Source organism: Staphylococcus sp. SB1-57, assembly GCF_017086425.1.
Lineage (GTDB): Bacteria > Bacillota > Bacilli > Staphylococcales > Staphylococcaceae > Staphylococcus > Staphylococcus warneri_A.
In genome coordinates this window covers 634,385-749,727 of the sequence record NZ_CP070964.1, presented here as the reverse complement: position 1 = coordinate 749,727, position 115,343 = coordinate 634,385, and the positions used below count along the sequence as shown (strand labels likewise).

The following is a 115,343-nucleotide window of genomic DNA, read 5'->3' as shown; positions in this document are numbered from 1 at the left end:
AGCCCAATGACACACTTTTTAAATCTTCCTAGCATTGCTCCCATCATATAATATGAGGCTCTTAAAGATTCAACTTTATTATTGGGTAATGGTGCATTTTCAATTTCAGTTGTATAAACATCTAATTTAGTACCGTCTAATTTTGTTTTAATATTTAAATCTTCTAATAAGCTAACAAGTGTTTCTACATCAGAGATTTGTGGTAACCCATCTAAATTCACTTGTCCATGGGCTAATAAAGTAGCAGGAATGATTGCTACAGCACTATTTTTAGCACCACTAATATTCACTTCTCCTTTAAGTGTCTTTCCACCTCTAATTTTGATTACCTCTTGAGCCATATCTTTTTCTCCTTTGTTTCCTTCATTTGTTAAAAATTTACATTATTAGCATTATAAAATAATTTTACTTTGTTTGTAAAATAGTTCATGAATACATAGTTGGTTCAACATTATGTTATATCATGTTCATCAAAAGTTACGAATTTAAAGTTTGTTTCCTCCGCATTAAATTGTTCTGATTTTCATATGCCAACAATACTATATTTTTATTTAGTATGCTTAAAACTTATGCAATTTTATAAATTTCGTAATCATTATAGCATAAAAATAAGCCATTAAACCTAGGTTTAATGGCTTATTAAAAGATATTTAATTATTTAGCACGGTTAGAAGTACCGAATTCTTTAATTTTACCTTTAACTGTTGCTTTAATTGCTTCACGAGCAGGTCCTAAATATTTACGTGGATCGTAAACTTCAGAATCTTTGTTTAATACATCGCGAACAGCTTTAGCTGAAGCAATTTGGTTTTCAGTGTTAACATTAATTTTAGCAGTACCATAAGGAATTGCTTTTTGGATGTCTTTAGTTGGGATACCAGTACCACCATGTAATACTAATGGTAAACCAGTTGAAGCACCAATTTCTTCCATTTCTTTGAAACCTAATTTTGGTTCACCTTTGTAAGGACCATGTACTGAACCTAATGCAGGTGCTAATGTATCGATACCAGTTTTTTCAACTAGTTCTTGACATTCCTTAGGATCTGCATAGATGACACCGTCAGCTACTACATCGTCTTCTTGACCACCAACTGTACCTAACTCAGCTTCTACTGAAACGCCTCTTTCGTGAGCATATTCAACCACTTTAGAAGTGATTTCAACATTTTCTTCAAAAGGACTGTGAGAAGCGTCAATCATTACTGAAGTGAATCCAGCATCAATTGCTTCTTTACATTTTTCAAAGCTTGAACCATGGTCTAAGTGGATAGCTACTGGTATTGTAATGTTTAAGTCATGCATTAAACCTTCAACCATTTTAACTACTGTATAGAATCCGCTCATGTAACGAGCAGCTCCTTCAGAAACACCTAAAATAACTGGTGCATTCTCTTCTTGTGAAGCTTCTAAAATAGCTTGTGTAAATTCTAAGTTATTTAAGTTGTATTGACCAACCGCATAACCATTTTCTTTTGCATCGATTAACATTTCTTTCATTGAAACTAAAGGCATTATAGTTCCTCCTTGAGTGCTTGAGCACGTATTTTTTCAAACTCATTATAACAAAATTACAACTTAAATGCATTCGAATAGATGATTTAAAATTTACAATTTTCACAATCCTTACCACTACTCGATTTGAAAACGTATCCAATTATAATTAGTTATAATCATTGCAATCAATTATGGCTTTATTTACAATATTTTAATGAATAGAATGGAGGTAGAATATGTCAAAAATACTCAATACGCAATTAATAGGTATCTTCGATAGAATTGAAAAACAAGCTTTAGATGTACAAATGGGGGCACAATGTTTAATACAAGCCATTGGTGGCGAAGGCCATGTTTATATTAAAGGATATGACGATTTGAAATTTTATGAAGAATTCATCCTACATAGTCATGAAAAGTTAAAATCAAGCTTACCTTTAACAGATTTAAACAGCTTTGAAGAATTAGATACAACAGACCGCGTATTTTTATTTTCACCTACATACAATGAAGACGTCGAACGTGACGTAAATAAACTAATAGAGACTGATATCGACTTTGTTCTTGTATGTAATCACCCTAAACGAGATGATTTTCCTGAACATTTAATGCATTTTATCAATCTATCAACGCCAAGACCTATCGTATACACTGAAGATTACGATAAGATTGTACAACCTCACCCTATTGCTTTTAACTATATCTATTATGATATTTATACTCAAATGGTTGAAATTACACGTGATTTAGAATTATAAAATAACAAAGCCTATGGGTATGAACTAATTCATATCCATAGGCTTTATTAATATTATTGTTGTTGATGTTTTAAAGCTGCTTCAACAAAAGCTTTAAAAATGGGTTGTGGTCTATTTGGTCTAGATAAAAATTCTGGATGGAATTGACATGCAATAAAGAAATCTTTTTCTGGAATCTCTACCATTTCAATTAATCTTCCATCTGGACTTGTTCCAGAGAATACCATTCCATTAGCTTCTAATTGCTCTCTATAATCATTGTTGAATTCATATCTATGACGATGTCTTTCTTCAATATTATTTTCATTATAAATAGAATGTGCTAAAGTACCTTCTTTAATTGTACAAGGATATAATCCTAATCTTAAAGTACCACCTAAATCTTCAATATCTTTTTGTTCAGGTAATAAGTCAATAATTGGATGTGGTGTACTAGGATCTAATTCAGCTGAATGTGCACCTTCTAATCCTAAGACATTACGTGCAAATTCTACTGTAGCGAGTTGCATGCCTAAACAAATACCAAAGTATGGCACATTATTTTCGCGCGCATATTTAATGGCTGAAATTTTACCTTCGCTGGCACGGAAACCAAATCCACCCGGCACTAGAATACCATCTACATCAGAAAGGTAACTTGCAACATTTTCATCCGTTACTAAACTTGAATCTATCCATTTAACTACAACATCTTTTTTGAATGGATAACCTGCATGTTTAAGTGATTCTACCACAGATAAATATGCATCTTGTAGGCTTACATATTTACCAACTAAACCAATTGTAATTTTGCCATCTAAACTATTGACAGTGTCTAGTAAATGTTGCCATTCATCTAATTGTGTTTCATATTTAGCGTTTAATTGTAGTCGTTTGATTACTATGTCGTCCATTTCTTGTTTACTTAATTGTAGTGGGATTTCATATAATGAGTCAGCATCGCGACATTCGATAACACTTTCTTTATTAATATCACAGAATAATGCGATTTTATCTTTTAAATCTTGTGTCATTTCATATTCAGTACGAACAACAATTAGGTCTGGTTGGATACCTAATCCACGTAATTCTTTAACGCTATGTTGTGTTGGTTTAGTTTTCATTTCGCCTGCTGCTTTGATATATGGTAATAGTGTACAGTGAACATACATTACATTTTCTCTACCTAAGTCACTTCTAATTTGTCGAATTGCTTCTAAGAATGGTAAAGACTCAATATCCCCTGTTGTACCACCAATTTCAGTAATAACAACATCAGCATTAGTACTTTCACCAGCTAATAACAAGCGCTCTTTAATTTCATTAGTGATGTGTGGAATAACTTGTACTGTTCCACCTAAATAATCACCACGACGCTCTTTTTTCAAGACGTGTGAGTATACTTTACCTGCAGTTACGTTTGAATACTTATTTAAATTGATATCGATAAAACGTTCATAGTGTCCTAAATCTAAATCCGTTTCAGCCCCATCATCAGTTACAAAAACTTCACCATGTTGATAAGGACTCATTGTTCCTGGATCGACATTTAAATACGGATCAAATTTTTGAATCGTAACTTCAAGACCTCTATCTTTTAATAATCTTCCTAAAGAAGCAGCAGTAATCCCTTTACCTAATGATGAAACTACGCCACCTGTTACAAATATAAACTTTGTCATGATTTGACCTCCTGAATTTTATTAGAGTTTGCATATTATTTGCTTAAAATCAAAAGCATTTACTATAAATTAAGTATGTATTTAATTTGAAAGGAACAATGTGTTTAATACATTCACATATACTTTTCTATTTACATGTCACAGTGTATTTGATAGTTACTTTGAAATAATATTCATTCTACAACATTAAACATTACATTGGAATCTTATTTTATTAAAATAAAAAAACGCTCCCTCTCACATATTTGTAAGGGGAGCGTATAACATTTATACACGTGTCCTATTTAAAGGAGCCCAAATAAAATTCTATCATTTTTAAACTAAAAGTCAATTAGAAATTTAGCTTTGATATTCTTCTTCCTCTTCTTCATCATCAAAGTCATCATCTTCATCTTCATCTTCTTCGTCGATAACGATATCAGTTTCATTAATTTCATCTTCGACTTGTTCATCTTCAGGATCATTTAATGTTTCTTGATCATCGGTAACTGCTGGAATATCATCATCGTCATCCGCTTCATCTTCACCTAATAATTTAAGGTTTTTATCCTCTTCGTCATCGTCATCAAGAATATCAAATTTTTGAATAGTTGGTGCAATTTTTTCTTCAATATCATCTACAGAATACCAATCGCGAATTCCCCATTGGTTTTCACCGATATTTAAAAAGCGACCATCAGTATTTAAATCTGTATAGAATTGAACAACACGATTTTCAATTTCATCGTATTCATAATTACCTAAGGCTTTGAATTCATCAATAATATCGTATAAATTCATTGTTTCGCCTTTTTCATTTAGAAGTGTGTAAGCCATATCGATAAATGATTTTTCATCTACCATTTCTTTAGTGTAATCTTTAATTTTCATTATAAAATACTTCCTTTCAAAGGATTTTTATCTTAAACTAGTAGGTCAAATTTCGTTAATTAATAGTAACAAAAATAAATTATAAATGACAATGGGCGTTTACGCAATCTCTGTTAATAATTTATATATTTTTCAAATAGAATGTAATCCTCTGCTTGTTCTACTTCAACAAAGTTACTATTAATACACAGTGGACTTAATTCGTTATTTTCTCCATACAAAGTAATAGATAACACCTTAATATTATCAAAGTTCTTACGTATATAAGTTGGTAATTGTCTTAATGCACTTTCAGCTATACCTTCATTTCGATGCGTTTTATTAACTTCAATTCCAGAAATACGCATTCTATCATCAATCTGTTCAATACCAATAAAACCTACTTTTTCTCCATCCTTGAGTAAGTTAATTAAATGAATATTAGCTTCTTCTGAAGATTCGTTCTCAACGAGTTTCAAGGAAGACACATGTTTAGAATCTAAATCTAAATAATACAATCTTTCTTTACCAATTGGTCCTTCTTCTTTAGTAGCTGTATGCATAAAACCTGCACGTTCATACACGTTCCAAGCTGCTTGATTCTCAGCATCAACAACTAAAAATAGATGATTAAAGTCCGGGAACAATGCTTGTACATATTGAGGTAAATACATCATCATTTTAGTACCATAACCATGTCCTTGGTATCGTTCATTAACTGACAATGATCGTACATAAACGACATTTTCAGGCGTATCATACCCTTCATGTTGATAATATTGATGTAATACAAAGAACCCCACAACTTCTCCATCTTTATTCTTCGCAATATTAGCAACACGATTGTCATCATTAAGTGCTTCTTCTAAAACTGTTTTAGGTAATGAAGAATAGATTTGCTGTCTCTCACTTAGTTCAAAATTTAATATATCCGTACGATATTTTTCTTCAAAGACTTGAATCGTTATATCTTCAAATTGCTTTTTTATATTCATAAGTTAATCCCCTTATCTTTAATTACTCACTTATTATATATTACTTTACCCTATTGTAATACGAATTCTCATATAATTTAAAATATCTACCAAATAAAATGTATACAAAGTCCTATTTTAGAATTGTAATTTAATTGCATTGTTTTATGAGTTCATTTTTTAAATAAAATAAACTCTTGTATTTCGCTTAATTTATTATACTATTATGGGTGATGGATTTTTGATTTGAGGTGAATGTGGAAATGAAAATAGGAATCGATGCTGGTGGAACTTTAATTAAAATCGTTCAAGAATTCGAAAATAAACGTAAATATCACACCGAACTAACCATTAATATTGATAAAGTGATTCAGTGGTTAAACCAAATTGAATTCGAGAGTTTAAGTTTGACTGGTGGTCAAGCAAGTATTATAGCTGAGCAACTATCAAAACCAACTCAAAATTTTGTTGAATTTGATGCTGCTTCAAAAGGACTAGGTATTTTACTTAAAGAACAAGGTCATGATATTAATCAATATATTTTTGCCAATGTAGGTACAGGTACTTCACTTCATTATTTTGATGGTCAACAACAACAACGTGTTGGAGGTATAGGTACTGGTGGCGGTATGATTCAAGGTCTTGGTTATTTATTAAGCCAAATTTCAGATTATAAACAATTAACAGATTTGGCCCAAAAAGGTGATAGAGATACGATTGATTTAAAAGTCAAACATATTTATAAAGATTGTGAACCCCCTATTCCTGGTGATTTAACAGCCGCAAACTTTGGTAATGTTTTACATCATATGAATGAAGACTTTTCATTAGAGAATAAATTAGCCTCTGTTGTGGGTGTTGTGGGAGAAGTTATTACAACGATGTCTATTACAGTTGCTCATGAGCATCAAACTGATAATGTTGTTTACATCGGTTCATCATTTAACAATAATCCGTTATTACGTAAAGTAATCGAAGATTATACTGTATTAAGAGGATTCAATCCATTTTACATTGAACATGGCGCCTTTTCTGGTGCAATAGGTGCGATACATCTGAATGACAATCATTAAACTAAAAGGGAGGTCGAGACAAAAACTGTATGTCTCAACCTCCCTTTTAAATATTAAAATGTTGTTTCGTTAGATAATTTTTGTGCTGATACTATTGTTCCGATGACACCTGGTTTTAAATCTATTCCAACACCTTTATCGTCATCACGTAATTTATCTAACCACTCACCAAACACACTGGTCTCAATTTCAATTAAATCACATTCTTCAAAGTCTTCCTCTTGAACTTTTTGAGCTCTTTTCTTTAAGCTCCAAACTGGCATAATTTGTGGTTTATCTTCTCTTCCATCATCTATTAAAATAAAGTTTTTTTCGTTCTTATTAGTTAGTCCATACACATGATCATATTTCGCTACATCTCTAACAAATTCTTTCACTCTAATTTTATCTAATTCTGACATCAATTCTCGAGTGACATCATATATATTGACAAGTTTACCTGTATTATCGTTTGTCGTATCAATCATTACTTTATCCGTTTCATCAAATAATTCATCTAAGTCATATGCGACAAAGCGATCTAAATCTAATTGTATTAATTTATCATAATTGATTTCGTTATCATTTAAATATTGCTTCGCAGTGTCTGCATCTGTCCATACAGCTACATAGGACTGTTCATTTTTCATTAAACGTACTATTTTTTTATTTTTTGAAGCAAAATAAATATATTCATTTATTAACATTTCTTTGAAAAACGATTCCTCTTTGTAAGACATTTTACACCCTCGATTCATAGATATTCTTTTATTCCTTACTTAAAATATTAAAATACTCATTAATGTTAGTCAATACGATAAGAATCGTATACCTAACACTCACTTTTTTCATTATTCCTTAAAAAAACTCTTAAAAATTAAGCTTATCACTTAAATTTTAAGAGTTATTACAATATCATTTAATTTTTTAATTCTTCTAAAAATGCTTTCTCCAATTGTTGAATCGATGCTTTGTCTTTGCCATGCCATATACATCCAAATCTAGAACCTACTTTATTCTTACCATACCAATCACCATCATAATATGATAAAGGATATAGAACACCTTTTTTCACATATTTTAAGATGGCATTGAAGAAATGGTCATTATCTCCATCTGAGAAATAACTGTAGAATTTATGATATCCGTTTGTTAATTCATCAGATAATAGTAGCATACTCGTTGAACCATTTTGTCTAAAGTTTAAATCAATGGCGTATACGTCATGATGTTCATCTAACAATAAATCAAATCCAGCAACACCAAAGAAACCTAACCCTACACCAATTGACATAATTTCACGACCTGCGTCTATGACATGTTGTGGCACATCTTCTACATTTTCATTACCGTTATAGAAACCATAATCATTTGTTAATTGTCGCGCGGTACCTAAGTATTGAATACCAATGTCTTCGGAATAAGCAAATTGAACGCAATAGTTTTGTACGGCTTCAATTTTTTGTTCAATAATTAATTGATCAGTTGCTTCTGTTGCTTCTTCAATACGTTTTTGAGCTTCGGCTAGATCATGATCATTGTAACAAATCATCACACCATATCCTCCAGCAGTTGGTAAATCATCCCCCGGCTTAATGACAAAAGGATATTGCCAATTCTGTATCGCATCTTTGAAAGACTCAATAGGTACAATCTCTCTCTTTGGAAGATATTTACCATTCGTCCATTCTGGGATTCTTGCTTTATTGTTAAGCGCAACAAACACATCTTTATTTAATGCATAGTATGACTTCTCTAATACATCGTCGTCATGAATATATTGGAAGTATAATTTTTTATTATTTTCATATGCCAATTTTTTTATTAAAGATTCATAAGTTTGTTGATCTCTAAACTGATAAATATGAGGCGGGATTTGTTTACCCACCTCTTTAAATAGGGTCTCTAATTTAGAAGTTACACTCGCTTCATGTACAATAACTGGAAACTGATTGGCAATTAATAACTCTCGGCCAGTTAAAAAATTAGATTGATGTTCATCAGGCTTTAACCATGGATTAGATATATATGAAGGCCTAGATGTATAAACAACATCATCATTATATAAATCGCTTAATGTTAATTTGGGACTATATACGTTTTCACTCATGATTTCACATGTCCTTTCATATGATGATGTTCTTCAACTATTTCATCGAATAATGTTTGATTTTTAATTATTTCTAATCCCATTAAGGCCATAATTTTTGCGCCTTTGATGAGTGCTTGATCACCTTGTAAACTAGCTGCTGCTTCTCTAAACCGGTGTGTGTGCCCTACTAAATTTCTTGATCCAATTTTAATGTGCGGATGAATTGTAGGTACAACATGACTAACATTACCTGTATCAGTTGAACCATAACCGAAGTCATCATCAATGACTGCTTCACCCATTTCAATGGCATATTTTTCGAATAAATCGTCCAATTTTGGTGATTTGATTAACTCATTGACACCATTTTGAATTGGACCAAATTCATAATCACAACCTGTTTGAATTGCGGCACCCCTTGCAATTTGTTTTACTTTTTCTGTTAAAACATCTAATTCTTTTCTTGACGTGGCTCTTGTGTAAAACCGAGCATGTGTAAAATCAGGTATAATATTGGCTGCTTTACCACCATCTAATATGACACCATGGACACGTTGACTCTTTTTAATGTGTTGTCTTAGTTGCGCTACACCATTAAAATATGAAATCATAGCATCTAATGCGTTTCTAGCTTCATCCGCATTCTCAGAAGCATGTGCACTTTTCCCATAAAATTTAACATCTAATACATCAACCGCTAATGTATTTATCGTTTTGTATGTTTCATTGCCTGGATGTACCATTAATGCAATATCTATTTCATCAATAATACCTGCTTTTACATAAGATGCTTTAGCACTTCCATTTTCTCCGCCTTCTTCTGCAGGACATCCGAGTACCACAACTGAACCGCCGATATCGTCAATGACTTGTTTTAAAGCAATGCCACCTAACGTGCTTGCCGTACCGATAATATTATGTCCACATGCATGACCTAGTCCCGGTAAGGAATCATATTCTGCTAAAAAGCCAATAGCTGGACCTTCTTTATTCGATTCATATCTAGCTATAAATCCTGTAGCATGTCCAACAATATCTGTTTCGATTTCAAATCCATTCGCTTTCAAACTATCGATCAATGTTCTTGAAGCGAAGATTTCTTCATTACCAAGCTCTGGTCTTTCGTGTATTCGGTGACTCATCTCTACATAATCATATTTATTATTTTCAATATAATCTAAAATATCTTGTTTCTCACTCATATTACCTAGCTCCCATTCTACAAACGCACTATAATGACCACATCTATCATTTAATTATTACTTATTCTATCGGATTTAGATTTAAATGTCATTACATTTATTTATATTTACACAATTTTCTCACTATTCAAACTTGTATTTTAGTATAAGATACTGTTACCTCGAAATTGTAAAAACAAAACAGTATTGTTACAATTTAGTTATTAATAAATTGTTGTTTCGTATATTTGAGGAGGAAAATATAATGCCCAAAATGAACGTAGAAAGTTTTAATTTAGATCATACAAAAGTGGTTGCACCATTTATTCGATTAGCAGGCACAATGGAAGGACTAAATGGCGACAAAATTCACAAATATGATATTCGTTTTAAACAACCTAACAAAGAACATATGGAAATGCCTGGTTTACATTCACTAGAGCATTTAATGGCGGAAAACATCAGAAATCATACAGATAAAGTAGTAGATTTAAGCCCAATGGGATGTCAAACAGGATTTTATGTTTCATTTATCAACCATGATGATTATGAAGATGTATTAGATATTGTTGAAAAAACTCTCCATGATGTGTTAAACACAACAGAAGTCCCTGCATGTAATGAAGTACAATGTGGTTGGGCTGCTAGTCATTCATTAGAAGGTGCCAAAGAAATCGCACAAGCGTTCTTAGATAAACGTAATCAATGGCACGACATTTATGGCAATGCTAAATAGCAATATATATGTATAAAATAAGCCAGGATGTTAGCTTCATTGCTAACATCCTGGCTTATTTAATCTTATAATTTTTTAACTAAACCAATCAGTACAAATTGTAATGGTAAACGTAACCATAATGCCCATGCCGGCACTTCTTTATCACCAAGTGGTAATTTTTTTCTCGCCATATAAACATTTGCAGGTAAAACTGCTAATAAGAATAAATTTATTCCTTTTTTCAACCAACTTGCTGGGCGTTTAATAAGTAAAGCAATACCAAAGAATATTTCAAATACGCCAGTTACAAGTACTGCTGTTTTTTGTAATGGTAAATAGTCAGGCACAATGTTTCTAAACTGTCTTTCTCTCGTAAAATGTAATACACCTGCTGTTCCAAAACTAATACCTAATAGCCATCTTAGAAATTTCATTCGTGTTCCACTCCCATTTCTTTTAAATAACTTTTTCCAAATTCGGGCATTTCTACGTTGAAATTATCTGCAATTGTTGCACCTATTGAACTAAATGTTGTATCTCCAGGCAATTCATGATACTGCTTGATTTTAGGACTAAACATTAGTACAGGTATATACTCTCTAGTATGGTCGGTACCTTCAGCTGTTGGGTCATTACCATGATCTGCTGTAATAATGACTAAATCATCTTCATTTAAATTGTCGATCAGCTCTGGTATTCGATTATCAAAGTCTTTGATTGCTTGTGCATATCCTGGTTTATCACGACGATGACCATAAAGAGCATCAAAATCAACTAAATTGAGAAAACTTAATCCATTGAAATCTTTTTTTACAACATTAATTAATTGATCCATGCCATCCATATTGCTTTTAGTTCGAATAGCTTCAGTTACACCTTCACCATCATAGATATCATTAATCTTTCCGATTGCAATAACATCATAGTTATTATCTTTCAATTCATTCATAACTGTTTTACCAAACGGCTTTAATGCATAGTCATGACGATTAGATGTACGTGTGAAGTTACCAGGTTCACCAACATATGGTCGAGCAATAATTCTACCAATTAAATACTTAGGATCTTTGGTTAGTTCTCTGACTTTCTCACATATATCATATAGTTCTTCTAAAGGTATCACATCTTCATGAGCAGCAATTTGAAGTACCGGGTCAGCACTTGTGTATACAATCAAATCACCGGTTTTCATTTGATGTTCGCCCCACTCATCAATAATTTGAGTACCAGATGCAGGACGGTTAGCAACAACCTTTCTACCTGTCATATTTTCAATTTCTTGGACTAATTCATCAGGAAAACCATCTGGGTATACTTTAAATGGTTGCATAATATTTAATCCCATTATTTCCCAGTGACCTGTCATTGTGTCTTTACCTACAGAAGCCTCACTTAATTTTGTATAAAAAGCTTGAGGTTCCTCGACACTTGAGATAACTGGTAATTGGTCGATATTACCTAATCCTAATCTTTCTAAATGAGGTAACGACTGATCAAAACCTTCAAGTGTATGCTTTAAAGTATGTGACCCTTCGTCATTAAATGCTGCGGCATCAGGGCCTTCGCCAATACCAACTGAGTCCATCACAATTAGATGCACACGTTTAAATGGTGTAGTCATATTTACATCTCCTACTCGGTAATTATTTTGTGTATTAATGTTGGTGTGTAACCTTTACTATCAATTTTAATACTTTCATTTAATTTATCAAATATATCATTCACATTTTCTTGATTACTATGGATGGTTAGGATAGACTCACCAGCATTTACTTTGTCACCGACTTTTTTGTTTAAAACGATACCCACACTTAAATCGATGTCGTCTTCTTTAGTTTGTCTACCTGCACCTAACATCATTGATGCAACACCAATTTCATTAGCTACCATTTCTGATATAAAACCATCTTTTTTTGCAGTATAGTCTATTTTATATTTCGCATTTTCAAGACTGTCAGGATGTTCTATTACGCTTACATCACCGCCTTGATTTCTAATAAAAGTTTTCATTTTATCTAAAGCTTTACCAGATTGAATCGATGCTTCCAATAGTTCACGTGCATCTTTTAAATTATCTGCTTTCTCGGCAAGCACAACCATTTGCGAACCTAATGTAAGTACCAATTCAGTTAAGTCCTCTGGACCATGTCCTTGCAGTGTTTCAATTGCTTCTTTTAGCTCTAAGCCATTACCAATCGCGTTACCTAAAGGTTGGCTCATATCAGATATAATCGCCATTGTATTTCTACCAACACTATTACCAATACTTACCATCGCATGCGCTAAGGCTTCAGCATCTTCTAGTGTCTTCATAAATGCGCCACTACCAGTTTTGACATCTAATACAATCGCGTCAGCTCCGGCTGCAATTTTCTTACTCATTATTGAAGATGCTATTAACGGAATGGAATTGACAGTTCCTGTAACATCTCTTAGTGCATATAACTTTTTATCTGCTGGTGTAAGGTTACCTGATTGTCCCATAACTGCGACCTGATTCTCGTTGACTAACTTAATAAATTCATCTTCAGTTAATTCAACATGAAAACCATTAGCAGACTCTAATTTATCAATTGTGCCACCGGTATGGCCTAAACCACGACCACTCATTTTAGCTACTGGTACGCCAACTGAAGCCACTAAAGGCGCTAGTACTAATGTTGTTGTATCCCCAACACCGCCTGTAGAGTGTTTATCAACTTTAATCCCTTCGATATCAGATAAATCGATAACTTCTCCGGAATTAACCATTGCCATTGTTAAGTGAGCACGTTCTTCTTCATTCATATCTTGAAAAAAGATTGCCATAGCTAAGCTTGAAGCTTGATAATCTGGTATTTCTCCGTTGGTATAACCTTCAATGAAGAATTCGATTTCTTCCTTGCTTAATGATTTCCCATCACGTTTCTTTTCAATAATATCTATCATTCTCATAAAAACAGCCCCTTTTTAGATGTTTGTTTCTTGATTTATTTTTCTTTACTTTAATGAGATGAATTAATAACTTGAATCCGATTCTAACCCTTGAATAATTTGAACTCCTGCACTTGCACCAATACGTGTAGCACCAGCTTCTAACATTTGATTAAAATCTTCTAAATTACGTACACCGCCTGAAGCTTTTACTTCTAAAGCATCTCCTACTGTGTCTTTCATCAACTTAACGTCTTCAGCTGTAGCACCACCACCAGCAAATCCTGTTGATGTTTTAACAAAGTGTGCACCAGCTTCTTTTGCAAGCTCACAAGCTTTTACTTTTTCTTCATTTGATAATAAAACTGTTTCAATGATGACTTTAACCGTCTTACCATTTGCTGCAGTTACTACACTCTCTATATCCTCTTTGACATCGTTAAAGCGCTTATCCTTTAAAGCACCAATATTAATTACCATATCAATTTCTGCAGCACCGTTTTCTATCGCATTTTTCGTTTCAAATGCTTTTACTTCTTTAGTGGATGCTCCAAGTGGAAAACCGATGACAGTACATACTAAGACGTCTGTCCCTTTTAATTGTTCTGCTGAATATTCCACATGTGTTGGATTAACACAAACCGATTTAAAACCATATTCCTTGGCTTCACTGATTATTTTATCGATTTGTTCACGTGTTGATTCAGGCTTTAACTGTGTGTGATCTATATATTTTGCATAATTCATTAAAAGGTCCTCCTCACTTTTTTACAATGCAATTTTCGTCCATCTCATTTGGTGAACAAATGCATTCGTTAAACATACCCTTCATCTATATAGTACAAAAATTAGCAATAAATTTAAACAAATGTTATCTTAAACATAATCATGTATTTAAGGAGAAGATAACAAATGACAAATGGTACACCTCATATTCAACCAAATGGAGTTAAAATCGCTAAAACAGTATTAATGCCAGGTGATCCGCTACGTGCAAAATACATCGCCGATAATTTCTTAGAAAATGTTGAACAATTCAATGAAGTTCGTAATATGTTTGGATATACTGGAACGTATAAAGGTAAAGAAATTTCTGTTATGGGTTCTGGTATGGGCATTCCTAGTATAGGTATTTATTCATATGAGCTTTATCATTTCTTTGATGTAGATACAATTATTCGTGTAGGTTCATGTGGAGCATTACAAGAACATGTAAATTTATATGATGTCATCATCGCACAAGCTGCATCTACTAACTCAAATTATGTAGATCAATATCAAATTCCTGGCCATTTTGCACCTATCGCTGATTTTGATTTAGTTACAAAAGCGAAACAAGCTGCAGATGACATCGGTGCGGTATCTCATGTCGGTAACGTTTTATCATCAGATACTTTTTATAATGCAGATGAAACGTTTAATGATGCATGGAAGAAAATGGGTATATTAGGTATTGAAATGGAATCTGCCGGATTATATTTAAATGCTATCCATGCTGGTAAAAAAGCATTAGGTGTTTTCACAGTAAGCGACCATATCTTACGAGATGAAGCAACAACTGCAGAAGAACGTCAAACATCATTTACACAAATGATGGAAATTGCATTAGAAATAGCTGAATAATATAAAAGCCAAGCACGTTGATTTAGATGTGCTTGGTTATTTTAATAAAATTTATCATAATAATTATAAATTATTAAGTTGCTATTAAAATATTTTACATGAAAAGCTAAGAGGCACTTTGTTAAACAAAGTGCCTCTTAGCTTGATTTTATAGTCATCCTATTTACCTAAATAAGATTGTAACATCCAATTATGTTTATCTACTGACGTTTGCATGCCGATAAACATATCTTCAGATACATCGTCGCCAGCTTCACCTGCTACTTTAATAGCATTTTCTAATTGTTTAGAAATGTTTGTGAAATCTTTAGATAATTCTTCAACCATTTGTTCAGCAGCGTAACCTTTGCCAGCTTCTTCAACAATTGACATATCTAAACTCTCTTTCATAGTTCCAACAGGATTACCACCAACTGCTAGAATACGTTCTGCTAAATCATCTACATATTGTGCAGCTTCATTGTATAATTCTTCAAATTTTACATGTAATGAGAAGAAATTAGGTCCTTTTACATACCAATGGAAATTATGCAATTTAGTATAAGCTACTGTCCAGTTAGCAACTTGTTGGTTTAACTCTTTTACTACATCATTATGATTTGTCATATTAATATTCGCTCCTTTTACTACCTTTAACGCTTTGTTTATACTCTTATTATATTAGAATTATTATAATCTGTAAAGTAAAATGATACGTTTATTTATAATGATTATAAATAAGTTCATATGATATTCACAAATAAATCTCAGCATTTAAAGATATAATTGTTCATCAATGATTTCATTAATAATATTTAGTCCAAGTATTCTCAATTAAGTATTATAATTGAGAATCAATCAATTTGACATGTGCATTATCATCTAAAAAGAATGATTTCTCATAAACATTAGGTTGATGCCAATGTGTGCGCCACATTTTATCTCTATTATTAGCAAATAATTGATAACCCAAATTCCTAATGAATTTAGGTATGGCATATAATAATAAACCTAATAATTTATACTGATTAGGTAATGACGTAATGAGTGAAGCAATCGCTGTAGATTCATATTCAATATGGTCTCCATCTACTACTATTACGCTATTTCTATTCTTCGCTTCCGGATGTTGATTAAACAAGCGTTGGCCATACTCACCTTTTAATGTCGCAAATTCATATTTATGTGATAACCCTTTTTGAATTAACCATATCGCATAGTTATAGCAATAAACACAATTACCATCATAATAAATGATTGCCATATTAAACTCACTCCTTTTTAACTCATTATGTATTTTTCCTATTCACCTTTTTATAAACAAATTATCCACTTTTTGTTAAAAAAATAAGTCGATTTTATGAATACAATCATAATTTACCTATTAAGTCATAGGATACTAAATGATTACTTCATAAAATCAACTTAGAGTTAGTCTTGGTTAACTTTTACAATTCTAGTATATTTTAAAAATTGTTGAGAATATTTTTGCTGAATTTCTTCTAATGAGTCATAAGTGACACCAATGATGTGCCAGTTAGGATTAAAATGATAAAATGAGTCTTTTTCTTTTGACCACTTAATCATATTACCTTCTTTGTTATATCTTGGTAATGTCACTTCATATCCTTCAAGCACGTTGATATAAGTTTGGAATATATCAGGATCGATTCTATTAAAGTTGTCGATTACAAGATAGCTTTTATCTTTCTTAGGCATATTTTGAGTGATAAAGCCTTCTCGATAGTATAACGCACCACTTTCGTTAGGAAGATATTTACCATATAACATATCTTCACTAAAATCTGGATGTCCAGATGTAATGATTGGATTGGCATTTGTTTTTTGTAACAAATCATTTGCAGCTTTTAAACCTTCTTCTTTTTTATCTACAACTAGTAGAATAAAAGGCTTAATTGTTGTTTCTTGGTGTTGCTCTTCTAATAAATTTGATTTCTCAACTGTTTCAAATGGATTTTTAATTCCATTATTATCGCTCATTTCTAAAATAGCATCATATTGAACTTGCGACATACTCGCTATTGCTTGCTTAGCGTTTTCTTGTAAGAAATATAAGTTTTTAAGCTTCGGATGCTTGTTCAAATGACCAAGTGATATTGGTGTTATATGTTTACCAAACATAATTTCAATAGCTGTACTATTGGTTCTGCCAGGAATTGGTGGTTTTTCATGAATATGTCTAGTCACTTCACCAACACCAATTACAGATTGGTGTTGATATTTATTGTAAATAATTACATTATCTCCAACTTCTAATTGTGTATAGAAGTGATAGCCATTTCGCTTAATACCATTGTAAGTATGTGTAAATATTGTGTAGTGCTTACCGGGTTCAAAATCTTCTGTTTCTAACAGGAAGAAATAACGCGGAATTTTGGTTTCACCTTTACCAAGTTGAACGATAAGATCAAATTCTTCTTTTCTAATTTGATTAAATAGTGTTTCTTTCATATTACTCATTCTAAAATCTAGTACTTCACTACGCTTTAAATAATCTGTAGTTAAAGGATTTAACGTTTCATTAAATTTAAATTCAACTCTGATTTTATTTTGAGCACCTGCTTGAACACTTAGTATTTCTCCAAAACCTAACAAACCTGTATCAGTTTGTACTTGATAAAAGATGACTTGGTCACCGGCTTTTGCTTTTTTAAATGCTCTAAATCCTTGAGTAGGATTAAATTGTGCACCTGATTCAAATAATGTCGTTTGACCTACTAAAGGTTCATTATGATTCCATCTATTATAACCACAATTTAACCAAAAGTAATTGATTTCTTCTGTCATCACGAATCTCCTCACCTTATTATATGTAAAATAAGTTATTGTAATTACCTTATTATATCTAACACACCAATGCTACTACAACTATTTTTCAAATATTTTATTAAAAAGCAATCATTCAGGACTTAAATAATTAAAAATAGACTAATGCTAAAATCCGCATTAGTCTATATATAACTTATATTTAGTTATTATTTTAATAAAGACATTTTTTCAAATTTAATGAGAAGGTACGAAAGAACCAAGCAGTGGCAATAAATTAATCATAATACCACCTAATGATAGCATGGCACTTGTATCTTTATCTCGAAACGTGATAGCTGCGCTAAGAACGCCTATAATAGCAACCAACCTAGGTATCATTAAAGAAGGATAATGTGGCATATTCAGAAACACACCAGCACCTGCAATCACTCCACATAGCAATGAAATATATAAAAACTGCTTCATAATTTGAACATCCTTTATTTAATCATTAGATATAACTTATTATTAAAGAAAAGTCACCTTCAAATACATTATCTAAATCCTCTGAAGTCAAAACAAAATGACTTCCCTTTTGAATATCAAAAATGTCACCGTCTGTAATTAATTTCCCTTCACCATCTATTACAGACACTAAACAAAATTCACGTGGCTTCATATAATTTAAAGTTCCTGAAATTTCCCATTTCACTATAGTGAAGAAATCATTAGAAACGATATGCGTACATTGATGACTTTCTATAATCTCTTTTTCTGGAACAATATTAGGTAGATCATTATTAAATGCCATGACATCTAATGCTTTATTAATATTAAGTTCTCTTGACTCCCCATTATGATTATCGCGTTGATAATCATAGACACGATAAGAAATATCCGAAGACTGCATAACTTCATATGCAACAATACCTGCACCGATACTATGAATTGTTCCAGCTGGTACAAAGTAAAATTCGCCTGACCTTACATTTACTTTTCTTAATGTATCTTCAACTGACCCATCGTCTAGATGCTTTTTAAATGTCTCTTTTGAATCTGCAGTTGTTCCTAGTATAATTTCAGACCCTTCCTCTGCATCTATCACGTACCAGCATTCTGATTTTCCGTATTGACCATTCTCATTTTCATAGGCATAAGAATCATCAGGGTGAACATGAATAGATAACGGGGATTCTGCATCAACAATTTTAGCGAGCAATGGAAAATCCTTGCTAGGAAACTCACCGAATAATTCTCGATGTTCTGTCCAAACTTGATCTAACGTTTGACCTGCGTATGGACCATTCTTAATTATATTTTTACCATTAGGGTGAGCTGAGATACCCCAACATTCTCCAATTTGTTGATTGGGTAGTTGGTATCCAAAGTTTTCTAATTTATTACCACCCCACATTTTCTCATGGAAAATAGGTTTCAAAAACAGTGGCATGTCTACACCTCCATTACTCTTGATGTTTATGTAAATATCGTTGACCAATGATTTATCAACGATTCGTATTCTATGTATGTCCTTATTGATGTTTAAATCAACGATTAATATATTTAACTCACTATATGTGATTGTATCACAATTCATATTTTTATGGTTAAGATGATTTTTGACTATTTTCAATCGATATTCACGTCATTTATTACTTTTAAATATACTATTTTATTATATTTAAGGTAATCTTCGTCATTATATCAATTTATAATACAAATGAATAGTAACTGTATGTATTATTATTTGGGGTTAAAAAGTATAAAAAATATATAGGCCAAGCAGAATTCTGCTCGTCCTATATATTTGTATGTCGCAGTATTTACTACTTCATTATTCATAAGATTTTAATGCATCATTAATAGATTCATTACCAGATACAATTTGAAACTCTTGTTTGCTAAATTTATCTGAATTTATTACATGTTTTAATACACTGCCTACATCCTCTCGTGGTATGGAACCATAACTGTCAAAATATAAATCTGCTTTTATTTGTCCTGTACCTTGGTCATCTTTAAGGCCCCCTGGATGCACAATAGTATAATTTAAATTAGAATGTCTTAAATAATCATCCGCATAGTGCTTAGCGATAGTATATGGTTTTAAGTCGCCACTTTGATCAAATGCTTCTCTTCTTGAATCGTATGTTGAAACCATTACATAATGCTTAATATCCGCTTCTTCACTTGCTTTAATTGTTTTTACTGCACCATCTAAATCTACATATATTGTTTTATCAGCTCCTGTACTACCGCCAGAACCTACTGAGAAAATGACTTTATCAAATGTTTTAAACTTATTCTTTAAATCTTCAATACTATCTTTTTCGACATCAATATTTAAAGCTTTAATACCATTATCCTCTAATGCTTTAACTTGTTCATCTTTTCTAACACCTGCAGTAAAATCAACATTATCATCTTTTAATTGATCAACCAATTTAGAACCCACGCCGCCATTTGCGCCTATAATCAAAATACTCATATCAAACGTCCTCCTTAAAAACTTATATTATTATTGTTACCTTTTTTATCATTATTTAAACGCCATAACTCTATTGACTAGATATGCAATGTAGATTATATTAATATATGAATACATATTCATATATTAAGAGGTGTTCGTATGACTGAAAAGTATATAGACCTATCTGATCAACATACCTTGGAACGTGTGACAGATATTTTTAAAGCTTTAAGTGATATTAATCGAATTAGAATTATGGAGTTATTAGCGTCAGGTGAAGCAAGTGTTGGTCACATTTCTCATTCATTGTCGTTATCCCAATCTAATGTGTCCCATCAACTAAAACTTTTAAAATCAGTAAAACTTGTGAAATCAAAACGTCAAGGTCAAAGTATGATTTATTCTTTAGATGACCAACATGTTTCTACTCTATTGAAACAAGCTATTCATCATGCGAGCCACCCTATAGAAGGTGAAAAATAATATGTCAACACATCATCATGATCATGCACATGGGCATGTACATACAAACAACAAAAAAATCCTATTAATCTCATTTATTATTATAGCCCTATTTATGTTAGTAGAAATTATTGGCGGTTTTTTAGCCAATAGTCTAGCCTTACTTTCTGACGGCTTCCATATGTTCAGTGATGCCCTATCACTTTTAGTCGCGCTCATTGCATTTATCTATGCAGAAAAACATGCAACAATATCTAAGACCTATGGGTATAAGCGCTTTGAAGTCTTAGCAGCACTTTTCAATGGTGTTACACTCTTTGTCATAAGTATACTAATTGTTATAGAAGCTATTAAACGCTTTTTCGCGCCACCAGAAGTTCAGTCAAAAGAAATGTTTGTCATTAGTATCTTAGGTTTAATTGTCAATGTTGTCATTGCACTTTTAATGTTCAAAGGTGGAGATACATCACACAATTTAAATATGCGCGGTGCATTCTTACATGTACTTGGAGACTTATTTGGTTCTATAGGTGCAATTGTCGCTGCAATATTAATTTGGACATTGGGTTGGTCTATTGCTGATCCGATAGCGAGTATTTTAGTTTCTGTTATTATCTTAAAAAGTGCCTATGGTATTACCAAATCTTCTTTAAATATATTAATGGAAGGTACACCGAACGATGTAGATTTAGATATCGTTAAACAAACTTTAATGAGAAACTCTGAAATCCAAAGCGTGCATGATTATCATGTGTGGACGATATCTAATGATATGAATGCATTAAGTTGCCATGCTGTCGTATCAGACACTTTAACTGTCAAAGACTGCGAACAATTACTTAAACATATCGAACATGACTTGTTACATTTAAATATTCAACACATGACAATTCAATTAGAAACAGTGAATCATGATCATGACGAGACAACACTTTGTACTGGCGTTCATCATCATTAATAATAAAAAGTTGCCCCATCATTCAATTGATAGGGCAACTTTTTAATTACATAAATTTTTCAAATATAAGTTCTTTTGCAGGTACTTGTTTAGCTTCAAATCCTTCTAAAAATTCTTCATTATCGTATGCTAATTTAACTCTTTCTAATGAAATGTCTGTATCAGTAATCGTTACAATACCATAAACAGCGTGTGGACCATTGTTCAATCCGACAGCACCTGGGTTAAAATACATTTTATTTTTGTCATCAAACATATGCAAACGATGGTTATGACCAAATATGATTAAATCAGCATCTTTATCCGCAAATAATTGAGTCATTTCATTTTCATCATCTTTAACGATTGGACTAAACGGTTGTTCATCAATTGAAGATGACAATTTATCATTAGCGATTTCATAATGAATGAATAAAACTTTTTTTCCACAAATTGTTTTTTCGATATAACGTGGTAATTGATTGAGTTCTTCATAATATTCTTCATCTAAATGGCCAGCAATCCATCGATGGTGTTCATAAAATTTATCTTTTAAATCATCTGGATAAGGAGTGCCATTAACAACAGACATAATAGCTTCATCATGATTCCCTGCAATCATTTCCATATCGTCACGATCAAATATATGATCTAATACTTTATTTGTCTCGTGACCAATTCCAATGTTGTCACCAAGATTATAAATTTTATCAATATCTTCTCTGTTATCAATATCATCCAATACAGTTTCTAATGCATCAAAGTTACCATGCACGTCAGTAATAATTGCAAATTTCATGATGATATCTCCTTTCATTTTCAATTCATTAGAACATTTTAACACTTAATCCCCTATTATGTTAGATATTAATTTGAAAAAGTCCAAATTTTTGATATTGTATTTATATTAACGAAAAGGAGTGCTTAAAATTTGTTTAAATATTACAACTTAGCATTTAAGAATGCTAAACCTCAGAATCTTAAAGCAATACTATTTACATTAGTAAGCTTTATCGTCATCTTTTTAATCGGTAGAGTGGCAATGGCTATGATTGGCCAACAAATCATGCAGTTGCAAATGATGATGCAATTCGGTCAACCAGTCGGACCATTACTTACACCGATTATTGGGCTTGCATTAGTCGTTATATTATTATTTATCTTTTTAGGTTATCAATTGATTGCAGGTGCGATTAATGTTATCTCAAAAGCAATTAGAAAAGAAAAAGTTAAGTTCACTGATTTATTTATTTCATTTAAAAAAGGTCATTATGGTAAAAGTGTGTTACTCGCATTAATCACAGTAGTATTATTTATCATTATGGGAGTCATTTTATTTTTAGTAAATAAATTGATTGGCCTTGCGCTATCACCATTATTTAATGCTGTCCAAGGACCTATTAGCGGCATGGATAATCCAATGCCTGCTTACCTAGCATTCCAAATTGGTGTAACTTTAATTGTTGGATTCATTACTTCAATCTTTTATTGGTTCTTCTTTGTGTTAATTATTAACTACACAGCCGCATACGCAGAAAACCCAACACAAAGACCAATTAAACTTTTCAAAGAAGGATTTAAAGCAATTAAAAATGGCCATAAAACTTGGTTAAAATTCTTTATTGGTATTTTATTAATCAATTTATTAATTACTATCATCACACGTGTATTAGTGACTCTTGTACAAATGGCAACTGGTAGTATGTCTCAAACAGTTGCTCAAGTATTATTAGTTATTTTACAAGTTATTGTTATTTTAGTAACACTATTTATTTACTATGCTTTATTAATGGGAATCGTTCAATATTTCGTACGTCGTGGCGAAAAAGTAACAACTGATTCTAAAAAAGGTAAAAAAGACAAAAAAGATAAAGCTATAAATAATAAAGATGCTAAAGCTAAATCAACACAATCTAGTCAATTACAAGATAAAACTGATAAAAGTGCTAATGATCATACAAGTCATTTAAAAGACTCAACACAATCTAATGCTCAAGATTCTAATAAAGACTTAAACGATAAAGCTACTCAACATAAAGAAGATTTATCAAATACAGCATCATCAAGAAAAGATGATTTAGAAAAAACAGCAAAAGATACAATTGATAAAAACAACCCTAATAACAAATAAAGAACAATTATAAAAGACGGCGTTCATTGGTTTTAAACCTTTGAACGTCGTCTTATTTTATTAATCTAATCACTATTCTAATTTAATCTAATAAGTGTTTTTCCAAATATTTAGCCGCACCATCTTCTTCATTTGTAAATTCTGTCACATCATTCGTCAATGCTTTAATCTCACTTCGAGCATTTTTCATTGCCACTGTATAATGTCCGAATTCAAACATAGCTCTATCATTATCACTATCACCCATTACAAGGGTCTCTTCTTGTTTTATATTAAAGTAATCAATCATTTCCTTAATACCTGTTCCTTTATCAGTATTATAAGCCATCGTTTCAGCATTATAACGTGAAGAGTTAGAAACACTAATATTAAGTGACACTTTATTTTGCTTTAATTCATCTCTGAAATTAGTGATTTTATCTAAGTTTGTATCAAATAAATATATTTTCGAATAGTCTTTATCTGGTAATGTTTCTACCCATTGAATTTTATCTTTGAGTGCTTCTTGTCTTGAGGCCCATTCGCTTTGCCCTACATTATTAGGTGGTGTATCTCCACCGCTAATCATATTTCTTATCCACTGCTCATCTTCTTTTAAGACAAGTCGTTGTTCCCCAAATGGAAATACTTCATAGTATATGTTTTGCTGTTGCGCTAATGACACTATACGCTTAACAGACTCGAGCGACATACTATGCTTAAATATATTTTCATCATTTACTTCTCCAGTAGTACCGTTTGAACTAATAATACCGTCTACTGAAAAACCTTCAGGAACAAGTTGATGAATTTCAGAATATGAACGTCCAGTTGCTAAAAACACTTTATAATCATGCTCTCTTAAAGCATTAATGACGTCTTTTGTATATTCTGATGCTCTGTTATCTTCATGTAAAATCGTACCATCCATATCTAAAAATATCGCTTTGATGTTGTCCATATTATCCTCCATAACGTAATGATATATTACTTAAAATTTTGTCATTAATTGAATAAAAGTGCAATAAAAATAACCCCTTCTCAGTTAATATTGACTAAAAAGAGGTTATCAAGTATGTTTTATAATTATTTCAATTTATCTAAATGATTATTCAACTGTTACTGATTTAGCTAAGTTACGTGGTTTATCAACATCAAGATCTCTGTGTAATGCAGCATAATAAGAAATCAATTGTAGTGCAACTACAGAAACTAATGGTGTTAATAATTCATGTACGTGAGGAATCACGTAAGTATCATCTTCTTTATCTAGACCTTCCATAGATATAATACATGTACTTGCACCGCGTGCTGCAACTTCTTTAACATTACCACGGATAGATAAGTTCACATTTTCTTGTGTTGCTAGTGCAATCACTGGTGTACGATCTTCAATTAAGGCAATTGTACCGTGTTTTAATTCCCCACCAGCAAAGCCTTCTGCTTGAATATATGAAATTTCTTTAAGTTTTAATGCACCTTCTTGGCTGACATTATAATCAATTGTACGACCAATAAAGAATGCATTTCTAGTTGTTTCAAGGAAATCAGTAGCAATTTTTTCCATTACTGGTGCATCGTCTACGATTGTTTCGATTGCAGTAGTCACTTTAGCTAATTCTCTCAATAAATCGATATCCGCTTCACGACCATGTGTTTTAGCAACGATTTGAGCTAAAATAGATAATACTGCTATTTGTGCTGTATATGCTTTTGTAGAAGCTACAGCTATTTCTGGACCAGCATGTAATAATAAAGTATGGTCTGCTTCACGAGATAATGTAGAACCAGGCACGTTCGTAATTGTTAATGCTTTATGACCTAACTTTTTAGTTTCAACTAATACTGCACGACTATCTGCAGTTTCACCAGATTGTGAGATATATATGAATAGTGGTTTTTCAGATAATAAAGGCATGTTGTATACAAACTCAGATGCCACATGTACTTCTGTTGGAACACCAGACCATTTTTCTAAGAATTCTTTACCTACTAATCCTGCATGATAACTAGTACCTGCAGCAATAATATAGATACGATCCGCTTGTGAAACATCATTGATAATATCTTCATCAATTTTCAAGTTACCTTCATTATCTTGGTATTCTTGAATAATACGACGCATAACTGCTGGTTGTTCATGAATTTCTTTTAACATGTAGTGATCATAAACACCTTTTTCAGCATCTGAAGCATCAATTTCAGCAGTGTATGTTTCACGTTCTTGAACTTGACCATTAGCATCTTTAATAATCACTTCGTCACGTTTTACAATAACGATTTCATGGTCATGAATTTCTTTATATTCATTTGTTGCTTGTAACATTGCTAACGCATCTGAAGCAATAACGTTAAAGCCATCACCAACTCCAATTAATAATGGAGATTTGTTTTTAGCAACAAACATTGTGTCTTTATCTTCTTCATCTAACAAACCTAACGCATAAGAACCATGTAATAATGAGACTACTTTTGTAAATGCGTCTTCTGTTTCGAAACCTTGTTTAGAGAAATATTCAACTAATTGAACAATAACTTCTGTATCTGTCTCAGAAACAAACTTAACATCGCTTAAGTATTCACTTCTTAATTCTTCATAGTTTTCAATTACACCGTTATGTACAAGTGTAAAACGACCAGTTGTTGATTGATGTGGATGAGAGTTTTCATAATTTGGAACACCGTGAGTTGCCCAACGAGTGTGACCGATTCCAACAGTACCATCAATATCGCTACTATCAGCTACTTTTCGTAATTCTGCGATACGTCCTTTTTCTTTAAATACTTTAGTACCTGATTCATTTGCAACAGCTACACCTGCTGAATCATAACCTCTATATTCTAATTTTTCTAATCCTTTTAATAATAATTCCTTGGCATTATCGTAGCCAATATATCCTACTATTCCGCACATATTTATTTTTCCTCCAATTATTGAAATAACGTTAGTAACAATGATTTATTACCCATAATTTAGTTTAGTAATCTTCTATCATTATTATTTCGATACAACAAGTGACACAAAAAAGTATTTGAACCCACTTGAAAATAAGCGTGATATTTTATCACACTTAACATTCTAACGTCTTTCATTTTATATAATATTTACTGGCGATCTTATTAACTTTGTCCAATAGGTTGCCCTATTGTTTTACTTAATAAGCTAACGAATGAGCCACATCCGGGATAGCATCCGCCGATCTTTTCGATCACTATCCTCCTCGTCTACAAGATGTGCATATAAGCTATAAGAATTTCAACATTTGAATTAAATTCTTAATTATTGCATTATAACAACAACTTGCACAGGCGCTTTGTAATATTTATCTTCTATCCTCCTTCCCATTAAAACCTATTGTACAATGACAATTTACTCAATTGCAAATATTTTCACAAGCTTTTTGTAAAAAATTCCTAGCGTAAATTGCATATGAATTTAATTGTTAACAAACTGTATATTTACATTCTCTTTACCTATATATAATAGAATTATTGTTGTCACGATTTATATGACAAATTCGAATTTTGTTCTTATTGTAGTAATGACCTTCTTAGATTTACAATATATATAGTCAAAATACTAATTTAAAAAGAGGTGTAGAAATGGCACAAACACAAGAGAAAAAAGGTTTCGGCCGTAAAGTTCAAGCATTCGGTTCTTTCCTTAGTAGTATGATTATGCCAAATATTGGAGCATTCATCGCTTGGGGATTTATCGCTGCAATTTTTATCGACAATGGTTGGTTACCAAATAAAGATTTAGCTCAATTAGCCGATCCAATGATTAAATTCTTAATTCCATTATTAATTGCATTTAGTGGTGGTCGTTTAATTCATGGATTACGTGGTGGTATTATCGCTGCAACTTCAACTATGGGGGTTATCGTTGCATTACCAGATACACCAATGCTATTAGGCGCTATGATTATGGGACCATTAGTTGGTTGGTTAATGAAGAAAACAGATGAAATCATTCAACCTAGAACACCAAAAGGTTTCGAGATGTTATTCAATAACTTCTCAGCCGGTATCTTAGGTTTCATCATGACAATTCTAAGTTTTGAAATTTTAGCTCCAATTATGAAATTCATCATGCACATTTTATCTGTTGCAGTTGAAGCTTTAGTTCACGCTCACTTATTACCAATCGTAAGTATTATTGTTGAGCCAGCTAAAATCGTATTCTTAAATAACGCTATAAACCATGGTGTATTCACACCACTTGGTGCAGACCAAGCTGCTACAGCAGGTCAATCTGTTTTATACGCAATCGAATCAAACCCTGGACCAGGTTTCGGTGTGTTACTTGCATACATGATTTTTGGTAAAGGTACTGCAAAAGCAACATCATATGGTGCAGGAATTATCCACTTCTTAGGTGGTATTCATGAAATTTACTTCCCATATGTATTAATGAGACCTATGTTATTCATCTCAGTTATTTTAGGTGGTATGACAGGCGTTGCAACATACCAAGCAACTGGATTCGGATTCAAAAGCCCTGCATCTCCAGGATCATTCATCGTTTATTGTATTAACGCACCTAGAGGAGAATTTCTTCACATGTTATTAGGTGTGGTGTTAGCAACATTAGTATCATTCGCAGTTTCAGCAATTATTCTTAAGTTTACAAAAGAACCTAAACAAGATTTAGAGTCAGCTACTGCTCAAATGGAAGCTACTAAAGGTAAAAAGTCAAGTGTATCTTCAAAATTAAGCAGTAAAGAAAATAATCAAGAAGCTAGTGCAACTGCAGGTGCTACATCAACAGAAGAATCTAATAATACTGAAGACGACGCTGATCAATTATTAGATAACTATAATACTGAAGATGTAGATGCTCATGATTATAGTAACGTTAACCATGTTATCTTTGCTTGTGATGCGGGTATGGGTTCTAGTGCAATGGGTGCTAGTATGTTAAGAAATAAATTTAAAAAAGCTGGCATTTCTGATGTAAATGTGACAAATACAGCTATTAACCAATTACCTAACGATGCTCAATTAGTTATCACTCAAAAAACGTTAACTGATCGTGCTATCAAACAAGTACCAAATGCAATTCATATTTCAGTTGATAATTTCTTAAATTCACCTAGATATGAAGAGTTATTAAATAACCTTAAAAAAGAAGAACAGTAATTTTAAATAAATATTAAATGGAGGATACCGCCATGTTATTGAGTACACGTGAAAAAGAGATTATAGAACTATTAATCAAGTATCACGGTCAATATGTCACTATATACGACATTGCTCAGCAACTGGCAGTGTCCTCTCGTACTATTCATAGAGAATTAAAACATGTTGAATCTTATATTGATACTTTCTCTATAGAATTAGAACGTGTAAATAAAAAAGGAATACGCTTAAAAGGACTTAACCAAAATATTCAAGCATTAAAACTTGAAATGACTCAGCAGCAAACGCTCGATTTATCAGTAGAAGAGCAAAAAGTTATTATTCTATATGCTCTTATACAGTCTAAGCATGCTGTTAAACAATATAGTCTAGCTCAAGAAATTGGCGTATCCATTCAGTCGTTAACCAAATTGCTAGATGAATTAGAACAAGATTTATCATTATATCAATTATCATTAACACGTAAACGTGGCGAAGGTGTTATTTTAAACGGCACTGAATCTAAAAAAAGAGAGTTCTTAAGTCAATTAATGGTGAATAACTTAAATAGTACAAGTGTGTATTCAGTAATCGAAAACCACTTTGTTTACCAATCATTACATCAATCTCAGCAATCACTTGTGGATTTAGATAGAATATTTAAAGTTGAGAGAATTTTAATGGATTATTTAGGGCAACTTCCCTATTCATTGACTGAATCTAGCTATTTAACACTAACTGTTCATATCGTTTTAAGTATTACAAGAATGCAAAACAACGAATATGTATCACTTAATGATGACATTTATCAATCTGTAAAAGATACGTTTGAACATGAAATTGCTAGTGAAATCGCCAAACATTTAGAATACTTATACGATGTTCAATTTAACCAAGCTGAAATCACATTTATTACCATTCATTTGCGCGGTTCAAAACGTAAAGATACTAAAGATTCATTATTTGAAGATAAAAAAAGCGAACAAAAAATTAAATCTTTTGTACAGTCAGTAGAAGAGATTTCAGGCCAATACTTTGATGATAAAGATACTTTAATAAATGGTTTATCATTGCATATTAATCCAGCTATCAATCGCTTAGAATCAAATATTGAAACTTACAACCCGTTAACCGATATGATTAAGTACAAATATCCAAGACTATTTGATAATGTGAGTAAGGCGTTACGCATCGTTTGGCCAGATTTGATATTCCCTGAAAGTGAAGTCGCCTTTATCGTGCTTCATTTTGGAGGATCTATCAAAAATCAAGGACATCAATTTCTAAACATTCTAGTTGTTTGTAGTAGCGGTATTGGGACTAGTCGTTTATTAGCAACTCGTCTTGAACAAGTATTTAGTGAAATTGAACGTATTACCCAAGCATCTGTAAGTGATTTAAATGTATTAGATTTATCTAGTTATGATGGCATAATATCGACAGTTAATTTAGATATCGATAGACCATTTTTAACAGTGAATCCCCTACTTCCTGATTCAGATATCGGTTATGTGGCGTCATTTTTAAATACCAAAGAATCACATCAGGTGGTAAAAGAGAAGGATGTGGAGACTCAAAAAGCATCCTCAGAAGATATTTTAGAAACCATGCGCGCAGGTTTAAAATTAGTTGATTCAGTGAAAATAGAATATAAATCAGTTAAAAATTGGAAACAACATTTAGCTGATTACTTAGTAAGTCAACATATCATTGAAGATGGTCAGTCATTCGCTGAACAATTACAACAGCGGTTAGAGGAAAATCCAAGTTGGATATTACAACCCTACCCTATTGCAATTCCACATATGAAAGATGCTATGTTTAAACAACCTAGTATCCTTATTACGACCTTGGAAGAACCAATAGTGTTGAGTAATGTTCAAAATGACAATCATTTAATTAAATATATGTTAAGTATGTTTATTCCAGAAGATGCAATCATGACAAAACTAGTTAGTACAATATCAGAAACACTTAGCGATCATTTGGAAAACTTAGATGATTTTATGCAAAATCCACAGGAATTTAAAACCATACTAGAAAAGCAATTTTTAAAACAAATAAAACAACAATTAATTTAGGAGTGTATTAATCAATGAGTGAATTATTCAGTAACGAAAATATCTTTATCAATGTATCAGTAGGTAGTCAAAACGAAGCAATCGAAAAAGCAGGACAAGCTTTAGTAGATAGTGGTGCTGTAACAGAAAACTACATCCAAGCAATGAAAGATCGTGAAGATGTCGTATCTACATTTATGGGCAATGGCTTAGCTATACCACATGGTACTGAAGAAGCTAAAGGAAACGTTATCCAATCTGGATTAAGCTTATTACAAATTCCTGAAGGCGTAGATTGGAATGGCGAAGAAGTTAAAGTCGTAGTTGGTATTGCTGGTAAAGATGGAGAACATTTAGACCTATTATCTAAAATCGCGATTACTTTCAGTGAAGAAGAAAATGTAGAGCGTATTATCAATGCTAAATCTGCTGACGAAATCAAACAAGTCTTTGAGGAGGCTGATGCATAATGAAAGCAGTACATTTTGGTGCCGGTAATATCGGTCGTGGTTTTATTGGTTATATCTTAGCAGATAATAATATTAAAGTTACATTTGCAGATGTTAACGAAGACATTATTAATGCTTTACAAAAAGAGCATGAATACGACGTTATTTTAGCAGATGAGTCTAAAACAACTACACGTGTGAACAATGTTGATGCGATTAACTCAGCTAAACCGTCTGATGAATTAAAACAAGCTATTTTAGAAGCTGATTTAATTACTACTGCAGTTGGTGTTAATATCTTACCAATTATCGCTAAATCATTTGCACCATATTTAAAAGAAAAAGAAAATCATGTTAATATCGTTGCATGTGAAAATGCAATAATGGCAACAGACACACTTAAAAAAGCTATCTTAGATATCACTGGCCCTCTAGGCGATCATATTCACTTTGCAAACTCTGCAGTTGATAGAATCGTTCCATTACAAAAAAATGAAAATATTTTAGATGTTATGGTAGAACCGTTCTTCGAGTGGGTAGTCGAAAAAGACGCTTGGTATGGTCAAGAGTTAGATCATATTAAATACGTTGATGATCTAACACCTTATATCGAAAGAAAATTATTAACAGTAAATACAGGTCATGCATTTATAGCATATGCAGGATATAATGATAATAAGGCAACAGTATTAGATGCCGTTCAAGATAGTACGATTGAAGCAGGTTTAAGACGTGTATTAGCTGAAACAAGCGAATATATTACTCGTGAATTTGATTTCACTAAAACTGAACAATCACAATACGTAGAAAAAATTATCGAACGTTTCAATAACCCACATCTTTCTGATGAAGTTACTCGCGTAGGTCGCGGAACACTACGTAAAATTGGACCGAAAGATCGTATCATCAAACCATTGAATTATTTATATGAACATAATTTAGAAAGAGATGGCTTGGTTAAAGCAGCTGCCCTACTTCTAAAATATGACGACAAAGCTGATCAAGAAACAGTTGAGAAAAATAATTATATTCATGAAAATGGTATTAAAGCCTTCTTACAAACATATGCTAAAGTTGAAGGACCATTAGCTGAAGAAATTGAAAAAGAATATAATGAACTAGTTGCAAAATAAGATATTTAAAGAACCAGAAACTACTGTTTCTGGTTCTTTTTGTAATATAAAAAACACATGCCACATTTAATTTGTGACATGTGCTCTTATCATTTATTTATCTAAACCCATCTTGTCTTCGACTACATCGGCAATTTGTTGTGCAAATCTTTGTGCATCTTCGTCAGTTGATGCTTCTACCATCACACGTACTAAAGGTTCTGTACCTGAAGGACGTACTAAAATTCTACCCTCACCATTCATTTCCACTTCAACTTTAGTCATTACTTCTTTAACATCAATATTTTCTTCAACACGATATTTATCAGTTACTCTCACATTGATTAGTGATTGCGGATAAGTTTTCATTTGTGAAACTAATTCACTCAATGATTTACCTGACATTTTAACGATAGCTGCAAGTTGCACACCTGTTAATAATCCGTCGCCTGTTGTATTATAATCCATTAAAACAATATGACCTGATTGTTCGCCACCAAGATTATAATTGCCACGTCTCATTTCTTCAACCACGTAACGATCGCCGACTTTTGTTTTATTAGATTGGATACCTTCATTCTCTAATGCTTTATAGAAACCTAAATTACTCATAACTGTTGAAACAATCATATTATTATTTAGTTCTTGATTCTTGTGCATTTCTTGGCCAATGATGAACATAATTTGGTCACCATCAACGATATGTCCTTTTTCATCTACAGCAATGATTCTGTCACCATCACCATCAAATGCTAATCCAAAATCTGCTCCAGTTTCAAGTACTTTTTCTGCAAGTGCTTGAGGATGTGTAGAACCACATTCCTCATTGATATTATAGCCATCAGGACTACAGCCTACTGTTTCAGTATCCGCCTCTAAATCACCGAATAAGAATGGTGCTAATGATGATGTAGATCCATTGGCACCATCTAAAACTATTTTCATGCCTTCTAAATTCACGTCTACTGTTGATTTTAAATAACTTAAATATTTTTGTGCACCTTCAAAATAATCTGAGTAATGAACGATATCAGTACCAACTGGTCTTGGAAGACTTGGTTCATCTTGATCTAATAGTGCTTCTATTTCTTCTTCTTGATCATCAGAAAGTTTAAATCCATCAGAACCAAAGAATTTAATACCATTATCAGCAACTGGGTTATGTGATGCCGAAATCATAACACCTAGTCCTGCGTCCATTTCTCTAGTTAAATATGCAACACCTGGAGTAGAAATAATACCTAAACGCATGACTTCTGCACCAATAGAAATTAACCCTGCAATTAATGCAGATTCTAACATTTCACCAGAGACTCTTGTATCCCTTCCTACAAGTACCCTAGGATTTTTTTCACCTTTATTATGTGCTAGTACATAGCCACCATATCTACCTAATTTAAATGCTAGTTCTGGTGTTAACTCTTCGTTTGCGACACCTCTGACACCGTCAGTACCAAAATATTTTCCCATGATTTACTCTCCTTTTATTTCTTTCATTTATTTAACCGTAATATAAGCCTTTGTTTCTTCAGGTTCAACCTTACTTACATTCTTAGGCAAATTAAATTTCACTGTCTTTTCAGTTGATTCTGAAATATGATCTAAATCAACTTCAGCTGTGATATTATCTATACCCTGTAAGTCTTCTCTACTACCATAAATCTCTACTTCATCATCATCTATTTTAATATGATCAACTTTTTTATTACCATCTAAATTTCCAGTAGTCTTAGTATTAACCTTAACTTTTTTACTAAAAGGCTTAACAGACACTTTCAAATCAACTTGTCCTGGGTTAATTGATACGTTTAATTTATTTAAATCTTTATCGTAAGCATTAACATCTGCAACATCTTTCGTATCTTTACTAATCTTAGTTGCATTTTTATATGTTGCTTTTAAGTAAGCAATTTGATTCAATTGTTCTTCTCCACCTGTAACTTTAACTGTCTCAGGTGAAATTTGTTGTTTATCTATTTTATATTCATTTGAAATATCGCTTTGACTTACATCCGGTTGAACATGCATCGTCTTAGTCGTTTTCTTTTCCAATGTAATATTGGCTGCTTTAGGTTTTACATTGTAATTAATACCATTACTTATTCCTTTAACTTGGAATTTTTCATGATATTTACCAGCTTTTTCACCAGATAAATCAACCACTACTTTTAAGTCATCTGGACTTTCAATTTTTAATAATTTAGATTGTGGCCCTGAAATGTTCACATCTACAGTATCTGGAACATGAGTTGCATGTAAATCTTTATGGTTATAAACTACTTCCACTGGAACATCTTGGATTGTCTTTGTTGATTTCTGTGAAATATCATCTGAATTAAATATGTTACCAAAAACATTATTAACAGATAAGAAGAAAAATATTGCTAAAATAAGTGCAACGAATCTTAACCCCCACTTACTCTCTAACATATTAATTCACACCTTTCTTTTGAAAGTGTGTGCCAAACCAATGCTCAGCTAGTAATTCTTCAAACACTTCATTTGAAATATCTCGTCTTAGTTTACCATCAAATGTTACTGACACATCACCTGTCTCTTCAGAAACAATAACTGTAAAAGCATCTGATACTTCTGAAATACCTACTGCTGCTCTGTGTCTAGTACCTAAACTTTTTGAAATTTTAACACTATCTGATAAAGGTAAATAACTAGCGGCTGCTGCTATTTTTGTTCCTTGAATGATCATAGCACCATCATGTAAAGGTGTATTAGGTATAAATACATTGGTTAATAATTCTTGAGAAATTTTAGAATCCATAGGAATTCCAGTTTCAATATAATCCTGTAAACCTGTCTCTTTCTCAAACACTATTAACGCACCTATACGACGCTTAGCCATATACTGAACCGCTTTAGATACAGATTGGATTAACTTCTCTTCATCTTTAGTATAGGCATTTGTATAACGTTTCAAGAAACTTCCTCTACCTAATTGTTCAAGCGCTCTTCGAATCTCAGGTTGGAAAATAACTATTAAAGCAAGTACACCCCATTGAATTACGATATCGAACAATTTAGAAGTCGCAGTCAAATTTAGCATTTTACTGATTTGTTGACCGATTACTATAACAACAATACCTTTTAATAATTGTATTGCCTTAGTTCCTTTAAAAACTGTAATAAGTAAGTAAAGGACATACCACACAATCAATAAATCGAGGACACTAGTTATGACTTTCAAAGTACTGAAATTTTGAAAAAAATTGGAAAAATCCATAACATCTCCTCCGATAACATTTTCCATATCATCCATTATATCAATCATTAGAACACGTGTCATATGAACGGTGAGAAAAATGAAAAAAACTTGCATGTCAAAACACATGCAAGTTGCAATAATTATTTTATAATAATGTTTCTCCGAAAAATGTCCCAAGTAATGAAACTGCTTGTTCAGCTGTACTATTATGTAAATCAATTAATGGATTAACTTCAACCAAATCCATTGATGTAATCATATTACTTTCATGAAGTAATTCTAAAGCAAAATGGCTTTCTCTATAACTTAACCCACCTAATACTCTTGTTCCTGTTCCTGGTGTTTCAGTTGGATCTAAGGCATCGACATCTAATGATAAATGTAACCCATCAACATTTCTTGATTTCAAATAACTTAAAGTATCATTAATAACTGTTTCGATTCCAAGTTTATCTATATCTGCCATAGTATAAGTTTTAATGTTTTGTGCTTTGATATACTCACGTTCACCTTTATCCAAATCTCTCATCCCAATTAAAACTATATTTTCAGGTTTAAGTTTAGGTTGACTATTATTTAAATTAACAAGATCACTTGGACCATCACCTAATAATATTCTTAGTGGCATCCCATGTATATTTCCTGATGGTGACTCTTCAGGTATATTCAAATCTCCATGAGCATCATACCAAATTACACCAAGATTTTCATAGTGTTTACTAATACCAGAAATTGAACCTACCGCTATAGAATGATCTCCACCTAAAACTAATGGAAATCTATGATTTACTATCGTTTGTTCAACTTTTTCGCTAAGTGCATTTGAGACGCTTATAATTTCATCATAATTTCTCAAGCCTTGTTGCTCAGAATTAAACTTTTTCAAATCTATAGCAGGAACGTCTATATTGCCAATATCTTGAACATTCATACCTAAATTTTCTAATCTTTCCTGTAATCCTGCATATCTTATAGCATCTGGACCTAAATTCACACCTAATTTTCTTTGGCCAAATGTCGAAGGTGCCCCAATAATATCTATGTTCTTCATTAATATATCCACCTCTTTTTATCATGTTATTTATAGAATAATGTATCCGCTTACATAAAACAACATAAAAAAACATCTTTCCGAAGAAAGATGTTAAGAGTGAGCCATAGAGGATTCGAACCTCTGACCCTCTGATTAAAAGTCAGATGCTCTACCAACTGAGCTAATGGCTCTTATGGCTGGGCTAGCTGGATTCGAACCAGCGCGTGACGGAGTCAAAGTCCGTTGCCTTACCGCTTGGCTATAGCCCATTAAGATGGTGGAGGGGGGCAGATTCGAACTGCCGAACCCGAAGGAGCGGATTTACAGTCCGCCGCGTTTAGCCACTTCGCTACCCCTCCAGCATATTTAATTAAAATCAATGGTGGAGAATGACGGGTTCGAACCGCCGACCCTCTGCTTGTAAGGCAGATGCTCTCCCAGCTGAGCTAATTCTCCATAAATGACTCCTACGGGACTCGAACCCGTGTTACCGCCGTGAAAGGGCGGTGTCTTAACCGCTTGACCAAGGAGCCATGGCTCCACAGGTAGGACTCGAACCTACGACCGATCGGTTAACAGCCGATAGCTCTACCACTGAGCTACTGTGGAATAATTATATATTTGCCTGGCAACGTCCTACTCTAGCGGAACGTTAGTCCGACTACCATCGGCGCTAAGGAGCTTAACTTCTGTGTTCGGCATGGGAACAGGTGTGACCTCCTTGCCATTGTCACCAGACAAATGGAATGTATTATACATTCAAAACTAGATAGTAAGTAAAATGATTTTGCGTCGCAAAACATAAATTTTGATTAAGTCTTCGATCGATTAGTATTCGTCAGCTCCACGTGTCACCACGCTTCCACCTCGAACCTATTAACCTCATCATCTTTGAGGGATCTTATAACCGAAGTTGGGAAATCTCATCTTGAGGGGGGCTTCATGCTTAGATGCTTTCAGCACTTATCCCGTCCATACATAGCTACCCAGCTATGCCGTTGGCACGACAACTGGTACACCAGAGGTATGTCCATCCCGGTCCTCTCGTACTAAGGACAGCTCCTCTCAAATTTCCTACGCCCACGACGGATAGGGACCGAACTGTCTCACGACGTTCTGAACCCAGCTCGCGTACCGCTTTAATGGGCGAACAGCCCAACCCTTGGGACCGACTACAGCCCCAGGATGCGATGAGCCGACATCGAGGTGCCAAACCTCCCCGTCGATGTGAACTCTTGGGGGAGATAAGCCTGTTATCCCCGGGGTAGCTTTTATCCGTTGAGCGATGGCCCTTCCATGCGGAACCACCGGATCACTAAGTCCGTCTTTCGACCCTGCTCGACTTGTAAGTCTCGCAGTCAAGCTCCCTTATGCCTTTACACTCTATGAATGATTTCCAACCATTCTGAGGGAACCTTTGAGCGCCTCCGTTACCTTTTAGGAGGCGACCGCCCCAGTCAAACTGCCCACCTGACACTGTCTCCCACCACGATAAGTGGTGCGGGTTAGAAAGCCAACACAGCTAGGGTAGTATCCCACCAATGCCTCCACGTAAGCTAGCGCTCACGTTTCAAAGGCTCCTACCTATCCTGTACAAGCTGTGCCGAATTTCAATATCAGGCTACAGTAAAGCTCCACGGGGTCTTTCCGTCCTGTCGCGGGTAACCTGCATCTTCACAGGTACTATGATTTCACCGAGTCTCTCGTTGAGACAGTGCCCAAATCGTTACGCCTTTCGTGCGGGTCGGAACTTACCCGACAAGGAATTTCGCTACCTTAGGACCGTTATAGTTACGGCCGCCGTTTACTGGGGCTTCGATTCGTAGCTTCGCAGAAGCTAACTACTCCTCTTAACCTTCCAGCACCGGGCAGGCGTCAGCCCCTATACATCACCTTACGGTTTAGCAGAGACCTGTGTTTTTGATAAACAGTCGCTTGGGCCTATTCACTGCGGCTCTTCTGGGCGTTAACCCTAAAGAGCACCCCTTCTCCCGAAGTTACGGGGTCATTTTGCCGAGTTCCTTAACGAGAGTTCGCTCGCTCACCTTAGAATTCTCATCTTGACTACCTGTGTCGGTTTGCGGTACGGGCACCTGTTATCTATCTAGAGGCTTTTCTTGGCAGTGTGAAATCAACGACTCGAGGAAACAATTTCCTCTCCCCATCACAGCTTGACCTTATGAGTGCCGGATTTGCCTAACACTCAGTCTTACTGCTTGGACGTGCAATCCAATAGCACGCTTCGCCTATCCTACTGCGTCCCCCCATCGATTAAAACGATACTAGGTGGTACAGGAATATCAACCTGTTATCCATCGCCTACGCCTGTCGGCCTCAGCTTAGGACCCGACTAACCCAGAGCGGACGAGCCTTCCTCTGGAAACCTTAGTCAATCGGTGGACGGGATTCTCACCCGTCTTTCGCTACTCACACCGGCATTCTCACTTCTAAGCGCTCCACATGTCCTTGCGATCATGCTTCGACGCCCTTAGAACGCTCTCCTACCATTGTCCTACGGACAATCCACAGCTTCGGTAATATGTTTAGCCCCGGTACATTTTCGGCGCAGTGTCACTCGACTAGTGAGCTATTACGCACTCTTTAAATGATGGCTGCTTCTAAGCCAACATCCTAGTTGTCTGGGCAACGCCACATCCTTTTCCACTTAACATATATTTTGGGACCTTAGCTGGTGGTCTGGGCTGTTTCCCTTTCGAACACGGACCTTATCACCCATGTTCTGACTCCCAAGTTAAATTGATTGGCATTCGGAGTTTGTCTGAATTCGGTAACCCGAGAAGGGCCCCTCGTCCAAACAGTGCTCTACCTCCAATAATCATCACTTGAGGCTAGCCCTAAAGCTATTTCGGAGAGAACCAGCTATCTCCAAGTTCGATTGGAATTTCTCCGCTACCCTCAGTTCATCCGCTCACTTTTCAACGTAAGTCGGTTCGGTCCTCCATTCAGTGTTACCTGAACTTCAACCTGACCAAGGGTAGATCACCTGGTTTCGGGTCTACGACCAAATACTAAACGCCCTATTCAGACTCGCTTTCGCTACGGCTCCACATTAGCTGCTTAACCTTGCATCAAATCGTAACTCGCCGGTTCATTCTACAAAAGGCACGCCATCACCCATTAACGGGCTCTGACTACTTGTAAGCACACGGTTTCAAGTTCTCTTTCACTCCCCTTCCGGGGTACTTTTCACCTTTCCCTCACGGTACTGGTTCACTATCGGTCACTAGAGAGTATTTAGCCTTAGGAGATGGTCCTCCCAGATTCCGACGGAATTTCACGTGCTCCGTCGTACTCAGGATCCACTCAAGAGAGTATATATTTTCGACTACAGGATTATTACCTTCTTTGATTCAACTTTCCAGATGATTCGTCTAATATATACTTTTGTAACTCCGTATAGAGTGTCCTACAACCCCAACAAGCAAGCTTGTTGGTTTGGGCTCTTCCCGTTTCGCTCGCCGCTACTCAGGGAATCGATTTTTCTTTCTCTTCCTCCGGGTACTAAGATGTTTCAGTTCTCCGGGTCTGCCTTCTGATATGCTATGTATTCACATATCGATAACATGACATAACTCATGCTGGGTTTCCCCATTCGGAAATCTCTGGATCAACGCTTACTTACAGCTCCCCAAAGCATATCGTCGTTAGTAACGTCCTTCATCGGCTTCTAGTGCCAAGGCATCCACCGTGCGCCCTTAATAACTTAATCTATGTTTCCATCCTACAGGAAACGCGTTATTAATCTTGTGAGTGTTCTTTCGAACACTAGCGATTATTTCTTATGAATTCAAGCTTTAAAACTCTAATTCACTCGGTTTTGCTTGGTAAAATCTGTTTTACTTACTTATCTAGTTTTCAATGTACAAGTTCTATTTCCAGTCAAGCGTTTGCATACTGCTTTGTTATCATTACTTTAAATACCCATTTACTCTAGTAAACTCCGCTTTAAAGTAACTCAACGCATTGTCTGCGAATCGCTTTCTTTGAAAAAGAAGATATGTTGAATGTTATATAAACATTCAAAACTGAATACAATATGTCAATGTTATTCCTTCATCTTCTACGAAGATGTTCCGAATATATCCTTAGAAAGGAGGTGATCCAGCCGCACCTTCCGATACGGCTACCTTGTTACGACTTCACCCCAATCATTTGTCCCACCTTCGACGGCTAGCTCCATAAATGGTTACTCCACCGGCTTCGGGTGTTACAAACTCTCGTGGTGTGACGGGCGGTGTGTACAAGACCCGGGAACGTATTCACCGTAGCATGCTGATCTACGATTACTAGCGATTCCAGCTTCATGTAGTCGAGTTGCAGACTACAATCCGAACTGAGAACAACTTTATGGGATTTGCTTGACCTCGCGGTTTAGCTGCCCTTTGTATTGTCCATTGTAGCACGTGTGTAGCCCAAATCATAAGGGGCATGATGATTTGACGTCATCCCCACCTTCCTCCGGTTTGTCACCGGCAGTCAACTTAGAGTGCCCAACTTAATGATGGCAACTAAGCTTAAGGGTTGCGCTCGTTGCGGGACTTAACCCAACATCTCACGACACGAGCTGACGACAACCATGCACCACCTGTCACTTTGTCCCCCGAAGGGGAAAACTCTATCTCTAGAGCGGTCAAAGGATGTCAAGATTTGGTAAGGTTCTTCGCGTTGCTTCGAATTAAACCACATGCTCCACCGCTTGTGCGGGTCCCCGTCAATTCCTTTGAGTTTCAACCTTGCGGTCGTACTCCCCAGGCGGAGTGCTTAATGCGTTAGCTGCAGCACTAAGGGGCGGAAACCCCCTAACACTTAGCACTCATCGTTTACGGCGTGGACTACCAGGGTATCTAATCCTGTTTGATCCCCACGCTTTCGCACATCAGCGTCAGTTACAGACCAGAAAGTCGCCTTCGCCACTGGTGTTCCTCCATATCTCTGCGCATTTCACCGCTACACATGGAATTCCACTTTCCTCTTCTGCACTCAAGTTTTCCAGTTTCCAATGACCCTCCACGGTTGAGCCGTGGGCTTTCACATCAGACTTAAAAAACCGCCTACGCGCGCTTTACGCCCAATAATTCCGGATAACGCTTGCCACCTACGTATTACCGCGGCTGCTGGCACGTAGTTAGCCGTGGCTTTCTGATCAGGTACCGTCAAGATGTGCACAGTTACTTACACATTTGTTCTTCCCTGATAACAGAGTTTTACAATCCGAAGACCTTCATCACTCACGCGGCGTTGCTCCGTCAGGCTTTCGCCCATTGCGGAAGATTCCCTACTGCTGCCTCCCGTAGGAGTCTGGACCGTGTCTCAGTTCCAGTGTGGCCGATCACCCTCTCAGGTCGGCTACGTATCGTTGCCTTGGTAAGCCGTTACCTTACCAACTAGCTAATACGGCGCGGATCCATCTATAAGTGACAGCAAAGCCGCCTTTCACTATTGAACCATGCGGTTCAATATATTATCCGGTATTAGCTCCGGTTTCCCGAAGTTATCCCAGTCTTATAGGTAGGTTATCCACGTGTTACTCACCCGTCCGCCGCTAACGTCAAAGGAGCAAGCTCCTTATCTGTTCGCTCGACTTGCATGTATTAGGCACGCCGCCAGCGTTCATCCTGAGCCAGGATCAAACTCTCCATAAAAAATTATGATGTTTGATTAGCTCATAAAACTAAATTAATTGTTGTAACTTTCGTTACATTATTGGAATTAACGTTGACATATTGTCATTCAGTTTTCAATGTTCATTTGAAACAATCTTCATTATTATATAACTTCTTTAATTCGAAGTCAATATTTAATTAAGATTACTTTATTAAGTCTAAACGATTTGTTTCCGCTTTGCAATAGTAAGTTTTACACTTTCTTAACGAAATTTTATTAAACTTAACTTGTCGTTTTTGACGACTTTTATATAATATCAATTTAATGTTTTGAAGTCAATAATAAAATCAAAGTTTTTTTATTGATATTTTGGAGTTGAATAACTCACAAGAAAATATTCTAACAGGATTTTTCTAAAATGCAATAGAAAAAGCGTATAAAATTATAGTTAATTTTATACGCTTAATAACTTTTTGTTACTTTTGTGTACTTGCGATTACTTTTTGAGCAATTGTCTGATAGATTTTGCCTAATCTATCTTCAGGTTGATAGATAGACGGAGAAAAATCTGTAGGGTCCCATGTTGGTTGTTCTAATGGTAATTCACCGAACAATTGAGTTTCTAACTCATCTGCTAGTTTCGTTCCGCCACCTTTACCAAACACGTATTCTTTATTGCCAGTTTCTTTACTTTCAAAATAACTCATGTTTTCAATTACACCTAAAATTGAATGGTCTGTATGTTTAGCCATAGCACCTGCTCTCGCAGCAACAAATGCTGCAGTTGGATGAGGTGTAGTGACAATAATTTCTTTACTAGAAGGAAGCATAGAATGAACATCTAGCGCAACATCACCAGTACCTGGAGGTAAATCTAATAATAAGTAATCTAGATCACCCCATTTTACTTCCGTGAAAAAGTTAGTAAGCATTTTACCTAACATTGGTCCTCTCCAAATGACTGGTGCATTTTCTTCAACAAAGAAAGCCATAGAAATAACTTTAACGCCATATCTTTCAACTGGGATAACTTCTTTCCCTTCGATACCAGGTTTTTCATCAATGCCCATCATATCAGGTACACTAAATCCATAAATATCAGCATCTACTAGTCCAACTTTTTTTCCTTCTCTAGCTAAAGCAACTGCTAGATTAACTGCAACTGTTGATTTTCCAACGCCGCCTTTACCTGACGCAATTGCTATAAATTCAACAGAATTATTCTTTGATAATAATCCTTCTATCGTTTTAGGCTTTTCAGTACCTTTACCTCTATACTGTTCAACTGTACCTGCAGGTAACTCTTCGAATCTAATACCTACTGTTTTCGCTCCATTTTCTTTTAGCGTTTTAACTACAGCCATTTGTAAGTCTAGTTGAGGTTGTCCACCTAATTGTGCCATAGCAATTTTAACACTAACATGTTCAATTTCTTCTTTAATAGAAACATCAACTATTCCGTTAGTTTCTTTTAAAGGTACATCAATAATTGGATCTTTTATTTCTCCAACTAATTCTTTGACTTGATTTACCGTTAACAAAGTAAATCCCCCTTATTTATATTGTCTCAACTAAATAACTATACTGTGCTATTACCTAGTCTATCTTTTTTAGTATAAGACTTTTTATGTAATAAAAAAAGAAGTTAGCTTTAAATAAATAGCTAACTTCTATGATTTCATGATTTTTATATTTCTCTAATATTTTTATTCTTATTTCTAGGTTCTTTGATGAATAATGCGAAACTAAATGCAACTACTACGAATAATGTTACTAACGCAAATGATACATCTACACCTGCAGCAACGGTTTGTCGCTGTATCATTTCTTTACTTCCTGATGTTGCTATTGTAGATCCTAACCATTTTGAGCCCATACTCATAAATGTAACCATTAAAGCTGTTCCTAAAGATCCAGCCATAACACGTCCAAAGTTCATAATGGCTGTACCATGGGAAATGTTTTTATTTTCTAGTGCGTTAATACCAGCTGTATTAATAGGCATCATTAATAAAGAAACTGCAAACATTCTTATTGCATATATAATAATTAAATACATATAGGATGTGTCTGCTTTTAAGAAACACAATAAAAATGTGCATACGGTTAAAATAGTAAAACCGGAAATGATAAGAGGCCTTGGACCATATTTATCATAAAAACTACCTGTAAACACAGACATTAAGCCATTAATTATCGCACCAGGCATGATGACTAGACCTGATAATAATGCGGACAATGCTAAAGCATTTTGTACATATAATGGAATTAATAATGCAGGTCCAACCATGGACATCATCACTATCATTGAAGTAATCGTACTAAAACAAAAAGTTCTCGTCTTAAACACTTTTAAATTAAGTAATGGATTGGAAATTGTTAATTGACGTCTAACAAATATCAATATGATTATCAAACTTACTATTAATGTAACTATGATAATTGGATTCGCGAAGCCTAAACTACCCGCACTACTGAATGCATATAACATCATACCAAATCCAACTGTTGAATATAATATAGAACGTTTATCGAGCTTAGTTTGCTTAGTTTCGTTATAGCTTGAAATAAATATAAAACCGAAGACAAGTGCAATTAATGCGATACCAACTATAATTATGAATGGTACTCTCCAACTCACATGATCAATAATTAAACCTGTGAACGTAGGTCCGATTGCAGGTGCAAATTGAATTACTAAACCAGCTAATCCCATTGCAAATCCACGTCTTTCCTTAGAAAACAGTGTAAACAATGTAAATTGCATAAGAGGCATTAATACACCTGCACCCATAGCTTGAATAACTCTCGCAGTCATTAAGACACCAAAATTAGGTGCAATGGCAGCTACAATCGATCCAATTAAAAAGGTACCCATTGCAGATAAATATAATGGTCTCGTTTTAACTCGATCCATTAAATATGCTGTTAACGGAATCATAACACCATTAACTAACATAAATCCCGTTATCAACCACTGAGATGTACTTTCATCGATTTTTAATTCTCTCATAATATGCGGTAAAGCTGTATTCAATAATGTTTGATTTAAAATAGCTACAAAAGCACTAATTAGCATTACAGAAACAATTAAATTCCTTCGTCTTTTATTAATTTCTATATTGCTCATGAACATAATCTCCTTTATTCAATAATAGTATTTCATTCAAACAAACTACGAAAAACTATTCAAATTTAGTGCTCATTACTTTTTATTATTTAAATTTGTGCTATCTGGATAGAAAATTTCTTTACAAATATATAAAAATCCTATAATTACCATAATCACCCAAAACTTAATATCTATATATGTGTAATGGACATGTATTATAAAGTAAAACAATATTGTCGTAACAGAGTATCCTATTAAATGATAAGTAACTCCTTGAAAGTATGGGTTTTGTGGCAAGCGTTTTCTAAAGTAATCCATAAGATGTTCTACTGCGAATAAAGTGAAATATCCTAAAACAATATAGCTTCCATAATAGAAAATATTGTCGTAAAAGCTTTTATTATAGCCAAAATAACCTAATTTAAAATATATCAAAATCCTACTTAAGCCATATAAACCAAACCCTAAAAACATTAAAAAAATCGTTCCTGAAATAATAAAAATAGTAAGAACAATAAGTGTAGATATTAAATTATACATCTTATTTCTAAAAAACTTCATTACACTTATCCTCCTCCTATTTTGAATACATAAAGTATTTTACCATTAATCGATGACCTTATAAAATTATAAAAACGCCCACAATTCATGTAGGCGTTCTAAACGATTTGTTAAATTTTATTAGTTAGTCACCGGTTTGTTTTTATAAATGAAACTCCATATCGCCACTAATACAATTGCAATAACAATGGCTAATCCTAATACATTATGCAAGTTGCTACCGAACAACCCTGATTTCATAGCATACATATAGCCCATAACAGTTGATCCCATTGATGACCCTAGGTTTTTAGTCAAAGCGTAAAATGACATCATCTTTTTCATTTGATGTGGTGACGTTTCCTCTTGAACAATGACACTGTCTTTTGTATACACAAACCCAAAACTTAAGCCAGCAAGAATAACGCTAAACGCTATAAGTAAAGGTAGTTTTATACCGAAAATAATAATGATACTTCCAATAATTAGGAACGTAAATGCACCAATATACAATGCTTTTCTAGAAAATTTTGCTTCTAATTTAGCTAGGTTAAAGTTTAATATTATCCATGCCACAGATAATGGAAAAATAACAAATCCACTTTGAAGTGGTGATAAACCTAATTGTTCTTGTAAATATACAGGAATGTATAAATTAAAGCCCATTAAACAAATGGCAATTAATAAATCTGTAATAAATACTAAAGCAATCGATTTGTTAAATTTTACAATTGGTAAAAATGGGTGATCAGTTGTTTTTTCAACTTTATATAAAATAAACCCTACCAATAGTGCAAGTAGTAGTGATAAAACATTCAATACAACCTGACCCTGATTAAGCAAACTAAACATTAATAAACCAATAAATACATAAAATAAACTTAAACCTTTAACATCAAAGTTTGTTTTAGATACGATTTCTTCCTCTGGAAAATGGAATGTAAAAATGACTAATATAATCGCAATAAGTGCAATGGGGATATTAATGAAGAAAAGCCAATGCCAAGTTGCTATTTCAAGAATACCTCCACCTAAAAGTGGGCCTATAATACTTGATACGCCCCAAACACTACCTACAATGCCCATAATTTTATATCTTAATGGAATTTCAAAGGCAAGTTTTGGAACAATTTGTGATAACGACATCATCACACCAGCACCAAATCCTTGAATGACTCTAGATATAATGAGCATCGTAAAAGTTTCACTTGTACCTGATATAAAACTACCAATGGCAAATAAAACTAACCCTGTGATAGCGATATATATAATTTTAAATCGCGACATCAGTTCACCAACAATCGGGTTTGCTATAACTAAAGCAATAAAATATGCTGTAAATACTAAAGAAATAAAGCTTCCAGCATTTAAATCTTGACGAATGGTCGGCATTGCTAGTGAAATAATTGACGCTTCAATTGCAGCCATAAACATTATCAAAATTAACGCTAATACCGTTATCATCGATTTTAATCTCATTTAGTTGTCCTCCAACTTAATTTTTCTTACAACTCAATCTATATTATAGACTTTCATTTAATAAAACAATCATTAATTAGTATGACTTTTTCAATTAGTTATATTTTATCTTATTTTTCTACCTGTAAAAAAAGATATCTCTTTTTTAAATGATTTCTAATTAATTAAAAAAGTAACTAGAGACATCATCGTAATATCCCTAGTTACCTTATATTTTCTGTTTAAGACATAAAAAATAGTATGCCTTTTAAATGGAAAAATGAAGCTATTAAAATAAATATATGCCAAATCATATGAAAATATGGTCGGTTTTTTTGTGCATAAAACCAAGCACCAATAGTATAAGATAAACCACCTAATACAATAAATAGTATAAATATCCATGATGTTCGTAAAACGATAATAGGTGCAAATATAACACCTACCCACCCCATAACTAAATAAACTATTAGACTTAGCTTATGGTTAACATGAGTGGCAATTGACTTATACAAAATGCCCCACACTGTTGTCCCCCATAATAGAATAAACACAGTCCAACCTAACCAACCACCAACTACATTTAAAAGTATTGGTGTATATGTACCTGATATCGCAACATATATCATACTATGATCTATAATTCGCAATACATATTTTTGTACTGTATGATTCGCCATAGCATGATAGACCGTTGATGATATGAACATTAAAAATAAACTTATGACAAATATTGAAATACTTGTCGACAATAATGTGCCGCCCTTATTAAAACTATGCACTGCAGCGTATGGTAATATAATCATTGTACAAAATGATGCAAAGCCATGTGTGACAGTATTACCAACTTCCTCACCAAATGACAAAGGCATAATATCTTTAAAAGAACTATGATTTGATTCAATATGTTGTTCTGTGTTTGACATGATATGGACCACCTTAGTTTAAATCATTCCCATTTGTTTCAAATCAGCCGTTGCCGTTTCTACGCTGTCTTTTCCTTCTTTATTTTTCAATGGTGAAAACTCTTCTTCTCTTGATACTTGTAACGTAATAAAGCTAGTACCATAACGGAAAATATCAAAATAGAATAACTCGAATTTAAGTGTTGGTCGTTCAACTACTCCAAAGTCTTCATCTAGTTGTTTTAAATTTTTAATTGCTAAATGATAAGGTAATTCTCTATCAACTGCACTCATAATAAATCCTAATTTAAATGCATGGATACCAATGTTTGCGTTATCAAATTGATTTGCAACATTAGGATCAAGTTCTGAATACTCGAGAACTGTATCTTTACTATCTTTATTTACAAGTCTCCCAACACTTTCACCTTTTTTAGGTTTTATTGTCTTAGACGTAATATCTTTATTATTTGAGACTGTAAATCCTGCAAACATTGGGTCTAAAACTTTAACTAATACATTATCGATATTATTTAAAAATATATATTTAACATTATCTTGTTTCATTTTATCAAGATAGCCAGCTTTTTTAAGTGATTTAAAGATACCACCATTACCATTTGGTGTTTCCATAATATGGCCCGCTTCATTCAACACAAGCTGTCCTGTTTCACTTAATGCAACGATATTATCTTGTTTAAAGAAATGAATTTTGTCTACATCATAATTAAAATACTGTTGCTGTTCAAAATAAGCTAATGTTGCTTCATGGTTGATATCACTTGTCATGATATACCAATCCATCGTATGTCCTGTTTCTTTCTTTAATTCGAGTAATTGACGTGCTTGTAATTCAAACAAACTCACGCCTTCAATTTCAAATGAGCCTTTCGGACCTGAATAACCTAATCTAGTCCCTTGTCCTCCAGCCATTAATACTACTGCAAACTGTCCATTTCTTATAGCTTCAATACCTTGATTTCTATATTCATCTTTCCTTTGTTCGTCAAGTTCAGACTTAACAGTATATTTAACTTCCGAAACATCTGATGCATCTTCAATCGTTTGTCTATTAACATATAAGTTTTTATACATCTCTTGAATTTCTTCTAAATCTAATGATTCAATTTTATCTTCAAGTGCTTGTTTTTCATTACTACTCATTAATTTTTCATATTCGTATAAATGTTGTTGATTAAATTTCTCTAATTTATTTTTCTCTAACATCAATTTGTCTCCTTATGTAAATTATAATTTCACTCGATTTCAAGTTCGAATTTATGTATCTTGTTTTTAATATTGCGTAAATAGGTATCCCCAATGATGTATGATATCATTTACTTCACTTTGAAAAAACACATAAATGGCTCCAACTGTTAAAGCAGTCGCAAGTGATAAATCTACAAGTCCACCTGTTTTAAAATTCAATGGCGTTTTAATTGTTATTGGCAATGGATACAATAATTTAACCCCTTTGGGTGTTACCATGTCTAGTATAACATGTGAAATCAATCCTATGATAATTGCTACTTCATAATATATAGGTGTATCTATGATATGAAGTAAAATCCCTATGATTCCTATAAATAATAATGAATGGGTAAATGTCCGATGACCAAATAAGAGTCGAATTAAAAAACTAAGTATTTTAAATTTCCTACCTATTTTACTTTGGGTATGACAAATATCAGGTAATAAACTAGAAATGACCGACAATACAATAACTGTCACTGATGAAAATAAATCTGTATGAAAATATTGAGTTGTTAGTGCACCTACTAATAGTCCACAAGATGCATGTGTCTTTCCAGTCATAATTACCTCTCCTTTAATAGCAATATTTTATCATATTCTCCTTATTTATACGAACGTATTTTCGGTCTGAGCAATATTAAACTAAATATCAATTAGTATGACTTAATTTTAAAAAGTATCACATTTTATCTTGAAAACGGTTACAAAATGATTTATGATATATATACAAAATTAATTAAAGGATGTGTATTGGATCATGGCAATGACAGTAAAAAAAGATAATAATGAGGTTAGAATCCAATGGAGAGTAGCAGATATCAAAATTCCAACGAATGAAATTAAAAATATCTCTCAAGACCAAGATATTCATGCAGTACCTAACGTTGAAGGTAGAGAAGTTTCTAGAATTGGTTCTACATTTGGTAAAACAAATCGCGTTATTATTGATACAGATGACCATGAATACATTATTTATACTCAAAATGATCAAAAAGTGTATAACGAACTAACAAAATAATCTTTTAATAATAAAGTTTCAATAAACATAAGAGAGACAATGGTATTGCTAAAAAGTGCAATATTCATTGTCTCTTTTTATTTTTAATAGTACTGTTGAAAGACTATAATTTAATTAGAACACAATTACGACTAATACAAATATATAAGGAGTGATTTTTAATGTTTGTTGTTACAAATCGCATTACTGTAAAACAAGGTTTTGCAGAAAAAATGACGCCAAGATTTACACAAGGCGGGAAGATTGAATCGTTAAAAGGATTTCATAAAATCGAAGTTTGGCAAGTTAATAACGAAGACGATGACACTGAGGATATGTACGTTAATACATGGTGGGAAACAGAAGAGGATTTTAATAACTGGGTAAAAAGTGATGCATTTAAAGAGGCACATCAACGACCTAAAGATTCCAAAAGTGATGAACCATCTCCAGTTATAAGCAACCAAATTGTAAAAGCAAATGTGCTATCTGTTTTAAATCCATAATATTACCCAAAAAGTTAAAATAATAAAAAGCCAAGATGAGCAATTGTTATAGCAACAAATAAGTCATCTTGGCTTTTATATTATAAAAATAGATGTGCGATTAAAGTAATAATAGGTAATGTAATAATTGTTCTGATTAAGAAGATAACGAATAGTTTGCCAATGTTAACTGGTATTTTTGAGCCTAAAATGACGCCGCCTACTTCTGATAAATATATTAATTGTGTAATACTCAATGCACCAATAACAAATCGAGTTAAATCACTATGTGCACTTTCAATTAATATAGATGGTAAGAACATATCTGCAAAGCCAATTAAAATAGTTTGGGATGCATGAGTAGCTTCAGGGATTTGTAATAATTGTAAAAACGGAACGAATGGTTTACCAATCAATTCAAAGATTGGTGTATAGTTTGCAATAATAGTCGCAATCGTACCAATACTCATCACTACAGGTAGTATCACAAACCACATATCTACAACTGTTTTTAATCCAGATTTAAAGAAGTCTTTCACACCTGGTGCTTTAATCCCTACTTCGGTAGCCATATCAAATCCATGACCAATCGCCGTCTTACTTTCAGGAAGTTGCTCTGTTCTTGCATCACTCGATACGTCTTTCGCATATTCATCTGGTATCTTATTCAATGGCCATATTCTTGGCATGATTACTGCCGCGATTAAACATGAAATGATAACACTTAAATAGAATAAGAAAAATTGATCTTGCATTTTAACAGTATCTGCAATAATAATTGCAAAGGTAATTGATACCACACTAAAAGTCGTGGAAATCACCGTTGCTTCCCTTCTTGAATAAAAACCTTCTTCATATTGGCGACTTGTAATTAATACACCAACAGTTCCGTCACCAATAAATGATGCCAAATTATCTACTGTTGAACGGCCAGGCAATGTAAACAATGGTCGCATGACAGGTCTAAATAAAGGTCCTAACAACTCTAATAGACCGTATTCCATAAGTAATGGTAAAAATAAAGCCGCAAATAAAAATACAGCTACTAAAGTTGGTAATAAACTAGAAAACACAAGTCCACCAGTATCTTCTGAATATATCATTTTAGGTCCGACTTTTAGTAACGTCATCCATGCAAAGATAACGGCTAAAACTCTTAATATTATCCAACTCACATTTACATTAAACGCATTATACAATAAGCCCTTTGGATCTAATTTATCTTTTAAAATCGTAGAACAAATGAGTGTTAAAATCGCCGATAATGTTATAATTGTCACAATGATAAATGGCATCGCCCCACCCACAATATCTTTTAACCAATTAGCTAAAAATGCAACAGGTAGTGTCGTTTGCTTTTTACCATCTTGTTCTACTGGTATAGGAATTAAGAATAAAATGATGCCGATAAGTGACATTGTAATAAATTTAATTCGACCTTTAATGATTTCTTGCTTAGTATATCTATTCATCTTCCGTCATCCATTTCTATCTATTTAAAATACAATTATATATACTCAAATTACATTTATATTTCTTTCTAAACGTCATCTCATATATATACATTTTTATGAATAATTAAGTATTTAATACTATACGCGATTTACATTCAAAGTGCAATGGCTATAAGTTAAATAATTTTAGAATTTCATAGCTACTCGCTTAAACATTTTTATGACATATAAAATGCACCAAGAAACACAATATCCTGTGTCTTGATGCATCATATGTCCATTAGCCGTACAACTTATGATTACATTTTTCTTAATAAGAATAAGAAGTAAGGTGCCCCGATAATAGCAATAATGACACCTACTGGGATATCCAATGGGGGATGAATACCTCTTGCTAAACCATCACCAAATGTTAATAATATCGCTCCAATTAAACCGGACATCATTGCGACATGCATTGTTTTATGACCAACTATTTGTCTTGCAATATGAGGTGAAATTAATCCTAAGAAGCTAATACCACCTACGACTGAAATGGAAGCACCGGCTAACATTACTGATAAAATGAGTAATACCATTTTTAATCTTTTAACTCTAGTACCTAATGCGACAGCGACGTTATCTCCTAATCCTAGGATATCTAATTGATGGCTCAACATTAAAATTATCGGAATAGTAATAATGAACCAAGGTAATACAGATAAAAAGTTTGAAATATTATGACCGTATAAACTACCGGTTAACCAAACGAGTGCATTATTAGCATCCATAGGATTACGAATTAACAAGAACTGCACAATCGCCGTACATATTGCTCCAATTGCCAAACCAATTAAAGCTAAATTAGAACCTTTAACATCAAATTTAGAAATTAAAAAAGATAATATTAGGCTAATCATTAACGCCCCGATAAACGAACCGATAGGCAATATAGCTAATGGTGCAGATGGAAATAACATGATGATAATGACAGCAGCTAAACTAGCACCTTTAGAGATGCCTATCACATCTGGAGAGGCAAGTGGATTTCGAACAACACCTTGGATAATTGCCCCAGATATCGCTAAACTGCTACCGATAATCAGTCCTAATAATGTTCTAGGGATTCTATATTCATTTAAAATAAAATTATCATGTGTGAAGATGCCTTTAATCGCCTCGATAGGATTCACGATTACTGAGCCAATACATAAGCTAAAAATGGCACTAATAACTAATAATATTGTAACAATACTATATCTAATCATATGCTTCTTCCTTGTCATACGCGTTTCACCCCTTTAACTGTGATAAATAAGAAGTAAAATGCACCTACGAAAGAAGTCACGATACCAACTGGAGATTCAAAAGGATGTGTGACAAGTCGTGATAAAACATCAGAAAATAATAATAAATCGGCACCAATTATAATAGTGAGTGGAATCATCAAGATATAATTATTTTTGATATAACGTTTAACAATATGAGGTACGATCAAGCCTACAAATCCTATAGGACCTGCGATTGAAACTGATAAACCCGCTAAAATAATGACTAATAATCCTAAGAGCATTCGAACAACTTGAATTTTTTGACCTAATCCTTTAGCAATATCGTCGCCTAGTTCCATTATTGTTAATTGTCGTCCCATAAGCATTGTAACTATCATAGCCACAACTAACCATGGTGTAATAGCAATCACTTCTGGCCACTTAACACCTGACAATGAACCTACTAACCAAAACATCACTGATGAGTTGGAATCCTCATTTAACAATATTACCCCTTGGGTCATACTACTAAAGAATAAATGAACTGCCATACCTGCTAATGCTAATTTAACTGGAGTCATTGCCTTTGTTGAACCTGAAAGTGTATAGACCGTTAATCCACCTAAAAATGCACCTATCATTGCTAAAATCATGGAATAGCTTTCAAGTGATGGTATTAGAACCGTTATTAATACAATTACAAAAGAAGCACCAGCATTCACACCAAATATTTGCGGTGAAGCCAATGGATTTCTTGTAATAGATTGCATTAGTAAACCTGCAAGTGCCAGTGCACCACCGATTAATAAACCTGCTAACATGCGTGGCATTCTTGAATTATGTATCAAGAATGACTGCTTCGTATCAGTATGCCCTGTAATATAATGAAAGATATCTTTAAATTCAATATGAGAAGAACCAATCGCTAAATTTAAATAAATACAAATAAAAAGAAAGCACACACTCACAATATATGCGAGTGTAGTGCGTTTTCTTTTTTCTTGTAATATAGCGGATTGACTACTTTGTTCTTTCATAGTCATCGTTTTCCACCTTACTTATCGTCTTTATTGTGATCCTTTTTAGAAATCTCAACTAATTCTTTTGCCATTTCTTCAGAAGAAATTAAACCACGAGCTCTTGCCCATAAGTCACGATCTACAACATCTACACGATTATTTTTTACTGCATCAAGTTTTTTCCAAACTGGATCTTTTTGCATTTTCTTGAATGTTGGTTCGTCCGGACTTGCTTTATCAGTCATAATAAACATACGACCTGGATTAACGTCTGACAATGTTTCTGAATTCATTTCTAAATAAGGTCCTTTTAAGTATTTACTTAATCCTTTTGTAACATCTGGTGATAATGCTTCTTTAAATCCTAATTGTGTTAGGAATTGACCAACATATGATTCACTAGGATGTCCTAAGAAACTTGATTTTGCTGCTACAGCTGGTAATACTTTTTCATCTTTATCAAATTTGATGTCTTTTTTGTATTCAGCAATTTTCTTATCATGTTCTTTTAGACGCTTTTTACCTTGGTCTTCTTTACCTAATGCCTTAGAAATTGTTTTGAATGCATCGATATTATCATCATAGTTACCATCGAAACTTTTTAGTTCGATTGTTGGTGCAATTTTGTTTAAATCTTTATAAATTCCTTTATGTCTGTTGCTATCAGCAATAATTAAATCTGGTTTTAACTTACTAATCTCTTCTAAATTAGGTTGCTTACGAGCACCTACTGAAGTATAATTTCCGATTTTATCTCTTAATGGTTTAATAATACGTTCTTTTTTATTATCATCTGCAACCCCTACAGGTTTAACATCTAACGCTGCTAATGCATCTACAAACGAGTATTCAAGAACGACCACACGTTTAGGATGTTTAGGAACTTTTGTTGTTCCCTCAGCATGTTTAATTTCAACCCCATCTTTAGATGCTGATTTATTTTTAGAGTCGTCTGACCCGTTATTGCTTACGCTACCGCATGCAGTCACTAAAACTAAAGCTAACATTAAGCCGAGTATGCTCAAAAACTTGATACCTTTCATTTTTCCACTCCTTAACTATGTATATGCTTACATATATAGTTTATTGATAACGATTCTCATTGTCAATATGATTTTTATAAATTTTATAATTAATTTGAGACCTCTGAATACTTTTATCTTATATAATACGTAATGGTTTTATCATTGATTTGAATTTTAATTATTTAAGATATTAAAAAGGAGCACCTAACGTTTTTTCTCAATCTCATATAAGATCGCTGTTGTCGGTGCCCCGCTGTTTAAATATTTGATTTTATATTATGAATTGAACAAAAGGGTTCATTAAAAGAATGTATCATCGTTTCAACTTTCATATCAGTGGCATAAACTTTTTCTAAGTTTTTATTATACATCGAACGAGATAAGGCTTCATAGCTTAATTGAAATTGAATTTTATTACCGATTTGATAATGATCCTGATTGTTTAAATCGATCATTAAATGATCACTAGAGGCGCCAATAATTTGGATATCATTGGCTATAGGATTTATATGAGTTGTATCAGTATCAATGTACCCTATATCAACAATCGCTTGCAAATATGACTGTTTCGTATGGCTATTCATACGTGGTTTTATTTCTAATATTTCCGCTTCCAATACTATCGCATCTTGATACAAATGTGAAACAGGCTTGTCTGTAGTTGTATCGACACCTCTAAATAATGTTTCACCAATTCGTAATTCATTTATTTTACCTAAGTCATTATACATTGTTAACGGTAGCATACTTGAGTTTCCACCAGATACAATTTTCATGCGATAACCTATTTCTCTCTCTATGGCACTCACAAATTTATTAATCATAAAGACGTCATCTTCGATAGGTGTTCCTGATTTAAAACACATAAAATTAAATGACAGACCTATTAATTGAATATGAGATAAATTTAATATGGTTTCTATATATTTAACAACATCGTATGTTAGAACACCTTCTCTACCGTCTTTCCAATCAACCATTAATATTACTTGATGTTTTAAATTTAATTGTTCTGCTATACGATTAAGCTCTAAAATTGTATTTAATTCGGTTTGAATACTGATTTGTGCATTTTTAATCATATTATCTAACTGTGATAATTGTGTTGATCGTAGTATCGTGAATGAACAATCAAAATCAGTTAATTGTCTTATATTCTCTAATCGTGAATCTGCAAAATGAGTGATACCTAAATCAATTAATTTTTGAACAACTTGACGATCACCTGCGATAGATTTAATAACAGGTGTAAATTGTATGTGTTTAGCATCTAAAATTGTTTGAAGTACTTTGACATTGTATTGTATTTTGGATAAATTTATATTTATATTTGCCATGTACTTACACCTCTTTTTTTATTGGATTTTCCAATTCTGTATTCAAATATTTCTTCACTTTATTTTCCATTCTCATACTTAATAATGCTTTAACTGAAATCTTTTGTCCAAATAAGACACGATGTAAAGCTTCGGCATGATTTTTATTGTCATCAATCGCAGTTTCAATTTCTTGTTGAACTATTTTAAATAATGCCTGTTCATTCACCATGTCATATTGATTAAAATGATGAATTAATTCTGCAAGTTGGTTTTGAACAACGGCATGTTGAAACTTACCTATCACTGCTTCAATTGAATCTGCAATTAAACTTTCATTCGTAATCTCAACATCTGGTAACTTATATTTCAATGTTTGCAAATCAATACGTGAACCACCCAAATCACGGACTAAAAAGTTCATTTGGTAATTAGGGCCAAGATTAACAATAGTATTTTGCATATGTGCTTCTAAGGCAATACCGTAATCTTGAATATACGCTATTAATGGTCTTACTAATGTACTAGTATATTGACGAATAAATCGTTCTATCGATTCTGAAGTGAGCTCGTTATAAGTCCACTTAATATAACTATCAACCACGACATCGTTATCAACTGGATTACGATTCACTAAACTCGCACTTACTATAGTTGAACCTTCTTGAGTTAACACTGGCTTTTCTCTTACGATACATGCTAATTGACGAGCTAAGTCAGGGTCCACATCAACATACTCACCAAATGGCTCCGCAGCCACTTTTAATTCAGGATATATATTCAACATATCTTGCAATGCATAACTTAACTTAGGGCCATCAACCGTTGTTACAGTAGATATCGTACGTACAGCACTTGTTGCTTGTACATTGACTGGCAATTTAATATGAAATGGATGATGCAATAACTCCATCGTTCTAAATGACAATGTGGCTTTAGATTCAACTGTAAATGGGGTTGGTATTAATATTTTGTCGCTAATCCATGTTTTAAAACGTTCCCCAATCACATGGTCATATTGCCAAGGATGAACAAAGATTGCCCGGTAATCATTGATATCTAAATCGAGTGGTTTAAGAAAAGCTTGTAATTTATCTTTTAGTTCTGGAATAACTTGATTAACGATATACTGTTCATCATTTTCCATTGATGTCGTGATGATATGTGATGATGAAACGAGCATAATATGTAATGGAATAATTTTTTCAAATTCTGGTGCATAGCGACGTATTTCCTCTGTCGTTAATGGCAACTTCGTCTTAGTTAAAGGATGTGTAGGATGTCCTTCTAATACTAAACTTTCAGAGTAACTTAAATCATTTGTAGCACCATTATCTTTTATATGTTGTAACCACGTAAAAAAATTAATCGTGTCTGGCAACATTGAAAATGTCATACTTTGATGAATTAATGATGCTCTATTATTAAATTGTTTATATGATTCTACAAAGCTATCCCTACTATGGATAAGCTCATGATATAAACGCTCAGATATTTCAATATCAAAAGCATCATTCAATATGTTAAGTAAACTTTCTAAACTTGTAATTTGAATGCGTTCATCACCACATTGATAGGTGAATGCTCCATCAAATACATATCTTTCTAACATACTTTTTCTTAAAACATAGGCAGTTAGAACTCGTCCATGATATTGTAATTCAATTTTTTCTGTTGTTTTATTTATTTTTGCGTCCTCAGGACATATTTGCTCTTTTAAAATTGCATTTAACATTCTATGTTGAATGTTTTTATCCGCAAGTAACCACTCATTGCGTGTCATTGTGAAATTCCTCCAATTTTATGAACTCGTTGCATTAAGTAAAATATGATCGAAATGGCTACTGTACTTATTCCCATAATTAAAAATGTATTTAATACGCCAAATTTGTCAGCAAAGAAACTCATAATTAAACTTCCTAACGGTATCATGCCTCGGTCCATCATTACAATACTTAATACCTTACCCCTTTCATAATCTTTAACACTATTTTGGAAATATACGCGATTTGTTGTTCTCGCCCATTGGCTAAATAATCCAATTAAAGTAATACAGATAAACATGATTACTAAATTATGAACAATGATACCTAATAAGGCGATGCCAAATAGTAATGAACTAAGATAATACATTTTAACAGCATCGATATAATCGAGAATTTTAGGTAATATCACAGTAGCAATAATGCCTCCAATGGCACAACAAGTCATTGCAATACCAAATATTTCAGATTGTCCTGGGAATACATGATTAGTCAGTACCGGTAATATAGTTGTATATGAAAAGCCGGTTGCCATAATTAATAGTGATGTAAAGAAAATCTTACTGCCTTCTAAATTGCGTTTGAAATAATCCATCACTACTTTTATTGACATCTCTTTTTGATGATCCCCCATATGAGTAGCTTGGATATGTATAGGGAAACATAAAGCTACCGCTATGAGATAACAAATAGCTTGAGCTAAAAATGTCGTTGGTGCATGATAAACTGCTAGAATAACACCTGCTATGGCTGGACCAATAGAACGACAAATATTAATTATAAATGAGTGAAATGATACTGCTTGTGTTGTTGTGATTTTATTAGATAAATCTGGTAAGATCGCTTGTCTCACAGGTGTTTCAACAGCACTTAACATTCCTCGTAATGTCGCATATATTAATACAATATATACTGGAATCTGATTAAATGAGTATGTCATCACACATAGTATTGCCGTCACTAAGAATGATGAAGTTATTGTAATACGCAGTAAATTTCCTTTATCATATTTATCAGCTATAGAGCCTGCCCATACACTTAGTAACAAAATGGGTACGAGCCGGCAAAAATTAACTAAACCTAAATAAACTGCGTTATGATATGTAGTAAGTACAAACCAGTTTAACCCGATTTGCCCAATCCAATTCCCTAAAAACAGAAGAAATGAACTGGAAAAGAAAAATTTAGCCATAAATTTCACCTGTCTTTTTAATTGATAATAATAATCATTATCATTAATATGGATTATACAAATCTTATTAATTTTTGTAAAATATTTTTTTAGAGGTGAATTATGAATTCAATTAAAATTGCAAAAGACAATAAATTTAATTTGACCAAAGATGAGCAAGATGCTTATCAATTTTTAAGTCAATCCCATCCAGAATGGTCTCAATACTTTATTGAAAATGTAAATATCGGTCGCGATAAAGTGACACAAAGATTAGTCACATCCATACATAGAGAAAATTTGGTAAATGGCAATGATCATAGCAGAATATTAAAAAGTAAAGATATTGAAGGTTTATCAAGCCATCGACCTGAAGTTTTAGAAATAGAATTTAAAGCATCTCACAAAAAGTTATATGCACCTATAAGTGGTAAACATGCATTTAATCGTGTAGATGTTGAAGGTCCTTTTTATTATCAATCCATAAATGATTCAATATTTTATCGAGTAGAACATCCGAATGATATTTTAGAATGGGTTTTAATTGAAGCACCGGAGTTAGACAACGAGGCGAGCGATCAATTTAAAGATGATTTAACTAACAGCGCTGCAAATATGATTTTTGCTATTAGCTATCAAGCCTATAGTATGAAAGATGAGTCACGACCTTTGTTTGATATTATTAAAAATCATGACGATAGCTATTTACGTTCAGAACAATCTGTTATTGAAGGTCATCCCCTACATCCAGGAGCAAAGTTAAGAAAAGGTATGAATTCTAGTGAGACATTTAAATATTCTCCTGAATTTGCGCAACCCATTAATTTGAAAATTATTTTGATACATCATCAATTTAGTAGAGTTCAATCATTAGCTAAATCTTATAATGACATGATGAACCAACTTTTCCCTAAAATGTATCAACAACTTCAGGATGAAGTAAAAGAATATCATGATATCAGTCTAGATGATTATCATGTGATGATTGTGCATCCTTGGCAATATGATGAAGTGCTTGCTCGTGATTATAGTAAAGAACTTGATCAACATTTGATCATAAAGACACATTGTACTTTACCGTATTATGCTGGGTTATCATTTAGAACATTGATGCCAAAAGCACCTAATGAAGATCCTCATATTAAATTATCAACTAATGTGCATATTACAGGAGAGATTAGAACATTATCGGAACAAACCACACATAACGGTCCATTAGTGACCCACATTTTAAATCAAATATTAGTTAATGACATGACATTCAAACCATATGCATCATCGGTCATTGATGAATTAGCTGGTATCCATTTTTATAATGGAAACGACCAAGACCCGATACAAACAGAGCGTAGTGAACAATTAGGTACTTTGTTTAGAACCAATATTAACATTCATCTTAAGGAAAAAGGGTTAACATCAATGATTCCATCAAGTCTAGTTGCCCAATATCCATATCACCCTGAGCCGCCAATTGTGTCATTAATTAAGTTATACCAAAATCACAATGACTTCACTTCATACGATGAAGCTGCCCAAGCTTGGATGAAAGATTATAGTCATGCCCTATTAGGCTTAGTAGTGCCTCTATTAACTAAGTATGGCATTGCACTTGAAGCACATCTACAGAACGCAATAGCACATTTTAACGAAGATGGTTCATTAAATCATTTATATGTAAGAGATTTTGAAGGATTACGAATCGATCAAGCTAGATTAAATAGCATGGGTTATGCTACAAATCAATTTCACGAGAAATCTCGTATTTTGACAGAATCTAAAGACTCTGTTTTCAATAAAGCATTTTATTCAACTGTCCAAAATCATTTAGGTGAATTAATATTAAACGTTGTACAATCTGCTAATCAAGATGATTTAGAAGATTTAATTTGGAACGATATAGCGAACATCATACACCAAATTTTAGATACAATTACCGATGTTTCTAATGAAAGAATCTCTGAAATTCAAAATGTAATATTTGCTAAATCAATTGATTATAAGTGCGTGACTACCATGTGCTTAGAAGATGAAGCGCATGAATACACATATATTAAAGTAAACAACCCCTTACATTCTTAATACATGATAATAAGACATAAAAAATCCGTGAGATACGCTTTAAAGTATCTCACGGTTTCTTAATTATAAAACTAAATAACTAAATGGACAGATTATTGTAAACCTTGTCTTTCGTTATTGTTGTTGTTTTGGTTGTTTTCTTTTTCATGTTTTTGTTGCCATTCTTTTTTAGTCATAACATCATCAACTTGCATGTTAACTTCTACAACTTCTAAACCAGTGATATATTTCACTTGTTCTTTAACTAAGTCAGTTACTTTACGGAAGATTTTTGGTGCAGATTCACCATATTCTAAAATAACTTTTAAGTCGATTGCAGCTTGTTTTTCTCCAACTTCAACAGAAACACCTGTAGTTACATTGTTACCGCTTGAGAAAGCATTAGTAAAGCTATCAGTGAAGCCGCCTTTCATATCTAAGATACCTTTAACTTCGCGAGCTGCGATACCAGCAATTTTTTCAACAACTTCATCAGAGAAAGTTAATTTGTTTTCAAATTGAGGTTGTTGATTTTCTTGTTGTTGCTGTTGTTTTTGTTGTTCTTGTCTTTCTTTTTCTTTAACACCTGTTTGGTTATCATACGCTTGTTTTGCTTTATTGTTATCTACTGCCATTTTGCATTCTCCTTTTTAAATAAAATTGTTATTCTTTAATCTTTTTAAAACTTTCAATGAACATCTTAGAAATTAAAGTTAAATTAACTCCATCTATTTAGAAAATTCAAAAAGTCTTGTGTACGGTCTTTAATATACCCAATTCCTATTCCTATTAAACATAAAACAATAATTAAAATGGTTTTCCAGAAACCTAAAGTTAGGAATAATATAGCTATAAGTAAAAATGCTAAAAATCCGATGATTCTCCATTTGAAAGTTTTCAATATGTTAATAAGTTGTTGCGTAGAGTCTTGTCCATTTTGGTTATTATTATTAGCCATGATATCCCCCCCCCTTACAACACTCTTGGACCAGAAGTTTTCTGATCTTTGACGTTTACTTCTAATTTTCTTACTGGCATTTCAGTAAAGTGTTCAACATTTTGTTTAATATCAGCACGAATACTTTCTGTTAATGATGTTGCTTGAACATTGTTTGGAACAAAGTAATCTGCCTTAATATCAATAAATGATTTTTTCTTCTTGTTGTACATTTTAGTAACAACGTTAGGTTGTCTAACTTGATCATATTTAGCGATCGTGTCATAAACTGTTTTCTCAACGGCTTTTCTTGATACATAGACATGACCATCGTCAAATTCTTTGTACAATCCAGGTTTTCTATACGTAGGTTTAAATATGCTTAGTACTAATATTAAACCAATTAATATTAGCAATCCTGCTAGGCCAATCAATAGTGGTTGGAACCAATTGAATTGTAAGAAGTAATCTTGGTATTGAGAAATACGACTATCTTTAATATACATAAACAATAGGAAACCAACGATGACTACAATAAGTAGGCCAAGGATAAAGTTTTTAAGTCTTTTCACCTCGTATGACACCTCCTCAATTAGTATTATATTTTTTTAGTATCACACAAAATGAGTACCCTATTATAAATAAATCAAAACCAATAATTTAAAATTTAATAATCAGTTTTTATATTTAATTAAGTACTACTTATATGGTTTATTCCCATTTAATTGCAATCGAAAACATTTATTTAAAAAAATCTAAAAACTTTTTTTATCTTTCGAACTTTTATATTCTAATACATCGGAATCTCTATCTTTGACTAATATTTTATTACTTGGTCGTGGTTTTTCTTCACCTAGTGATTTAAATAATGACCATATCATTAAAATAATGACAATTGAAAACGGCAACGCTGCTATAATAAGTAAGTTCTGTATTGCTTGTGTTCCACCTGTATAAATCATGATAATGGCAAATAAAGCCATAATGATTCCCCAACTGACCTTTACAATTGAAGATGGATTAATATCGCCTTGTGAACTGAGCATTCCTAATACGTAAGTCGCTGAATCTGCAGATGTAACAAAGAAAATCATAATTACGATTAACGTAATAATACTTAAAATAAATCCAAGTGGATAATGTTCTAGTGTGGCAAATGTAGCAGTTTCAGTTGCTTCTTTTGCAATGTTAGCAATTTTATTGTCTTGCAAATACATTGCAGATGCACCGAAAACTGCAAAGAATATAAAGCAAACTAATGCCGGGACAAACAATACGCCCAAAATAAATTCTTTAATAGTACGACCTCTTGAAACACGTGCAATAAATATTCCTACAAATGGTGCCCAGGATACCCACCATGCCCAATAAAAGATCGTCCAATTTTGTAACCATTGGAATTTTTGCTGACTTGATGGGATTCTTAAACTCATACTAAAGAAATGGGCTATATAATTACCTAATCCGTTCGTAAACGTATTTAAAATATAAAGTGTTGGACCCACAATAAATAAACCAACTAATACAATAAACGCTAACGCCATATTAATGTTACTTAGTGTTTTAATACCTTTATCGATACCTGACCAGGCAGACCAAGTAAATAAAACTGTTGCAATCACAATTAAGACCACTTGTGTACCAAAATTATTTGGTAGATGAAATAGAAAATGAAGTCCTTCATTAATTTGTAAAGCACCAAAACCTAATGTCGCAGCTACGCCTGTTACAGTAGCGATCACCGCTAATACGTCAATGGCACCTCCTATAGGACCTTTCATGGCCTTTTCTCCAAATATTGGGACTAGAGTTGCACTTACTAAACCTGGATAGCCTTTATGAAAGCTAAAATAAGCAAAGACTAGTGCAACAATGCCATATACTGCCCATGCATGAATACCCCAATGGAAAAATGAAAATTGCATGGCATCGTTGATTGCAGTTTGTGTACCTGCTTTATGCAAAGGTGTTAGTTTAAAAGCATGACTAATAGGTTCAGCTGTTGTCCAAAATACTAAACCAATTCCCATACCAGCACTGAATAACATTGCAAACCATGATGGTAATGAGAACTCTGGATCTTCACCTTCTTTACCTAAAGTAATTGATGCATACCTAGAAAATAGTAAATACACACATACTATTAAGATTAGTAGCACTAATAATAGGTAATACCATGAAAAGTTAACCGCTATAAATGAAGTAATATTTTTAGTAACGGTTTCTAATTGTTTTGGTAATATTGCACCATAAATAACGAATAGCGTACAAATGGATAATGCAACCCAAAATACGATGCTAATAGATTTATCCTTCATATGTAAAACACTCCCCTTTTTTATATCTTTCATATACCCTAGCTACTTACTCCCAATCATATTTTATTTATTTTCAATTTGTATCAATTAATATTTTAATAATTTGTTAAATTTAGATTGATCTATAGATAAATTAAAAAACCTGAGACACGATGTCTCAGGTTTTAATCATATATACCTATTTTGTTGCTTAATAATTCCAGTTAATTCGACGTTTAATATCTATTCATTTCGTCCTAATTAAATTGCTTCTTACTCTATGATTCAATTTTTCGAAATAACTTCCCATAAATAATTAAATGTTGATTACTAACTTACCTATCATTGTATGACTTTCTAATATTTGGTGTGCCTTATAAAGATTGTCTACTGTTAAACCTTCAATCACCTTAGTAGTTGTAGGTTGATAGACACCCTGCTCTATTTTTATTGCAATATCTTTTAAGTAATCATGATGCTTAATCATATCTCTAGTTTGATGAACAGGTCTCGCAAACATAAACTCATGAGAAAATGAAATACTTTTTGACTTAAGTAGATTTAAATCTTGTTTTTCATTAAAAGCTACAATTGTCGCAATATGTCCTCTTGGTCTTATTAAATCAATCATCGTTTCATAATACATATCCGTATTAAAAGTACAGAATATATAATCCACTTCTTCAATGCCTTGTTGAGATATTTGCTGTTTTAAATCTTTTTTATGATTGATTACAATGTCTGCCCCCATGTCGTAACACCATTTCTTTGTTTCATCTCTAGACGCAGTTGTAATGACTTGTAAACCATAGTGATGTGCAATTTGTGTTGCAATACTACCTACACCACCAGCACCATTAATAATTAATATAGATTTACCTTCATTGTCTTTTGAACGTTCTGAAATATTGAAGCAATCAAACAAAGTTTCTGATGCGGTAATTCCAGTTAATGGTAAACTCGCTGCTTGTTCATCTGAAACATTTTCAGGTGCATGAGCGACTAACTGTTCATCTATTAATTGATATTCAGCATTTGAACCATGTTGGATAGGTGAACCTGAATAAAACACTCTATCTCCTTCTTTAAACATAGACACATTCTTTCCAATTGATTCAACTATACCAATAGCATCAAATCCTAAAATTCTTGGTGAATGAGATACTGGCAATTGCCTTTGTTTAGTGTCTACGGGATTTACACTAATACTATTTACTTTCACTAAAATTTCAGTGTCCCTAGGTTGTGGTAGGTCTATGTCATATGCTTTAAAGTGGTTCCCTTCACCTAAGTTAAATGGTTGTTCAAATCCTAATGCTTTCATGCTGCAATCACCTCAAATTGGTTTAAATTAAACGATCTACCTCGTTATTAATATATACTTTTTTATTCAGGGTCTGCTACTTTAATCACTTGCTTCCCAAAATTGTCACCTGTAAAAAGATTTCTAAATGCTTCTGGTACTTTGTCAAACCCTTTAGCCACAGTTGTTTGCGTTTTTATTTTATCTTCACGAACCCATTCTGCTAATGCTTCACTCGCATTTTTAAAATCATTTGCAAATTCGGCTACCAAGAAACCTCTCATCATAGCTTGTTTTTTAACTAACGTGCCTTGTATTCTTGGACCAATGTCGTCTTCAGGGTGATTATATGAAGAAATAGCACCACACACAGGCACACGTGCAAAGCGATTAAGATGTTTAAATACTTCATCTGCAATAGCTCCACCAACATTTTCATAATATACATCCACGCCATCTGGTAATGCTTGTGCTAAATTCTCAGCGAAATACTCATCTTTGTAATCAATACCGGCATCAAAACCTAATGTATCAGTTAAATAATTGACTTTATCAGGTCCACCAGCGATGCCTACCACACGACATCCTTTGATCTTAGCAATTTGACCTACCACAGAACCTACGGCACCTGAAGCTGCTGAAACAACAACTGTTTCACCTTCTTGTGGACGTCCAATATCTAATAAACCATGATAAGCTGTTTGGCCTGGCATACCTAGTACACTTAAATACAATTCAAGTGGTACTTCTGTAGATGGCATAACATTAACTTTGTCACTAGTAACTGTATTATATTTTTTCCAAGGTAGCATACCTGTAACGATATCGCCTTCTTGGAAACCATCCGCTTCTGAAGTAGTTACTTGAGCAACGATATGACTTATAATTGGTTGTCCTACTTCAAATGGTTGAACATAGGAGTCACCTTGTGACATTCTACCTCGCATATACGGATCAACTGAAATATACAATGTTTTTAATTGTATCTCACCACTCTGTGGATCTTTAGTTTCTATTTCTTCGTATTTAAATGTATCGTCCTGTGGCATACCATCAGGATATTTATTAAAAATAATTTGTTCATTATTCATCGAATCATCCTTTTTCAATTTATTAATACTACCATAATACCTCAGTTCAAGATGTCGCAATCATTTCGTCTGAACTGTATAATATGAATCAATAAATGAGATCAAAATTGGAGATGCATTCAATTATGAAACTAAGTATTTTAGATTACGTGCCTATTTTTGAAAATAGAAATGCTTCTGATGCACTGAATCATAGTATCGAATTAGCACAACTTGCAGAACAGTTGGGATATGAAAGATATTGGGTAGCAGAACATCACCAAGTTTTATCAGTAGCATCAAGTGCACCAGAGATGATTATGATGTCTCTGTTAGAACAAACGAATCATATACGTATTGGAAGCGGTGGTATCATGATGCCACACTATAGTCCATATAAAGTAGCAGAACAGTTTAAAATTATGGAAGCACGACATCCAAAACGTGTAGATTTGGCTTTAGGTCGCTCTAAAAGCTATCCAAATGTTTTTGCAGCATTGAACGAAAATAAAAATCAACCACTACAATTCGAAACTCAATTAAATGACTTACAAAAATATTTTACTGATGAAGTTACTAAACCACATCGATTTCAAACTTTAATTGCAACCCCACAAATAGATAGTTATCCTGATATGTTTATACTCGGAATGAGTGAACGAAGTGCGAAACTTGCAGGTAGAATAGGCTTACCTTTTGTAATAGCGCAAATGGGACAAGAACCACAGCAACTTCAAGCGGCTATTGAAACATATAAATCTACTATATATCAACACTATGGGGAACAAGTAAAACCATATGTTATATTAGCAACCTTTGTCATTACCGCAGAAAATCAAGACAAAACTAATCAATTACTAAATGCCTTTCATTTATGGTTAATACGGATTTTTTATGCTAATCAACCTAAATCTTATCCTTCAATTGATACAGCTAAAAATCGACAATGGTCTGATAGAGAACTTAAGAAGATGTCATCCAACGCAAACCGTGTGATTAGTGGGTCACCTTATCAAGTAAATGCTCAGTTGAAACAACTAAAAAATGATTATAATGTTGACGAAATAATGATTTTGCCACATGTATATGGAGAAGCGAATCGAAAAAGGCTATTAGAATTAGTAATGGAATACTGTGAATCATAAGAAACTATACAAATAAAGGTACAATATCCAACTAAGTTACATTATCGTTTCTTTCAATCTATAAATGAAAAGAAATACTCGATTTGAACGTATGGAAATTGTACCTTTTAATTATTTAGACCAAAGAAATTCTATTATTTCATTGGCTACTTGTTTATTTTCATGTAATTGGCTATGTTGTGCTGACTTTCCAATATATTTAGATTCTTTATAACTACTCACCGAATCTCCTATTAAATATTTTAAAGATTGAGATGAAGCATTTGAAACACGCCCATCAGAATGTGTTCCATCTTTTAAGTCTCCAAATATATTTAATACTTTAATATCTTTATTTTTATAACTATCTTTAAGAGATAATAATGCTTTGTAATTATCAGTCATTTTACTTGGCTTACCATTATGATCAACCGTAATTTCATTTACCTTTTCATTTAAATTTAAAACGCCATTGAATGTCCCAGCAATATTAACTTCTTTATTTAATTGAGGTACGTCTTTATCTGTACCATACATTTTCATAAAGTATGCAAATGATAAATTCCCCATTGAGTGACCTACAAAATTATACTTTTCAATCTTATATTTTGATTTAAGGTTTGCTAATACATTTTTAATATTTTTAGCGTTTTGTTCTGTGTCACCATTTTTATTATCTTCCATCTCTACCTTGATTATAGGATTGACAGCATTGTCTTTTAGATTCCCTTTAAAATTGACATTTCCATTTTTAGATACCCTAGCTGTGATGACATTATTAGTTACACCTTGCTTTACAGCTTGATTTACCATATATTTTTCTGAGTTTGCACTCCCACCATAACCATGCACAAATATTGTACCAGTATATGATTGTTTAAAATGTTGTGTATCTACTTTCGTTGCATGTTGTTGACGTACAACTATCGCTAATGCGACTATAATCAATGCGATGATTAAAATACTAATCATTAGTAGCCATTTTGACTTCATCAAATTACCTCTTTTTCATATATTTCATTCAGTATATAGTATTTTTTCAAATCACGCACATAAAAAACAAGGTGCATCAAGATGACACACCTTGTAAAAAATACTTTATTTGATTTCTCTTGTTTCAGCTAATTGTTTGTACCAATAAGCACTTTTCTTTGGATAACGTTCTTGTGTATCAAAATCTACATAGAATAATCCATATCGTTTTTCATAACCATTTGACCATGAGAACACATCCATTAATGACCATAAGAAATAACCCTTAACATTAGCACCATCTGCAATTGCATCTGATATAACATTTAAATGTTGTTTAATATAATCAATACGTGCATCATCATGAACTGTTTTTTCAGATTCTATAAATTCATCTTTATAACCTAAACCATTTTCAGTGATATAGATTTTATGATAATTAGGATAGTCTTTGACAACACGCATAATTTGGTCATATAAACCTTGTGGGTAAATCATCCAATCCCAATCTGTTCTTGGAACATCGACATCAAACTCTCTTTGTCCGACACCTTTTAATTGATATTTTGATCCGCCTTTATCACCAGTTGAGTTATACGTAATTAGACATTCTCCATCGTAAGCTTTCATCCAATCACTCATATAGTAGTTAATACCTAGGAAGTCATTTAAATCTTTAGCTGCATCTAAAATTTGGTAATCTTCATCTGTGATATCTAACTTGCCACCATTCACAGAAAGTATATGTTGAACACCTTCCATTGTTTCTCTTGAATATTTACCTAAATATGTTGCATCTAAAATAAATTTATTATGAATGATATCTTCTAATTCTGCTGCTTTAACATCTTCTGGATTATTAGGATCTAAAGGATATTTAGTAGGTAATGCATGTACAACGCCAATTTCACCGTTATATCCACCATCTTTAAATAGCTTTACTGCTTTGGCATGTGCCACCATCATATTGTGATGAGATTGAAATACTTTTCCAAAGTCATATGTTATACCTGGAGGAAACTTACCAACTAAGTATTGACCATCACCAATAGGACCAATTTCATTAAATGTTGTCCAGTATTTTACTTCAGGGAATTCTTTAAAACAGAATTCTGCATAATCTACAAAATAGTCAATCGTTTTACGATTTAAAAAGTCACCATCTTTATGAAGTACTTCAGGTGTATCGAAGTGATGTAACGTTACAAATGGTTCTACATGGCGTTTATGACATTCGGCAAATAGTTTATGGTAATATTCAACGCCTTTAGGATTTACGTCACCATATCCATTTGGAAAAATTCTAGACCAGGCGATAGATATACGAATACCATTCACACCAAACTTTTCACTTAATTCTAAATCTACTGGATAACGATGATGAAAATCACTTGCAGGTTCTGCAGTATACCAGTAATTTTCTTCTAAATAAGTATCCCATGCGACACGTCCTTTACCATCCGTTTGAGTTGCTCCTTCAGCTTGATATGCGGCAGTCGCTCCACCAAAAATAAAATCTTCAGGTAATTTTTTAGTCATTATGAAAAACGCTCCTATCTAATCTTCAAATTGTTTTTGTACAAATGCTAGTGCTGCTTGTCCATCACGCGTTAAATTAATATACTCAACACCTTGAGTTTTAACTAACTTGATACCTAATTTGTCAGTGTCTTGTTTGATATCTTCATAGTTTGAAGCCACTTGAGGGGCTAAAATAATCAACTGATAATCTTTCATAATATCCATATGTGCACCGTAGCCACCAGCTGCAGCTTTGACAGGAACATTAAATTCTTCAGCTGCTTTATTTAATGCATTGGCTAATAATCCACTTGTTCCTCCACCTGCACATAGAACTAATACATTTGTTTGTTGTTTAATGTTGTTTGCTAAGTCTGTTGTAGCTTCAGTACCTTTGTTTGAATGTGATGCTAAAATAGCATCTGCTTTTTTAGTATCAAAGTTAGCTGCAACTTTATCTTGTAACTCACTATTACTTTCCTTAATGCCGGCTTCTTCTTCTAGAATTTCATTATCATAAACTTTTAAGAACGGATAATAGATAATGATATCAACGACGATTAATACTACTGCAAGCACGAATGATAACAGTGCAAATTGCGTACCCATGACAATACCTAATGGTGCAGGTGTAGTCCATGGTAAGTTAACTGAGAAACTATTCATTCCTAAAACATCAACGAAGAATTTAAAGATCCATACGTTTACAATTGGTGTTAATACAAAAGGTATAAAGAATACTGGGTTTAAAACTAATGGCGCACCAAACAAGATCGGCTCATTTACACCAAAGAATGTTGGTACAACAGATGCTCTACCAATAGCTCTGTTACGTTTAGATTTAGCTACCCACATAAACATAAATGGAACAACTAATGTAGCACCTGTACCACCCATTGTTACGATAAACATTTGTGTACCAGATGTAATTACATTATTAGCATGTTCGCCTGCTTGAATTAACTTAAAGTTAGCTTCAATATTTGCATATGTAATAGCAGCAATTGCAGGTTCTACGATAGAAGGACCGTGGATACCTACAAACCAGAATAATGCAAAGGCACCAAAGATAATTGTGATTCCAATCCAACCATTAGCTGCTGTAAATAACGGTTCAAATACTTTAAGTACCGCTTCTGCTACATTCGTTTTAATAGTTGCTCTAATTGTTAAATCAATACCATATAATATTAAAATAACTGCTGAAAATGGAAAAATATCTTTGAATACTTGTGAAATATTCGGTGGTACTTCTTTAGGCATTTTGATAGTAATGTCACGTTTAATAAAGAAGTTATAAACAATCACAGTGATAAATGCTGAAATAAAGGCTGTTAATAATCCTTTAGTTCCTAAAAACGCATTTAAAAATCCACCTTCTTTAGCAGGATCGGCTGCTAAGAATAAGAAACCACAGATTGACGCAAGCATAGTTGAAATAAAGTTGATTTGGTTTGTACTTTCTAGCTTACGGTTATACGAATCTGTAAGTGATTTAGCTGTCGTACCAGCTACAAGTAATGCTACAAGTCCCATTGTATAGTTATATAGTTTCATCAAGATGCCTTCCATCTCTTTATCCCATTTGAATCCAAATACATTAGGTACAAAAGCGATTAGTAAGAATAAACTTGAGAATAAGATGACAGGCATTGCTGAAATAAACCCATCACGAATAGCTCTTAAATAAATGTTTCTTGATAACTTTTCAAAAAATGGTTTACCCTTCTCAATCTGGGCAATTAACTTTTTCATCAAGGTCTTCACCCTCTTTTATATAATTCTATTAAATGTGACATGACATCTTTTAATAAAATCGTAGTCATTAAATGGTCTTGACCATGCATCATTGTCACACTATATGCGATATCTTCTCCTTGAGCTTCTTTAGCTAAAAGACTAGTTTGTGCTTTATTCGCATCTGCAATAAGGCTTTTGCCTTCTTCAATTAAAGCTTCAGCTTTGTCGAAATCTTTATTTTGTGCGGCTGTTAATGCTTCTAAAAACTTAGAACGTGCATCTCCCGCAAATGCCACAATTTCAAATCCAATTAATTGTACTTCTTCTCTATTCATGAGCGCTATACTCCCCTCAAATCAATGTCATTTATTTCCAAGATGTTGCTGTTTTAGTAAGTACTTTGTTAAGATCATCGATATTTTTAAATCCAGTTGTACGTAACCACTCACGAGCTGCTGCTTCACCTTGTTCAATATATACTTGAACAGCACCTGCCCATGTAGCACGTCCACAAAGTACACCATTAAATTTGGCACCTGCTTCATGTGCAAATTTTAATGTTTCTTGGAATAATTCGGCAGATACACCAGCACTTAAATAAATGTATGGTAAATTTGTTGCAGCCTCTTGATCTCTGAAATGTTGTGCCGCTTCTTCTTTAGTATAAACAACCTCTCCATCTGCAAAGCCTTCAACATATTTCATATTTACAGGTACCTCTACTTTTAATACATCAACGTTGAAACGAGGTTCAGAGAATAATTTCATAGCTTCATTCACTTTTCTAGGTTTCACTTTTGCAAATTCAACACTACCGTTATCTGCAATATTGTCATCATATGATAGAACTTCTAAGAAGAATGGAATATCTTCTGCAACACATTCTGAACCGATTCTTTCGATATAAGCTTGCTTTTGAATATTGATTTGTTCTTCATCATCAACGTCATAATATAATAAGAATTTAACTGCGTCTGCGCCTTGTTCTTTTAGTCGTTTTGCTGACCATTCAACTAAACAATCTGGTAAGCGGCCTTTAGCATTTACGTCGTAACCAGTTTTTTCATAAGCTAATAATAAACCACACTTTTTATTTCTTGCTTCTGTTGCAGGTAAGCCATATTCTGGGTCAAGTAAGATAGATGAAGCATATTGAGTTAATTCTTCTGCTACTAAAACTTTTAATTGTTCAATTTGTTCAACTGTCGGCTCACCAGTTTGATATTTAGCCATCATACGTTTTAAAGCACCACGTTGGTCAAATGCAAGTGCTGAAATAACACCTTGTTCATTACTTAATTGTGAAATTGCTGCCGTTTTATTTTGAGTTTTTACCATTATTTACACCTCTAATAATTCAATTTGATGATACAAATCATCATAATTATTTAAATTGACATATCCAGTACGTGATTCTTGAGCATTCAACATACCTAATGTATTCGCCTTTTTAAGTAGTTGCTCATCACTCTCACGATTTAACAATGCAGAAGCGATACCAGCTACTGTAGAGTCACCTGAACCAACTGGGTTTAATACTTCGATAGATGGAATATTAACTTTATAGAATTGATTATGATGCTTAGCAAACATACCTTTAGCACCTAATGACACAATAACCCATTCAATATCATTGAAAATGGGATTGTTAAGTGCTTTCTTAAGTCCTTCTATACTTTCATCCACTGGTTGATTTAAAAGTTGATATAGTTCATCTATATTAGGTTTTATGACTGTTGGTTTGAATGACGAGTGTATAGATGTCATTAATGTGTCACCAGAACTATCTAGTATGACTGGTAATTGATGTTCATGACATTTCTCAATAATCTTTGAATAATAATCCTGATTTAATCCTTTTGGTAAGCTACCTGATATGGCTACAACATCTATTTTTTTAATTAATGTATCAACGTGTTTTAAAAAATTAGCCCCTTCTTCTTTACTAATCGTAGGACCTTGTTCTAAAATTTCTGTTTGCTTTCCTTGATGTAGTACTGCAATACAATTTCTCGTTAGCTCATTAATTTTGAAAAATGAATGTTTAATTTGTGAATCGTCTAATTGATTTTCAATAAAATCTCCTAATGGACCACCTAGTAATCCACTAGCAGTAACTGGCTCACCTACTTGACTTAATACACGTGTCACATTAAGACCTTTACCACCTGCTGTTTTATCAATATTTGATACTCGATTAACTGTATCGAGATGAAACGCTTCAATTGCATATGAAATATCTACTGATGGATTTAATGTTAGTGTTAATATCATATGCGTCATCCTTTAATCGTGATATTCGCCTTTGTCCCATTTTTCTAAAAATTCATCGAAGAAATGAGGATCAGCTTGATCTGCATTATGCGTTTCTAAATGTTTAATTTTTGCAATTAACTTTTCATTTTTTTCTGTTGGTTTATATTTAACATCGATAAATGCTTCGATAATATCGCACATTAAAAGTTCACCAATGATTTTCCCACCAAAACCAATGACATTTGCATTGAGTTCTTCTTTAGCGTATAGTGCTGATGTCATATCACGTACAAGTGCTGCTCTAACGCCTGGGACTTTATTTACTGCATTGTTTATCCCTACACCTGTTCCGCAAATACAAATACCTAAATCTGCATTTCCACTAGTGACTTGTTCTCCTACTTTTTTTCCGAAGATTGGATAATGTGTTCTTGTAAAATCATAAGTCCCAACGTCAATGACTTCATGACCTTTTGATTTTAAGAATTGTGAAACTTCCATTTTTGTATCAGTTACTATATGATCGCAACCTAAAGCTATCTTCATTTTTTATCCTCCTTTAATTAGCACATTTTATTAAGCATATCTACACGTATTTGATGACGTCCGCGATCATAGTGACCATTAACGAATCCTTTAACTACATTTTTAGCTAAAGTATCCCCTACAATTTCTGAACCCATAGTGATCATTTTTGAATTGTTGTGACCTCTTGTCATATAAGCAGATCTTTCATCCGATACTTCTGCAGCAATCATGCCTTTAATTTTTGTAGCAGTCATAAAGCTACCTACACCAAAAGCATCGATTGCAATTCCTAAATTGTCATCGTTCTTTTGTACTTCTTTCGCTATGGCAAGTGTAGAATCAACGAAATCTAATTCTTTACCTTCTGTTACGTCTAAAACATCGAAATTCTTTTCAACTAGGTATGTTTTAATTAAATCTTTTAAACGTTTACCATCAACATCTGATCCAATAATGATTGTCATAAAAAATCTCCTTTTTGATTTATTAATTAAAAGCGACTTTCAAAAATTAGAGAAAAGGCTTTCAAATCTTCATGTTTAAATTATAAACGTAATCAAACATTAATTCAACATAATATGTTGCTATTTTGTTTGAATTCATAGTTTATTCAAACATTTATAATTAAATTGTGTGATTATCACACATTAATGTTTGGGAAATTGATTAAAACTGTTGAATTTATGAACAAAATAAAAACCTTGAATCGATTGATTCAAGGTTTTTGTTAATTTTAATATTATTCTACGACTTCAATATATGATTTTATTTGATCTAACTTTTCATTATCCGTTACATCCATAACGACTGTTGTCAAGTCATCTAAATGACAAAAAGATGTGAAATCTTCTTTTCCAACTTTCGAATGGTCGATGAGCAAATACTTCTCAATAGAATGTTCTAATGCAAGTTGTTGTGTATATGCTTCATCCATTGAAGAAGTCATGACAACACCATTTTTAACACCATTGCTACTAAAGAACATTTTACTAAAACGTAGTTTTTCAAGTATCGTATTGGCCATTTCACCTACAAATGCTTCGGTCAAATGTCTCATTTCCCCGCCTAATAAGTAGACACGGAAATTAGTGGTTTGTTTTTCTAATAGTATTTTGTATACAGGTAAACAATTCGTAATGACTGTAAGTGAATGATGATTAATCTCTTCTGCTAAAATTTCTACAGTAGTTCCAGGTCCTAAAAATAAAGTATCACCATCTTCAATTAATGAAATTGCTTTTTTAGCTATATACCTTTTTTCTTCCATTTGATGTGTGTGTTTTTCTTTATGTGACATCTCTTTATACTGAAAAGTAGAGTTACTTCGTGCACCACCATGTATTTTCGTCAATATACCTTGGTTTTCAAGTTCTACTAGATCTCTTCTTACAGTCATATCGGAAACATTTAATCCATCTACTATTTCATTGGTTCTCACAGTTCCTTTTTTATTTACTAATTTAGCAATCGCATCTAAACGGTCGTGCTTATTCACTTTATTTTGCCTCCTTAATTAGGCTCTACAATATATTATTGATTGTAATATAATGATATTTAAACATAAATATTACTCACTATGTCTCTACTAATGTTTAACATGCTAGTTTTATGTAAATTCCATCTTATATTGACCCTTTATTAAATTACAGGCGTCTTCAATATCAATAGCTTTATTATTATAATATCATTGTAAAGTGTTTTTGTGATTGAGATAAAGTTAAAGTATAGATAAATTTTTATGAAAATGGGGTGTCTTTTTGAAGAATAAAATTGAATCTTTAAAAAATATACTAAATCAATCTAGTAACATTGTATTTTTTACAGGTGCAGGTGTTTCGGTAGCAAGCGGTGTACCTGACTTTCGCTCTATGGGAGGATTATTTGATGAAATATCTAAAGAAGGTTATTCTCCAGAATATTTATTAAGTCGCGATTATTTACAAGATGATCCAAAAGGTTTTATTAATTTTTGTCATAAAAGATTAATGTACATAGATAAGGCTCCAAATACTGTTCATCAATGGATCGCCCAATTAGAAGATGAGGAAAAATCTTTAGGTGTCATTACACAGAATATCGATGGATTCCATTCGGATGCAGGTAGCAAGCACGTAGATGAGTTGCATGGGTCACTTAACACCTTTTATTGCAATCAATGTCATCAACAATATTCTAAAAAAGACGTCATTGAAAGACAATTAAAGCAATGCGATATCTGCGGCGCAACTATTCGACCTGACATCGTATTATACGGGGAAATGTTGGATCAAAATGTTATAATGCGTGCAATACAGAAAATTGAAAATGCAGACACATTAGTTGTACTAGGCTCTTCTTTAGTGGTGCAACCTGCTGCTGGTCTCATATCCAATTTCAAAGGTGACAATTTAATTATTATCAATAAAGATAATACCCCTTATGACTCTTATGCTTCTTTAGTCATTAATGATGACATGATAGATGTTGTTTCAGAATTAAATAAATAACACAAAAAAAGCACTTCTCGATATTTCGAGAAGTGCTTGATTTACTCTAAACTCATTATGATAAATGATAGTTAATTGCTTGAGAAATATATTCTGTAATATATGGATTTTTGTATCGTTTAAAATAATTATTAAACCTTTCATCATTTTGATATGTATCTGCTATTAAACAAAGCATTTGATTATCAAAAATTCCAATTTGGTTCATAAAATCTTTCCACTCATATACGACATCATACGCATTTCTAGCATTCACTTTATGTAAAGACAGATTATTAAATTTTTGAAAGATTTCTTCAAACTTTTTCATTTTTTCTTCATTAAATAGAGTTTCACCATTAGATATAATGAATTCTTTATAAGTATCTGTATGTCCATATTTTAATTTTGCTTCTTCTCGATATTGCTCTAAAGGTATACTATTTAATTCTTCAATTTCAGTAATTGGAACATCTTTAATATACTTTTCAACTGCACTCTTTGTATTTTCTAAACTTTCTATTTTTCTCTTTAAAATTTCTTTCTGATTTTGTAATATTAATTTCAATTCACTATCATTTTTATTGATAAATTTACTTATATCTTTAATACTCATATCCATGTTTTTTAATAACATTATTTTTTGTAACTTTACTAAATCTTTCTGAGAATATATACGATGATTGCTTTCATTCTTTTTAACTTTTAGTAATGCAATTTCATCATAATAATGTAGTGTTCTTTTGGTTACCCCTGTTATTTTCATAATGTCTTTTAAACTATATTGGTATTCCAAAATGCTTCCACCTCATTTAAAATTTCATTTGCTGACATTATTGTTGCTTTTTCAATACTAGATTTTGTTTTTTCTAAATAATATTTTATTAAGTAATACCCACATGTATAACCAGCAGCGTATGGTATCCCCTTAGATTTGCCACCATATGATTTTGAAATTTCATCACCATATAAATAAGGGATTGATTCAAAAATATTATTAATAGTTAAATTATTCTTTATAAGATTTTTGATTAATTTTTGGTTCTTATTCCAGTCTGTTGATGTTACCCATGGACCTATATAATCTGTACCATATAATGATTCCACAAAATTTTCTGCTAAACTTTCAGCTACAATTAATTCTGCTAATGAACCACCATCCCAATCAACATATTGATATCTAATATTATGATTAATTTCATGAGCAATTGCACTTTTAACTCTACTTAATGTATAATTATTAGGTACTAACGATAAAATAATGTACCCTGGTATGCCCCCATCCCCAACATAATTTTGATTCAAGAACATAGTGGGTTTATTTTCATCACCTAATAAAGCTGTAAATATATATTCTTTTATTTTAGGTTGAACATCAGACATTTCAAATCGATTTATTGCACGCTTTATTGAATGTTCACAATCATTCCAAAAATGGTTATCCATTTCTTTTATCTTGTCTATGTCATTTAATTTAATCTCACTAGGAATAATATGCGATTGTCCTAAATATGAAAATATATCAAAATTATTACTGCTCTTTTTATCAAAAGGTATCTGCTGTATTTGAAACTTCATTTCAAACTCTCTAAGTACTTTCTCTTTAAAATATTTGTTTCGTTTATCTTTTTCCATACTAACAAGTTGTCTGTATACTTCATCAGATCTAATTAATTTTATATTGTACATATGATTTTTACCTCCTTACAACTAACATAAGGGATAACGTAACGTTACTTTCAAGAAATATTTATAATTAATATTAACTTTAAATAACACAAAAAAGCACTTCTCGATGTTTCGAGAAGTGCTTTTTGCTCTATTAAGTGTAAACCAATTGGTTTGCGAACAAGTTCGCAACAATCTTGGCAATATTAACGTTTTGAGAATTGAGGTGAACGACGAGCTTTTTTAAGACCTGGTTTTTTACGTTCTTTCATACGTGGGTCACGTGTTAATAATCCAGCGCGTTTTAAAGAACCTCTGTATTCAGGATCTGCTTCTAATAATGCACGAGCGATTCCGTGACGGATAGCTTGTGCTTGTCCTGTGAATCCACCACCGTGAACGTTAACTAAAACGTCATAGTTACCTTTAGTTTCAGTAACATCGAATGGTTGGTTTAAGTCTAAGATTAATGATTCAAATGGTAAGTAGTCACGTACGTCACGGTTGTTAACTTTGATGTTACCTTCACCTGGTACTAAACGTACACGTGCTACTGAGTTTTTACGACGGCCTGTGCCTTTATATTCAACTTGTGCCAATGTAATTTCCTCCTTCTAATTAACCACGTAACTCGTAGTTTTCTGGTTGTTGTGCAGCGTGTGGATGTTCAGCGCCACCATATACAAATAATTTTTTACCTTGTTTTTCGCCTAAACGACTACTTGGTAGCATACCTTTAATTGAAGTTTCAAGTAAACGTTCTGGGTTAGTTCTTCTTAATTCACCAGCAGAAATTGATTTTAAACCACCTGGGTGATTTGAGTGACGGTAATACATTTTGTCTTGTTCTTTATTACCAGTGAATTGAATTTTTGAAGCGTTGATAATGATTACATAATCACCTGTATCAACGTGTGGTGTATAAGTTACTTTATTTTTACCGCGTAAGATAGATGCTACTTCTGATGATAAACGACCTAATGTTTGGCCTTCAGCATCGATAACATACCATTTGCGCTCAATGTTTGATTCATTTGCCATAAATGTTTGACGCATAATAATTGTCCTCCTAAAAATAAATGCTTCGTTTTAGACTCTAGACAAACTTGATTAACAATCGTTACTTCCGTAATGTCTATATTCTATTTGGTTTGATTTAAAAATTGTTACGATTTAAAGCGTAGATTTCATTTATTTTGTTAACTGTTGTTCTATTTTGCTTATATATCTTGTAACACAATAAGATTCCGGGGCTTATCGTGGGGTGGATATAAAACAATACCGTTAATAATCTTATAATTTCATAGGCCTTTTGTCAATGCAATTCAATCATTTTGTAATGATTTTTTATAATGTATTTTAATTTGGTCTCCAAAGTCTTTAATTAGTGCTTTATCTGATAAATACACTTTTTCTAAATATAGCCCTTCGGATGGTGCTGTAAAAGGTATTTTATTCCTATTTTTCTCTTCTAGTAATTGGGGGATTTCTTCTGGACTTCTTTTACCTTTTCCTACTTCTATTAAAAAGGCAACTAGTACACGAACCATATTATATAAAAAGCCTGATCCGGTAACGATATAATCAAAGCCTTCATCAGTTTTAACTATTTCACTTTGGTATAAGGTCCTCACCTTACTCTCTACTTCTGTTTTTTGTGAACAGAATCCAGTAAAGTCGTGGGTACCTATAAATAGTTTTGCAGCTTCATTCATCTGATTTAAATCTAATGAATCTGCTATATACGTTTTCAATCCACTTTGAAATGGATCGCGATGCTTAGCTTGATAAACTTTATATCGATACCGTTTTCCTACACAATCATATCTACAATGAAAATCTTCATCGACTTGTTTAACAGATTTAACATATATATCATCTGGTAAGGCACTATTCATTGCATATTGCCATTTGCTATTTTCAATTTGTAATTCTGTATCAAAATGAAAATATTGTTGGTACGCGTGTACACCTCTATCAGTACGACTAGAAGGATGTATACTTATGTGCCGTTTATGCATTCTTTTTAGTATTTTTTCAAATTGTTGTTGTACAGTTCTACCTTGTTGTTGAATTTGAAATCCTAAAAATTGGTTACCTTGATATTCAATTTCTACTAAAATACGCAATCATTTACACTCCCATAAATTTAATTAACAATAATACACCCAATATAGGAATTAATAGTAACAATATCAATGTATCTCTCAGACGCCACTGAAGGAGTCTGTAGCTCGTTCTTTCTGCATGTGCATCATAACCCCTTACTTCCATAGCAATCGCTAATTCCTCTGCTCTTTGAAAGGCAGAAATAAACAATGGAATCATCAATGGAATAAATGCTTTAATTCTTGTTATGAAGCCTCCAGAACTTATTTCTGAGCCTCTAGACTTTTGCGCTAAAATAATTTTGTCTAATTCATCCATAAGTGTTGGTATAAATCTTAACGCGATAGACATCATCATACTTAATTGATGTACAGGTAGCTTCAACCATTTTAAAGGTGTTAATAATTTTTCAAACGCATCTGTCAAATCAATAGGACTTGTTGAAAGCGTCATTACAGTCGCTATCATAACAATAAAGATTAAACGTAAAGAAATATAAACGCCTTCTAAAATCCCCTTACTTTCAATAGATATAAAGTGCCAATGTAAAAGGATTGCTCCACCTTTTGTAAAAAATACGTGCATTAAAAATGTAAATATTAAAAAGACAAATATTGGTGTTAATCCTTTAATTAAAAACATAAAATTAATTTTAGCCATTCTCACAATTAATAAAATCAATATAAACAACCATGCATATGTACCAAAGGAATGGCATAAAAAGATAAAAATAATAAAAACGAACACAAATATTAGTTTTGATCTTGGATCTAAATGGTGTATAAATGAATTGCTAGGAAGATATCGTCCAATTATTAATTTATTTTTCATTTTGCCACTCCCTGTACAACTCAGCGAATTCTTCCTCTGTTAAAGCAGTGGATGGTAATTTTGTCTGATATTTTGTTTCAAAGTCTTTTTGTAAACAAACAACATCCGGTAAGGTGATATGCCATTGGTTAAGTATGTCAGGTTGACTAAAAAGCGTTCTAGGATTTTCAATTGCCTGTACCTCACCTTTTTGCATTACAATGATTTCTTCAGCGTATTTAGCAACATCATTCATATCATGAGTCACTAGTATAATTGTCTTATGCTGCTCTAATTGTAATTTTTTTAGTAAAGTCATAACTTGATGTCTACTTTTAGGGTCTAAACCTGCTGTTGGCTCATCGACAACGATAATATCTGGATCCATAGCTAAAATAGAAACTAATGCTAATTTTCTCATTTGGCCACCCGACATTTGAAACGGTGATAGAGACATGACATTTCGTGAAAAACCAAGTTCTAATAACATATCAAAAGCATTATTTTTCACTTCTTGTACATTCATGTTGAAATTTTTCGGTCCAAATCCAATTTCCTTTTCTACAGTATCTTCAAAAAGCTGTGATTCTGGAAACTGGAATACCATACCTACATGTTTACGTATGGGTCTTAAAAACTTATCTTTTGTTTTACTGTCTATATGCTTTTCATTAAAATCTATTGAACCACTTGTAGGTTTTAGAAGCGCATTTATATGTTGAATCAATGTTGATTTGCCACTACCAGTTTGTCCCACAATGGCATAATAATGGCCTTGTTTAAATCTAAGTGAAATATTATTTAAAGCCTTGAACTCATATGGTGTTTTAGGTTGGTAAATATAACTCACATTATTCATATTTAAACTCATAATTGATTAACCAACCCTTCATATGTGACAAATGATGAACTTTCAAACAATAATTGATTCATTTTCATAGAAAAAGGTAGTTCAAGCCCTATTTTCATGAGTTGATCAACATCATTATAGATTTCACTTGGTTTACCTTGTTTATAAATTCTTCCGTGATTCATAACAATAATATTATCTGCGTTCATCGTTTCAGATAAATCATGGGTAATAGAAATGATAGTAATTTGTTGTTCCTTTTGAAGTTCTTTTACTAATTGTAATAATGATGATTTAGCTACAGGATCTAACATTGATGTAGCTTCATCTAAAATGATAACTGACGGATTTAATGCTAAAACACTAGCAATAGCTACTCTTTGTTTTTGACCTCCTGATAATGAATGTGGTTCATATTCTGCTAAATCTAACATATCAACTTGTTTAAGTGAAGTTGTTACTTTTTCCTGCATTTCATGATAAGGTACTGAATGATTTTCCAGACCAAAGGCAACATCATACTTAACAATTGCTCCTACAAATTGATTATCTGGATTTTGAAAAACAATGCCAATCTGCTTTCTTATTTGGGCTATATTATCTTTATTAATTTTATGATTATTAAACAAGATTTGCCCTTCATCGGATTCTTCAATACCTACCATTAGTTTAGTAACAGTTGATTTACCTGAACCATTGTGACCAACTATACTCGTCCATTGACCTCGAGGAATATGAAATGATACGTCATTTAAAGTGAAGGCAGAATCACTTTGGTATTTAAATGATACATTTTTAAATTCAATAATATTATCTTCTTCCTTCACTTTTATTCCCCCTTTTAATTTTAATTACCTTTAACATTTTACATTATTTAATATCATATGTATACGTGTTCATAATGATTAAAAGTATTTTGTATGTAGAACTATAATGTATTAAAAAAAGCTGAAGATATGAATATCTCAGCTTAAAAATAAAAAAGCGCGCACCCCATCAGTTTTGTTGAGTTCACGCTTTAATTTAATATTTAGTTTGATGGGGTACTCTGAGCTAGACAATGTCTGTATGTGGCAGACATTATCGTTGCACTCATTTGCTTTATATATAAGTAGTTAGTGTATTTATAGTTAAATTATACTAATTCGATAATTACTGATTCAGCACCGTCACCACGACGAGGGCCTTCTTTAAGAATACGAGTATAACCACCTTGGCGGTCTGTATAACGTTCAGCGATTTCACCGAATAATTTTTGAAGAGCAGTTTGAGTAGTTTCATCTTCGTTTAAGATTTCAACATTTTGTAATGTTTTAGCTGCATTACGACGAGAAGCTAAATCTCCTTTTTTACCTAAAGTGATTAATTTCTCAACAACACTGCGAACTTCTTTTGCACGAGCTTCTGTAGTTTCAATACGCTCACTTACGATAAGTGAAGTAGCTAAGTTACGTAACATAGCTTTACGTTGATCAGAAGTACGACCTAATTTTCTGTAACCCATGAGTTAACCTCCTTTATCAATCTTCTTTTCTTAATCCTAATCCTAAATCTTCTAATTTATATTTTACTTCTTCAAGAGATTTACGACCTAAATTACGCACTTTCATCATGTCAGCTTCAGATTTATCAGCTAACTCTTGTACAGAATTGATTCCTGCGCGTTTCAAGCAGTTATAAGAACGTACAGATAAGTCTAATTCTTCAATAGACATTTCTAATACTTTTTCTTTTTGATCTTCCTCTTTTTCAATCATGATTTCAGCATTTTGTGCTTCATCAGTTAGACCTACAAAGATATTCAAGTGTTCAGTCATTATTTTTGCTGCTAATGATACTGATTCTTGAGGAGTGATTGAACCATTAGTCCAAACATCTAAAGTTAATTTATCAAAATCACTACTTTGACCTACACGTGTATTTTCTACTGTATAGTTAACACGTTCTACAGGTGAATATAGTGAATCTACTGGAATTACACCAATTGGTAAATCACTAGTATTATTTGTTTCAGCTAATGCGTAACCTCTACCCTTATTAGCAACAAGACGAACTTTTAAATGTCCACCTTTAGAAACAGTAGCAATTTTAAGTTCAGGATTTAAAATCTCTACATCACTGTCGTGAGTAATATCACTTGCAGTAACTTCACCTTCATCCTTAACATCGATTTCTAAAGTTTTATCTTCTTCAGAATAGATTTTTAATGCTAGCTTTTTGATGTTCATAATAATAGTAGATACATCTTCAACAACATTATCTACCGCTGAGAATTCGTGTAACACGCCTTCAATTTCGATGTACTTAACTGCTGATCCTGGTAATGAAGATAGTAGGATACGACGTAAGGAGTTTCCTAGTGTAGTACCGTAGCCACGTTCAAGTGGTTCAACAACGAACTTACCGAATTTAGCATCTTCACTAATTTCAATTGTCTCAATTCTAGGTTTTTCGATTTCTATCATTTACAAATATCCTCCTTAAATACGTCGACTTGATTTATACTGTTTGCTCAGTGACCTGTAACAACACAACCATAAATTAGACGCGACGACGTTTTGGTGGACGACAACCATTATGTGGTACTGGAGTAACGTCTCTGATTGCTGTTACTTCAAGTCCTGCTGATTGTAATGCACGGATAGCTGATTCACGGCCTGGTCCAGGTCCTTTAACTGTTACTTCTACAGTTTTTAAACCATGTTCCATAGCTGTTTTAGAAGCTGTTTCAGACGCCATTTGCGCTGCGAATGGTGTTGATTTTTTAGATCCTTTGAATCCTAATGCACCAGCAGATGACCATGATAATGCATTACCGAATTCATCAGTAATCGTTACAATTGTATTATTGAATGTTGAACGGATGTGTGCAACACCACTTTCAATATTCTTTTTCACTTTACGTTTACGAGATACTTGTTTACGTGCCATTTATTATTTGCCTCCTTTACCGATTATTTTTTCTTGTTCGCTACAGTTTTAACTGGGCCTTTACGCGTACGAGCGTTGTTTTTAGTTTTTTGACCGCGAACTGGTAAGCCACGACGGTGACGAATACCACGGTATGATGAAATTTCCATTAAACGTTTAATGTTTAAGTTTTGCTCACGACGTAAGTCACCTTCTACTTTGTAGCTATCAACTACTTCACGAATGCGACCTAATTCATCGTCAGTTAAATCTTTTACGCGAGTGTCAGCTGATACGTTAGCTTCTTCAACGATTTTTTTCGCTGTAGAAGTACCAATACCATATACATAAGTTAAAGAAATAACAACGCGTTTTTCACGTGGAATATCCACTCCTGCAATACGTGCCATATACATTTACACCTCTCTTTTATTAACCTTGTCTTTGTTTGTGTTTTGGATTTTCACAAATTACCATTACTTTACCTTTACGTTTAATGACTTTACATTTTTCGCAAATTGGTTTTACTGATGGTCTTACTTTCATTTTAATACCTCCCTATATTATGGAGTGACGATTATTTATAACGATAAGTAATTCTACCGCGTGATAAATCATACGGAGACATCTCAACAGTTACTTTGTCGCCAGGTAGAATTCGAATGTAGTTCATTCTAATTTTTCCACTTACATGTGCTAAAATTTCATGACCATTTTCTAATTCTACTTTAAACATTGCGTTTGGTAAAGTATCTAATACAGTACCTTCTAATTCAATAACATCTTGTTTAGCCATTGATTAACTTCCCCCTTTTTGCAATAGTAAGGTTATCGTCAATAGACAACTTCAACGATACGAATCTATTAGTGACTAGCTTTAATAAGTTTAACAAAAATTACGGGAATTAATTATCGTTATTTGTCACTCATATTAAATTGTATATTACAGTGTTAGTAAACATTCACATCAACATAGATCGTAAAAGTTGATCTATTGTAATTGGTCTAAGATATCAATGACATCAGTAGTAACCTCTTCAATATCTTTTGAACCATCAATATTTTTCAATACACCTATATTATCATAATATTCTAATATAGGTTTTGATTGTTTAACATTGACTTTCAAACGATTTGAAACAGTTTCCGGATTATCATCTTCACGTTGATATAATTTACCGCCATCAAGATCACAAATACCTTCAACTTTTGGAGGATTAAATACAAGATGATAAGTTGTACCACAATTCTCACAGATACGACGACCTGTAAGACGATTCATTAGTTCTTCCTCTGGAACTTCGATATTGATGACAGCATCAATATTTCTATCAAGTTCAGCCATAATTGAATTTAAAGCTTCTGCTTGATCGATTGTTCTAGGGAAACCATCTAATAAAAATCCTTTTTTTGCATCGTCTTCAGAAATTCTTTCTTTAACGATACCCACAGTAACTTCATCAGGGACTAATTCTCCACGATCCATGTATGATTTAGCTTCTTTACCTAAATCAGTTTCATCTTTAATCGCTTTTCTGAACATGTCACCAGTAGATATGTGTGGTATTGGGAATTTCTTAACAATTTCACTCGCTTGAGTTCCTTTACCTGCACCAGGTAAGCCCATTAAAATGATATTCATAAGTGCCCTCCTACAAATTATCTACCACCAAAGCCTTTATACTCTTTTTGATTTACTTGTGCTTCTAATGATTTCATAGTCTCAATAGCAACACCAATAACGATTAGTAAACTTGTACCACCAATTTGAATTGATCTTGGTAATCCCATAAACTTAGTCGCTAAAATCGGTAAAATTGCAATGACAGCTAAGAAAATAGAGCCAACAAATGTTAATCGATAAAGCACTTTAGTAATATATTTTTTCGTTTGTTCACCAGGACGAATTCCTGGGACATAACTACCTTGCTTCTTAAGGTTGTCAGCCATTTTTTCTGGATTAACTTGAACAAATGCATAAAAATATGCAAATGCAATGATTAATACAATATAGATAACCATTCCTATGTTGCTTGATGGATTTGCTGTATCAGCTATTTGTTGTGCCCATTCAGCTTTAGGGAAAAATAGCGTCAACGTTCTTGGTAATAAGAAAAATGCCATCGCAAAGATAACAGGAATAACACCAGCTGAGTTAACTTTTAAAGGTAGATAAGTTGCTTGTGAACCTAATCGTTGAGCTGTTTGTTTCTTTGCATATTGAATAGGAATTTTACGTTTCGCTTCAAGTACAAATATTGCACCTACTGTTAACAGTACTAATGCAACAATGAGTGCTACTATTTTTAACCAAGCTAAAGACGTATCTTCTTGGCCCACAAAAGCTTGTTGGCCTGCTTGAATAATACTTGATGGTAACGTTGATAAAATACCTGCAAAGATGATAAGTGAAATACCATTACCAACACCAAACTGAGTGATTTGGTCACCAAGCCATATCAAGAATGCAGTTCCTGCTGTTAAAGTTAGTGCAATCAATAAATAACTATATACAGAATAACTTACAATTAAGCGACCACCATATAAGTTATTAAATTGGAACGACATACCTATTGACTGAATGAATGCTAATATAATAGCGAAATAACGTGTTACATTGTTGATTTTTCTTCTACCTACATCACCTTGTTTAGCCCATTCAGAGAACTTAGGAACAATATCCATCTGTAATAATTGCATTACGATAGATGCGGTAATGTATGGCATGATTCCCATCGCAAATATTGAAAAGTTCTTCAAGGCTCCACCACCGAAAGTATTAAGTAAATCAGTGACACCTTGAGAACCTTTTGCTGCTTGATCAAAAGCATTAGGATTTACTCCAGGAGCTGGAATATAAGTCCCAATCTTAAAGATCACTAACATTGCTAGAGTGAAGAAAATCTTGTTTCGAACTTCTTTAGTTTTAAAGAAGCTCACAAGCGTTTGAAACATTAGATCACCTCGTGTGCTCCACCTTTAGCATCAATAGCTTCTGCTGCTGAAGTTGAGAACTTATGAGCTTTCACTGTTAATTTTTTATCTAGTGAGCCGTTACCTAGTACTTTAATACCAGATTTTTCGTTCTTAACAACACCAGATTCTACTAATAAAGCTGGAGTTACTTCAGTACCATCTTCGAATTGATTAAGTTGGTCTAAGTTAACAATAGCATATTCTTTACGATTTATGTTAGTGAAACCACGTTTTGGTAAACGACGGAATAATGGTAATTGTCCACCTTCAAATCCAGGTCTTACTTTACCACCTGAACGTGCTTTTTGACCTTTATGTCCACGGCCACTTGTTTTACCATTACCAGTTGCTGCACCACGACCTACACGGTTACGTTCTTTACGTGAACCTTCTGCTGGTTTTAACTCATGTAATTTCATGTCGGCACCTCCTTAATTATTTTTCTTCTACTGTTAATAAATGTTTAACTTTGTTGATTTGCCCACGAATAGCAGGGTTATCTTCAACAACTACTGAGCTATTAGTCTTTTTAAGACCTAAAGCTTCAACAGTTTTACGTTGTGTTTCAGGACGACCAATAACACTACGAGTGAGGGTAATTTGTAATTTAGCCATAACTTATTTTCCCTCCTTAATTATATAATTCTTCAACTGTTTTGCCGCGTAATTTCGCAACATCTTCAGCGTTTTTAAGGTTTTGTAAACCATTTAAAGTTGCACGAACCATGTTGATTGGTGTGTTTGAACCTAATGATTTACTTAAGATATCAGTGATACCTGCTAATTCTAATACCGCACGAACTGGTCCACCAGCGATAACACCAGTACCAGGAGCTGCAGGTTTCATGAATACACTACCTGAACCATAACGGCCAGTGATTGTGTGAGGTGTAGTACCTTCAACACGTGGAACTACAACTAAATCTTTTTTAGCTGCTTCTACAGCTTTTTTGATTGCTTCAGGTACCTCTTGTGCTTTACCAGTACCGAAACCTACACGACCATTTTTGTCTCCAACTACTACTAATGCAGTGAAACGGAAACGACGTCCACCTTTAACAACTTTAGCAACACGATTGATTGTAACAACGCGTTCTTCAAATTCTTTCGTTTCTTCTTCTCTACGAGCCATGTATTTGTCCCTCCTTTAAATTAAAATTCTAAACCGTTTTCTCTAGCAGCTTCTGCTAATGCTTTAACGCGTCCGTGGTATAAGTAACCTCCACGATCGAATACGATTTCTTTAATTCCTTTATCACTTGCTTTTTTAGCAATTGTTTCGCCAACTTTTGTAGATAAATCAACTTTAGTTGCTGATTCGTTAGCAATATCTTTATCTTTAGATGAAGCTTGAGCTAATGTTTCGCCTTTAACATCATCAATGATTTGTGCGTAAATGTGTTTGTTTGAACGATATACATTTAAACGTGGCTTTTCAGCTGTACCTGATAATTTAGTACGAACACGTGAATGTCTTTTCAAACGCACTTTATTTTTATCAATTTTACTGATCATTTCAATACTCCTTTCTGTAGAGTGTTATCTATTATTTACCAGTTTTACCTTCTTTACGGCGAACGTATTCACCTTGGTAACGAATACCTTTACCTTTATAAGGTTCTGGAGGTCTTACTGAACGGATGTTAGAAGCGATTGCTCCAACTTGCTCTTTAGATACACCAGAAACTTTAACAGTTGTGTTTTTCTCTACAGCGAAAGTAATTCCGTCTTCGGCTTTAATTTCAACTGGGTGAGAGTAACCAACGTTAAGTACTAAATCATTACCTTGCATTTGAGCACGGTAACCTACACCAACAAGTTCAAGTGTTTTTTCGAAACCTTGAGAAACACCTTGTACCATATTATTTAATAAAGCACGAGTTGTACCATGATCTGTTCTGTCATCTTTAGAATCAGATGGTCTTACAACTTCAATTGTGTTTTCTTCTTGTTTGAATGTCATTCTTTCGTTTAATGTTTTTGATAATTCACCTTTTGGACCTTTAACAGTTACATTATTTTTGTCAAAAGTTACTGTTACGTCACTAGGGATGTCAATAATTTTCTTACCAACACGACTCATGTTATGGCACCTCCTTATTATTTATTACCAAACGTATGCGATAATTTCTCCACCAACATTACGTTTTCTTGCTTCTTTATCAGTGATAACACCTTCAGAAGTTGATACTAATGCAATACCTAAACCATTAAGTACTTTTGGTACTTCGTTAGCTTTAGCATAAACACGTAAACCTGGTTTTGAAATACGTTTTAATCCTGTGATAACACGTTCATTGTTTTGACCATATTTTAAGAATAAACGAATAACACCTTGTTTATCGTCTTCTACGTATTCAACGTTTTTAATGAAACCTTCATTTTTTAAGATTTCAGCAATTTCTTTTTTGATATTAGACGCAGGTAATTCTAATTTATCGTGACGAACCATGTTTGCGTTTCTTACACGAGTTAGCATATCTGCGATTGGATCTGTCATTGTCATTGATTGTTGCCTCCTTTCAGACTCTTGTTTATTACCAGCTAGCTTTGCGTACGCCAGGAATTTGGCCTTTGTAAGCTAATTCACGGAAACAAATACGGCATAATTTAAATTTACGATATACAGAATGTGGACGACCACAGCGTTCACAACGAGTGTATTCACGAACTGCGAATTTTTGTTTTTTTTGTTGCTTAGCAACCATTGAAGTTTTAGCCACTTAATTAGCCTCCTTTTAGAGATTATTTACGAAATGGCATACCGAAGTTTGATAACAATTCACGAGCTTCCTCGTCAGTGTTAGCAGTAGTTACGATAACAATATCCATTCCTCTTACTTTGCTTACTTTATCATAATCGATTTCAGGGAAAATTAATTGTTCTTTAACACCTAATGTGTAGTTACCGCGACCATCGAATGCTTTTTTAGAAACACCTTGGAAGTCACGTACACGTGGTAGTGATACTGAAATAAGTTTATCTAAGAATTCATACATTCTTTCTCCGCGAAGTGTAACTTTCGCACCGATTGGCATACCTTCACGTAAACGGAATGTTGCAACTGATTTTTTAGCTTTAGTTACTAATGGTTTTTGACCAGTGATTAATTCTAACTCTTCAACAGCATTATCTAACACTTTAGAGTTTTGAACAGCGTCACCTACACCCATGTTCACTACGATTTTGTCAATTTTTGGTACTTCCATTACTGAACTATAGTTAAATTTCTTTACTAAGTTCTCAGTAACTTCAGAATTGAATTTTTCTTTTAAACGGTTCAAAGTGGATCCTCCTTTCAACTAGTAATTAATTATTAGATTTAATTTCTTCGCCAGATTTTTTTGCAATACGAACTTTTTTACCATCAACAAATTTGTAACCTACACGAGTTGGTTCGTTTGTTTTAGGGTCTAATAATTGTACGTTAGAAACATGGATAGCTGCCTCTGTTTCTAAAATTCCACCTTCAGGGTTTATTTGAGTTGGTTTTTGGTGTTTTTTAATAACGTTAACACCTTCCACAACGACACGGTCACGTTTAGGTTCAGTAGCTACTACTTTACCTTCTTTACCTTTGTCTTTACCTGCGATAACTTTTACGTTGTCACCTTTTTTGATATGCATGTGGGCACCTCCTTATATATTTTGGTTATTTGATTTTATAGTACTTCTGGTGCTAATGATACGATTTTCATGAAGTTACCTTCACGTAATTCACGAGCAACAGGACCAAAGATACGAGTACCACGTGGGCCTTTGTCATCACGAATGATAACACATGCATTTTCGTCAAATTTGATATATGAACCATCGTTACGGCGTACACCTGATTTAGTACGTACTACAACAGCTTTGACAACATCGCCTTTTTTAACAACGCCACCTGGTGTTGCATTTTTAACAGTACATACGATAATATCGCCGATGTTCGCTGTTTTGCGACCAGATCCACCTAATACTTTAATTGTAAGAACTTCACGAGCACCAGAGTTGTCTGCTACTTTTAAACGTGTCTCTTGTTGGATCATTAGTTAAACCTCCCTTATCTCTAATCTTGAATTAAATAATTACTGACTCTTCAACAATTTCTACTAAACGAAAACGTTTTGTTGCTGATAAAGGACGAGTTTCTTGAATTTTAACAATGTCTCCTAATTTAGCTGAATTGTTTTCATCATGAGTTTTGTATTTTTTTGAGTATTTTACTCGTTTGCCGTATAATTTGTGTGTTTTGTAAGTTTCAACAAGTACTGTAATAGTCTTGTCCATTTTGTCAGAAACAACTCTACCTACATAAACTTTACGATCATTTCTTTCGCTCACTTTTGTAACCTCCTCTTTCAATTAATTATTGATTAGCCTTACTTTGTTCAATTTCTCTTTCACGAGCAACAGTTTTTAGACGTGCAATCGTTTTTCTTACTGTGCGAATACGTGCAGTTTCTTCTAATTGACCTGTAGCTAACTGAAAGCGTAGGTTAAAAAGCTCTTCTTTTGAAGATTTGATTTGTTCTTCGATTTCTGAAGTGGTTAAGTCTCTAATTTCCTTAGCTTTCATTTGTTTCACCACCCAATTCTTCACGTTTTACAAACTTAGTTTTCACTGGAAGTTTGTGACTTGCTAAACGTAGTGCTTCGCGTGCAACTTCTTCTTGTACACCAGCGACTTCGAATAAAATTCTACCAGGTTTAACGACTGCAATCCAGCCTTCAACCGCACCTTTACCGGCACCCATACGTACTTCTAAAGGTTTTTTAGTATATGGTGTATGAGGGAAGATTTTGATCCAAACTTTCCCACCACGTTTCATATAACGAGTCATTGCAATACGAGCTGATTCGATTTGACGAGAAGTGATCCAAGACGTTGTTGTCGCTTGTAAACCATACTCACCAAATGTTACATAGTTACCGCCTTTTGAACGACCAGTTGTTTTAGGACGATGTTGACGACGATATTTAACACGTTTTGGTAGTAACATGATTATTTTCCTCCTTCACTAGTGTTCTTAGTAGTAGGAAGAACTTCTCCACGATAAATCCATACTTTAACGCCTAATTTACCATAAGTAGTATCTGCTTCAGCGTGTGCATAATCGATGTCAGCACGTAATGTATGAAGTGGAACAGTTCCTTCAGAATATTGTTCAGCACGAGCAATATCAGCTCCGCCTAAACGACCTGATACTTGAGTTTTAATACCTTTAGCACCAAGTTTCATAGCTCTTGTAATAGCTTGTTTTTGTACACGACGGAATGAAGCACGGTTTTCTAATTGACGTGCGATATTTTCAGCAACTAATCTTGCATCAATATCAATTTTCTTAATTTCAATTACGTTGATGTGTACTTTTTTATCAGTTAAAGCGTTTAATTTGTTACGAAGTTTATCAATTTCTGAACCGCCTTTACCAATTACCATACCAGGTTTACCAGTATGAATTGCGATATTAATACGGTTTGCAGCACGTTCGATATCTACGTGAGAAACTGATGCTTCTTTTAATTCATTATCAATAAATTTACGGATTTTTAAATCTTCGTGTAATAGTGAAGCGAAATCTTTTTCAGCATACCATTTTGCTTCCCAATCACGGATGATTCCAACACGAAGTCCGATTGGATTAATTTTTTGACCCACAGTATTCCCTCCTTAGAAAGTTATTAAGCTTCTTTAGCTTCTTCTTTACCGTCACTTACGACGATTGTAATGTGGCTTGTACGTTTATTAATCGCACTTGCACGTCCTTGCGCACGTGGGCGGAAACGTTTTAAAGTTGGTCCTTCATTAGCGTAAGCTTCTTTAACTACTAATTCATCTGTGTTCATGTCGTAGTTATGTTCAGCGTTAGCTAAAGCGGACATTAATACTTTTTCGATAACTGGTGATGAAGCTTTGTTAGTTAATTTTAAAATTGCAATAGCTTCTCCAGCATTTTTACCTCTAATTAAGTCAAGAACTAATCTTACTTTACGAGGTGCGATTCTTATTGTTCTAGCAACCGCTTTTGCTTCCATTAGGATTTCCTCCTCTACTTATTAAAAATTATCTTCTTGTTTTTTTATCGTCAACAGCATGACCTTTAAATGTACGAGTTGGTGCGAATTCACCTAATTTGTGGCCTACCATATCTTCTGTTACATATACAGGTACATGTTTACGTCCATCGTATACTGCGAAAGTATGACCAATGAAATTTGGGAAAACTGTAGAACGACGAGACCATGTTTTAATTACTTGTTTCTTTTCACTTCCGTCTTGTGCTTCAACTTTTTTCATTAAGTGATCATCGACGAAAGGTCCTTTTTTAATACTACGAGCCATTTGGGCGCCTCCCTTCTTATTCTGTGCGTGCAGCTGTTACGCCGCACACCCAAATAAGTTAATTTTATTATTTTTTCTTACGTCCACGAACGATAAGTTTGTCTGATGATTTTTTACCACGACGTGTTTTCTTACCAAGCGTAGGTTTACCCCAAGGTGACATTGGAGATGGTCTACCGATAGGTGCACGACCTTCACCACCACCGTGTGGGTGATCGTTAGGGTTCATTACAGAACCACGAACTGTAGGGCGGATACCTTTCCATCTTGAACGTCCAGCTTTACCAACGTTTACTAGTTCGTGTTGGATGTTACCAACTTGACCAATAGTAGCACGGCAAGTTGAAAGAATCATACGAACTTCACCAGAGCGTAATCTGATTAATACATATTTACCTTCTTTACCTAACACTTGAGAGCTAGCTCCAGCTGAACGAGCAATTTGTCCACCTTTACCAGGTTTTAACTCGATATTGTGGATTACTGTACCTACAGGAATGTTTTGTAATGGTAAAGCATTACCTACTTTGATATCTGCTTCAGCACCACTTTCAACTGTTTGACCTACTTGTAATCCTTTAGGTGCGATGATATAACGTTTTTCACCATCAGCATATACTAATAATGCAATGTTAGCTGAACGGTTTGGATCGTATTGGATAGAATCAACTTTAGCGTTGATACCGTCTTTGTTACGTTTAAAATCGATAACACGGTATTGACGTTTATGTCCTCCACCATGATGACGAACAGTCAATTTACCTTGGTTGTTACGTCCCGCTCTTTTCGGTAGCGGTTGTAATAATGACTTTTCTGGTGTAGTTTTCGTAATTTCAGCGAAATCTAATGAAGTCATATTACGACGACCATTAGTTATTGGCTTATACTTTTTAAGAGCCATTGTCGTTTACCTCCTTATTGGTAATGTTTTTTAGTTGAATAAGTCGATTGAACCTTCTTTAAGTTTTACAATCGCTTTTCTTCTTTTATTTGTGTAGCCTTGGTAACGGCCCATACGTTTTTTCTTAGGTTTGTAGTTGATGATGTTAACATTATCAACTTTTACGTCGAAGATTTCTTCAACAGCAATTTTAACTTGTGTTTTGTTAGCACGAGTATCAACATCGAATGTATATTTATCTTCTGCCATTGCTTCTGAAGATTTCTCAGTGATTACGGGGCGCTTAAGAATATCTCTAGCTTCCATTATCCGAGCACCTCCTCAACTTTTTTAGCAGCAGCTTCAGTGATTACTACACTGTCAGCGCTTGTGATATCTAATACATTTAAACCTTGAGCAGTTGTTACTTGAACACCTGGGATGTTACGTGCTGATAATTCAACGTTTACATCTTCGTTTTCAACAACTACTAAGACTTTTTTAGGTTGTTCTAATGTAGTTAAAACATTTTTGAATTCTTTTGTTTTTGGAGCATCGAAACCGAATGCATCTACAATTGTGAATCCATTTTCTTTAACTTTGAATGATAATGCAGAACGTAATGCTAAACGACGCATTTTCTTAGGCATTTTGTAACCGTAACTTCTTGGAGTTGGTCCGAATACAACGCCACCGCCACGCCATTGTGGAGCACGGATTGTACCTTGACGAGCACGACCTGTTCCTTTTTGTCTCCATGGTTTACGTCCACCGCCACGTACTGCTGAACGGTTTTTAACAGAATGAGTACCTTGACGTAATGAAGCACGTTGTAAATTAATAGCTTCAAATAGAACGCTATTATTTGGTTCGATTGCAAATACTGCATCGCTTAATTCAACTGAACCACTTTTTGATCCGTCTACTTTTAAAACATCATAATTAGCCATTATGCATTTTCCTCCTTTCACTTATTAATTATTTATTACCTTTTTTAATTGATTTAATTGAAGTTGAAATTTCTACTAAACCTTTTTTAGGTCCAGGTACATTACCTTTTACTAAGATCACACTGTTTTCTGTGTCAACTTGTACTACTTCTAGGTTTTGTACAGTAACTGTGTTTCCACCCATACGGCCTGGCATTTTTTGACCTTTAAATACTCTTGAAGCATCTGAAGCCATACCTACAGAACCTGGTGCTCTGTGGAAATGAGAACCGTGAGCCATTGGTCCACGAGCTTGTCCGTGGCGTTTAATAGCACCTTGGAAACCTTTACCTTTTGAAACGCCTGTAACATCAATGATGTCACCAGTTTCGAATGTATCAACTGAGACTTCTTGACCTACTTCGTATTCATCAACGTTAACGTTTCTGAATTCACGAATGAAGCGCTTAGGTGCTGTGTCAGCTTTTTTAGCATGACCTTCAGCTGGTTTATTAGCATATTTATTAGTTTTAGAACCTTTTTTATATGCTTTTTTGTCTTCGAATCCTACTTGGATTGCGTTGTAACCGTCAACTTCTTTAGTTTTCTTTTGTAATACAACGTTTTGTGCTGCTTCTACTACTGTTATTGGGATTAATTCACCGTTTTCTCCAAACACTTGTGTCATCCCGATTTTTCTTCCTAAGATTCCTTTGGTCATCGAAAGTCCACCTCCTAAATTTTTCTATTATAATTTGATTTCGATGTCTACACCAGATGGTAAGTTTAAGCCCATAAGAGCATCAACTGTTTTTGGTGTTGGGTTAACAATATCGATTAAACGTTTATGAGTACGTTGTTCGAATTGTTCACGTGAATCTTTGTACTTATGCACGGCACGGATGATTGTATAAACTGACTTTTCTGTTGGTAACGGAATTGGTCCAGAAACATCTGCACCAGAACGTTTAGCAGTTTCAACAATTTTTTCTGCTGATTGATCAATCACGCGGTGATCATAAGCTTTTAATCTGATTCTGATTTTTTGTTTTGCCATAATTTTCCCTCCTTATTCGTCTACATTTAAGTGATAGACTTCTCCACGAAAACTATCTCACACAGCGCCATGGCAAAGCGGCCGGGTGTGTCAGTAACCTTTCGCTTCATCGCGTTTTTTAAAGTCCAACATTAGATATGTTACATGAAAATCATTGATAAATCAATGGTTTCCACTAACTTTTTCTGTTCTGTCTAACACATACTTTGTTATTGTACTTTAAATGTATTGCTTATTCAACCGTTTTAGGGAATTTTTTTACTTTATTTTTAATTTCATTTCTTTAACCTAATCTTTTTAATACTAACTTCGGTTCCTTTTTATTATAATAGAAGAGAACGGGGGTGAATTAAATGAAAAACGGTATTAAACTTACCCTAGCAATAATTGGTGTTTTCTTAATCATTTGTGAATTCTTTTATGGTATTCCATTTTTAGGTGGTAGCGTTATTGTAAGCTTTGGATGGCAACCATTATTATTTAATGCGTTTCTTTATCTAATTCTTACTATAATATTATTAGTTGACACTCAAAATACTATTAAACCTATGGTGATAATTCCAATACTTGGAATTATTGGTTCGTTTGTAGCATTTATTCCTTTTGTAGGCATGATTATTCATTGGGCATTGTTTGTATTGATGATTTTCTTTGTTTTTATTGTTCTAGCTGCGCCAACTTATATCCCGAATAAAAACGCAAGAGTTATCTATACACAATATAAAGATGGTCATAAATCTAAATAGCGATTATATTGCTTCGTAATAAGAAAAGACGTTCACACTTATGATGGTGTGAACGTCTTTTTTATATTTAGCCATGTACGAAGATGAAGTATAAAATGAATAATACCATTAATACATACATAATCGGATGTACTTCTTTATGTCTTTTACTAATTAACATGGTAATTGGATAGAAAATAAATCCACATGCAATACCAGTAGCTATTGAATATGATAACGGCATCATGATAATTGTAATAAATGCAGGAACTGCAACTTCGAATCGTTTCCAATTGATCTCAGCAAAATTTGCTGCCATTAACACACCCACGACTACAAGTGCTGGCGTTGTAACTGCACTTGTAACTACAGCGATTAATGGACTAAAGAATAGTGCTAATAAGAAACAGAATCCAGTTACAATACTAGCAAAGCCTGTTCTAGCTCCTACTGCCACACCTGAAGTTGATTCAATGTATGATGTAGTTGTTGTAGTACCGAAAATAGCACCTACAATTGTTGCTAGTGAATCTGAGAATAAAGCTCTACCTGCTCTAGGTAACTTGTTGTCTTTCATAATGCCGGCTTGTGTTGCTACTGCAACTAAAGTACCTGCAGTATCAAAGAAATCAATAAATAAGAAAGTTAAAATGACGATTAAGAATTGTATCGTAAATAATTGTCCTGGGTCTTTAAATGCTTCAAATGCTGCGCCAAATGTTGGTTTAATACTTGGAATATGACCTACAACGCCTGTTGGTGTGTGAATTTGACCTGTTATCATACCAACGATAGCAGTAATGATCATACCAATAAATATAGAACCTGGTACTTTTTTCGCATATAACACAACTGTAATAACAATACCGAATATTGCTAATAACACTGGGGCTTTAGTTAAATGACCTAGTGTTACTAATGTTGAGTCATTTTTAACAATGATACCTGAGCTTTGCAGACCAACAAAGGTAATAAACAGTCCTATTCCAGCTGAGACGGCCATTTTCATCTGATAAGGTATTGCGTTAATTATAATCTCACGAAGGCCTGTGACGGTCAAAATCGCGAAGAATATACCTGAGAATAAAACGCCTGTTAAACCGACTTTCCATGGAATGCCCATTGTTAAAACAACTGTAAATGCGAAGAAGGCATTTAGTCCCATTCCAGGTGCTAATGCTATAGGGTACTTTGCAATAAGGCCCATAAATAATGAACCTACAAATGCTGCTAAAGCAGTAGCTACAAAAATGGCCCCTTGGTCCATCTTCATATCTTCAGATACACCTTTAACGCCTGCTAAACTTAAAACTTGTGGATTTACTGCTAAAATATAAGCCATTGATAAGAAAGTAGTGATACCACCTAAGATTTCTCTTTTGAAGTTAGTACCATATTCATCGAACTTGAAGTATTTTTTCACGGCTAATGCTCCTTTTTTTGAAATACTTTAATATTTTAATACCAATTTTCTAAAAAGACAATACTAAATACGAACTTTCATAAATTTTACTTCGTTTTTGTTCGAATTTATTTACAATTTTAGATTTTTTAAAGCATCTTTAAACGGATTGTTATCAAGTTCTTCTTGTTGATTCATGTATTTCTTCATTTCCTTTTTAGACACTTTACCACTCGACTTTTCTTTCATACGTTTATCCATTTGTGCTTGGGTTTCTGAATGACCACATACGCATCTATAAGTTGCATCTTTTCCTCTACCAAATAAAGTCATTTTCTTTTTACAATTTGGACAACGTGCATTTGTTTTTCTTTGAATATTTTTCTTTGTTTTACATGTAGGATCTTGGCATACTAACATTTGACCATTTTTGGTTTTGACTTTAATCATAAATTTGCCACATGTTGGACATTCAGTAGTAGTTAAATTATCATGTTTGTATTTCTGTTCACTATTTTTAATAATATTAACAATATCAGTTGTAAATGCCTTCATCTCTTTTATAAATTGATGTTTATTGTATCTTCCTTTTTCAATTAGTATTAATTTTTCTTCCCATTCAGCCGTTAATAATGGTGAAGTTAATTTTGAAGGTGCAAGTTCTAAAATTTGTTTACCTTTTGATGTTACTTTAATTTTGCCATCCCTTGATTCAATTGCATTCATATTGAAGAGTTTCTCAATAATATCAGCTCGTGTTGCTACAGTCCCAATACCACCCGCTTCTTTTAGTGTATGAACGTGTTTTTTATCATCCAAATGTATATAATTCTGAGGACTTTCCATAGCTTTTAATAACGTACCCTCATTAAAATAATCTGGCGGTGTTGTTTGATGTGACTTTATATCGGTGTGTTGTATGTTAACTGTTTGATTATTTTTAAAAGGATTCTGAGTTACAATTTCATTTTCTTGTTGTTTCAATGCTTTAAACCCTAATTGAGTTGTGACATTTTCGTTTAATACAAATTTGAACTGACCTACTGCTAAATGCACTTTAATATGTTGATATTCATAGGGTGGCATTAAACTTTCAAGAAATCTTTCTACTATTAACATATAGATTTTCATTTCTCTATTACTTAATTGAGATAAGTCTGGTCTTATTTCGGTAGGAATAATCGCATGGTGATCAAAAACTTTTTGGTTATTAAATATATTCATTTTAGTGGAATAAGAGTGAGACATTAATTCTCTTATATTTTCTTTATATTCTGTCGGCAGTAAAGCTTGTAATCTTTCTTTGATAGTCGACACCATATCGGTCGTTAAATAATTAGAATCAGTTCGTGGGTATGTAACTAACTTATGTCTTTCATATAGATTCTGTAAGGTATTCAACGTTTCTTTTGGTCTCAACTTATAGCGATGATAAGCATCTTGTTGTAAATCTGTTAAGTTATATAAAGATCTAGGGTAAGTTTTTTTATGTTTAGACACTACTTTTTCAATTTGGCCTTTTTTATTTTTAATTTCATCTACAATTGACTTAAGTTCTTTCTGGTCAGTGATTCGACGTTGTCCAGAATCAAAGCTAAACTCAAACCCGTCTACTTTAATTATTAATGTATAGTATGTTTGCGGTTTAAATTCATTAATTTCATTTTGACGTGATTGAACCAATTGTATAGTAGGCGTTTGTACCCGACCTAAAGATAATTGTGCATCATATTTAGTTGTCAAAGCTCTTGTTGCATTAATACCAACTACCCAATCGGCTTCACTTCTTGCTAAAGCTGCATCGTATAAGTGTTGGTATTGACGGCCATCTTTTAGATGGTTAAAACCGTCTTTAATAGCTTTCTTAGTTACCGAACTTATCCATAAACGCTTAATAGGTTTTTTGTTTCCAACTTTATCTAAAATAAGTCTTGCAACAAGTTCCCCTTCTCTACCAGCATCTGTAGCAATAATAATTTCATTAACATTGTCTCTTTGCATAAGTGACTTTACTGTTTTAAATTGTTTACTGGTTTTACCAATCACTACTGTTTTCATTTGTTTCGGAATGATTGGTAAATCTTCAAGCTTCCATTCCTGAAACGACTTGTCATATTGTTCTGGAGTAGCATTCGTAACTAGATGACCTAATGCCCAAGTTACAATATATTGATTATTTTCAAAATAACCATTTCTTTTCTGATTTATATTAAGTGCACTTGCGATATCTCGTGCTACTGAAGGTTTTTCTGCTAAAATTAATGATTGCATTTGTGATAATTCCCTTTCTTATTTAACTATAATAAATATAGATTTAAGTTTATTTAATGTCTATAATGATTATGTTTAATGGATTACATTAATTGTAACATGTACATGTATCAATTAACTTTCAATTATTTGTAATTACCCATATAATTATATTAATCACAATGTTACGGAGGTAGGATTATGGACATTATTCAATTGAATGACCCTAAAGAAATAAAATCTTTCATTGAGACTTCTGATTACCAAGTAACTTCCTATTTATATAAGATACCTCAACAATTTACTGAATTTGATCAATTATTAGAAGAAGCAATAGATAATCCTGGCGCATTTGCCATCACTGAAGATAGCCAAATCAAAGCACTGATTTTTGCAATTCCATGTGAAACATATAAATTCAAAGTGATTGGCCCCTTTATAGAAACAAATTTCACATTGACCCCGGAATTATTCCAACAATTATTTGATGCTATGATAGCTGGGCAACCTGATCATGCAGTATATCATTTTTCATTTGAAGAAGGTGTACAAACATATAAACCTTTCGTTAAACAAATACAAGCCAGTTATAATTTCACGGACTATTATTTAGAAGCTCATCAAGATATAGGAGAACTTAGTAGTGAGCAAAATATTATTGAATACCAAAAAGGATTTTACCGTGCATTTTCGCGTATGCATCAGAAAACATTTAGACATGATGCTATGGATGCAAATGACATTTTAAATAGTATTGATGAAACACATCGATTATTTCTATTCGTTAGTGAAGGTTTATTAAAAGGTTATTTATATTTAGACGTCAATAAGCAACAAGCTAGTGCTGAAATAAAATATTTCAGTTCACATATTGATTATCGTATGAAAGGTATCGCCTTTGATTTATTAGAATACGCATTAAATTATGCATTTACTCATTTCGATTTGCGTAAAGTTTATTTCAAAATACGTAATAAAAACAGTAAACTTGTTGAACGTTTTAACGAATTAGGTTTTAAAACTAATTATGAATATAAAAAATATAAATTAGAACCACAACATATACATGAAACAGTTAATACTAATGACAATTAAAAATGTCTATTATACATCTCCCTATTCTTGGGTGATGTATTTTTTATCGCATCAAAACAAAATTCGAGCGATGTTTTTTACTATTCTACCAATTTGTTTTAAAATTAACTCCAAGTGTTATTAAGGGGAGCACTTAATTCGTAATTTAGGAGAGTGAGAAACATATGCAGTTTCTTGATATTTTAATCGCATTGTTACCAGCACTATTTTGGGGTAGTGTTGTTATAATCAATGTTTTCGTTGGTGGTGGCCCCTATAATCAAATCAGAGGTACTACTTTAGGTGCGCTTATTGTAGGTATTTGTTTACTTCTAAGTGGTAATGCAGCATTTGACGATTTAACAGTCATTATAGTGGGATTATTCTCTGGTGCTCTATGGGCATTTGGTCAAGGCAACCAATTAAAATCTGTTAACTTAATTGGAGTATCTAAAACAATGCCTATCTCAACAGGTATGCAATTGGTCGGTACTACATTATTTAGTGTTATTTTCCTTGGTGAATGGAGTACTATGGTACAGGTTGTTTTTGGTCTATTATCCATGGTGCTATTAGTCGCAGGTATTGCATTAACATCATTAAAAGCTAAAAACGAAGGAAAATCTGACGATCCAGAGTTCAAAAAAGCAATGGGTATTCTTTTAATTTCAACAGTTGGTTACGTTGGCTATGTTGTATTAGGAGATATCTTTAATGTTAGTGGTACTAAGGCGTTATTCTTCCAATCAGTCGGAATGGCTATTGGTGGTTTCATCTTATCCATGAATCATAAAACATCAATCAAGTCTACTGCCTTAAACCTTATTCCTGGTGTAGTATGGGCAATCGGTAACTTATTCATGTTCTATTCACAACCTAAAGTAGGTGTTGCAACTAGTTTTTCATTATCTCAATTATTAGTTATCGTATCTACACTTGGCGGTATCTTTATCTTAGGAGAGAAAAAAGACAGTCGTCAGATGACAGGCATATGGTCAGGTATTATCCTTATTATCATTGCTGCTATTATTTTAGGTAATCTGAAATAATTCATATTTTAGGAGGCTCTTAAATGTTTAAAGACTTAGAAGATAAAGTAGTCATTATTACAGGAGCCGGTAGTGGTATCGGAAAATCCTTTGCAGAAAACTTTGGTAAAGCTAAATCCAAAGTTGTACTTAACTATCGCTCTGATAAACATGATGATTCTTTACAAGAATCTGTTAATATCATCAAACAAGCTGGAGGAGATGCCCTACTTGTTCAAGGTGATGTATCAAAAGAAGCAGATGTTATCAATTTAATTAAACAGACCGTTGAGCATTTTGGTACATTAGATATCATGATTAATAATGCTGGTTTTGAAAAACCAACACCAACTCATGAAATGACGCTTGAAGAATGGCAAAAAGTTATAGATATTAACTTAACTGGCGCATTTATCGGTTCAAGAGAAGCAATAAAACAATTCAGAGATGAAGATAAACAAGGTGTTATCATTAATACTTCAAGTGTTCACGATACAATTCCATGGCCTAATTACGTCCATTACGCTTCTAGTAAAGGTGGATTAAAATTAATGATGGAAACAATGTCGATGGAATATGCTCAGTTTGGTATTAGAATAAACAATATTTCTCCTGGTGCTATTGTAACTGAACATACTAAAGAAAAATTCTCTGATCCAAAAACACGTGCGGAAACATTAGAAATGATTCCTGCAAAAGAAATTGGCGATGCTCAAGACATTGCTAATGTAGCATTATTCTTAGCATCAGATTTAGCTCATTATATTCACGGTACTACCATTTATGTTGATGGTGGCATGACAAACTATCCTGCATTTATGGGTGGTAAAGGCTAAATCGAAAAAATAAACCATGCAATATACATGCATAGTATATGTTATTTAATAACATTATGGCCGCATGTATTGCATGGTTTTTTTATTTAACTCTATGACAAAATGACTATGAAACAAAGAATGCTTGATACATATATAATATAATAATACTAATGACAATCGTTAAATTAGTAACCATACCTATTAAAGGTAACGTTTTGTATTTAAATTGGATTGAATAAGGTATTATCGCCACACCTACAGGTAATAACCATGTGATTAATAATGTCGTTTTAATCATTTGATCAGATACCGGTAAGAAATAATGTACCAGTAGTCCTGCACCTAAACCAATACCATAATGTAGGCATAGGTATTTGATTGCAATAGGTAAATAAGCTCGATCAATTGTAAAACTCAACATAACACCTAATAAAATCATAGACATTGGCATATTGGCTTTATCTAAAATTGAAAAGAAATCTATGGCTACTTTTGGTAAATGAATGTTAGCCATATTTAGTGTAAACATAACAATATATGTAACAAGTGGAACGGACTGAACGAGTTTTAGACCTAAAAATTTAAAGTTAAATTGGTCGCTTCCCTCACTATAGTAACTACCAACAAAGTAAGTTAAACCGAACATAATTACTGCTCCACCAATATCAACCATTCCAAAATAAACCATACCCGTTCCCGGCCAAATAGCATCTACGAGTGGATAAGCAAATAATCCAATATTCATAGAACCAATCATCATACCTACTGAACCACGCATTTGATTATTATATTTTCGAAAACACCAAATAACAATAATTTTAGCTAATACTCCGTAAATAATCATCATAACAGGCAATATCGAAAACGATGGATTTAAATCAGCATGATTCAAATTAACAATCACTAAAGAAGGTAGGGTTACATTTAAAACTAAAGTGGAAAGTACTTGACTATCCGTTGCTTTTAAGTAATTAATTCGCTTTAAAAAGTACCCTAAAGCGATTAAAAGAATAATCATTACAAATTGCTCCGTCATACCAACCCTTCTTTCACGTATCTCAACTCTTACAATTGATAACTTTAACACATTTGCTATAAATTTTAGAACCACTTTGTTTCATGATATAATTTAAATACTCTGTAAAATAATAAATAAAGGAGTTGTCTTTGAATGAAGTTAGAATCTAAATTAGCTGAACTAAAATATGATTATACGCGTCTTCAAGGTGACTTGGAAAAACGTGAGTCATTAAATCAAAATATCGATCCACTAGTTAATCAACTAGAAGAAATCGAAAAAGAGATGGCTAAGGTGAGAAAGCAAATAAATGAACAATAGTGTTTGTAGTGTCACAATATCATTACATTTTTATTATAGACATCCTAGTCATAAATAAAAGAACGTGCTAATATAAATTCGAAATAGAAAGGATGTCAATTCATGAAATTATACTTAATCTTATTACCTTTACTATACTTAATTGTAAGTTACATAAGTATATTCAAAATGAATTCTATATTTACTAGAATTTTAAGAATAATCATGGCTGTTTTATTATTATTTGTAGTTGCTATTACGACAATGCAATTCCCAAATGAAAATTGGTGGGTATTCATAGTCTTGTTACTATTAGTTGGTAATGTTGAAGTAACAGCATTTAAATCACTTAAAAATGATATTAAAGGTGTAAACATATTAAACATCTTATCCATCGGATTATTCGTAATTTATATTATTCTTACTTTAATTTTATATTAATAGTTAAGCCTCTTATCCCTTAGTTGGGATAAGAGGCTTTTTACATACTATTTTCTATTTAATTTTCGGTATATTTTATCTTTAAGTGTAAATAATATTTCATAAATTACTGGAACAACGATAAGTGTTAATATCGTTGAAGAAATAAGTCCACCAATAACTGTTGCAGCCATACCTTTAGAAATGAGTATAGAACTGTCTTCTCCAAAGAGTAATGGTACCAACGCGCCTATCGTTGCAATAGCTGTCATTAAAATAGGTCGTATTCTTGTGCCACCTGCTTCTATCAATGCAGATTTCATATCCATTCCAGATTTTTCGTTATTAATTACTCTATCTATCAATACAATAGCGTTGGTCACTACAATACCAATTAACATCAACATACCAATTAGACTTGGTACTGAAATTGTTTCACCAGTAATTACAAGTGACAGTACAACACCAACAATTGTAAACGGTAACGAGAATAGAATGGTAAATGGTGCTAAACCACCTTTAAACGTAATCACTAAGATAAGATATACAATAATAATTGCAGCTAACATGGCTATCGCAAGTTGAGTCATAGCAGAATTAATATCATCTGTTGCTCCACCTACGTTTACTTTTACGCCGTGAGTTTTATCCATCTTATTCACTTTTGACATGACTTTTTGAGAAGTGCCACCGACATCGCTATTTGTAATCTTACCAGAAACAGTTGTTGAATAGTCACCATCTTCTTGTGTTAGTTTACTTGGTGTTGATGATTTTTCCAGTTTGGCAATCTCACTTAATTTAATTGTTCCACCCGTCGGTTTCTTCAATTTGATATTTTCTAATTTATTTTGAGACCAATCTGTCTGTTTGTTTTGTTTTACTTTCACATCAATTTTCTTACCATTTTCTTTTACTGTCGTAACTGTTTTTTCAGGTAAGTTTTCATTTAAATTCATAGCTAATTGACTAGCTGATATACCATTATCAGCTGCTTTATTTTGGTCAACTTTAACTTCATATTGTTGATATGTTTCTGACAAGTCGGATTTGACATTATTGATACCTTTAACATCTTTCATAGTACTTTCTATTTTATGAACTGTGCCTTTAATCGCATCTGTTGAAGGTCCTTGAACTGTCACTTCAATTGAATCATTTCCTGCACCGGTACCTAGATCTTGGTTCTTCCATTGTCCTGGATGTTTAAAGGAGTCCACATGCTTAAGAACTTTATCTGGTTCTTCTTCAAAGTTAGGTGTGTCTTTATCATAGTCTACCATCAAGGCCATACTATTTGTACTTCCTGTAGGATCGGAAGGTGTTGGTCCACCTACTGAATATTGTACTGTTTTCACTTTATTTTTTGTTTTAAGATATTTTTGAACTTGTTCACCATGTTCAAGTACGGATTTTTCAGTTTCTCCAGGCTTTGGTGTATAAGTTAACGCCATGAATTTATTATCACCTGATGAAATGTAGCTTGTACCTAGTTTAGCTGCACCTAGACCAATACTGCCTACTAGTAGCACAATACTAATGATAATAACTATCCATTTATGATTGAGAGACCAATAGAGTAACTTTTTATAACCACTGCTGATTACACCTTGCGCTTGTTTCTCAGGTTTAGTTTGAATTCCTTTTCTAAACAATGTTGAACCTAATGCCGGAACAACAGTAATAGATACTAATAATGACGCTAATAAACTGAAAGTGATCGCTAATGCAAATGGTCTGAACATCTCACCAACTGATCCTGATACGAATGCTAGTGGTAAGAATACGATGATAGTCACAAGAGTTGAAGATAGAATAGGTTTAAACACTTCCGTTGTAGCACTGACAATAAGTGAATCACCTTTAAGTTGTTCATTTCTATCTGATAAACGTCTATATATATTTTCTACAACAACAATGGAATCATCAATTACACGTCCAATTGCTACTGTTAGGGCACCCAATGTCAGTATATTTAATGATACATTAGATAATTTAAGTGCAACTAATGCTATTAAGATTGACATTGGTATTGAAACAATTGAAATAGCCGTTGTTCTTATATTTCTTAAGAATAGAAGTATAACTACTATCGCTACAATGGTACCTAAAGCTGCTTTTTCAATCATCGTATATAATGAATCTTCAATAGGTTTTGCTGTATCCATTGTTTTAATGGCTTTCATTTCACTATTATTTTTTTCAAATTCATCTACTTTTTTCTGTACATCTTTGGCAACTTGAACAGTATTAGCATCTTGTGCTTTAGTAATTTGTAAGTTAACTGCGTCCTTGCCGTTTGTTTTAGAAATAGATGTACGTTCATCACCAACTGATATATCCGCTACATCTTTTAATTTAAATGATGGCATTGAGCTAGACGAACCTTGCTTTGAACTACTTGCCGATGATGGCTCTGATGGCATTAAACTTTCACTATCCTGATTATCATCACTTCCACTGTCACTACTTTGTCCTTGACCAGCAATTGTCGCTGGTATCTTTAAATTCTTAAATGCATTAACAGATGTAAATTGTCCATCTACAACAATCGATTTGTCTGTATCTCCAAATTGGAATAAACCTAAAGGTGTTTCCCTAGTGGCAGTCTTCAGATAGTTTTCAACATCGTCTGCCGTAACACCTTTACTATCTAACTCTTTTTGTTTAAATTTCAATGTCACTTCACGATTGGTTTGACCATTTAATTGTGCATTTTGAACACCATCAATCGTTTGTAATTTAGGAATAAGTTGTTGATTTAACTTTTTCGTCACCGATTTTAGATCATTATCTTTATCAGTTAAAGAATATGCGATAATAGGAAAGGCATCCATCGAATTACGTGTTAATTCAGGATCACTGACGCCATCTTTAAATTTGATTTTGTCTATTTCCTTCTTCAATTGTTCCTCGGCTTTATCCATATCTGTGTCATTGTTATATTCAACAGTCACTATAGAAGCATTTTGAATAGATTCTGTTTTGACACTTTTAACATAAGCCATCGATCTCACTTGGCTATCAATTTTACTACTAATTTCATCTTGTGTCGTTTGCGGTGTTGCACCTGGCATTGTTGTTTGGACAGAAATCATAGGATTTTCAACATCTGGTAATAATTCAATTTTTAATTTCGCGCTAGCATATACGCCTCCCAAAATTACAAGTAATACCATAAGGAAGATGGCGAATTTATTACCAAGAGAAAATTGCAATAGTTTTTTTATCATTTATCAAGTGTCCCCTTTTATTAATTTCTAGTATTAGTTCGATACTCATAAATTGCAATGTTCATTCAAAAAAATCTGAACGTTCTTTTATAAATAGAATCGTTCAGATAAAATGGTTAAATTTATTTACGTTTTAATTTTCGTGAAAGTTTAATTTTAGCTTTAGTTAATTTAGGTTTCACTTGTTCGATAAGTTGATACAATGGTTGATTTAAAACATAGTCAAATTCACCAATTTTTTCACTTAAATAAGTGCCCCATACTTTTTTGAACGTCCATAATCCATAGTGATCAGACTCTTTGTCTGGATTATTATCAGTTCCGCCAAAGTCATAAGTTGTTGCACCATGATCACGTGCATATTTCATCATTGTATATTGCATATGATGGTTTGGTAGGAAATCACGGAAATCGTTAGATGATGCGCCATATAAGTAATATGATTTATTTCCTGCAAACATTAATAATGCACCTGATAGATAAATACCGTCTGGATGCTCTTTTTCAAGTTCTAGTAAATCATTTTTTAAATCCTGAGACTTTTTAATTTTGCTATTTGCATCATTAATTTTATTTAATGTTTTTTTGTCTTGCTTTTTATTTTGAAGCTTTTCAATTTCATTTTCTAAGTCTTTAATTTCTGAATTTACCGTTTCAAGTACTGGTTTAGGTTCTAGTTTAACTAAGAATAATTCTGCATCACCATCATCGTGTAATGCATCATAAATATTTTCAAAATAGCTAATGTCACGTGTTAAGAAACCGTCACGTTCACCAGTAATTTGCATTAAATATGAAAAAGTTTTCAAGCCGTCTCTGCCAGCTCTTTCAACTTTTGTCCCACGTTTAAGGGCAAGCCTTACTTTAGATCGATTTCGTCTTTCAAAACTTTGAATAATCTCTTCGTCTGATTTATCTATTGGTGTAATCATAGTCATTCTAGGTTGAATATAATCTTTAGATAAGCCTTCTTTAAATCCTTTGTGTCTAAAGCCAAGGTTACGTAAATTTTTCAACGCTTCAGTACCATTTTCTACTTCAACATCTGGATCTATTTTAATAGCATAGGCTTTTTCGTCTTTAGCTACTTTTTTCGCTTCTTCTAATAATTGTGATAACGCATCTTTGTTATCATAATCTGTTACAAATCCTCTTGAAACATAACATAATGTAAATGGTAGTTTAGGAATCTTTTTAAATAATAATTGTCCAACACCTTTGATTTCACCATTTTCACCAACCGCAATTCTTCTTGAATACCATCCAGTCAATTTCTTAGTTTCTGCCCATTTCGTGAGTTGCAGTAAATCGCCATTTGGATGAGATTTTACAAATGCGTCATGTTCTTGATTAGTGATATTCATCTTTTCCATGGTTTATAATATCTCCTTTATATTAACAATACCTATAATTATACATCGTCTGGATATAAGTGTCGACAAAACACATTAACGATTAAACTTCAATATTTAATTCTATTTCCATCAATATTTGATGCGTATATCTATCAAGTTGAATTTGTCTTTAAAATTATATTAATATTGATATAATATATTACCTAATTTTAAAGGAAAGAAGTGTGTTTTATGCGTCCAACACTTATCGTTTTGTTAATTTTTTTAAATCTGATTGCTATTTTCACTTCTGTACAAAGTGGACTTTCCATCGACTACTTTAGTCTGAAAGTCATTATAGCAGCATTCACTTTAGTATTATCTATACTATTTTTATTAATTAGAACTACATCATTAAGTAATTACTTGAGTATTTTATCAGTTATCATTGCTTGCATTCATATCTCTTTTATTATTCAAAGTGCTTATAATTATCTTTATTAATGAATCGGCTCGAATCGATATTTAGCACCTCTAATATATAGTGAATATGGTGCTGTCGCTTCAGTATCTTTAAGAACTACGGTATGATAACCCGATTGTTTACCATCTTCAATACGGAAATAAATCTGATCTTCTTTCAAAATTAAATCCGTATATTTTTCAGTCTCTTCAACTATTTCCATATCAAACCAATTTTGCCAGTTATTCACTGTCTGAGCTCTCTTACTACTTGAAACCATAATCATATCAATAGAAAATTGAGTTTGATACAACGACTTAAGTTGTTCATGTCGATTTGCGTCCCCTTGATCCCATTGAATAAAAAATGGAGGTTTGACCATATAACTAGGATCAGCAATATAGAGAAGACGCCAAGTTATTTTTTCACCCTTTTTAGTTTCTCTTTCCATATTTACAGGGCCAATGACATCTATGTTTCTTTCTTCTAAAGTCTGTTTAATCGCATCAATATTACTAGTTCTTAAACATATTGTTTTAAACCCCTGTTTAAAATTATCTTGAGCGATTTTTGTTGCAAATGATACTCTTCCTTCTTCAGTTTTCGCTAATTTTTGCAATTTCTCTTGATCTTCTACATCTAAAAAACTATGTAATTTTCATTTATATAGGACAACTTATTAAATGTTCCAAATTTATGGTGTTTACCTCCGGAATTGAGTTTAACTACCTCACCTGGAAACTTAAATTGCTCTAATTGATCAATGTAATGAATGATATGATCAAATTTCAAATCCATGTTATGATCTCCTTTTTGCATTTCTTAATTCTTATTTTAACAAATGTAGCAATAATTTACTTCTAAAACCTAGCAAAAAAGTATTGCAAAATATAGCTATTAGTCCTATAATAATGCTTGCGTTTTAAAAAGGTTAGCTAAGCTAACTAATTAACAAATGTTTTGGGGTGTACTCATGATTAGTAATGATTTTTTTAATAGTTTTATAAGTATTTACCGACCTTATATTAAATTAACGCAACCAATATTAGACCGATATGACATTCATACTGGTCAATGGCTTGTTTTAAAAGACATAGCTCAATTCCAACCGACAACGTTAGTTAATATTTCGTATCGCCGTTCTATAGAGAAACCAACAACACGAAAGTTCATCAAAGTATTATTAGAAAAAGAATTGATCACATTTACAACGGGTAATGACAAGCGTCAAAAATGGTTGAGCTTAACAAAAGAAGGCATGCAATTATATAACGCGATAAATAATGAGGTTAATGAGATACAAAGTGAAATTATTAAAAAATCAGGTATTAATGAGCAACAATTATCAAAAATTATCGAGTCAATGTCTATCATTTATGAAACAATACTAAAGGAGAGTCAAAAATGAATGAATCGTCAGCAACTAAAGCACCTATTTTTACCAAACGCTTCAATCTAAATTTCATCATAAACTTTTTCGTATACTTATGTATGTATTTGTTGATTGTTGTAATTGCTGGATATAGTAAATCTGAATATCATGCCTCAGATAGTTTAGCCGGCCTTGTCGTTGGTTTATTTATTGTGGGATCATTAATCGGTCGTTTTGGAACAGGTAAATATGTAAATTTATTTGGTCCTAAAAAGATATTAATATTTGGTTTAAGTTGTTTAATAGTAACTCAAGCACTTTATTTTATTCCGAGTAATATTTATTTCTTAATGTTTGTACGTTTGATTAATGGTATTGCTACAGCAATTGCTACTACAGCCACTGGTACTATAGCAGCTTACGTAACGCCACAAACTCGTAAAAGTGAAGGTATCAGTTTGTTTTCATTAAGTTTAGTTTTAGGAACTGCCGTAGGACCTTTCTTTGGTATTCTACTACTTAATGCCTTTTCAATAACTGTTCTATTCACTTTATGTATTATATTAGGTATCATTGGTTTACTTTTATCGTTATTCATTAAAATTGACTTTGAAACTGTTAAACCTAGTCATAATGATTCAGGACATAAAGGTTTCAGTATCCACAACTTCATCGCTAAAGAGGCAGTTCCAGTAGCCATCGT

The 115,343-nt window shown here is 33.2% G+C and carries 120 protein-coding genes, 6 tRNA genes, 3 rRNA genes and 1 pseudogene (2 of these 130 running past the window's edge); 24 read left to right on the top strand and 106 right to left on the bottom strand.

Annotated features, from left to right (window positions below; genetic code table 11):
• Positions 1-341: the start of a UDP-N-acetylglucosamine 1-carboxyvinyltransferase gene (locus JX000_RS03640; RefSeq protein WP_124227726.1), read on the bottom strand. Its footprint begins 919 nt before the window's first position; only the first 341 of its 1,260 coding nucleotides appear in the window; its start codon is at positions 339-341; its stop codon lies beyond the left edge, outside the window.
• A gap of 313 nt (positions 342-654) precedes the next feature.
• Positions 655-1,515, bottom strand: a complete 861-nt coding sequence (gene fdaB / locus JX000_RS03635) for a class IIb fructose-bisphosphate aldolase FdaB (RefSeq protein ID WP_002451674.1) — start codon at positions 1,513-1,515, stop codon at positions 655-657.
• A gap of 218 nt (positions 1,516-1,733) precedes the next feature.
• Here fdaB and JX000_RS03630 point away from each other — a divergent pair, with 218 nt between their 5' ends.
• On the top strand, positions 1,734-2,255 hold the full coding sequence (locus JX000_RS03630) for a DUF2529 domain-containing protein (RefSeq protein ID WP_206140895.1): 522 nt from the start codon (positions 1,734-1,736) through the stop codon (positions 2,253-2,255).
• Positions 2,256-2,308: 53 nt separating this feature from the next.
• Here the strand turns inward: JX000_RS03630 and JX000_RS03625 are convergent, their stop codons facing one another.
• The 3 genes from JX000_RS03625 to JX000_RS03615 form a co-directional block, all read right to left on the bottom strand.
• Positions 2,309-3,916, bottom strand: coding sequence for a CTP synthase (locus JX000_RS03625; RefSeq protein WP_002451676.1), 1,608 nt, complete (start codon positions 3,914-3,916; stop codon positions 2,309-2,311).
• Positions 3,917-4,255: 339 nt separating this feature from the next.
• Positions 4,256-4,786, bottom strand: a complete 531-nt coding sequence (gene rpoE / locus JX000_RS03620; protein ID WP_002451677.1) for a DNA-directed RNA polymerase subunit delta — start codon at positions 4,784-4,786, stop codon at positions 4,256-4,258.
• 113 nt (positions 4,787-4,899) lie between these two features.
• Positions 4,900-5,760, bottom strand: a complete 861-nt coding sequence (locus tag JX000_RS03615) for a GNAT family N-acetyltransferase (RefSeq protein WP_002451678.1) — start codon at positions 5,758-5,760, stop codon at positions 4,900-4,902.
• Between the two features lie 242 nt (positions 5,761-6,002).
• Between JX000_RS03615 and coaW the strand changes: the two genes are divergently transcribed.
• The gene (gene coaW, locus JX000_RS03610; RefSeq protein ID WP_002451679.1) at positions 6,003-6,812 is read left to right on the top strand and encodes a type II pantothenate kinase; all 810 of its coding nucleotides are present in this window, start codon (positions 6,003-6,005) and stop codon (positions 6,810-6,812) included.
• A 53-nt stretch (positions 6,813-6,865) separates the two neighbouring features.
• Here coaW and JX000_RS03605 read toward each other — a convergent pair whose 3' ends face one another.
• The 3 genes from JX000_RS03605 to JX000_RS03595 all read right to left on the bottom strand — a co-directional run bounded on the left by JX000_RS03605 (position 6,866) and on the right by JX000_RS03595 (position 10,085).
• Positions 6,866-7,531, bottom strand: a complete 666-nt coding sequence (locus JX000_RS03605) for a DUF2750 domain-containing protein (protein ID WP_107532703.1) — start codon at positions 7,529-7,531, stop codon at positions 6,866-6,868.
• 179 nt (positions 7,532-7,710) lie between these two features.
• Complete coding sequence (ldmS, locus tag JX000_RS03600) at positions 7,711-8,901, bottom strand: L-aspartate--L-methionine ligase LdmS (RefSeq protein ID WP_124227727.1); 1,191 nt, start codon at positions 8,899-8,901, stop codon at positions 7,711-7,713.
• The gene (locus tag JX000_RS03595; RefSeq protein ID WP_002451682.1) at positions 8,898-10,085 is read right to left on the bottom strand and encodes a M20 family metallopeptidase; all 1,188 of its coding nucleotides are present in this window, start codon (positions 10,083-10,085) and stop codon (positions 8,898-8,900) included. The genes ldmS and JX000_RS03595 overlap by 4 nt, the downstream gene beginning before the upstream one ends.
• A 244-nt stretch (positions 10,086-10,329) precedes the next feature.
• Between JX000_RS03595 and JX000_RS03590 the strand changes: the two genes are divergently transcribed.
• A complete protein-coding gene (locus JX000_RS03590) occupies positions 10,330-10,800 on the top strand; it encodes an S-ribosylhomocysteine lyase (protein WP_124227729.1) in 471 nt (156 codons plus the stop codon).
• Positions 10,801-10,865: 65 nt separating this feature from the next.
• Here the strand turns inward: JX000_RS03590 and JX000_RS03585 are convergent, their stop codons facing one another.
• The 4 genes from JX000_RS03585 to deoC all read right to left on the bottom strand — a co-directional run bounded on the left by JX000_RS03585 (position 10,866) and on the right by deoC (position 14,442).
• Positions 10,866-11,216 carry a DoxX family protein gene (locus JX000_RS03585; protein WP_023373368.1) on the bottom strand — a complete coding sequence of 117 codons (351 nt, stop codon included), beginning with the start codon at positions 11,214-11,216 and terminating at the stop codon, positions 10,866-10,868.
• On the bottom strand, positions 11,213-12,403 hold the full coding sequence (deoB, locus tag JX000_RS03580) for a phosphopentomutase (RefSeq protein WP_206140894.1): 1,191 nt from the start codon (positions 12,401-12,403) through the stop codon (positions 11,213-11,215). Before deoB ends, JX000_RS03585 begins: the two co-directional genes overlap by 4 nt.
• Positions 12,404-12,414: 11 nt before the next feature.
• Positions 12,415-13,716 carry a pyrimidine-nucleoside phosphorylase gene (locus JX000_RS03575; RefSeq protein WP_206140893.1) on the bottom strand — a complete coding sequence of 434 codons (1,302 nt, stop codon included), beginning with the start codon at positions 13,714-13,716 and terminating at the stop codon, positions 12,415-12,417.
• A gap of 63 nt (positions 13,717-13,779) precedes the next feature.
• Positions 13,780-14,442 (bottom strand): deoxyribose-phosphate aldolase, encoded by a 663-nt coding sequence (gene deoC, locus JX000_RS03570; RefSeq protein WP_002451687.1) that lies wholly within the window; start codon positions 14,440-14,442, stop codon positions 13,780-13,782.
• A gap of 165 nt (positions 14,443-14,607) precedes the next feature.
• On the opposite strand from deoC, the gene deoD reads away from it, so the two are divergent.
• Positions 14,608-15,318: a purine-nucleoside phosphorylase gene (gene deoD, locus JX000_RS03565; RefSeq protein ID WP_002451688.1), complete on the top strand. Its 711-nt coding sequence runs from the start codon at positions 14,608-14,610 to the stop codon at positions 15,316-15,318.
• A gap of 159 nt (positions 15,319-15,477) precedes the next feature.
• Here the strand turns inward: deoD and JX000_RS03560 are convergent, their stop codons facing one another.
• The 6 genes from JX000_RS03560 to JX000_RS03535 form a co-directional block, all read right to left on the bottom strand.
• A complete protein-coding gene (locus tag JX000_RS03560; RefSeq protein ID WP_002451689.1) occupies positions 15,478-15,924 on the bottom strand; it encodes a Dps family protein in 447 nt (148 codons plus the stop codon).
• A 214-nt stretch (positions 15,925-16,138) separates the two neighbouring features.
• Positions 16,139-16,561, bottom strand: a complete 423-nt coding sequence (locus tag JX000_RS03555; protein ID WP_206140892.1) for a thiol-disulfide oxidoreductase DCC family protein — start codon at positions 16,559-16,561, stop codon at positions 16,139-16,141.
• Positions 16,562-16,728: 167 nt separating this feature from the next.
• Positions 16,729-18,105 carry an EVE domain-containing protein gene (locus JX000_RS03550; RefSeq protein ID WP_206140891.1) on the bottom strand — a complete coding sequence of 459 codons (1,377 nt, stop codon included), beginning with the start codon at positions 18,103-18,105 and terminating at the stop codon, positions 16,729-16,731.
• Positions 18,106-18,321: 216 nt separating this feature from the next.
• Positions 18,322-18,552, bottom strand: coding sequence for a hypothetical protein (locus tag JX000_RS03545; RefSeq protein ID WP_002451692.1), 231 nt, complete (start codon positions 18,550-18,552; stop codon positions 18,322-18,324).
• 25 nt (positions 18,553-18,577) lie between these two features.
• The gene (locus JX000_RS03540) at positions 18,578-19,516 is read right to left on the bottom strand and encodes a type I phosphomannose isomerase catalytic subunit (protein WP_124227734.1); all 939 of its coding nucleotides are present in this window, start codon (positions 19,514-19,516) and stop codon (positions 18,578-18,580) included.
• Positions 19,517-19,900: 384 nt separating this feature from the next.
• The gene (locus JX000_RS03535; protein ID WP_206140890.1) at positions 19,901-20,554 is read right to left on the bottom strand and encodes an SDR family oxidoreductase; all 654 of its coding nucleotides are present in this window, start codon (positions 20,552-20,554) and stop codon (positions 19,901-19,903) included.
• 141 nt (positions 20,555-20,695) lie between these two features.
• On the opposite strand from JX000_RS03535, the gene JX000_RS03530 reads away from it, so the two are divergent.
• Both JX000_RS03530 and czrB read left to right on the top strand, forming a co-directional pair.
• The gene (locus JX000_RS03530; protein ID WP_002451695.1) at positions 20,696-21,019 is read left to right on the top strand and encodes an ArsR/SmtB family transcription factor; all 324 of its coding nucleotides are present in this window, start codon (positions 20,696-20,698) and stop codon (positions 21,017-21,019) included.
• 1 nt (position 21,020) lies between these two features.
• Entirely contained in the window at positions 21,021-21,956 is a 936-nt protein-coding gene (czrB, locus tag JX000_RS03525) for a CDF family zinc efflux transporter CzrB (RefSeq protein ID WP_002451696.1), read from the top strand.
• A 46-nt stretch (positions 21,957-22,002) separates the two neighbouring features.
• Here czrB and JX000_RS03520 read toward each other — a convergent pair whose 3' ends face one another.
• A complete protein-coding gene (locus tag JX000_RS03520) occupies positions 22,003-22,734 on the bottom strand; it encodes a metallophosphoesterase family protein (protein WP_002451697.1) in 732 nt (243 codons plus the stop codon).
• Positions 22,735-22,866: 132 nt separating this feature from the next.
• Between JX000_RS03520 and JX000_RS03515 the strand changes: the two genes are divergently transcribed.
• Entirely contained in the window at positions 22,867-24,066 is a 1,200-nt protein-coding gene (locus JX000_RS03515) for a YtxH domain-containing protein (RefSeq protein WP_206140889.1), read from the top strand.
• A gap of 82 nt (positions 24,067-24,148) precedes the next feature.
• Here JX000_RS03515 and JX000_RS03510 read toward each other — a convergent pair whose 3' ends face one another.
• Entirely contained in the window at positions 24,149-25,006 is an 858-nt protein-coding gene (locus tag JX000_RS03510; protein ID WP_002451699.1) for an HAD family hydrolase, read from the bottom strand.
• 147 nt (positions 25,007-25,153) lie between these two features.
• Positions 25,154-26,959 (bottom strand): glutamine--fructose-6-phosphate transaminase (isomerizing), encoded by a 1,806-nt coding sequence (glmS, locus tag JX000_RS03505; RefSeq protein ID WP_075777870.1) that lies wholly within the window; start codon positions 26,957-26,959, stop codon positions 25,154-25,156.
• A 689-nt stretch (positions 26,960-27,648) separates the two neighbouring features.
• Here glmS and JX000_RS03500 point away from each other — a divergent pair.
• From JX000_RS03500 to JX000_RS03485, 4 genes are read left to right on the top strand one after another with little or no spacing between them, the layout of a single operon-like run.
• Entirely contained in the window at positions 27,649-29,187 is a 1,539-nt protein-coding gene (locus JX000_RS03500; protein ID WP_002451701.1) for a PTS mannitol transporter subunit IIBC, read from the top strand.
• Positions 29,188-29,219: 32 nt separating this feature from the next.
• A complete protein-coding gene (locus tag JX000_RS03495) occupies positions 29,220-31,247 on the top strand; it encodes a BglG family transcription antiterminator (protein WP_107536160.1) in 2,028 nt (675 codons plus the stop codon).
• Positions 31,248-31,261: 14 nt separating this feature from the next.
• The gene (locus tag JX000_RS03490) at positions 31,262-31,696 is read left to right on the top strand and encodes a PTS mannitol transporter subunit IIA (protein ID WP_002451703.1); all 435 of its coding nucleotides are present in this window, start codon (positions 31,262-31,264) and stop codon (positions 31,694-31,696) included.
• Positions 31,696-32,808: a mannitol-1-phosphate 5-dehydrogenase gene (locus tag JX000_RS03485; protein ID WP_206140888.1), complete on the top strand. Its 1,113-nt coding sequence runs from the start codon at positions 31,696-31,698 to the stop codon at positions 32,806-32,808. The genes JX000_RS03490 and JX000_RS03485 overlap by 1 nt, the downstream gene beginning before the upstream one ends.
• Before the next feature lie 93 nt (positions 32,809-32,901).
• Here JX000_RS03485 and glmM read toward each other — a convergent pair whose 3' ends face one another.
• The 20 genes from glmM to JX000_RS03385 form a co-directional block, all read right to left on the bottom strand.
• Complete coding sequence (gene glmM, locus JX000_RS03480) at positions 32,902-34,257, bottom strand: phosphoglucosamine mutase (protein WP_002451705.1); 1,356 nt, start codon at positions 34,255-34,257, stop codon at positions 32,902-32,904.
• Between the two features lie 27 nt (positions 34,258-34,284).
• A complete protein-coding gene (locus tag JX000_RS03475; protein ID WP_002451706.1) occupies positions 34,285-35,217 on the bottom strand; it encodes a CdaR family protein in 933 nt (310 codons plus the stop codon).
• 1 nt (position 35,218) lies between these two features.
• A complete protein-coding gene (gene cdaA, locus JX000_RS03470; protein WP_002451707.1) occupies positions 35,219-36,025 on the bottom strand; it encodes a diadenylate cyclase CdaA in 807 nt (268 codons plus the stop codon).
• A gap of 127 nt (positions 36,026-36,152) precedes the next feature.
• Complete coding sequence (gene rocF, locus JX000_RS03465) at positions 36,153-37,058, bottom strand: arginase (protein WP_145506776.1); 906 nt, start codon at positions 37,056-37,058, stop codon at positions 36,153-36,155.
• Between the two features lie 100 nt (positions 37,059-37,158).
• Positions 37,159-37,231, bottom strand: a tRNA-Lys gene (locus JX000_RS03460).
• Positions 37,232-37,234: 3 nt separating this feature from the next.
• Positions 37,235-37,309: transfer RNA gene (locus JX000_RS03455), tRNA-Gln, on the bottom strand.
• Positions 37,310-37,315: 6 nt separating this feature from the next.
• Positions 37,316-37,399 (bottom strand) — tRNA-Tyr (locus JX000_RS03450).
• 21 nt (positions 37,400-37,420) lie between these two features.
• Positions 37,421-37,496, bottom strand: a tRNA-Val gene (locus JX000_RS03445).
• Between the two features lie 5 nt (positions 37,497-37,501).
• A tRNA-Glu gene (locus JX000_RS03440) sits at positions 37,502-37,573 on the bottom strand.
• 1 nt (position 37,574) lies between these two features.
• Positions 37,575-37,649, bottom strand: a tRNA-Asn gene (locus JX000_RS03435).
• A 14-nt stretch (positions 37,650-37,663) separates the two neighbouring features.
• Positions 37,664-37,778: ribosomal RNA gene (rrf, locus tag JX000_RS03430) — 5S ribosomal RNA — on the bottom strand.
• 70 nt (positions 37,779-37,848) lie between these two features.
• Positions 37,849-40,770 (bottom strand): 23S ribosomal RNA (locus JX000_RS03425).
• Between the two features lie 380 nt (positions 40,771-41,150).
• A 16S ribosomal RNA gene (locus tag JX000_RS03420) occupies positions 41,151-42,703 on the bottom strand.
• Together the 16S, 23S and 5S rRNA genes with 6 tRNA genes alongside form the textbook arrangement of a ribosomal RNA operon.
• A 438-nt stretch (positions 42,704-43,141) precedes the next feature.
• Positions 43,142-44,206, bottom strand: coding sequence for a P-loop NTPase (locus JX000_RS03415; RefSeq protein ID WP_002450464.1), 1,065 nt, complete (start codon positions 44,204-44,206; stop codon positions 43,142-43,144).
• Positions 44,207-44,352: 146 nt separating this feature from the next.
• The gene (locus tag JX000_RS03410; protein ID WP_206140887.1) at positions 44,353-45,795 is read right to left on the bottom strand and encodes an MDR family MFS transporter; all 1,443 of its coding nucleotides are present in this window, start codon (positions 45,793-45,795) and stop codon (positions 44,353-44,355) included.
• Between the two features lie 75 nt (positions 45,796-45,870).
• Positions 45,871-46,338 (bottom strand): SepA family multidrug efflux transporter, encoded by a 468-nt coding sequence (locus JX000_RS03405; protein WP_002450466.1) that lies wholly within the window; start codon positions 46,336-46,338, stop codon positions 45,871-45,873.
• Between the two features lie 120 nt (positions 46,339-46,458).
• A complete protein-coding gene (gene sdrM / locus JX000_RS03400) occupies positions 46,459-47,796 on the bottom strand; it encodes a multidrug efflux MFS transporter SdrM (protein WP_206140886.1) in 1,338 nt (445 codons plus the stop codon).
• Between the two features lie 221 nt (positions 47,797-48,017).
• On the bottom strand, positions 48,018-48,701 hold the full coding sequence (trhA, locus tag JX000_RS03395; RefSeq protein WP_206140885.1) for a PAQR family membrane homeostasis protein TrhA: 684 nt from the start codon (positions 48,699-48,701) through the stop codon (positions 48,018-48,020).
• An 18-nt stretch (positions 48,702-48,719) separates the two neighbouring features.
• Positions 48,720-49,907 (bottom strand): UTP--glucose-1-phosphate uridylyltransferase, encoded by a 1,188-nt coding sequence (locus JX000_RS03390; RefSeq protein WP_206140884.1) that lies wholly within the window; start codon positions 49,905-49,907, stop codon positions 48,720-48,722.
• Positions 49,908-49,973: 66 nt separating this feature from the next.
• Positions 49,974-50,495 carry a metal-dependent hydrolase gene (locus tag JX000_RS03385; RefSeq protein ID WP_002450470.1) on the bottom strand — a complete coding sequence of 174 codons (522 nt, stop codon included), beginning with the start codon at positions 50,493-50,495 and terminating at the stop codon, positions 49,974-49,976.
• A gap of 196 nt (positions 50,496-50,691) precedes the next feature.
• Between JX000_RS03385 and JX000_RS03380 the strand changes: the two genes are divergently transcribed.
• Together JX000_RS03380 and JX000_RS03375 are read left to right on the top strand one after the other, a co-directional pair.
• Positions 50,692-50,952 (top strand): SunI/YnzG family protein, encoded by a 261-nt coding sequence (locus JX000_RS03380; RefSeq protein ID WP_002450471.1) that lies wholly within the window; start codon positions 50,692-50,694, stop codon positions 50,950-50,952.
• 161 nt (positions 50,953-51,113) lie between these two features.
• Entirely contained in the window at positions 51,114-51,437 is a 324-nt protein-coding gene (locus JX000_RS03375; protein WP_145505360.1) for a heme oxygenase, read from the top strand.
• A gap of 80 nt (positions 51,438-51,517) precedes the next feature.
• On the opposite strand, the gene JX000_RS03370 is transcribed toward JX000_RS03375, so the two are convergent.
• The 7 genes from JX000_RS03370 to JX000_RS03340 form a co-directional block, all read right to left on the bottom strand.
• Complete coding sequence (locus tag JX000_RS03370; protein WP_002450473.1) at positions 51,518-52,888, bottom strand: YjiH family protein; 1,371 nt, start codon at positions 52,886-52,888, stop codon at positions 51,518-51,520.
• 281 nt (positions 52,889-53,169) lie between these two features.
• Entirely contained in the window at positions 53,170-54,135 is a 966-nt protein-coding gene (locus JX000_RS03365) for a FecCD family ABC transporter permease (protein ID WP_145505366.1), read from the bottom strand.
• Positions 54,132-55,163, bottom strand: coding sequence for a FecCD family ABC transporter permease (locus JX000_RS03360; protein WP_145505369.1), 1,032 nt, complete (start codon positions 55,161-55,163; stop codon positions 54,132-54,134). Before JX000_RS03360 ends, JX000_RS03365 begins: the two co-directional genes overlap by 4 nt.
• An 11-nt stretch (positions 55,164-55,174) precedes the next feature.
• On the bottom strand, positions 55,175-56,182 hold the full coding sequence (locus JX000_RS03355; RefSeq protein WP_002450476.1) for an ABC transporter substrate-binding protein: 1,008 nt from the start codon (positions 56,180-56,182) through the stop codon (positions 55,175-55,177).
• 239 nt (positions 56,183-56,421) lie between these two features.
• The gene (locus tag JX000_RS03350; protein WP_206140883.1) at positions 56,422-57,501 is read right to left on the bottom strand and encodes an alanine racemase; all 1,080 of its coding nucleotides are present in this window, start codon (positions 57,499-57,501) and stop codon (positions 56,422-56,424) included.
• Between the two features lie 4 nt (positions 57,502-57,505).
• Positions 57,506-59,263: an IucA/IucC family protein gene (locus JX000_RS03345; RefSeq protein ID WP_002450478.1), complete on the bottom strand. Its 1,758-nt coding sequence runs from the start codon at positions 59,261-59,263 to the stop codon at positions 57,506-57,508.
• Positions 59,260-60,435, bottom strand: a complete 1,176-nt coding sequence (locus tag JX000_RS03340) for an MFS transporter (RefSeq protein ID WP_002450479.1) — start codon at positions 60,433-60,435, stop codon at positions 59,260-59,262. Before JX000_RS03340 ends, JX000_RS03345 begins: the two co-directional genes overlap by 4 nt.
• A 102-nt stretch (positions 60,436-60,537) precedes the next feature.
• Between JX000_RS03340 and JX000_RS03335 the strand changes: the two genes are divergently transcribed.
• Positions 60,538-62,493, top strand: a complete 1,956-nt coding sequence (locus JX000_RS03335) for an IucA/IucC family protein (protein WP_145505372.1) — start codon at positions 60,538-60,540, stop codon at positions 62,491-62,493.
• 92 nt (positions 62,494-62,585) lie between these two features.
• Here JX000_RS03335 and JX000_RS03330 read toward each other — a convergent pair whose 3' ends face one another.
• The 6 genes from JX000_RS03330 to JX000_RS03305 form a co-directional block, all read right to left on the bottom strand.
• Positions 62,586-63,107 (bottom strand): Asp23/Gls24 family envelope stress response protein, encoded by a 522-nt coding sequence (locus JX000_RS03330; RefSeq protein WP_002450481.1) that lies wholly within the window; start codon positions 63,105-63,107, stop codon positions 62,586-62,588.
• Positions 63,108-63,190: 83 nt separating this feature from the next.
• Positions 63,191-63,430 (bottom strand): DUF2273 domain-containing protein, encoded by a 240-nt coding sequence (locus JX000_RS03325; protein ID WP_002450482.1) that lies wholly within the window; start codon positions 63,428-63,430, stop codon positions 63,191-63,193.
• Between the two features lie 14 nt (positions 63,431-63,444).
• The gene (amaP, locus tag JX000_RS03320) at positions 63,445-63,981 is read right to left on the bottom strand and encodes an alkaline shock response membrane anchor protein AmaP (protein ID WP_002450483.1); all 537 of its coding nucleotides are present in this window, start codon (positions 63,979-63,981) and stop codon (positions 63,445-63,447) included.
• A 183-nt stretch (positions 63,982-64,164) separates the two neighbouring features.
• On the bottom strand, positions 64,165-65,727 hold the full coding sequence (locus JX000_RS03315) for a BCCT family transporter (protein WP_145505378.1): 1,563 nt from the start codon (positions 65,725-65,727) through the stop codon (positions 64,165-64,167).
• A 295-nt stretch (positions 65,728-66,022) separates the two neighbouring features.
• Positions 66,023-67,030 carry a zinc-binding alcohol dehydrogenase family protein gene (locus JX000_RS03310; RefSeq protein WP_145505381.1) on the bottom strand — a complete coding sequence of 336 codons (1,008 nt, stop codon included), beginning with the start codon at positions 67,028-67,030 and terminating at the stop codon, positions 66,023-66,025.
• Positions 67,031-67,092: 62 nt separating this feature from the next.
• Positions 67,093-68,100, bottom strand: coding sequence for an NADP-dependent oxidoreductase (locus tag JX000_RS03305; RefSeq protein WP_206140882.1), 1,008 nt, complete (start codon positions 68,098-68,100; stop codon positions 67,093-67,095).
• 125 nt (positions 68,101-68,225) lie between these two features.
• On the opposite strand from JX000_RS03305, the gene JX000_RS03300 reads away from it, so the two are divergent.
• Entirely contained in the window at positions 68,226-69,224 is a 999-nt protein-coding gene (locus JX000_RS03300) for an LLM class flavin-dependent oxidoreductase (protein ID WP_002450487.1), read from the top strand.
• 111 nt (positions 69,225-69,335) lie between these two features.
• Here JX000_RS03300 and JX000_RS03295 read toward each other — a convergent pair whose 3' ends face one another.
• The 9 genes from JX000_RS03295 to JX000_RS03255 form a co-directional block, all read right to left on the bottom strand.
• Positions 69,336-70,196: an alpha/beta hydrolase gene (locus tag JX000_RS03295; protein WP_002450488.1), complete on the bottom strand. Its 861-nt coding sequence runs from the start codon at positions 70,194-70,196 to the stop codon at positions 69,336-69,338.
• Between the two features lie 105 nt (positions 70,197-70,301).
• Positions 70,302-71,714: a 6-phospho-beta-galactosidase gene (gene lacG / locus JX000_RS03290; protein ID WP_206140881.1), complete on the bottom strand. Its 1,413-nt coding sequence runs from the start codon at positions 71,712-71,714 to the stop codon at positions 70,302-70,304.
• 18 nt (positions 71,715-71,732) lie between these two features.
• On the bottom strand, positions 71,733-73,454 hold the full coding sequence (locus JX000_RS03285) for a lactose-specific PTS transporter subunit EIIC (protein ID WP_206140880.1): 1,722 nt from the start codon (positions 73,452-73,454) through the stop codon (positions 71,733-71,735).
• Between the two features lie 5 nt (positions 73,455-73,459).
• Entirely contained in the window at positions 73,460-73,771 is a 312-nt protein-coding gene (locus JX000_RS03280) for a PTS lactose/cellobiose transporter subunit IIA (protein ID WP_206140879.1), read from the bottom strand.
• 31 nt (positions 73,772-73,802) lie between these two features.
• The gene (lacD, locus tag JX000_RS03275) at positions 73,803-74,774 is read right to left on the bottom strand and encodes a tagatose-bisphosphate aldolase (RefSeq protein WP_206140878.1); all 972 of its coding nucleotides are present in this window, start codon (positions 74,772-74,774) and stop codon (positions 73,803-73,805) included.
• Positions 74,775-74,777: 3 nt separating this feature from the next.
• Complete coding sequence (gene lacC, locus JX000_RS03270; protein ID WP_206140877.1) at positions 74,778-75,710, bottom strand: tagatose-6-phosphate kinase; 933 nt, start codon at positions 75,708-75,710, stop codon at positions 74,778-74,780.
• A gap of 12 nt (positions 75,711-75,722) precedes the next feature.
• Positions 75,723-76,238: a galactose-6-phosphate isomerase subunit LacB gene (gene lacB / locus JX000_RS03265; protein WP_206140876.1), complete on the bottom strand. Its 516-nt coding sequence runs from the start codon at positions 76,236-76,238 to the stop codon at positions 75,723-75,725.
• 17 nt (positions 76,239-76,255) lie between these two features.
• The gene (gene lacA / locus JX000_RS03260) at positions 76,256-76,684 is read right to left on the bottom strand and encodes a galactose-6-phosphate isomerase subunit LacA (RefSeq protein ID WP_206140875.1); all 429 of its coding nucleotides are present in this window, start codon (positions 76,682-76,684) and stop codon (positions 76,256-76,258) included.
• 275 nt (positions 76,685-76,959) lie between these two features.
• Complete coding sequence (locus tag JX000_RS03255) at positions 76,960-77,715, bottom strand: DeoR/GlpR family DNA-binding transcription regulator (RefSeq protein ID WP_206140874.1); 756 nt, start codon at positions 77,713-77,715, stop codon at positions 76,960-76,962.
• Positions 77,716-77,977: 262 nt separating this feature from the next.
• On the opposite strand from JX000_RS03255, the gene JX000_RS03250 reads away from it, so the two are divergent.
• A complete protein-coding gene (locus tag JX000_RS03250) occupies positions 77,978-78,706 on the top strand; it encodes an NAD-dependent protein deacylase (protein ID WP_206140873.1) in 729 nt (242 codons plus the stop codon).
• Positions 78,707-78,761: 55 nt separating this feature from the next.
• Here JX000_RS03250 and JX000_RS03245 read toward each other — a convergent pair whose 3' ends face one another.
• The 37 genes from JX000_RS03245 to rpsJ form a co-directional block, all read right to left on the bottom strand.
• A complete protein-coding gene (locus JX000_RS03245) occupies positions 78,762-79,481 on the bottom strand; it encodes a MerR family transcriptional regulator (RefSeq protein WP_002450499.1) in 720 nt (239 codons plus the stop codon).
• Positions 79,460-80,374, bottom strand: a complete 915-nt coding sequence (locus JX000_RS03240; RefSeq protein ID WP_206140872.1) for a DUF2268 domain-containing putative Zn-dependent protease — start codon at positions 80,372-80,374, stop codon at positions 79,460-79,462. Before JX000_RS03240 ends, JX000_RS03245 begins: the two co-directional genes overlap by 22 nt.
• 185 nt (positions 80,375-80,559) lie before the next feature.
• Positions 80,560-80,952: a 30S ribosomal protein S9 gene (gene rpsI / locus JX000_RS03235; protein ID WP_002450501.1), complete on the bottom strand. Its 393-nt coding sequence runs from the start codon at positions 80,950-80,952 to the stop codon at positions 80,560-80,562.
• Positions 80,953-80,971: 19 nt separating this feature from the next.
• Entirely contained in the window at positions 80,972-81,409 is a 438-nt protein-coding gene (rplM, locus tag JX000_RS03230) for a 50S ribosomal protein L13 (protein WP_002450502.1), read from the bottom strand.
• A 269-nt stretch (positions 81,410-81,678) separates the two neighbouring features.
• Positions 81,679-82,482 carry a tRNA pseudouridine(38-40) synthase TruA gene (gene truA, locus JX000_RS03225; protein WP_002450503.1) on the bottom strand — a complete coding sequence of 268 codons (804 nt, stop codon included), beginning with the start codon at positions 82,480-82,482 and terminating at the stop codon, positions 81,679-81,681.
• Between the two features lie 4 nt (positions 82,483-82,486).
• On the bottom strand, positions 82,487-83,293 hold the full coding sequence (locus tag JX000_RS03220) for an energy-coupling factor transporter transmembrane component T family protein (RefSeq protein ID WP_206140871.1): 807 nt from the start codon (positions 83,291-83,293) through the stop codon (positions 82,487-82,489).
• Positions 83,283-84,143, bottom strand: coding sequence for an energy-coupling factor transporter ATPase (locus JX000_RS03215; RefSeq protein ID WP_206140870.1), 861 nt, complete (start codon positions 84,141-84,143; stop codon positions 83,283-83,285). The genes JX000_RS03220 and JX000_RS03215 overlap by 11 nt, the downstream gene beginning before the upstream one ends.
• The gene (locus JX000_RS03210; RefSeq protein ID WP_002450506.1) at positions 84,140-84,949 is read right to left on the bottom strand and encodes an energy-coupling factor transporter ATPase; all 810 of its coding nucleotides are present in this window, start codon (positions 84,947-84,949) and stop codon (positions 84,140-84,142) included. Before JX000_RS03210 ends, JX000_RS03215 begins: the two co-directional genes overlap by 4 nt.
• 308 nt (positions 84,950-85,257) lie before the next feature.
• Positions 85,258-85,626, bottom strand: coding sequence for a 50S ribosomal protein L17 (gene rplQ / locus JX000_RS03205; RefSeq protein ID WP_002466473.1), 369 nt, complete (start codon positions 85,624-85,626; stop codon positions 85,258-85,260).
• Between the two features lie 16 nt (positions 85,627-85,642).
• The gene (locus JX000_RS03200) at positions 85,643-86,587 is read right to left on the bottom strand and encodes a DNA-directed RNA polymerase subunit alpha (RefSeq protein ID WP_002450508.1); all 945 of its coding nucleotides are present in this window, start codon (positions 86,585-86,587) and stop codon (positions 85,643-85,645) included.
• A gap of 76 nt (positions 86,588-86,663) precedes the next feature.
• Positions 86,664-87,053 (bottom strand): 30S ribosomal protein S11, encoded by a 390-nt coding sequence (gene rpsK, locus JX000_RS03195; protein WP_002450509.1) that lies wholly within the window; start codon positions 87,051-87,053, stop codon positions 86,664-86,666.
• Between the two features lie 23 nt (positions 87,054-87,076).
• On the bottom strand, positions 87,077-87,442 hold the full coding sequence (gene rpsM, locus JX000_RS03190) for a 30S ribosomal protein S13 (RefSeq protein ID WP_002450510.1): 366 nt from the start codon (positions 87,440-87,442) through the stop codon (positions 87,077-87,079).
• A gap of 22 nt (positions 87,443-87,464) precedes the next feature.
• Positions 87,465-87,578, bottom strand: a complete 114-nt coding sequence (gene rpmJ, locus JX000_RS03185; protein WP_000868342.1) for a 50S ribosomal protein L36 — start codon at positions 87,576-87,578, stop codon at positions 87,465-87,467.
• 31 nt (positions 87,579-87,609) lie between these two features.
• Positions 87,610-87,828: a translation initiation factor IF-1 gene (gene infA / locus JX000_RS03180; protein WP_001829792.1), complete on the bottom strand. Its 219-nt coding sequence runs from the start codon at positions 87,826-87,828 to the stop codon at positions 87,610-87,612.
• Positions 87,829-88,023: 195 nt separating this feature from the next.
• Complete coding sequence (locus tag JX000_RS03175) at positions 88,024-88,674, bottom strand: adenylate kinase (RefSeq protein ID WP_126510242.1); 651 nt, start codon at positions 88,672-88,674, stop codon at positions 88,024-88,026.
• Positions 88,675-88,691: 17 nt separating this feature from the next.
• Positions 88,692-89,987 carry a preprotein translocase subunit SecY gene (secY, locus tag JX000_RS03170; protein ID WP_206140869.1) on the bottom strand — a complete coding sequence of 432 codons (1,296 nt, stop codon included), beginning with the start codon at positions 89,985-89,987 and terminating at the stop codon, positions 88,692-88,694.
• Positions 89,987-90,427 carry a 50S ribosomal protein L15 gene (gene rplO, locus JX000_RS03165; protein ID WP_002450513.1) on the bottom strand — a complete coding sequence of 147 codons (441 nt, stop codon included), beginning with the start codon at positions 90,425-90,427 and terminating at the stop codon, positions 89,987-89,989. The genes secY and rplO overlap by 1 nt, the downstream gene beginning before the upstream one ends.
• Before the next feature lie 16 nt (positions 90,428-90,443).
• Positions 90,444-90,623, bottom strand: coding sequence for a 50S ribosomal protein L30 (gene rpmD, locus JX000_RS03160; protein ID WP_001096576.1), 180 nt, complete (start codon positions 90,621-90,623; stop codon positions 90,444-90,446).
• A 16-nt stretch (positions 90,624-90,639) separates the two neighbouring features.
• Complete coding sequence (gene rpsE, locus JX000_RS03155; RefSeq protein ID WP_002450514.1) at positions 90,640-91,140, bottom strand: 30S ribosomal protein S5; 501 nt, start codon at positions 91,138-91,140, stop codon at positions 90,640-90,642.
• A gap of 20 nt (positions 91,141-91,160) precedes the next feature.
• The gene (gene rplR, locus JX000_RS03150; protein ID WP_002450515.1) at positions 91,161-91,523 is read right to left on the bottom strand and encodes a 50S ribosomal protein L18; all 363 of its coding nucleotides are present in this window, start codon (positions 91,521-91,523) and stop codon (positions 91,161-91,163) included.
• A 31-nt stretch (positions 91,524-91,554) separates the two neighbouring features.
• The gene (gene rplF / locus JX000_RS03145) at positions 91,555-92,091 is read right to left on the bottom strand and encodes a 50S ribosomal protein L6 (RefSeq protein ID WP_002450516.1); all 537 of its coding nucleotides are present in this window, start codon (positions 92,089-92,091) and stop codon (positions 91,555-91,557) included.
• Positions 92,092-92,115: 24 nt separating this feature from the next.
• Positions 92,116-92,514, bottom strand: a complete 399-nt coding sequence (rpsH, locus tag JX000_RS03140; protein ID WP_002450517.1) for a 30S ribosomal protein S8 — start codon at positions 92,512-92,514, stop codon at positions 92,116-92,118.
• A gap of 31 nt (positions 92,515-92,545) precedes the next feature.
• Positions 92,546-92,731: a type Z 30S ribosomal protein S14 gene (locus tag JX000_RS03135; protein WP_001829713.1), complete on the bottom strand. Its 186-nt coding sequence runs from the start codon at positions 92,729-92,731 to the stop codon at positions 92,546-92,548.
• Between the two features lie 22 nt (positions 92,732-92,753).
• The gene (gene rplE, locus JX000_RS03130; RefSeq protein ID WP_002466470.1) at positions 92,754-93,293 is read right to left on the bottom strand and encodes a 50S ribosomal protein L5; all 540 of its coding nucleotides are present in this window, start codon (positions 93,291-93,293) and stop codon (positions 92,754-92,756) included.
• Between the two features lie 25 nt (positions 93,294-93,318).
• The gene (gene rplX, locus JX000_RS03125; RefSeq protein ID WP_206140868.1) at positions 93,319-93,636 is read right to left on the bottom strand and encodes a 50S ribosomal protein L24; all 318 of its coding nucleotides are present in this window, start codon (positions 93,634-93,636) and stop codon (positions 93,319-93,321) included.
• 35 nt (positions 93,637-93,671) lie between these two features.
• Positions 93,672-94,040 (bottom strand): 50S ribosomal protein L14, encoded by a 369-nt coding sequence (gene rplN, locus JX000_RS03120; protein WP_002432661.1) that lies wholly within the window; start codon positions 94,038-94,040, stop codon positions 93,672-93,674.
• A gap of 31 nt (positions 94,041-94,071) precedes the next feature.
• Positions 94,072-94,335 (bottom strand): 30S ribosomal protein S17, encoded by a 264-nt coding sequence (rpsQ, locus tag JX000_RS03115; RefSeq protein WP_002432741.1) that lies wholly within the window; start codon positions 94,333-94,335, stop codon positions 94,072-94,074.
• A 25-nt stretch (positions 94,336-94,360) separates the two neighbouring features.
• Complete coding sequence (rpmC, locus tag JX000_RS03110; RefSeq protein ID WP_000644737.1) at positions 94,361-94,570, bottom strand: 50S ribosomal protein L29; 210 nt, start codon at positions 94,568-94,570, stop codon at positions 94,361-94,363.
• Complete coding sequence (rplP, locus tag JX000_RS03105; RefSeq protein WP_002450520.1) at positions 94,560-94,994, bottom strand: 50S ribosomal protein L16; 435 nt, start codon at positions 94,992-94,994, stop codon at positions 94,560-94,562. Before rplP ends, rpmC begins: the two co-directional genes overlap by 11 nt.
• 2 nt (positions 94,995-94,996) lie before the next feature.
• Complete coding sequence (rpsC, locus tag JX000_RS03100; RefSeq protein ID WP_002450521.1) at positions 94,997-95,653, bottom strand: 30S ribosomal protein S3; 657 nt, start codon at positions 95,651-95,653, stop codon at positions 94,997-94,999.
• Positions 95,654-95,676: 23 nt separating this feature from the next.
• On the bottom strand, positions 95,677-96,030 hold the full coding sequence (rplV, locus tag JX000_RS03095) for a 50S ribosomal protein L22 (protein WP_001829734.1): 354 nt from the start codon (positions 96,028-96,030) through the stop codon (positions 95,677-95,679).
• 28 nt (positions 96,031-96,058) lie between these two features.
• Positions 96,059-96,337, bottom strand: a complete 279-nt coding sequence (rpsS, locus tag JX000_RS03090; RefSeq protein ID WP_002450522.1) for a 30S ribosomal protein S19 — start codon at positions 96,335-96,337, stop codon at positions 96,059-96,061.
• A 67-nt stretch (positions 96,338-96,404) separates the two neighbouring features.
• On the bottom strand, positions 96,405-97,238 hold the full coding sequence (rplB, locus tag JX000_RS03085; RefSeq protein WP_002450523.1) for a 50S ribosomal protein L2: 834 nt from the start codon (positions 97,236-97,238) through the stop codon (positions 96,405-96,407).
• 30 nt (positions 97,239-97,268) lie between these two features.
• Positions 97,269-97,544 (bottom strand): 50S ribosomal protein L23, encoded by a 276-nt coding sequence (rplW, locus tag JX000_RS03080; RefSeq protein WP_002450524.1) that lies wholly within the window; start codon positions 97,542-97,544, stop codon positions 97,269-97,271.
• Positions 97,544-98,167 (bottom strand): 50S ribosomal protein L4, encoded by a 624-nt coding sequence (rplD, locus tag JX000_RS03075; RefSeq protein WP_058710003.1) that lies wholly within the window; start codon positions 98,165-98,167, stop codon positions 97,544-97,546. The genes rplW and rplD overlap by 1 nt, the downstream gene beginning before the upstream one ends.
• Positions 98,168-98,195: 28 nt before the next feature.
• On the bottom strand, positions 98,196-98,867 hold the full coding sequence (gene rplC / locus JX000_RS03070; RefSeq protein ID WP_206140867.1) for a 50S ribosomal protein L3: 672 nt from the start codon (positions 98,865-98,867) through the stop codon (positions 98,196-98,198).
• A 27-nt stretch (positions 98,868-98,894) separates the two neighbouring features.
• On the bottom strand, positions 98,895-99,203 hold the full coding sequence (gene rpsJ, locus JX000_RS03065; RefSeq protein WP_001118667.1) for a 30S ribosomal protein S10: 309 nt from the start codon (positions 99,201-99,203) through the stop codon (positions 98,895-98,897).
• Positions 99,204-99,556: 353 nt separating this feature from the next.
• Here rpsJ and JX000_RS03060 point away from each other — a divergent pair, with 353 nt between their 5' ends.
• Entirely contained in the window at positions 99,557-99,949 is a 393-nt protein-coding gene (locus JX000_RS03060; RefSeq protein ID WP_002450527.1) for a hypothetical protein, read from the top strand.
• Positions 99,950-100,016: 67 nt separating this feature from the next.
• Here the strand turns inward: JX000_RS03060 and JX000_RS03055 are convergent, their stop codons facing one another.
• Both JX000_RS03055 and JX000_RS03050 read right to left on the bottom strand, forming a co-directional pair.
• Complete coding sequence (locus JX000_RS03055) at positions 100,017-101,351, bottom strand: NCS2 family permease (protein ID WP_002450321.1); 1,335 nt, start codon at positions 101,349-101,351, stop codon at positions 100,017-100,019.
• Between the two features lie 111 nt (positions 101,352-101,462).
• Positions 101,463-103,601 (bottom strand): DNA topoisomerase III, encoded by a 2,139-nt coding sequence (locus JX000_RS03050; RefSeq protein ID WP_206140866.1) that lies wholly within the window; start codon positions 103,599-103,601, stop codon positions 101,463-101,465.
• A gap of 180 nt (positions 103,602-103,781) precedes the next feature.
• Here JX000_RS03050 and JX000_RS03045 point away from each other — a divergent pair, with 180 nt between their 5' ends.
• The 3 genes from JX000_RS03045 to JX000_RS03035 all read left to right on the top strand — a co-directional run bounded on the left by JX000_RS03045 (position 103,782) and on the right by JX000_RS03035 (position 106,518).
• Entirely contained in the window at positions 103,782-104,675 is an 894-nt protein-coding gene (locus tag JX000_RS03045; protein WP_002450319.1) for a GNAT family N-acetyltransferase, read from the top strand.
• Between the two features lie 164 nt (positions 104,676-104,839).
• A complete protein-coding gene (locus tag JX000_RS03040) occupies positions 104,840-105,703 on the top strand; it encodes a GRP family sugar transporter (protein WP_002450318.1) in 864 nt (287 codons plus the stop codon).
• A gap of 23 nt (positions 105,704-105,726) precedes the next feature.
• Positions 105,727-106,518: a glucose 1-dehydrogenase gene (locus JX000_RS03035; protein ID WP_002450317.1), complete on the top strand. Its 792-nt coding sequence runs from the start codon at positions 105,727-105,729 to the stop codon at positions 106,516-106,518.
• Between the two features lie 106 nt (positions 106,519-106,624).
• Here the strand turns inward: JX000_RS03035 and JX000_RS03030 are convergent, their stop codons facing one another.
• Positions 106,625-107,536 carry an AEC family transporter gene (locus JX000_RS03030; protein WP_145505422.1) on the bottom strand — a complete coding sequence of 304 codons (912 nt, stop codon included), beginning with the start codon at positions 107,534-107,536 and terminating at the stop codon, positions 106,625-106,627.
• A 135-nt stretch (positions 107,537-107,671) separates the two neighbouring features.
• Between JX000_RS03030 and JX000_RS03025 the strand changes: the two genes are divergently transcribed.
• Positions 107,672-107,839, top strand: a complete 168-nt coding sequence (locus tag JX000_RS03025) for an SE1832 family protein (RefSeq protein WP_002450315.1) — start codon at positions 107,672-107,674, stop codon at positions 107,837-107,839.
• Positions 107,840-107,941: 102 nt separating this feature from the next.
• Entirely contained in the window at positions 107,942-108,259 is a 318-nt protein-coding gene (mspA, locus tag JX000_RS03020; protein WP_037551736.1) for a membrane stabilizing protein MspA, read from the top strand.
• Positions 108,260-108,306: 47 nt separating this feature from the next.
• Here mspA and JX000_RS03015 read toward each other — a convergent pair whose 3' ends face one another.
• The 3 genes and pseudogenes from JX000_RS03015 to JX000_RS03005 all read right to left on the bottom strand — a co-directional run bounded on the left by JX000_RS03015 (position 108,307) and on the right by JX000_RS03005 (position 114,066).
• Positions 108,307-111,471 (bottom strand): efflux RND transporter permease subunit, encoded by a 3,165-nt coding sequence (locus JX000_RS03015; protein ID WP_206140865.1) that lies wholly within the window; start codon positions 111,469-111,471, stop codon positions 108,307-108,309.
• A 122-nt stretch (positions 111,472-111,593) separates the two neighbouring features.
• Positions 111,594-112,844, bottom strand: coding sequence for a lipid II:glycine glycyltransferase FemX (locus JX000_RS03010; protein ID WP_206140864.1), 1,251 nt, complete (start codon positions 112,842-112,844; stop codon positions 111,594-111,596).
• Between the two features lie 461 nt (positions 112,845-113,305).
• Positions 113,306-114,066, bottom strand: a pseudogene (locus JX000_RS03005) (VOC family protein).
• A gap of 175 nt (positions 114,067-114,241) precedes the next feature.
• Between JX000_RS03005 and JX000_RS03000 the strand changes: the two are divergent.
• Both JX000_RS03000 and JX000_RS02995 read left to right on the top strand, forming a co-directional pair.
• Positions 114,242-114,676 (top strand): MarR family transcriptional regulator, encoded by a 435-nt coding sequence (locus tag JX000_RS03000; RefSeq protein ID WP_206140863.1) that lies wholly within the window; start codon positions 114,242-114,244, stop codon positions 114,674-114,676.
• Positions 114,673-115,343, top strand: the 5' portion of a protein-coding gene (locus tag JX000_RS02995; RefSeq protein WP_049425433.1) for an MFS transporter. The gene runs 535 nt beyond the window's last position; 671 of the gene's 1,206 nt are visible here — the first part of the coding sequence; it begins with the start codon at positions 114,673-114,675; its stop codon lies beyond the right edge, outside the window. The genes JX000_RS03000 and JX000_RS02995 overlap by 4 nt, the downstream gene beginning before the upstream one ends.

Coding starts and splice junctions, on each gene's coding strand:
- fdaB (WP_002451674.1), bottom strand. CDS start 1,515: ATGCCTTTAGTTTCAATGAAAGAAATGTTAATCGATGCAAAAGAAAAT.
- JX000_RS03630 (WP_206140895.1), top strand. CDS start 1,734: ATGTCAAAAATACTCAATACGCAATTAATAGGTATCTTCGATAGAATT.
- JX000_RS03625 (WP_002451676.1), bottom strand. CDS start 3,916: ATGACAAAGTTTATATTTGTAACAGGTGGCGTAGTTTCATCATTAGGT.
- rpoE (WP_002451677.1), bottom strand. CDS start 4,786: ATGAAAATTAAAGATTACACTAAAGAAATGGTAGATGAAAAATCATTT.
- JX000_RS03615 (WP_002451678.1), bottom strand. CDS start 5,760: ATGAATATAAAAAAGCAATTTGAAGATATAACGATTCAAGTCTTTGAA.
- coaW (WP_002451679.1), top strand. CDS start 6,003: ATGAAAATAGGAATCGATGCTGGTGGAACTTTAATTAAAATCGTTCAA.
- JX000_RS03605 (WP_107532703.1), bottom strand. CDS start 7,531: ATGTCTTACAAAGAGGAATCGTTTTTCAAAGAAATGTTAATAAATGAA.
- ldmS (WP_124227727.1), bottom strand. CDS start 8,901: ATGAGTGAAAACGTATATAGTCCCAAATTAACATTAAGCGATTTATAT.
- JX000_RS03595 (WP_002451682.1), bottom strand. CDS start 10,085: ATGAGTGAGAAACAAGATATTTTAGATTATATTGAAAATAATAAATAT.
- JX000_RS03590 (WP_124227729.1), top strand. CDS start 10,330: ATGCCCAAAATGAACGTAGAAAGTTTTAATTTAGATCATACAAAAGTG.
- JX000_RS03585 (WP_023373368.1), bottom strand. CDS start 11,216: ATGAAATTTCTAAGATGGCTATTAGGTATTAGTTTTGGAACAGCAGGT.
- deoB (WP_206140894.1), bottom strand. CDS start 12,403: ATGACTACACCATTTAAACGTGTGCATCTAATTGTGATGGACTCAGTT.
- JX000_RS03575 (WP_206140893.1), bottom strand. CDS start 13,716: ATGAGAATGATAGATATTATTGAAAAGAAACGTGATGGGAAATCATTA.
- deoC (WP_002451687.1), bottom strand. CDS start 14,442: ATGAATTATGCAAAATATATAGATCACACACAGTTAAAGCCTGAATCA.
- deoD (WP_002451688.1), top strand. CDS start 14,608: ATGACAAATGGTACACCTCATATTCAACCAAATGGAGTTAAAATCGCT.
- JX000_RS03560 (WP_002451689.1), bottom strand. CDS start 15,924: ATGACAAATCATAATGATGTAGTAAAAGAGTTAAACCAACAAGTTGCT.
- JX000_RS03555 (WP_206140892.1), bottom strand. CDS start 16,561: ATGGCAATCATTTATTATGATGGTAATTGTGTTTATTGCTATAACTAT.
- JX000_RS03550 (WP_206140891.1), bottom strand. CDS start 18,105: ATGACAGAAGAAATCAATTACTTTTGGTTAAATTGTGGTTATAATAGA.
- JX000_RS03545 (WP_002451692.1), bottom strand. CDS start 18,552: ATGAAGCAGTTTTTATATATTTCATTGCTATGTGGAGTGATTGCAGGT.
- JX000_RS03540 (WP_124227734.1), bottom strand. CDS start 19,516: ATGCCACTGTTTTTGAAACCTATTTTCCATGAGAAAATGTGGGGTGGT.
- JX000_RS03535 (WP_206140890.1), bottom strand. CDS start 20,554: ATGAGTATTTTGATTATAGGCGCAAATGGCGGCGTGGGTTCTAAATTG.
- JX000_RS03530 (WP_002451695.1), top strand. CDS start 20,696: ATGACTGAAAAGTATATAGACCTATCTGATCAACATACCTTGGAACGT.
- czrB (WP_002451696.1), top strand. CDS start 21,021: ATGTCAACACATCATCATGATCATGCACATGGGCATGTACATACAAAC.
- JX000_RS03520 (WP_002451697.1), bottom strand. CDS start 22,734: ATGAAATTTGCAATTATTACTGACGTGCATGGTAACTTTGATGCATTA.
- JX000_RS03510 (WP_002451699.1), bottom strand. CDS start 25,006: ATGGACAACATCAAAGCGATATTTTTAGATATGGATGGTACGATTTTA.
- glmS (WP_075777870.1), bottom strand. CDS start 26,959: ATGTGCGGAATAGTAGGATATATTGGCTACGATAATGCCAAGGAATTA.
- JX000_RS03500 (WP_002451701.1), top strand. CDS start 27,649: ATGGCACAAACACAAGAGAAAAAAGGTTTCGGCCGTAAAGTTCAAGCA.
- JX000_RS03495 (WP_107536160.1), top strand. CDS start 29,220: ATGTTATTGAGTACACGTGAAAAAGAGATTATAGAACTATTAATCAAG.
- JX000_RS03490 (WP_002451703.1), top strand. CDS start 31,262: ATGAGTGAATTATTCAGTAACGAAAATATCTTTATCAATGTATCAGTA.
- JX000_RS03485 (WP_206140888.1), top strand. CDS start 31,696: ATGAAAGCAGTACATTTTGGTGCCGGTAATATCGGTCGTGGTTTTATT.
- glmM (WP_002451705.1), bottom strand. CDS start 34,257: ATGGGAAAATATTTTGGTACTGACGGTGTCAGAGGTGTCGCAAACGAA.
- JX000_RS03475 (WP_002451706.1), bottom strand. CDS start 35,217: ATGTTAGAGAGTAAGTGGGGGTTAAGATTCGTTGCACTTATTTTAGCA.
- cdaA (WP_002451707.1), bottom strand. CDS start 36,025: ATGGATTTTTCCAATTTTTTTCAAAATTTCAGTACTTTGAAAGTCATA.
- rocF (WP_145506776.1), bottom strand. CDS start 37,058: ATGAAGAACATAGATATTATTGGGGCACCTTCGACATTTGGCCAAAGA.
- JX000_RS03410 (WP_206140887.1), bottom strand. CDS start 45,795: ATGAGCAATATAGAAATTAATAAAAGACGAAGGAATTTAATTGTTTCT.
- JX000_RS03405 (WP_002450466.1), bottom strand. CDS start 46,338: ATGAAGTTTTTTAGAAATAAGATGTATAATTTAATATCTACACTTATT.
- sdrM (WP_206140886.1), bottom strand. CDS start 47,796: ATGAGATTAAAATCGATGATAACGGTATTAGCGTTAATTTTGATAATG.
- trhA (WP_206140885.1), bottom strand. CDS start 48,701: ATGTCAAACACAGAACAACATATTGAATCAAATCATAGTTCTTTTAAA.
- JX000_RS03390 (WP_206140884.1), bottom strand. CDS start 49,907: ATGTTAGAGAAAAATAAATTAGAGAAATTTAATCAACAACATTTATAC.
- JX000_RS03385 (WP_002450470.1), bottom strand. CDS start 50,495: ATGACTGGAAAGACACATGCATCTTGTGGACTATTAGTAGGTGCACTA.
- JX000_RS03380 (WP_002450471.1), top strand. CDS start 50,692: ATGGCAATGACAGTAAAAAAAGATAATAATGAGGTTAGAATCCAATGG.
- JX000_RS03375 (WP_145505360.1), top strand. CDS start 51,114: ATGTTTGTTGTTACAAATCGCATTACTGTAAAACAAGGTTTTGCAGAA.
- JX000_RS03370 (WP_002450473.1), bottom strand. CDS start 52,888: ATGAATAGATATACTAAGCAAGAAATCATTAAAGGTCGAATTAAATTT.
- JX000_RS03365 (WP_145505366.1), bottom strand. CDS start 54,135: ATGACAAGGAAGAAGCATATGATTAGATATAGTATTGTTACAATATTA.
- JX000_RS03360 (WP_145505369.1), bottom strand. CDS start 55,163: ATGACTATGAAAGAACAAAGTAGTCAATCCGCTATATTACAAGAAAAA.
- JX000_RS03355 (WP_002450476.1), bottom strand. CDS start 56,182: ATGAAAGGTATCAAGTTTTTGAGCATACTCGGCTTAATGTTAGCTTTA.
- JX000_RS03350 (WP_206140883.1), bottom strand. CDS start 57,501: ATGGCAAATATAAATATAAATTTATCCAAAATACAATACAATGTCAAA.
- JX000_RS03345 (WP_002450478.1), bottom strand. CDS start 59,263: ATGACACGCAATGAGTGGTTACTTGCGGATAAAAACATTCAACATAGA.
- JX000_RS03340 (WP_002450479.1), bottom strand. CDS start 60,435: ATGGCTAAATTTTTCTTTTCCAGTTCATTTCTTCTGTTTTTAGGGAAT.
- JX000_RS03335 (WP_145505372.1), top strand. CDS start 60,538: ATGAATTCAATTAAAATTGCAAAAGACAATAAATTTAATTTGACCAAA.
- JX000_RS03330 (WP_002450481.1), bottom strand. CDS start 63,107: ATGGCAGTAGATAACAATAAAGCAAAACAAGCGTATGATAACCAAACA.
- JX000_RS03325 (WP_002450482.1), bottom strand. CDS start 63,430: ATGGCTAATAATAATAACCAAAATGGACAAGACTCTACGCAACAACTT.
- JX000_RS03315 (WP_145505378.1), bottom strand. CDS start 65,727: ATGAAGGATAAATCTATTAGCATCGTATTTTGGGTTGCATTATCCATT.
- JX000_RS03310 (WP_145505381.1), bottom strand. CDS start 67,030: ATGAAAGCATTAGGATTTGAACAACCATTTAACTTAGGTGAAGGGAAC.
- JX000_RS03305 (WP_206140882.1), bottom strand. CDS start 68,100: ATGAATAATGAACAAATTATTTTTAATAAATATCCTGATGGTATGCCA.
- JX000_RS03300 (WP_002450487.1), top strand. CDS start 68,226: ATGAAACTAAGTATTTTAGATTACGTGCCTATTTTTGAAAATAGAAAT.
- JX000_RS03295 (WP_002450488.1), bottom strand. CDS start 70,196: ATGAAGTCAAAATGGCTACTAATGATTAGTATTTTAATCATCGCATTG.
- lacG (WP_206140881.1), bottom strand. CDS start 71,714: ATGACTAAAAAATTACCTGAAGATTTTATTTTTGGTGGAGCGACTGCC.
- JX000_RS03280 (WP_206140879.1), bottom strand. CDS start 73,771: ATGAATAGAGAAGAAGTACAATTAATTGGATTTGAAATTGTGGCATTT.
- lacD (WP_206140878.1), bottom strand. CDS start 74,774: ATGGTAAAAACTCAAAATAAAACGGCAGCAATTTCACAATTAAGTAAT.
- lacC (WP_206140877.1), bottom strand. CDS start 75,710: ATGATATTAACACTAACATTAAATCCATCAGTAGATATTTCATATGCA.
- lacB (WP_206140876.1), bottom strand. CDS start 76,238: ATGAAGATAGCTTTAGGTTGCGATCATATAGTAACTGATACAAAAATG.
- lacA (WP_206140875.1), bottom strand. CDS start 76,684: ATGACAATCATTATTGGATCAGATGTTGATGGTAAACGTTTAAAAGAT.
- JX000_RS03240 (WP_206140872.1), bottom strand. CDS start 80,374: ATGTACAATATAAAATTAATTAGATCTGATGAAGTATACAGACAACTT.
- rplM (WP_002450502.1), bottom strand. CDS start 81,409: ATGCGTCAAACATTTATGGCAAATGAATCAAACATTGAGCGCAAATGG.
- JX000_RS03220 (WP_206140871.1), bottom strand. CDS start 83,293: ATGAAAAATAAATTAATAATTGGACGATATCTTCCTAGCAATTCATTT.
- JX000_RS03215 (WP_206140870.1), bottom strand. CDS start 84,143: ATGAGTTTAAATATGAATAATGTGAGTTATATTTACCAACCTAAAACA.
- rplQ (WP_002466473.1), bottom strand. CDS start 85,626: ATGGGTTACAGAAAATTAGGTCGTACTTCTGATCAACGTAAAGCTATG.
- JX000_RS03200 (WP_002450508.1), bottom strand. CDS start 86,587: ATGATAGAAATCGAAAAACCTAGAATTGAGACAATTGAAATTAGTGAA.
- rpsK (WP_002450509.1), bottom strand. CDS start 87,053: ATGGCACGTAAACAAGTATCTCGTAAACGTAAAGTGAAAAAGAATATT.
- rpsM (WP_002450510.1), bottom strand. CDS start 87,442: ATGGCACGTATTGCAGGAGTGGATATTCCACGTGAAAAACGCGTTGTT.
- rpmJ (WP_000868342.1), bottom strand. CDS start 87,578: ATGAAAGTAAGACCATCAGTAAAACCAATTTGCGAAAAATGTAAAGTC.
- infA (WP_001829792.1), bottom strand. CDS start 87,828: ATGGCTAAACAAGATGTTATTGAATTAGAAGGTACTGTATTAGATACT.
- JX000_RS03175 (WP_126510242.1), bottom strand. CDS start 88,674: ATGAATATCATTTTAATGGGCTTACCTGGTGCAGGTAAAGGAACTCAA.
- secY (WP_206140869.1), bottom strand. CDS start 89,987: ATGTTTCAAACGCTTGTGAGCTTCTTTAAAACTAAAGAAGTTCGAAAC.
- rplO (WP_002450513.1), bottom strand. CDS start 90,427: ATGAAATTACATGAGTTAAAACCAGCAGAAGGTTCACGTAAAGAACGT.
- rpmD (WP_001096576.1), bottom strand. CDS start 90,623: ATGGCTAAATTACAAATTACCCTCACTCGTAGTGTTATTGGTCGTCCT.
- rpsE (WP_002450514.1), bottom strand. CDS start 91,140: ATGGCTCGTAGAGAAGAAGAAACGAAAGAATTTGAAGAACGCGTTGTT.
- rplR (WP_002450515.1), bottom strand. CDS start 91,523: ATGATCAGTAAAATTGATAAAAATAAAGTGCGTTTGAAAAGACATTCA.
- rplF (WP_002450516.1), bottom strand. CDS start 92,091: ATGAGTCGTGTTGGTAAGAAAATTATTGACATCCCTAGTGACGTAACA.
- rpsH (WP_002450517.1), bottom strand. CDS start 92,514: ATGACAATGACAGATCCAATCGCAGATATGCTAACTCGTGTAAGAAAC.
- rplX (WP_206140868.1), bottom strand. CDS start 93,636: ATGCATATCAAAAAAGGTGACAACGTAAAAGTTATCGCAGGTAAAGAC.
- rplN (WP_002432661.1), bottom strand. CDS start 94,040: ATGATCCAACAAGAGACACGTTTAAAAGTAGCAGACAACTCTGGTGCT.
- rpmC (WP_000644737.1), bottom strand. CDS start 94,570: ATGAAAGCTAAGGAAATTAGAGACTTAACCACTTCAGAAATCGAAGAA.
- rplP (WP_002450520.1), bottom strand. CDS start 94,994: ATGTTACTACCAAAACGTGTTAAATATCGTCGTCAACATCGTCCTAAA.
- rplV (WP_001829734.1), bottom strand. CDS start 96,030: ATGGAAGCAAAAGCGGTTGCTAGAACAATAAGAATCGCACCTCGTAAA.
- rpsS (WP_002450522.1), bottom strand. CDS start 96,337: ATGGCTCGTAGTATTAAAAAAGGACCTTTCGTCGATGATCACTTAATG.
- rplB (WP_002450523.1), bottom strand. CDS start 97,238: ATGGCTCTTAAAAAGTATAAGCCAATAACTAATGGTCGTCGTAATATG.
- rplW (WP_002450524.1), bottom strand. CDS start 97,544: ATGGAAGCTAGAGATATTCTTAAGCGCCCCGTAATCACTGAGAAATCT.
- rplD (WP_058710003.1), bottom strand. CDS start 98,167: ATGGCTAATTATGATGTTTTAAAAGTAGACGGATCAAAAAGTGGTTCA.
- rplC (WP_206140867.1), bottom strand. CDS start 98,867: ATGACCAAAGGAATCTTAGGAAGAAAAATCGGGATGACACAAGTGTTT.
- rpsJ (WP_001118667.1), bottom strand. CDS start 99,203: ATGGCAAAACAAAAAATCAGAATCAGATTAAAAGCTTATGATCACCGC.
- JX000_RS03060 (WP_002450527.1), top strand. CDS start 99,557: ATGAAAAACGGTATTAAACTTACCCTAGCAATAATTGGTGTTTTCTTA.
- JX000_RS03050 (WP_206140866.1), bottom strand. CDS start 103,601: ATGCAATCATTAATTTTAGCAGAAAAACCTTCAGTAGCACGAGATATC.
- JX000_RS03045 (WP_002450319.1), top strand. CDS start 103,782: ATGGACATTATTCAATTGAATGACCCTAAAGAAATAAAATCTTTCATT.
- JX000_RS03040 (WP_002450318.1), top strand. CDS start 104,840: ATGCAGTTTCTTGATATTTTAATCGCATTGTTACCAGCACTATTTTGG.
- JX000_RS03035 (WP_002450317.1), top strand. CDS start 105,727: ATGTTTAAAGACTTAGAAGATAAAGTAGTCATTATTACAGGAGCCGGT.
- JX000_RS03030 (WP_145505422.1), bottom strand. CDS start 107,536: ATGACGGAGCAATTTGTAATGATTATTCTTTTAATCGCTTTAGGGTAC.
- JX000_RS03025 (WP_002450315.1), top strand. CDS start 107,672: ATGAAGTTAGAATCTAAATTAGCTGAACTAAAATATGATTATACGCGT.
- mspA (WP_037551736.1), top strand. CDS start 107,942: ATGAAATTATACTTAATCTTATTACCTTTACTATACTTAATTGTAAGT.
- JX000_RS03015 (WP_206140865.1), bottom strand. CDS start 111,471: ATGATAAAAAAACTATTGCAATTTTCTCTTGGTAATAAATTCGCCATC.
- JX000_RS03010 (WP_206140864.1), bottom strand. CDS start 112,844: ATGGAAAAGATGAATATCACTAATCAAGAACATGACGCATTTGTAAAA.
- JX000_RS03000 (WP_206140863.1), top strand. CDS start 114,242: ATGATTAGTAATGATTTTTTTAATAGTTTTATAAGTATTTACCGACCT.